The sequence below is a fragment of the Agrobacterium sp. SORGH_AS_0440 genome (genome assembly GCF_031453135.1).
GTDB classification, from domain to species: Bacteria; Pseudomonadota; Alphaproteobacteria; order Rhizobiales; family Rhizobiaceae; genus Agrobacterium; species Agrobacterium pusense.
In genome coordinates this window covers 117,844-230,600 of the sequence record NZ_JAVIYR010000002.1, presented here as the reverse complement: position 1 = coordinate 230,600, position 112,757 = coordinate 117,844, and the positions used below count along the sequence as shown (strand labels likewise).

The window sequence follows — 112,757 nt, the reverse complement described above, 5'->3', positions numbered from 1 at the left end:
CGGTATATTTCGGGTTCAGCGGCATTCGGTCGACGGCAAGCAAAATGACCCCGCCGATGATCAGCACCACGCAGATGAGCATGGGCGTTTCAAACAGCACGGTCTTGATGAAGTCATGCGCCAAGGCGCCGATGATGGCCGCCGGCAGGAAGGCGAGAGCGACGGCCAGCACGAAGCGGCGCGCTTTCGCGCTTGTCGGCAGAGCGAGCGCTATCGATACAAGCTTTTGGAAATAAACAAGAAGTATCGCAAGGATCGCACCGAGCTGGATGAGAACCGCAAAGGTGTTGCCGGGTGATTTGAAGCCGAGGAAGTGCCCGGCCAGCAGCACATGCGCCGTTGAGGAAACGGGAATGAACTCCGTCAGACCCTCGATGATACCCAGCAGAAGCGCGCTGATGATCGATTGGTCACCCATGGGGAATCCTTCTTTTCAGGGGAAAGTGGCAATGGAAGGCAATTGCGTTAAACTTGTTTTAAAGTAGCCAAGCTCTTATAGCGTCTTGATGAAGCGAAACTGAAAAAGTTTTCCGGCAGATGCCGATCATGACAACCAATCGTAAAAATTGAGTACCGATGCCAACTCTCTATCACTCTCCGATGTCGACCGCATCCCGGTTCGTTCGTCTGATCCTTGCGGAATACGGGTTCCAGACCGATCTCGTGGAGGAGCAACCGTGGGAAAGACGGCGGGAGTTTCTGGCGCTCAATCCGGCTGGCACCCTGCCGGTCTATCTCGACGACAATATGCGCTCCCTCAGCGGGCCTTACGTGCTTGCGGAATTTCTCGATGAAACCCATGGGGTTTTGAAGCGTGACAGGCGTCTTCTGGCGGAAGACCCGTTTCAGCGCGCGGAAATTCGCCGCCTGACGGAATGGTTTCTGCAGAAGATGGAAAATGACGTGACCCGGCCGCTGGTACGGGAGCGTGTTTACAAATTGCAGATGACGACCGCGCAAGGCGGCGGCCCGCCGGATTCCAAATTGCTGCGCACAGCCCGCAACAATATCCGCCAGCACATAAAGTATCTGGAATGGCTGGCCGGTTCGCGCACATGGCTGGCGGGTGATCGGCTGAGCTATGCCGATCTTGCCGCCGCAGCCGCGGTTTCGGTTCTGGATTATCTCGGCGAGATCAACTGGCTCGAGGCGCCCATCGCCAAGGAATGGTACCAGCGGGTGAAATCCCGTCCGTCCTTCCGGCCGTTCCTGAGCGAGCGTATTCCGCGCCTCGCCCCCTCCTCCCATTATGCCGATCTGGACTTTTAAGTTCAGCCTTTCGGTTATTTGCTGCGGCCCGGGACTGCGCCTATATATGACGCGCAATAACCCGCAGGAGAGACTACCATCGACGTTGCCGACGAGAAGCAGCGGATACGCGCGCGCAAACTGACGGATTTCATTCGTCAGGAAGCCCTTTCGCTTGGCTTCGATCTATGTCGCGTCACAGCGCCGGACAGCATTCCGCTCGCACCGGAACGGCTGAGAGAATTTCTCGGCAAAGGTTATCACGGCACGATGGCGTGGCTGGAAGAAACCGAGGCCCGGCGGGCGGAGCCGAAAACGCTGTGGAGCGATGTACGCTCCATCGTCATGTTCGGCCTCAATTATGGTCCCGACGAAGACCCGCGCAATCTGCTCTCGAGACGGGACAAGGCAGCCATTTCGGTCTATGCCCGCAATCGCGATTACCACGACGTCATCAAGGGGCGGCTGAAGGAAATCGCCACGCGCTTTGCCGCACGCGCCGGCGAGGATGTGAAGGTCTTCGTCGACACCGCCCCGGTGATGGAAAAACCGCTCGCCGCCGCTGCCGGCCTCGGCTGGCAGGGCAAACACACGAACCTCGTCAGCCGCAGCCATGGTTCCTGGCTGTTCCTCGGCAGCATGTTCACCACCGCTGATCTCTGTCTCGATGAGGCCGAGAAGGATCATTGCGGCTCCTGCCGGGCCTGTCTTGATGCCTGTCCAACGGCGGCCTTTCCCGCCCCCTATCAACTCGACGCCCGTCGCTGCATCTCCTATCTCACCATCGAGCACAAGGGGCCAATTCCGCATGAGTTCCGGCCGATGATGGGCAATCGCATCTACGGCTGTGACGATTGCCTCGCCGCCTGCCCATGGAACAAGTTCGCGGCCAGCGCCTCGGAAATGAAATTGCAGGCGCGCGATGATCTGAAAGATCCGTCTATCGATTTCCTCCTGACATTGGATGATGCTGCCTTCCGCAGCTTTTTCAGTGGCTCTCCCGTCAAACGCATCGGCCGTAGCCGATTTATCCGCAATGTGCTGATTGCGGCCGGCAACTCCGGAAACCGGCAGTTCGTGGAACGATGCAAGGCTCTTGCCGAAACGGACCCTTCGCCGGAGGTACGCGGCATGGCCGCATGGGCTTTATCGCGGCTTATGGACAGACAGGAATTCCGTACATACTCTGCCACGCGCGCACCGGAGACTGATCCGGAGGCGGAAATGGAATGGCAATTGGCAGAGGCGTGAACCATGCATGTGATGATTTTTGGCGCGGGTTATTCGGGGAAAGCCATTGCCAACGCGCTGAAATCCCAAGCAGCAGGGATCTCCGGCACCACGCGCAGTCAGGACAAATTCTCTGGCCTCGCCAGCGCACACATGACGCCCTTGCTCTTTGACGGCGTCCAGCTCAATGATGAGCTCGTCGCTGCGATGGGCAATGTCACGCATCTCATACAATCCGTCGCGCCGGGCAAGGATGGCGATCCTCTGCTTCCGCTTCTGGGCGGCGACTTGAAAAAGCTCCTGCCCAATCTGGCATGGATCGCTTATCTTTCTACCGTGGGTGTTTATGGCGACCACGGCGGCGCTTGGGTGGACGAGACAACACCCTGCCGCCCCGTTTCCCCACGTTCTGTGGAGCGGGTAGCGGCTGAGGCCGCATGGACTGAAGCGGCCCGCGACGCCGACGCGCCGCTTTCCATCCTGCGTCTATCCGGAATTTATGGCCCGGGGCGCAATGCCTTCATGAATTTTGAGAAGGGAACGGCGCGGCGGCTGGTGAAGAAGGACCAGGTATTCAATCGCATCCGCGTGGAGGATATCGGCGCGGCGGTTGCCTTCCTGGCACAGAAACACGAAGGCGGCATATTCAACGTGACCGATGATGAACCCTGCCCCCCGCAGGATGTGGTAAGCTTCGCGGCAGCGCTGATGGGAGTGGAACCACCACCCGAACAGGCCTTTGAAACTGCCGATCTAACACCGATGGCGCGCTCTTTTTATGGCGAGAACAAGCGCGTTTCCAACGCCAGAATTCGCGATCTGGGCTTCGATTTTCGCTTCCCGGAGTACAGGGCCTCGCTTCGACAATTATGGGAAAACGGCCTCTGGCGAGGCTGAAAAATGCCATCTCCAAAAGCGATGAAAAATCCTTCCAATCCCGCTTTTGCGGATGGTTTTCGTCTTATTTCAGCCAATTAGGATTTTATTAACCAAGCCGAAATGACTAAAATCATAGTCATTAGAAAAATATTTCACTCACATTTCGTGAAGTGGATTCACGAAGCCGTGACTTGCAACAGCATTCCCATTGAGCATTGATTCTGCGTTATTTTTTCCGCTTCTTCAAACGGGCGCGGCAATGGCAGCTTCCGGCCGATGATCACGAATGTTGCAGTCTGTAACAGTTCGTGATTTGAGATCAGCTTTTTTTCGCCATTTTTCCCTCGCCCTACAATCTCGCATCAAAAGGCGTTCAGGCCAGTTCATGGCCGTTTAGCAAGGGCACAATCAATCGGCGCGGGGCCGATTTTCAGGGAAGCACTGTTTTGAATATCCGTCGTATAACTTTCACCGCTGCAACTATCGCCGCCTGTTCCATCATCGCGCCTCTTCAGGCGAATGCGGCAAATGGTTGTGGAGGCGCATCGTGGTATGCGTTGACCTCCAAGACTGCTTCTGGCGAGCGTATGAACGCCGCCAACCTGACCGCCGCTCACCGCTCCCTGCGGTTCGGCACCAAGGTCAAGGTTACCAACGCGCGCAACGGCAAGGCCGTTGTCGTTCGCATCAATGACCGCGGGCCATTTATCAAGGGTCGCGTTCTCGATCTTTCCAAGGCTGCGGCCAAAAACATCGGCATGATCAACTCCGGCACTGCCAAGGTCTGCTACGAGGTCGTCAAAGCCGATTGAGCCTTGCCCTCGCCGCCATTCGCGTCTACCAACCGGACTTGTCAGGAAAACGAGGTAGACAATGCGATTAGGCGGGCGTTTGGCCGGAGCAATCGAAGTATTGGCGGATATTGAGGGACGCAGGCGTCCCGTCGCCGATGCTCTGAAGGACTGGGGCCTTGCCCATCGTTTCGCCGGGTCGGGCGACAGGGCCGCGATCGGCAACATTGTCTATGATGCGTTGCGCATGAAACTGTCGCACGCCTGGCTGATGGATGACGACAGCGCCACCTCACTCGGCTACGCTGTTCTGTTGCGTCAATGGGGCAAGAGCTTCACGGAACTGGCAGCGGAATTCGATGGTGACAAATTCGCGCCTGCCGCACCGGACGCTGAAAGACAGCAGGCATTTCTCTCCCGTTCCCTTGCCGAGGCGCCGGCCCATGTTCAGGGCGACATTCCCGATTGGGTGCAATCTTCCTTCGAGACCGCATTCGGGGAGCGCTGGCTGACTGAGGCTCAGGCGCTCAATGAGCGCCCTACTCTCGATCTGCGTGCCAACACCTTGAAGGCGACCCGTGAAAAGGTTTTGAAGGTTCTTGAGGAAAGCGGCGCGGAGGCCACGCACATCGCCCGTCAGGGTGTTCGCATTCCCGCAGGCGAAGGCCCATCCCGCCTGCCGAACGTCACCGCCGAACTCTCCTTTCAGAAGGGCTGGTTCGAAGTGCAGGACGAGGGGTCGCAGATCGTCGCCGATCTCGCCGGCGCGCATGAGGGTGATCAGATCCTCGATTATTGCGCAGGCGGCGGCGGCAAGACGCTGGCCATGGCTGCCAGCATGAACAACAAGGGTCAGGTCCACGCCTTCGACGCCGACCGCAAGCGCCTTGCGCCGATCATCGAACGGCTGAAGCGGGCCGGCACGCGTAATGTGCAGGTTCATGACCGCGCATCGGGCCTCACGCCGTTTCAGGAAAAATTCGACCGCGTTCTCGTCGATGCCCCCTGCACCGGAACCGGAACATGGCGGCGGCGCCCCGACACCAAATGGCGGCTGACCGCGCGCAATCTGGAAGAGCGCGTGCAACAGCAGAGCGAGGCACTTTCGCAGGCCAAGGGATTCGTGCGCCCGGGCGGAGAGCTGCTCTATGTAACCTGTTCGGTGCTTCCCGAAGAAAACGAACAGCAGGTCCGTCGCTTCTGTGAGCAAAATCCAGATTTTGCCATTGGTTCGGCGTTGGAGCGGTGGCAAACGACTTTCGGCAGCAGTGCCAACAAACCGCATTCTTCCGACGGCAAGACAGTGACGCTCACGCCTGCAACCACAGATACGGACGGTTTCTTCTTCTGCCTGATGAAACGCAGAGCATAAAAGCATTTTGCATCCAGGGATTTTACCTGGGAAATACAGCACGGGCTTGTTTCAAAGCATTCTAAACTAGAATGTTTGACACAAGTTTGTGATTGGGTCAGAACTCGCTTGCCGCAGCGTGAAGTTATTTCATGCCTGCTCAAGGAGAGGGATCATGATCCGCAAAACCATTCTCAGCGCTTCTTTCGCGCTTCTTGCCGCATCGGCGGCTTTCACCGCGGTTCCTGCAAAGGCTGCCACCGACGCGGCCGCTGTTGTCAAGCACTATGCCGATGTCGCACATGCGAAATACGAGGATTCGCTGATCACAGCGAAGGCGCTGGATAAGGCCGTCGACGCATTGATCGCCACACCGAGCGAAGAATCGCTAAAGGCCGCGCGGGAAGCCTGGATCAAGGCACGTGTTCCCTATCAACAGTCGGAAGTCTATCGTTTCGGCAACCCGATCGTTGACGATTGGGAAGGCAAGGTGAACGCCTGGCCGCTGGACGAAGGCCTGATCGACTACGTCGATGGTTCCTATGGCACGGAAAGCGACGAAAACGAGCTTTATGTTGCGAATATCATCGCCAACCCGAAGATCAAGATCAGTGGTGAAGAGGTCGACGCCTCCAAGATCACCCCGGAACTCATCGAAAGCCTGCACGAGGCGGGCGATGTCGAAGCCAATGTGACGACCGGTTACCACGCCATCGAATTCCTGCTCTGGGGCCAGGATCTGAACGGCACCGGGCCGGGCGCAGGCAACCGCCCTTACACCGATTATGACAAGGCGAAATGCACGAACAGCAATTGCGATCGCCGTGCCGATTATCTGAAATCCGCCTCCACCCTGCTGATCAAGGATCTGCAGGAGATGGTCGACGCCTGGGCGCCGGAAGGCGAAGCAACCAAAACGCTGGAAGGCGATCCGAAGGCAGGCCTCACCGCCATTCTCACCGGCATGGGCTCGCTCTCCTATGGTGAATTGGCCGGCGAACGCATGAAACTTGGCCTTTTGCTGCACGATCCGGAAGAGGAGCATGATTGCTTCTCCGACAATACCTATAATTCGCATCTCAACGACGCGATCGGCATCGCCTCGGCCTATACCGGCGACTATACCCGTGTGGACGGAACGAAGATGACTGGCGCGTCGCTCTCGGAACTGGTCGGCGCCAAAGACAAGGCGTTGAACGACGAGATGCTGGTGAAGCTGGACAAGACGCTCAATGTCATGCACGCGATGGAAAAGCGCGCTCAGACGGTTGAGGCCTACGATCAGATGATTGGCGAGGGCAACAAGGAAGGCAACGCCGTGGTTCAGGCCGCCATCGATGGCCTCCTCGACCAGACGAAATCGGTCGAACGCGTCATTGCAGCGCTCGATCTCGGCAAGATTGACCTCGAAGGATCCGCCAGCCTCGATAATCCGAACGCCGTTTTCAAATAAACGGCAAGAACGGGCCGCAGGGAGACTGCGGCCTGTTCCTCCCCACACGCGTTTGACTTTCATGGAAACGTCTCTGTCGCCGATCCGTAGGCCGTTCTTATTCGCCGGGGCAGCCTGTCTTTTGGCGACGGCGACGCTTGCCGCATCCTTGCGTGACGATCTGACGGAAAATGACAGAAACCGCGTTCTTGCAGTCACCGCTCCGGTGATCGATTTTACCGGCCCGGAGCCTTTCGAAGCCATGTCTGGCGGGGCGTCGACCAATACCAACAGAACTGACAGCAACGCGTTTTCCCATCCTTCAGCCACCATGCCCCCGAAGCGGAGGCAGGATTTTAAGCTCGGCAACGCGCTGTTTCAGAAATTGTGGGTCTCTTCTCCTTCTTCCACGCAGGCTTCAGACGGTTTGGGGCCGCTCTTCAACGCCCGATCCTGCCAGACGTGCCATGTGAAGGATGGCAGGGGCCGTCCGCCTCTTGCCGGCGAAGACGCCGTCTCCCTGTTTCTACGGCTGGCAAGGCCGGCTAGAGACGAGGCGGAACGGACGGCAATCGCGCGCCATGAAGTGTTGAACTTTCCTGACGACACTTATGGACGGCAGCTTCAGAATCTTGCCATTCCCGGCCTTGAGGCCGAGGGCAAGGCTGTCATCACCTATACGGAAAAGCGGGTGTCCCTGGCGGATGGCGAGATGGTGACGTTGCGACAGCCTGATTATGTCGTGGCAGAGTTGAAATATGGCCCGCTCGGCGCCGATACTTCGCTGTCAGCACGCATTGCCATGCCGACCCTTGGGCTTGGCTTGATAGAAGCTATCAGCGACACCGATATTCTGGCCAACGCCGATCCGGACGACAAGAATGGGGACGGCATTCAAGGGCGTCCCGCTTGGGTCAAGGATCATCGCACCGGCGAAACGAAACTCGGGAGGTTTGGTTGGAAAGCTCAGAACGCGAGCGTACGCGACCAGAGCGCAAGCGCTTTCTCCCACGATATCGGCATCTCCACACCGGATGCGCCGAATGCCTATGGCGACTGTACCGACAGGCAGAAAAAATGTCTCGCCATGCCAACGGGCGTGCAACCGCGGCTCGGGCCAGTGGAGGCGCCGGATCAGGTTCTCGATCTCGTGACCTTCTACACTGAAAACCTCGCCGTGCCGCAACGGCGTGATGTCGGTGAGCCGATGGTGCTGCGGGGCAAGCAACTCTTTTACGCCTCGGGCTGCACGGCCTGCCACACCCCAAAATTCGTCACCCGACGCGATGCCGCCGATCCGATGCATGCGTTTCAGCTTATCTGGCCCTATTCCGATTTTCTGCTGCATGACATGGGAGAGGAGCTTGCCGATGGCCAACAGGTGGGCGAAGCAAGCGGACGACACTGGCGGACCCAGCCTCTCTGGGGCATAGGTCTGACAGAACGCGTGAATGGCAATGGTTTTTACCTACATGACGGGCGCGCACGCAGCGTGACGGAAGCGATATTATGGCATGGCGGCGAAGGGCAGAAAGCGCGCGACGCCTTTGCCGTCTTGAAAAAATCCGACCGGCAGGCTTTGCTGGCCTTTCTGGAGTCTCTTTAATGAAAAAAGCCATGCGAAAAATCTCCGGCCTCATATCCATGCTGATGCTTTTGACCACACAGCCGGCCATGGCCCAGGATGTGGAACTGATGCCGCCGCCACCGCTCAACCCCGCACAGGTGCGCGGCGTCATGGAAAAGGCAGTGACCGGCTTCATCCGACCCGGCTACGACCACTTCCGACGCTCCGCAGAGACGCTGGAGGACAGCATGAAGGCTTTCTGCGCGGCGCCTTCTGCTACGACGGAGAAGACGGCGAAGGACGCCTTTGCCGATACCGTCTCAAGCTGGTCGACCATCGAGATCGTGCGTGTCGGCCCTGTCATCGAACAGAACCGTTTCGAGCGCGTCCTTTATTATCCCGACAAGAAGGGGCTCGGGCTGAAACAGGTTCAGCGTTACCTTTCCGACAAGGATGAAAGCGTTACAACCGCTGAAGGACTGAGTGGCAAGAGCGTTGCCGCACAGGGGCTGGGCGCCCTGGAATTCATTCTCTACGGCACCGGCGCGGACGAACTTCTTGATAAGAAGGGCGATTTCCGCTGCCGTTTCGGAGCCGCCATTGCCGGCAATATCGCCGATGTCGCGGCAGAGCTTTCCGATAGCTGGAACGCGGCCGATGGCGCACAGAAAAACTGGACGCAGCCGGGGCCTGATAACCCCGTCTTCCGCGACGAACGAGAGGCGCTGGTTGCCCTGCTCGGCATTCTGGTGCACGGCGCCGAGGCGATCCGCGACCAGCGGATCGAGACCTTTTACAAGGGGCCGGACAAGGCGACGTTTCCCCGCACCGCCATTTACTGGCGGTCTGGCCTGACATGGAGAAGCATCTCCACAAACATCAAGGCCATTCAGACACTGCTGCATACCGCCGATATGGCCGAACTCGTCCCACCCGACCAACGCTCCATCGTAAATTCCATCGACTTCATTGCCAAATCGATGATCCGCGTGGCCGGGACAATCGATGCAGATGTGCAAAAGGCGCTGGATCAGAACGATCAGCGCGCGAAGGTGGATTATCTTCTGCTGAACGGCAAAGACCTTATCTACCGGTTAAACGATCAATATGGCGGCGCGATTGGCCTCAGTTCCGGCTTTTCTTTCGCCGATGGGGATTGAACCGATGATCTCCGGCACCAGGCGGACACTGATAGATCGGCGCAGCTTCATCAAAGCGGCGGGAGTTTCCTTCCTCTCCGCCTTGGCTCCCCGTTCACTTTATGCGCTTGAGCGGACAGACGCGGTCTTTGCTTCTGCCTTCCGCGCCCGTGACGGGTCCTACGGCATTGCGACGGTGAGCGAGGGCGGCGAGATCATCGACCGCGTCACGCTTCCTGCCCGCGCCCATGGAATGGCGACGAGCCGCGCGACCGGCATGACCGTGGCCTTTGCCCGCCGGCCGGGGACATTCTTTATGGCCTTCGACCCCGGGGGGCATCGCGAACCGATCGTGATGCACACGCCGGAAAACCGCCATTTCTACGGTCATGGACAGTTTTCGCCAGATGGGTCGATCCTCTATGCCAGCGAAAACGACTTCGACGGCAATCGTGGCGTTATCGGGCTCTATGACGCCAGAAACGGCTTCATCCGCATCGGCGAATATGACGCGCATGGCGTCGGCACGCATGACATGACGGTGAGCGACGACGGGCGAACGATCATCATCGCAAATGGTGGTATCGAAACCCATCCGGATTTCGGCCGCACCAAGCTCAACGTCGACAGGATGCAACCTTCTCTCGTGCTGCTGGACGCCGCAACCGGCCATTTGATTCAGAAACACGCGATGCCGAACGGACTGCGGCAGCTATCCACACGTCATGTCGATATCGGGGATGACGGACGCATCTGGTTCGCCTGCCAGTATGAAGGACCGCGCAACGATCTTCCGCCACTTGTCGGCCATTTCTCTAGGGGTGAGGATGTAACATTTGTGGATCTACCGGAAGAAACAACGGTCCGCCTTGCCAATTATGTGGGTGCCATCGCCGTCAACCGACGCGATCAGCTGGTTGGCCTGACCTCGCCCAACGGCAACGCCGCCGTGACGCTGGATGCGAAAACCGGGCGTGTGGTTTCCGAGACGACAGTGCGGGACGCGGCAGGTGTTGCGCCCGCCTTAAGAGGCATCGCGGTTTCGTCCTATCAGGGGTTTTTCGGAACCCGGCGCAGCGATGTGGCATGGGACCAGCACATCGTGCGGCTATCCAGCTAAAATATTGAAAAAACAGGGGAACAAAAGCCCAGCCGGCGCATTGGACGGATCATGAGAAATCTTGCGATCTATATTGTCTTTGTGGTTGTCGTTGTTGCCGTAGGGGCGTTGATCGGCGTCAACAATGTGCCCGGCGAATGGTATCAATCGCTGCAGAAGCCTTTCTTCAATCCGCCCAACTGGATTTTCGGGCCTGTCTGGACCGCGCTTTACGTGCTGATCGGCGTTGCTGGCGCGCGGACATGGATTCGCAAGCCGATGGGAACGCGCATGCGGCTCTGGTTCACCCAGATGGTACTGAACTTTCTGTGGTCGCCGATCTTTTTCGGCATGCAGAGTCCGGCTGGCGCATTGATTGTCATCATCCCAATGCTGATCAGCATTCTCGCCTTTATAGCGCTTTCCTATCGCCGTGACCGCATATCAATGTGGCTTTTCGTACCCTATGCCGTATGGGTCGCCTTTGCGACGGTGCTCAACGCAAGCATCGGCATGCTCAACTAAAGTGCTTGCGCATTTCCAAAGGAAAAGCGCGCTCGATTTTTCCTAATTTCTCTAATTTGCCGCATCGCCCTTGTCTTGCCTGCCGCCCCGCGCCATGTCAGTTTGCGATGAGGCAGAAGCAGGCAGGCAGGCCATGGAGATCACTGATCCCGGCGATTTTCGTCAGCGGATAGAAAGAAGCTTTGCGCGGCAGGGCGTGGTTCAGGCGATTAACGCCGAAATCAGCCGTATCGAACACCGGCTGGTGGAAATCGAACTCCCTTTTCATGAAAAGCTGACGCAGCAGCACGGCATACTGCATGCGGGTGTCATCGCCGCCGGTCTGGATACCGCCTGCACCTATGCCGCCTATACGATCATTGAGCCGGAAGCCTCGCTGCTGACCATCGAGTTCAAGGTGAACCTCATGTCGCCGGGACGGGGCGAGCGGTTTCTGTTTCGCGGCGAAATCATCAAGCCCGGCAATAATCTTATGGTCGCCGATGGCCGCGCCTATGCCCTGTCCGATGGGCCGGCAAAGCTGATAGCCTCAATGACGGGCACGATGATGGTGGTTAAAGGACGCGAGGATATTACCGGATGAGCTACCGGCTTATGCATGTCGCGGATAAATCACTCCTGTTCGTCATGGCGGCTTCCGCCGAATACGGTCCCCACCTGCAGGCACGCATCACACCGCTGATGACCGGTGTTGGACCCGTCGAAGCGGCTATTGCGGTCACGACCGTTCTTGCCGGTCTCGATACGGCGGGCCATCTGCCAGACCTCGTTGTGTCGCTCGGCTCCGCCGGTTCCCGCACGCTCGACCAGACCGCAATCTACCAGGCAGTGTCGGTTTCTTATCGTGACATGGATGCCTCTCCCTTCGGTTTTGCGAAGGGTTGCACACCGTTTCTCGACCTGCCGGCGGAGGTGGCCTTGCCATTGCGGATACCCGATGTTGCCGGGGCGCGGCTTTCCACCGGCGCCAACGTCGTTTCAGGCGAGGCCTATGGGCTGATCGACGCCGATATGGTGGAAATGGAGACATATGCAGTTTTAAGAGCATGCCAGCGTTTCGGTTTACCGCTGATTGGCCTGCGCGGTATTTCCGACGGCAAGGCCGATGTGAAACACGTGAATGACTGGACCGAGTATCTGCACATCATCGACGAAAAACTGGCGGATGCCGTTGACCGGCTCTGTCGCGCTATCGAAGACGGCGCGATAGCCCTCTGAACCTTGCGATTTTCGCGATTTTCTACCGTTTGCCACCCGCTTCCGGGTTGCCTAAAGCCGCCATTTTCTTTAAAGGCTCGCCATGACCCAGATAGCCCATCCCGACAGCATTCTCATCATCGATTTCGGCAGCCAGGTGACGCAGCTGATTGCGCGCCGCATCCGCGAAGCCGGGGTCTATTGCGAAATCCACCCGTTCCAGAATGCCGCAGAGGCGTTTGAGAAACTTCAGCCCAAGGGCGTGATCTTCTCCGGCGGCCCCGCATCTGTCACGGCGGAAGGAAGCCCGCGCGCGCCGCAGGCAGTGTTCGACAGCAAGGTACCGATCCTCGGCATCTGCTATGGCCAGCAGACACTGTGCACACAGCTCGGCGGCGTTGTCGAGGGCGGCCATGCGGCGGAATTCGGCCGCGCCGATATCGACATCAAGAAGGCTAGCCCGCTGTTCGAAGGCTTCTGGGAGCAGGGCAAAAGCTACCCGGTGTGGATGAGCCATGGCGACCGCGTGACGAAGCTGCCGGAAGGCTTTGAGGTCATCGCAACCTCCGAAAACGCACCGTTCGCCATCGCAGCGGACGAGAAGCGCCACTATTACTCCACCATGTTCCATCCGGAAGTGGTGCATACGCCCGATGGCGGCAAGCTGCTGTCAAACTTCGTGCACAAGATCGTTGGTCTGAAATCCGACTGGACGATGGCGGCCTATCGCGCCGAGATGATCCGCAAGATCCGCGAGCAGGTCGGCACCGGCCGGGTGCTCTGTGCACTTTCAGGCGGCGTCGATTCTTCGGTTGCAGCTATTCTCATTCATGAGGCTATCGGCGACCAGCTGACCTGCGTTTACGTCGATCATGGGCTGATGCGGCTTGGGGAAAGCGAACAGGTCGTCGGCATGTTCCGCGACCACTACAATATTCCGCTTGTTCATGTGGACGCATCCGACCTGTTCCTCGGCGAACTCTCCGGCGTTTCCGATCCGGAAGTGAAGCGCAAGACCATCGGCCGTCTGTTCATCGAGGTTTTCGAGGCCGAAGCGGCCAAGATTGCCGCCGATGGCAAGGGTGCTCCGAACTTCCTCGCGCAGGGCACGCTCTACCCCGACGTCATCGAAAGTGTCTCCTTCTCCGGTGGCCCTTCGGTGACCATCAAGAGCCACCACAATGTCGGCGGTCTTCCCGAGCGCATGAACATGCAGCTCGTCGAGCCGCTGCGTGAACTCTTCAAGGATGAAGTGCGCGCTCTTGGCCGCGAACTCGGCCTTCCGGAAAGCTTCATCGGCCGCCATCCCTTCCCCGGTCCGGGTCTTGCGATCCGATGCCCCGGTGCGATTACCCGTGAAAAGCTCGATATTCTGCGTAAAGCGGATGCGATCTATCTCGACGAGATCCGCAAGGCCGGTCTTTACGACACCATCTGGCAGGCTTTCGCCGTGCTGCTGCCGGTCCAGACTGTTGGCGTCATGGGCGACTACCGAACCTATGACTTCGTCTGTGCGCTGCGCGCGGTGACCTCGGTGGACGGCATGACTGCGGATTTCTATCCCTACGACATGAACTTCCTCGGCCGTGCGGCAACCCGCATCATCAACGAAGTGCGCGGCATCAACCGTGTCGTCTACGATGTCACGAGCAAGCCGCCCGGCACGATCGAGTGGGAATAGGACCATACTCGATACGGTGAGGTTGCTGCCGCAACGCCACCGTATCTAAGGAAGAAAGACGACGCCGCGACTAGTTCGCGGCGTTTTTGTTTTGTCGGATGAGATAGATCATCTGGGCAGTCAGGCCAACCACGAGGATCGCCAGCAATCCTGCCTGGGTGCCGAGAAGCAGCGGCGATTTCAGGTCTGTCACTATCGGATGACCGTCGGGAACACGGCGCAGAATTTCACTCACCGTCGGGACCATCAACAGAAACGCGGTAATGCTGAGACAGATGGTTTCAATATATCTGGCGATACGCGTTGAACCCAGAACGCGTTCGATACCGTAGCCTGCAAGCAGGAACAGGATGGTCAGGACGCCAACGACGTAGCTGATTAGCTGATGCGCCACAAGAAAGACAGTTGCAGCGCCAATCAGCATGGACACAAAGTAGATTGCCCCGGGCGTGGATCGGGGGACGATGCGACCGTAACGGGTAAACATGAAAATGGCCGCGGGAATGGCGGGCAGACTGCCGAGCGTGTGGATCCAGCCAAGCGAAGAAATACCGAACATGCGAAATTGCCTTTCTCTTCCTGAAAGATGGGGTGGTCCGGAACGCAGATTGTCGCCGGCATGTCTGCCAGAGCAGCGTCATTAGTTGATCGGTCGGTCTCGTTTGGGTCATGCGTCGACGCCCCTCGCAAGATGCAGTTCAAGCGGTGATGCGCTCCAGCATCGGGCGGGTTATGGCGCCAAAGCTTGCGGCATCGCCATGTGCGCGCGCTGAGAGCATTGCGCCGTGCACGGTGGCCATGAACATCTCAGCAGTGACCCGCGCTGTGCCGGTTAGTGCAAGGCGCCCCTGGGAAGCGCCGCGCTCCAGCACGGCTGTAAGCCAGTCCGAGAGACTCCGAAAATGCGCACGCACCTCGAGAACGACCGCTTCGGGAAGAATCGGTATTTCGCCGGCAAGCAGCGCACAGACGCAGAAGGGGTGGGTTGCATCGGCGATGCAGCGCTCCCAATAGCCGATATAGGCGCGAAGCTGCTCCAGCGGATCTGGAATGTGCTGCTCCAGCGCGGCGATACCGGCTTCGGCCTCGTGCCTGTACTGTGACACCAGTTTCGCGACCAAGTCGGCCTTGCTGGGAAAATGGTGATGGATACTCGCGTTGCGAATGCCGACTACATGGGAAATATCGGCATAGCTAAAACTATTATAGCCCCCTCTCACAATCAGGGTCCGGGCGCACTGGAGAATGTCATCGGCTTTGGTTTTAGAACTTTTCATGCTTTTACCTACCAACTAGTAGGTAGAATGTCAAACACGTTCTTCGCAGTGAATAAGCCCCGGCGATGGGATCCGGACGAGGATCGACCCCGACGATCACAGGCGGAGAACCATAAAAGAAAGGCATGCCCTCAGCCGTTGCCCCGTCATTGCCTGGCCCCATCGACATATCACTCGCATTGGCTTCTTGGTTGGCCCTGCTTCCCGCCACCTTGGCTAGCGGATTGCTGGTCCTGCGGACCAGCTGGGAAGATCGTCTGCCCTAGACCGAGTTGCCGGGTTATACGGATTGCGTTAGCGAAAGTCCGTATTAGATGAAGTTTTGTTCGCTTTTTGTTCTTTCAATTTTCCTCGGCGATGATAATATTGCGGCCTTGAGCAAAGGCCGTGGAGCATCGTCGTGAGTTTCGAGTTGACGGATAATGGAGGGTTAGGGCAGCTTTTCCTCGAAGGCTTCGATCTGGAGAAGCAGCGACGGGTCAATCCGCGATTTAGCAACAAGGTCTTGATCGTGCTGAAGCCGCCGGTGGCCTTGGCGGAAAGAATTTTCACCGATGCATCGTGCCATGCCGCCGGGCGGACGAAGCGGGCGGCCCATCCAGCCGAGCTTCTGCATATCACCCTCCTTTGCGTCGGGTGTTTCGACACCGTGCCTCGCGGTTTTGCGAACCGGCTGAAGGCGGCACTGGCGGAAATAAAGGCGCGTCCCGTTCCGATTACATTCGATGGCAGCTCGCTTTTCGGCAATCGCAGCTGTCTGGCGCTAAGCAGCCGCCGCGAGATGCTGGAGCTCAGGGCATTGGCGAAGATGGTGCAGCGCGCCCTTTGGCGGGCCAATCTGCCCTTTGTCGCCGCATCGTCGTTCACGCCGCATCTCACCGTGGTCTATGGCTGCGGGAAAATCGATATCATGCCTGTTGAAAAACCATATAGCTGGCTGGCGGGCAGCTTCGAACTCATCTTCAGCCATAATGGAGAGACGCGGCACGAATCTCTCGCGCGCTTCCCGCTTTCGGCGAAAGCGGACCGCTATGAGCAGCCGGAAAGTCAATTATATCTGCCGGAAAAAATATTCAGGCCGCAGAAGCGGTCGGCGCACAAGATGGCGGCACGATAACGCTTGCGTGAAAAAGCACGGCATACATGCCTAGCATTAGCTGCCCCACTGCTGTTAGACGCAGAGGATGCGCCAGCAAAAGCGCAGTTTGTAGCGCCCGCCGAGAACCGGGTGTTCCGGTATCTGGCGCGAGCGAGGCGGTGCCGCCTCGCCGGGAACGATAACCAGCTTAGAGCTGAACCTTGTCGAAAGCCTTGCCATCGATGCCGAGGGCTTCGAGATCGGCACGGGCGGGCTTGCGATGCGCGCGAACAGCGGCCGAAACCGAGAGCGCTGCACCGAGAACGGCGAAAGTTTCACCGAAGAAGTTACGCGATGTCTTTGCAACCTGACGCATTTTTCTCTCCATCTTTGATGCCCAGATAATGGGCATTTCCGCACCGTTCTACAACTCATGATGTAGCAGGGAAGCCATGCAGCTTTGCTCGCGCTCGTTCGGATATCAGCCATTGCGATTTCGCATGGCTCAGGCTTGGCGTCTTCAAAAGGACGCAGGGCGCCTCAGCCGGCGGGTTGAATAAGGCGGATATTTTGTTATGCCGGAAAGCTTGAACACAAAGAGGCTGGCAGCATGACGATCATCATTTACGGCATCAAGAACTGCGACACGATGAAGAAGGCCAGAAGCTGGCTGGAAACCCATGGCGTCGACTATTCTTTCCATGACTACAAGGCCTCGGGCATTGACCGCGCCCATCTGGAGACATGGTGCGATGCCGCGGGCTGGGAAATGGTTCTCAACCGCGCCGGTACGACCTTCAAAAAACTCGATGACGGCCAGAAGGCTGGCCTGAGCCGCGAGAAGGCCATTGCACTGATGCTGGAGCAGCCCTCTATGATCAAGCGTCCGGTGCTGGAGGCGAAGGGCAAGATAACCGTCGGTTTCAAGCCTGAAACCTACCAGACTCTTTTTGCGTGACTGCAATCTGCCATGTCCAAAACAACCCGCGCCACCCAGATGCTGAACAAGGCGGGCGTCGCCTTCACCACCGTTACCTATGATTACGACCCGAATGCAGACCGCATTGGCCTGCAGGCGGCCGAGGCGATCGGCGAGCCACCGCATCTGGTGCTGAAAACGCTGATGGCGGAGCTGGACGGCAAGCCGGTCTGTGTCGTCGTCCCTTCGGATCGTGAGGTCAGCATGAAGAGGCTTGCGGCCGCTTTCGGAGGCAAATCCGCCAGCATGATGAAACCTGCCGATGCCGAGCGTGCCACCGGTTACCATGTCGGCGGCATCAGCCCTTTCGGGCAGAAGAAGCAGGTGCCTACGGCCATCGAGGCCGAAGCGATGACGCATGATTATGTCTACATGAATGGTGGGCAGCGCGGCTTGCAGGTGAGGCTTTCTCCCCGAGATGCCCAAACGGCACTGAAGGCCATTGCCGCACCGCTGGTCGCCGATTGAGGCGCAGGGGCGCGCCTGAAAGCGTTTGGCTTTCAGGAGGAATGGGCTATGGTCGGCGCCTCCGATTGAAATAGACGAAGGCAGATCATGACTGTTTCCCCCATCGATCCCGTCAAACTCGAAAAACTGGCCGAAGTCGCCATCAAGGTCGGTCTGCAATTGCAGAAGGATCAGGATCTGGTGATTACCGCGCCGCTGGCAGCGCTGCCGCTGGTGCGATTGCTGACAAAACATGCCTATATGGCGGGCGGCGGACTGGTTACCACCTTTTACTCCGACGAAGAAACCACGCTTGCCCGCTATCGCCATGCGAGCGACGCCAATTTCGACCGGGCTTCCGGCTGGCTTTATGATGGCATGGCAAAGGCCTATTCGAACGGCGCGGCGCGGCTGGCAATTGCCGGCGATAACCCCATGCTGCTGGCCGAACAGGACCCCGCCAAGGTTGCCCGCGCCAATAAAGCAAACTCCACCGCCTATAAGCCGGCGCTGGAGAAGATTTCCAACTTCGACATCAACTGGAACATCATCTCCTATCCGAACCCCTCCTGGGCAAAGCAGGTGTTTCCCGACGTGACGGAAGACGAAGCGGTCCGCAGGCTTGCCGACGCCATCTTCGCTGCTTCGCGGGTGGATCTGGCTGATCCGGTCGCCGCATGGGCTGAGCACAATGCCAACCTTGCCAAGCGCTCGGCGTGGCTGAATGGCGAACGTTTCGCTTCACTGCATTTCACCGGCCCTGGCACGGATGTGAAGATCGGCTTGGCGGACGGCCACGAATGGCATGGCGGCGCCTCCACCGCCAAGAATGGGGTCACCTGCAACCCCAATATCCCGACCGAAGAAGTGTTCACGACACCGCACGCGTTGCGGGTCGACGGTTACGTCTCCAGCACCAAGCCCCTGTCGCATCAGGGAACGTTGATCGACGATATCCAGGTGAAGTTCGAGGGTGGACGTATCGTCGAAGCCAAGGCTTCGAAGGGCGAAGCTGTATTGAACAAGGTACTCGACACTGACGAAGGCGCGCGGCGCCTCGGTGAAGTGGCGCTGGTGCCGCATTCCTCGCCGATTTCGGCAAGCGGCATCCTGTTCTACAACACGCTGTTCGATGAAAATGCCTCGTGCCACATCGCGCTCGGTCAGTGCTATTCGAAATGCTTCCTCGACGGCGCGTCGCTGTCGCAGGATCAGATCAAGGCGCAGGGCGGCAATTCCAGCCTGATCCACATCGACTGGATGATCGGTTCCGACAAGGTGGATATCGATGGCGTGAGGCCGGATGGCTCCACGGTTCCTGTCATGCGCAAGGGCGAATGGGCCTGACGACACCTATCTCGGCAACTGGCTGCGCTGACTGAGCCAGATGCTGAAGAGCACCGCAACGAAACCTGCGATCTGCGCTGGCGTGAGGCTTTGGCCGAGCGTCAGCCAGCCGAGCAGGGTTGCAACGACCGGGCTTAGAAAACCAAGCGATGCGGCGGCGGAAGGTTCGATGCGGGCAAGTCCGCGGAACCACAGAAAATAGGTCAAGGCAGCGCCGATAAGACCCAGATAGGCCATGCCGAGAATATTGGCGGCCGTCGGCGTCGGCAGTGCGGGTTCAAAAAAATACGCGACCGGCAGCAGCAGGATACCACCGGCTGTCAGTTGCCAGGCGGTAAACGTCAGGTTCGACACCGGCGGACGCCATTTGCGGGTCAGCACTGTTCCAAAAGCCATGGACACGGCACCGGCAAGGCCTGCCGCCACGCCGATACCATCCATCGCAGCCCCCGGCGCCAGAACCAGAAGCGCCACACCGACAATACCCAAAAAACCGGCTGCGATAGCCAGCGGCCGGACCGGTGTCGCGAGAAACAGCCGGGAAAGGCCAATCACGATCAAGGGCTGGACCGCGCCCACCGTTGCCGCCACGCCGCCGGGCAGCCGATAGGCCGAAACGAAAAGCATCGCCCAGAAGAACGAGAAATTCAGTGCCCCCAGAATGAGGCTGCGCGGCCACCAGATACCGTTTGGCAGTTTTCTCACGAAAAGCAGCAGCAACACGCCAGCCGGCAATGCGCGCAGCATGGCGACATGCAGAGGGTATCCATGAGGCAAAAGCTCGGTGGTGACGAAATAGGTCGTGCCCCAAATAGCGGGAGCAAGAGAAGTCGTCAGCACATCGGCGGCATAGGCTGTATTTTTCTTCATTTCAAGAATCTCTATATCAAGACAAATGCACCCTAAGTGATTTTATCTTGACGTCAAGATACTAATTGTTATGCCTTGATGATGAGCAAAGAACCACTTGACCGCGTCGATCACATTCTGGCGCAATGGCGCAGGGAGCGGCCCGATCTCGATGTCGAACCCATGGCGCTGCTGGGGCGCCTGAACCGTCTCACCACCCATCTAGCGCGAGAGGTGGAGACCGTGCTGCTGAAGCACGGTCTTTCCTCCTCCGCTTTCGATGTTCTCGCAACATTACGGCGTTCCGGATCACCCTACCGGCTTTCCCCCGGCGATCTGCTGGCGATGACAATGGTAAGCTCCGGCACCATGACCAACCGCATCGACCAGCTCGAAAAAGCTGGGTTTGTGAAGCGCATACATAATCCCGATGACCGGCGCAGCGTCTTGATATCGCTAACTCAACCGGGATTTTCCATTGTCGAGGAAGCGGTCGGTGCACATGTCGAGAACCAGCAGCGTCTGGTCGCCAGTCTGAGCGAGGAAGAGCGCACGACGCTGAACCAGCTGCTGAAACGGTTCTTGCGGGATTTCGAAGCATAGGCATTTCCGCCTGGCAAACATAATGCTCTGTGATGCCGCTTGTTTCGCGCCCAAAAATCCTGTAAGCAATTTTCCGTAAACCTGTACTACAGGTTGGAGGAAAAATGTTAAGTGCCATTTCGCATGAATCCGGCCTCGTCAGCAGCACGATCGGTGCGATCACGCGTCATATCCGCGAAAACGAACTTGCGCCCGGCGCCAAGCTCCCGAGCGAACTTTCGCTCTCGCAGCAGCTCGGCGTTTCCCGCACCGTCGTCCGTGAGGCCTTCCGGTCCCTATCGGCCATGCGGCTGATCGATGTCAGCGCCGGCAAACGCGCTACGGTGGCGACGCTGGATCATGGTGCGATGTCGCTGATGTTCGAACATGGCATTCACACTGAGCAGATCAACATTCAGCAGATCTACGATGTGCGCCGCACGATCGAGGTCAGAACCGTAACGCTCGCGGCGCTCAGAAGAACGGATGCGGAAGCGCTCACCATTCTCGACCATGCCAACAACATGGAGCGGGACTTTGGCGACAATGACAAGGTCATGGAACATGATCTGGCTTTCCACCTTGCTGTTGCAAGAGCCTCCAAGAACCCGGTTTTTGAACTCATTCTCGGCGCCTTTCAGAATGTAACGCGCCAGACGTGGCCGATCGGCTGGAAAAGCCGCACATCCGATGCACAGCGACATGCTGCAGGCGAACTTCACATCGCCATCGGACAGGCCATTGCCGCCGGCGACCCGCAAACCGCTTCAACGCTGATGGCGCGTCATTTCGATGAAAGCGTTCACGCGCTTCTGGCGGCCGGCATCGCCTGATTTTTTTCAACGCAGTCCCAGACGGAAACTGACTGCCTCTGGAGGAGACACTTCATGAAAATCACCAAACTCGAGACCGTCCGCGTGGCGGAACGGGCAAACCTGCTCTGGGTTCTGGTCCATACGGATGAAGGCATTACCGGGCTTGGCGAAACCTTTTATGGCGCCGAGACGGTGGAGACCTATGTGCATGAATATATTGCCCCCAGGGTCATCGGCCGCAATCCGCTGCAGATCGACCTTCTGGCGCAGGATCTCGTCGGTTATCTCGGCTTCCGCTCATCCGGTGCGGAAGTGCGCGGCAATTCGGCATTCGATATTGCGCTTTGGGATATTTTCGGCAAGGCCACCAACCAGCCGATAGCCCAGCTGCTCGGTGGTTTCAGCCGCAAGGAAATCCGCACCTACAATACCTGCGCGGGCACTGAATATATCAAGAAAGCCACCGGCCAGCAGACGGCCAATTACGGCCTCTCCGGTGGCAAGGATTATGACGATCTGAACGGCTTCCTGCATCGCGCGGACGAGCTTGCCCATTCGCTGCTGGAAGACGGCATCACGGCCATGAAGATCTGGCCTTTCGATGCAGCGGCGGAGAAGACGCGCGGGCAATATATCTCGATGCCGGACCTGAAGACTGCGCTTGAGCCGTTTGAAAAAATCCGCAAAGCGGTGGGCGACAAGATGGATATCATGGTGGAGTTTCACTCCATGTGGCAGCTTCTGCCCGCCATGCAGATCGCCAAGGCGCTCACGCCATACCAGACCTTCTGGCATGAAGACCCGATCAAGATGGACAGCCTTTCCAGCCTGACGCGGTATGCCGCCGTTTCGCCCGCACCGATTTCCGCGTCCGAAACGCTGGGCTCCCGCTGGGCCTTCCGCGACCTGCTCGAGACAGGTGCTGCCGGTGTGGTGATGCTTGATATCAGCTGGTGCGGCGGGATTTCCGAAGCGCGCAAGATTGCCTCGATGGCGGAAGCCTGGCATCTGCCGGTCGCCCCCCATGATTGCACCGGGCCGGTGGTGCTCTGCGCCTCCACACATCTGTCGCTCAATGCGCCGAATGCGCTGGTGCAGGAAAGCGTGCGTGCCTTCTACAAGACCTGGTATCGCGATCTCGTGACCGCATTGCCGGAAGTGAAGAACGGCATGATCACCGTGCCGCCAGGCGCTGGCCTTGGCATGGAGCTGCATCCCGATATCGAAAAGACCTTCACCGTCAGCCGCCGTTTTTCAGATGCGGCATCGATCTGATCAGAACAGGCTGCCCTGGTTGCCAGGGTCCGAAGAAGCCGGTTTGACCGGCTTCTTTTTCAACGCGACGGGCGTATCCGGGGACGGCGTCCCCTCTCCCGTTGTGATGGCGGAGACGCGACCGTCGGCAAATTCCATAGAGACAACAGCGCCTGACGCGATAGCCGCCGCACGAGTCAGCGGCCGGTTCTCATCATCGCGGATGACCGCGTAGCCGCGATTCAGCACGTTCTTATAGGACAGCGATTGCAGGATACGATCATGGGCGGCAAGACCCGAACGGTTCTGCGCCATGCGATGCAACACGGCGGTATCGGCGCGACGAGACGCGGTGACGACGCGTTCCTTCTGCCGCTCCAGCTGGCCGAGAAGTCGGGCAGGGAGCGAACGCAACGCGGAATCGAAAGCATCAACGCGGCCCTGCCCCTGCAACAGGCGGCGTTCCACCAGGGTCTCGGCCCGGTGTATGCGTTCGCTGATCCCCTGCCTGTGGTGTTTGAGACCGTTCAACAGGGTTTCCGGCCTGAGACCCGAGGCAGAACGTTCGAAGGCACGGCGCTTGTTGAGGGCTGTTATTTCCAATCCGCGACCAAGACCGCTCGCGGCCTCGTCGAACCGGCGGCGCGGCAAAGCAAGAAGCTGATCAAGCGAAGGCAGCGCGCGCACCAGCGCCCGCACACCTTGACGGCGATTGTCCATCTGCCGCAAGACCGAACCGGAAAGGCGGGCAGCAAGGCCCGACAGCTGCGCTTCCAGCTCTGCACGCACGGGCACGGCCATTTCGGCGGCTCCCGTCGGCGTCGGGGCGCGCACGTCCGCGGCATAATCGATCAATGTCGTATCGGTCTCGTGTCCGACGGCGGAAATCAGCGGGATTTCGCTCTCGGCAGCGGCGCGCACGACGATTTCGTCGTTGAAGCTCCAGAGGTCTTCGAGGCTGCCGCCGCCGCGCGCAACGATCATGACATCGGGGCGGGCAATCTCGCCGCCGGGCTGAAGCGCGTTGAAGCCGCGAATGGCGTTCGCCACCTCCTCACCCGAGCCTTCGCCCTGCACTTTGACCGGCCAGACGACGACATGGACCGGGAAACGATCCGAAATGCGGTGGAGAATATCGCGGATGACCGCGCCCGTCGGCGAGGTCACAACTCCAATGACGCGCGGCATGAAAGGCAGGCGGCGCTTGCGGGCCGGATCGAACAGCCCTTCCGCCGCCAGCCGCCGGCGGCGATCCTCCAAAAGCGCCATCAGCGCGCCGGCGCCGGCGGGCTCAAGGTTTTCGATGACGATCTGGTATTTCGAGGAACCGGGAAAGGTGGTGATCTTGCCGGTGGCGATGACTTCCATGCCCTCTTCCGGGCGGAATTTCAGCCGCGAGAAGGTGCCCTTCCAGATCACCGCATCGATGCGGGCACGATCATCCTTCAGTGAGAAATAGGCGTGTCCTGACGAATGCGGCCCACGATAACCAGAAATTTCGCCCCGCACCCGCACCTGTTCGAACGCCGTCTCCACCGTGCGTTTGATGGAGCCCGACAGTTCGGAGACCGAGAATTCGGCAAGATTGCTCAATGCGGCGTGGGAGAAGATATCGCTCATGCCTGTTTGTAACCAAAAGCCGTCGATTCGGAAATGCCAGCGCCGGCCAGCGCTTTTTTAACCGCGATGAAACCATATCCTCAACTACCGAGTTAGGAAAATGGGGAATGGAGGAGAAAACAAGGGTTCGTTAGGGAAGACGGCGTTACGTCTGTCCCAGGCCCGGCAACCAAAGAGGAGGCGGCATCATGATTTTTCTTACCGCCACATTGCTTGGCGTAACCGCAGTTGCGTTACGTTCGGTTTTCAGCATCGTTTTCATCTGCATGATGATTATCGGTGCCTATGGCGTGGCGATTGCACTTTCTCCCACGGCCGTACCGCTGATGTCGCTGCTTCTGGCACTCGCCGGTTACAATTTCGGTGTCGTCGGTGTCGTTATCAGCCTTCTCGTGCTGCAGCGCCCGCGTTCCACTCAGCCAACCCTCTAAAAGTCCCCCGGCCTTGAGGCTTCCGCGCTTTGCCCTTACCGAGATTTGCGGGCTGGCCGCCGACATCATCGTTACCTGCCTGCTTATGCTCTATCTCGGCGTTGATCCGCTCGTCGCCCGCGTGCCCGGCGCGGCAACGGGTCTCGCAACAAGCTGGCGGCTGAACCGGGTCAATGCTGAGGCATCAGTTAGGCCGAACGGTTTTTTGATGAACGCCGTAACTTTCACCTCACGTAGTGTCAGCGTCGGGCTTTTTGCGCTGCTGCAATGGCGCAACCCCCTGGTGCAACCGCTTGTGACACTTGTCCTTTCAGCATTCGCGGCACTGGTGCTGGCGCTTTACGGCTATTGGCGGCTTCAAAGGCAACGGCAAGAGCGAGACTAAACCGTTTCCCAGCCGTCCTTTTCCGCCGCCCGGTAAATGGCGTCGATGAAAAGCTGGTTCTTCCTTGAGCTTTCCAACGTGACGACGTCTTCCTCACCTTTCGCCGCACGTGCAAAGGCCTCCGCTTCCAACTTGTACTGACGGCTGTCCTGAAACCGGAAGATTTGCGAGGCGTTATGGGTCTGATTGGTTAACTCGATCTCTTCCGCACCCCACCGATTGGCGTTGAAGGGCGACTTTACCTCGATGTAACCGTCCGTGCCATGGAAGACCATGAGCTGGCGGGAGGCGAGTTGTGTCGCCAGATAGAAGCTCAGTTCAAAACCGCCGAAATCGGCCCTGACGCTAGCGTAGATATCCGTGACGAATTCACTGTCGCGTTCGACGGTTGCTTGCACACGTTTCGGTTCCGCACCGGTGGCAAAACGCGTCACGATCGTCGGGTAGACGCCGATATCCGGCAGGGCGCCGCCGCCCAGTTCGGGAATATTACGCATATTGCCGGGATCGCGGTTGAAGTAGGTGAAAGCGCCCTGCACGTGTTTCAGCGAACCAATTGCGTCCGAAGCCAGCAGTTCTTTCACCTTCGCCCAGACCGGAGCGTAGGCCACCATGAAGGCCTCGGATACGATAACGCCGTTACGGTCGCGCGCGGCGATAAGGGCGTCTATCTCCTCGGCCTTTAATGAAATCGGCTTTTCGCAAAGAACATGCTTGCCGGCATCAGCCGCCCTGACGGTCCATTCCACATGCTGCGAGGTGGGAAGCGGAATATAAACCGCGTCGATGACATCAGAAGCCAGCATTTCTTCATAGGAGCCGAAAGCGTAGGGCACTGAAAAGCGATCGGCCACCGCGCGCGCTTTGGCAGGATCGCGGCTGGCGATGGCGCTGACCACACAGTTCTGTGCATCCTGTATTGCCGGAATAACGTGGTCCTGAGCGATTTTCGCCGTTGAGATTATTCCGAAGCGCAGCATTCCGTTCTCCCGTTCTGTCATTCCTGGAAACTTAGCACCGCCACACACTCTGGCAAGCCGCGGCAGCGCTACTGATAAAGAATGGCCGGATTTGCCCGGTCATTGTCGGTCTGGCTGCTTTTATACGTACATCAAAAGGGAAATGATGCTAGATATGAACCCAACGGAGAACCGTGAAATGTCCTCTTCCAACACCGCGCTGCTTGTCATCGACGTTCAGGAATCCTTTCGTCACGCCCCCTACTTTGATGAAAGCGGCCTCTCGCTTTATCTTGAGAAGCAGCAGGCGCTCATCGATGGCGCCAAAGCTGCTGGTATTCCCGTTGTGCAGATCTTCCATGTCGATGGTGACAAGGCCTTCTCAAAAGACAGCGGTTACATCCGCGCACTTGAGGGCGTAAGAATTACCCCAGATGTCACCTTTCACAAGAACCGCCATTCGGCCTTTGCCGGCACCGGTCTTGAAATCTGGCTGACTGAGAAGGGCATCAACCGATTGATCGTCTCCGGCATCCGTACCGAACAATGCTGCGAAACCACGACCCGGCACGCTTCCGATCTTGGTTACAAAGTCGACTACGTCAGCGAAGCGACGCTGACTTTCCCGATGACACATGCTTCCGGCACCGTTTTCAGTGCGGAAGATATCCGCAAGCGAACCGAACTGGTGCTGGCTGGCCGCTTCGCGCGCATCGCAACTGTCAGCGACGTGCTTGCAACCATCAAAGAGGCCGCCTGATGGATGAGGGCGGCACCCGCGTCATTCCCTTTTATACGCTTGTGCCGCCACATGCGCTGTTGCTCGATATAGCCGGCCCGCTTGAGGTGATCCGTTATGCCAACGGGGAACAGCGCGACATCCATTTTGACTGCCGGTACATTGCTGCGAGCGACGAGCAACAAACTTCCATTGGCCTTGCGCTTGCCCGGCTTGAGAGCTTGCCGGCGACGTTGCCGGAAAATGCTCTTCTACTGATCTCCGGGAGCACATCACGCTTCGACAGTGATCCGGGAACGCAGCGTGAGCGGCAGGCGCTGGCGACATGGCTGCGCCGTGCAGTGCGTCCCGACACCACGGTGATTTCCATTTGCTCCGGCGCGCTTCTGGCGGGCGAAGCGGGCCTTTTCGACGGCCGCAACTGCACGACCCATGCCGACTGTATAGAGGGGCTACGCCGCATTGCGCCATTGTCACAGGTGGCCGAAAACCGCCTTTTCGTCGAGGACGGCAACCGTTTCTCCAGCGCCGGTATTTCTACCGGCATCGACCTGATGCTGCATGTGGTCTCCCGGCTGACATCGCCTGCGGTTGCGGCACGCATCGCCAAAACCATGGTGGTTTATCTCAGGCGTAGCGGTAACGATCCGCAAATCTCCCCCTGGCTCACAGGCCGCAACCACATCCATCCCGCCATTCACCGGGTGCAGGACCGCGTGATGGCCGAACCGGCGCAGGACTGGTCGCTGGAGCGGCTAGCGGAGATCGCCGCGCTCAGCGAAAGGCATCTCTCACGTCTGTTTCGCGAGCATGCCGGCATCAGCGTCATCGATTATGTCAACCTGATGCGGGTCAACCTCGCCCGTGATATTCTCGCAAACAGCCGCCTTGATATGGAGGCCATTGCCGAACGGGCGGGTTTTGCCTCCGCCCGGCATTTGCGACGGGTCTGGCAGCAGCATAACCGTTATCCGCCTAGCCACTATCGCGGCTTTCACGCCTGATAATCTCGGACCTCCCGCAGCCTGATGATTGCCATCAAAGGAATTGAATGGTTATGCCGGCGGGCAGTTGCTAACCTTGCGATAAGACAGCAACAGGAGCATTCCCCGTGGAAAAACGAAGCCTCGGCCGCACCGGCCTCTCCATCGCCCCCATCGTCTTCGGCGGCAACGTGTTTGGCTGGACAGCGGATGAAAAGACGTCCTTTGCCCTGCTTGACGCCTTTTTTGATGCGGGGTTCAACGCCATCGACACGGCGGATGTCTATTCCGCCTGGGTGGATGGGCATGTAGGCGGTGAATCCGAGGCCATCATCGGCAAGTGGCTGAAACAATCCGGCGTCAGGCGCGAGGACGCGGTGATCGTCACCAAGGTAGGTTTCGACAATCGCGGCCAGAAGACCGGTCTCAGTGCCAAGTGGATCGCCGAAGCCGTCGAAGCTTCGCTGAAGCGGCTTCAGACTGATTATATCGACCTTTACCTCGCGCATAAGCCGGATGCCGACGTGCCGCTGGAAGAAACACTTGCCGCCTTCGCAAAACTGAAGGAACAGGGAAAAATTCGCGCCATAGGCTGCTCCAACTATTCCGCGGGCCAGCTTCAGGATGCGCTGGACACGGCAGAAAAAAATAATCTTCCGCGTTACGACGTGCTGCAGCCGGAATACAACCTCTATAACCGCAAGGATTTCGAAGGCCCGCTTGCCGAGCTTTGCCAGAAGGAAGAGATTGGCGTCATCAATTATTACAGCCTAGCGGCCGGCTTTCTGACCGGGAAATATCGTGCCAAGGCCGATACAGAGGGCGTCGCCCGCAGCTATCGCGTGGGCGAATATGTCAATGCCCGTGGCCTTGCCGTCCTGGGGGCCATGGATGCGGTGGCAGTCGAAACGGGGGCCAAGCTTGCAGATATTGCACTGGCCTGGCTGTTGAGAAAGAAGGCGATAACCGCGCCCATCGCCAGCGCCACCAGCCTGTCCCAGCTCGAAAGCTTCAAACGCGCCGTTGAGTTGACCTTGACGGATGAGATGATGACGCTTCTCGACAAGGCGGGTGCATAAATGGAGCTTGTAATTCGCGATGCGCAGCCGGCTGACCGGGCGGAATGGCTGCGCCTATGGAACGACTATCTCGCCTTTTACGATGTCGATCTTGCCGACGAGGTAACCGACCATACATGGGAGCGCATTCTCGACCCCGCCTCCCGCGTTTCGATGCGGGTGGCAATGCTTGGCGACCGCATGGCCGGTTTCGCCATTCACCACTTCCATGATTCCACCTGGGTGAAAACGCCTGACTGCTATCTGGAAGACCTTTTTGTCGATGGCGAAATCCGCGGTAAGGGGACGGGCCGGGCGCTGATGGACGACCTTATCGCTATCTGTAAGGAAAAGGGCTGGTCCAGGCTTTACTGGAACACCGGTGAGGACAATCACCGCGCCCAGAAGCTCTACGACAGCTACGTGAAAAGCGACGGCCATATCCGCTATCGCATCACCTTCTGATCACCCCCGGAAGCGGAAGAAATCCACGAAGGCCCTCAGCGCCGGACGCATCTGCCGGCGCGAGGGGTAATAGATGTAAAATCCATCAAACGGCGCGCACCAATTCTCGAGAACGCGGATCAGCCTGCCCTCCCTTATATCGTCTTCGACACGCTGTTCAAAAACGAAGGCAAGCCCTGCACCGTCTATCGCCGCCCGGCGAATGAGACTCTGGTCCGACAGGATCAGCGGCCCCTGAACGTCGACCACAAGCGCTTTGCCATTTTTCTCCAGCTCCCAGCGATAGATCAATCCACTCGCAAAACGCCGGCGGATGCAGCGATGCCGGATGAGGTCCCTCGGATCACGGGGAGGCGGATTTTCCGCAAAATAGGACGGTGCGCCGACAATCGCACCACGCCAGGCCCCGCTCGCTTTCACGGCGATCATATCTGCATCGAGATGTTCCCCGAGACGAAGCCCGGCATCGAAACCTTTTGCGACAATATCTTCAAAGCGATCATCGGTCGAAATTTCGAGGGAGATTTCGGGATAGAGCCGCAGGAATTCCCCCAGCCGGGGCACAATAAGATCTTCAGCGGCAAGTCTGGGGAGAGTGATGCGCAAAGGACCTGCGGGGCGACCGCCCTGTTCGGCAAGGGTATCGATGACGGCGTCGATATCGGCAAGCGCCGGACCCAAGGTTTCGAGAAGCCGCTTTCCCTCCTCTGTCGGAGAAACGCTGCGGGTGGTACGGTGAAGTAGCCGCAGGCCCAGGCTCGCCTCCAGCGACGAGACCGCATGGCTGACGGCGGAAGGGGCAATACCGAGTTCGGCAGCCGCCTTGCGAAAGCTCCGGCCTTCGGCAACGGCGGAGAGAACGGCCAGTTGGGAGAGTTGCACACGGTTCATTGTTCTAAATTATAGAACAACCCACGCGGATTTGCAGTGATTATTTTTCCTGCTCTCATTCGCTATGTTCCCATCACGCCCTGATGACGGGCGGTTCCTTATGGAAGGACGAACAGATGAAAAGCAGAACCCTTGGAGACAATCTGACCGTATCGGCGCTCGGCCTCGGTTGCATGGGAATGACCCATGCCTATAGCCCGACCGGTGACGAAAGCAGTGCGATCGCGACGCTGCATCGCGCTGTTGACCTCGGCGTTACATTTTTCGATACGGCGGAAGTTTATGGGCCCTACACGAACGAAATTCTCCTCGGCAAGGGCCTGAAGCCTTATCGTGACAGGGTGGTGATTGCCACCAAGTTCGGCTTCAAGATTGATGGCAGCAAACCCGCGGGCCAGATGATGGTGGGAACGGACGGTCGACCGGAAAATGTTCGTGCCGTCGCCGAAGCCTCCCTCAAGCGCCTCGAAGTTGACGCCATCGACCTCTTTTACCAGCACCGTGTCGACCCCGATGTGCCAATCGAAGAAACTGTGGGGGCGATGGCGGAACTGGTGAAGCAGGGCAAGGTAAAACATCTCGGCCTTTCCGAAGCCAGTGCCGAAACGCTTCGAAAAGCCCACGCCACCCACCCGATTGCCGCCATTCAGAGCGAGTACTCGCTGTGGACCCGCGACCCGGAAGAAAATGGCGTGCTGGATACCTGCCGTGAGCTTGGCATCGGTTTCGTACCGTTCAGCCCGCTTGGGCGCGGTGCGCTGACCGGAGCGCTGAAATCGCTGGACGGACTTGCAGCTGATGATTTCCGGCGTGGCCTGCCGCGTTTCCAGGGTGAAAACTTCGACGCGAACCTGGCGCTGGTCAGACTTCTGGAAGACATGGCTGCCGAAAAGGGTGTGACTGCCGGGCAACTGGCATTGGCCTGGGTGTTGGCGCAGGGGGATTTCATCGTACCGATCCCGGGCACCACGAAGATTGCCAATCTGGAGAAAAACGTCGCGGCCGCTGATGTGTCCCTGACGCCGGAAGAAGTCGAAAGCCTTGGCGCGTTGCTGGCTCCGTCCAAGGTTGCGGGCGAACGTTATCCCGAACGCATGTCACAGATGGCCAATCGTTAAAAAACAAAAAGCCGCGGTGGTTGCCGCGGCTTTTTTCAATCTGTTATCCGACGTCAGGCGCGCAGAACGCCGCCTGTCGATTTCTCGACATTGCCGACGATCTTGGCCGTCAAGGCTTCGAAATCCTCGTCGGTTAGAGTCTTGTCGACCGGTTGAATCTGCACTTCGATGGCGACCGACTTTGCGGTTTTCTCCGAGCGATGCGCCTTCGAAAATATCGAAGACATTGACGCCTGTGATCAGTTTGCGATCAGCGCTCGTTGCCGCCTTGATGATCGCCCCCGCCTCTACGGCCTTGTCGACCACGAAGGCGAAGTCGCGCTTGACCGCCTGGAAGGGGGAGAGTTCGAGCGCAGGCTTGGTGCGGGTGGCTTTCTTCTTCGGCTCCTGCATGGCGTCGAGATAAATCTCGAAACCGCAATAGACACCCGACACATCCAGCTCGGACAGTGTTTTCGGATGGAATTCACCGAAGTAACCAAGCACGACCTTCGGGCCCATCTTGATGGTGCCGGAGCGGCCGGGATGATACCAGGCAGGCCCGCCGGCCTCGATCTGGACATTGGCCATGGGGAGGCCGCAGGCTTCCAACACCGTCAGTGCATCCGCCTTTGCGTCGTAGACATCCACGGGCTTGCCGCCGCCCTTGGACGCATTAGACCACATGCGGCCGCTGCCAGCGAGCGAGGCCGTGCCACGGCGAACACCGCCAGCAACACGGCGCTGCGTCTCAGGCGTGTCGCCTTCATAGGTGCCGGAGACCTCGAAGATTGCGACGTCACCATAGCCCTTGTCGGCATTGCGCTGTGCGGCGGTCAGCAGGCCCGGCAGCAGCGAGGGCCGCATATCCGACATATCGGCCGCAATCGGGTTGGCGAGCTTCAGCGCCGGCGAGCCGCCGCCGAATAGCTTCGCCTGCGCTTCCGGGATGAAGGACCAAGTGACGGCCTCCAGCATGCCGCGGCTTGCCAGCGCACGGCGCGCGGTGCGCGTGCGGACCTGCAGCGTGGTCAGGATGCGACCGTTGACGGCACCGAAGCTTTCCAGCGGCTCGGGTTTGATATTGTCAACGCCATGAATGCGCATGACCTCTTCAACCAGATCAGCCTTGCCGTCGACATCCGGGCGCCAGGACGGCACAGTGACGGACACGCGCTCGCCCGTTCCCTCGACCCCAAAACCCAGGCCCTTGAGGATGGCGAGGCTCTCTTCAGCCGAGACTTCGAGCCCCGTCAGCCGCTTCACTTCCGCAAGCGGGAAATCCACGACCCTGGGCTGATATCCCTTGTAACCAACGACCTTGGCTTCGCCGGCAACGCCGCCGCAGAGCTCCAGAACCAGTTCGGTGGTCCGCTCCAGGCCCGGAACCATGTATTCCGGATCGACACCGCGCTCGAAACGGTAGCGCGCATCGGTGATGATGCCGAGCGAACGGCCGGTCTTGGCAATGTTGATCGGGTCCCAGAGGGCGGATTCGATCAGCACGTCGACGGTGTTTTCGTCGCAGCCGGAATGTTCGCCACCCATCACGCCGCCGATAGACTCGAGGCCCTTTTCATCGGCGATGACGACATTGTTCGGGCCGAGCTTATATTCACGCTGATCGAGCGCGAGGATCGTCTCACCCTCCTTTGCACGGCGAACAGTCAGATCACCCTTGACCTTGGCAGCGTCGAAGACGTGCATCGGCCGGCCCTGATCGAAGGTCATGTAGTTGGTGATATCAACAAGCGCATTGATCGGACGCAGGCCGATCGCCAGAAGACGCTGCTGCATCCATTTCGGGCTGGGGCCGTTCTTCACACCGCGCACGATGCGTAGCGAAAAGCCAGGGCAGAGGGCGGGATCGTCCAGTTCCAGCTTCACATCGACGGGCGTTGCGCCTTCCACCTTGAAGGAGGGTGCAGGCTTTGTCTTCAGCTTGCCGAGACCGGAGGCCGCGAGATCACGCGCAATGCCGTAGATCGAGGTGCAGTCCGGACGATTGGGCGTGAGATTGATCTCGATGACAGGATCATCGAGGCCGGCATATGATGCGAAGGAAGTACCGACGGGCGCATCCGCCGGCAGATCAATGATGCCGTCGTGATCGTCGGAAATGTTGAGCTCCTTTTCGGAGCACATCATGCCATGGCTTTCCACACCGCGAATCTTCCCGATGGCGAGCGTGACATCGATGCCCGGGACATAGGTGCCGGGACGTGCGAGCGCACCGACGAGCCCAGCGCGCGCATTCGGTGCACCGCAGACGATCTGCACCGGCTTGCCGTCACCGGCATCGACCATCAGCACTTTCAGGCGGTCGGCCTCGGGGTGCTTTTCAGCGGAAACCACCTTGGCAATGACGAAGGGCTTGTAGGCCGCCTTGTCGTCAACATCCTCGACCTCAAGGCCAATCGCCGTCAACCGCTCGCAGATCTCGTCCAGCGTCGCATCGGTATCGAGATGCTCTTTCAGCCAGGAAAGAGTGAATTTCATGTCTTTGCTCCTTGGCTAACCGGATTAAACGCTCAGACCGCCGAACAGCGTCGGCATGTCGAGCGGGCGGAACCCGTAGTGGTTCATCCAGCGGACATCGGCGTTGAAGAAATCGCGCAGATCGGGCATGCCGTATTTCAGCATGGCGATGCGGTCGAGACCCATGCCCCAGGCAAAGCCCTGATATTCATCCGGATCCAGCCCGCCGGCGCGCAGCACGTTTGGGTGCACCATGCCGCAGCCGAGAATTTCCATCCAGTCCTTGCCCTCGCCGAACTTGACGATGGGGCCGGAACGGTCGCACTGGATATCCACCTCGAAGCTTGGCTCCGTGAAGGGGAAGAAGGACGGGCGGAAGCGCATGACGACGCTGTCGACCTCGAAGAAGGCCTTGCAGAACTCCTCAAGAATCCAGCGCAGATTGCCGACATGCGCCTTCTTGTCGATGACAAGACCTTCGACCTGATGGAACATCGGCGAATGGGTGGCATCGGAATCCTGGCGATAGGTCTTGCCGGGGATGACGATGCGGATCGGCGGCTTCTGGCTCTCCATGGTGCGGATCTGCACCGGTGAGGTGTGGGTGCGCAGCACCTTACGCTCGCCTTTTTCGTCCGGCTGGAAGAAGAAGGTATCGTGCATCTCGCGGGCCGGATGGCCTTCCGGGAAGTTCAGCGCCGTGAAGTTGTAATAGTCAGTCTCGATGTCAGGACCTTCGGCGATGGAGAAACCCATATCCGCGAAGATGGCAGTGATTTCGTCGACGATCTGACTGATGGGATGAATGCGGCCGCGCTCTGCCGGAGACTGGCGGACAGGCAGGCTGACGTCCACCGTTTCGGCCTTGAGACGCGCGGCGATGGCGGCATCTTTCAGCGCGTTCTTGCGTTCGCCGATAAGGTCGGTAATTTCGGTCTTGAGCTGATTAATGGCGGCGCCGCGGGTCTGGCGCTCCTCCGGGCTCATGCTGCCAAGCGTCTTCAGAAGCTCCGAAACCGAGCCCTTCTTGCCAAGCGCGGAGACGCGCACGGCTTCGATGGCCGGTTCATCGGCAGCGGCGGCGATCTCCGACATCAATTGCGATTTCAAGGTATCAAGTTCAGTCATCTTTTCCTGCCTTGCCGGATTTTTTAACAGCGGCGTCGGTGTTCACAGCATTCATCAGATAGTCTGTCGCCATGATAAAGCGTCGCAGATCACTACCCATCCGCACGCGCCCGATCAACCGGGCAAGCGGTAAAAAACGCCCGAGAATGCGGGTCAAGCGGGTTAATTCTTCCAGTGCGCGGGGCGGAGCATTTTCGAGCCAGCGCGAAAAGGCGGCGTCGCGGGTTTTGGGGGCATCATTGGCGCGCGTGGCCACCTGCAGAAACAGCAGCCAGATATCACGAGCCTGCGCCGTTTCCAGCGGCATGACATCCTGAGGGCGCTCCTCGAAATCCATGAAACCGATACGGCCATCCTTCAAGAAGAAGTCTCGTACATGCGGGCGGCCGTGGCAGAGGCCTGCGGCATGCAGCTCGCCAAGTGCTTCTGCGGATTTAACAAGCAGGGCGTCATGCTCGATCGGATCGGAGGCCTTCAGGGCATCCATGCGCTCCATGAGCGTCGGGCCTACATCTCCCAGCACCACGGCCGTGCGGGATGAGTAGATCAGCGGCGGAACCGGGAAGCCGCGCTGCTGGAACTGCTGCAAGGTTTCCAGTTCCCGCTGCATGAGGCCCGCGCCATCAAGCGGCTCGGAAGGGCGAAGAAAAGCGTAGGGCAGCAGTTTTGACAGCAGCTTCTGAATTTTCATCCACCACGTCACACGCTCCGTGCCCTGCCGTTTGATCCACACCGTCAGCTGCGAGAGTTCAACCTTCTGAATGCGACGGTCACTTTTCAGGAGGACACGCATCACGGTTGCGATGTCATCGTCGTCGAGATGAACGCGAAAACCTTCCGCTTCCACAACCTCACTTTTATTGACCTGCATTTCGTCCACCAAAGGTTTCGCTTCAAACGGCGTGAATACTCCAAGTCTTCTAAATTTCTAAATTAAAAAACGCCGATAGAAATGCATGGCAGCTGAAAAGAAAAAACCCGCGCCGGTTGCCCGACGCGGGTTCAAATGAACAACAGATTGTCCGCGCCGTAATTACTTTACAGCGGTTTCAAACTCGTTGGCCGTACCAGCATCCTTGAGGTACTCAAGCGCCTTCTTCGCTGCTTCGACGAGCGCGCCGAATGCTGCCGGCTCGTGGATAGCCATGTCGGACAGAACCTTGCGGTCCACTTCGATGCCAGCCTTGTTCAGGCCGTCGATGAAGCGGCCATAGGTGAGACCGAATTCGCGGACAGCAGCGTTGATACGCTGGATCCAAAGAGCGCGGAAGTTACGCTTGTTGACCTTGCGGTCGCGGTAAGCGTACTGCTTGGAACGATCCACGGCAGCCTTTGCTGCGCGGATGGTGTTCTTGCGGCGGCCGTAGAAACCCTTGGCTGCCTTGAGTGTCTTGGTGTGCTTGGCGCGGGAAGTTACGCCACGTTTTACGCGTGCCATGTCATGATCTCCTTAAAGTGTCCAAAAATGCGGAAAAGTCTCAGAGACCGTTCGGCAGGTAGTTCTTGACGACCTTCTTGCCGTCAGCTTCGGCGAGAACCATGGTTCCACGCGCGTCGCGAATGAACTTGTTGGTACGCTTGATCATGCCGTGGCGCTTACCGGCGGCGGCTGCAACAACCTTGCCGGTTGCAGTGATCTTGAACCGCTTCTTTGCAGCGGACTTCGTCTTCATCTTGGGCATTTTGCTACTCCGTTTTTGTATCGAAACAGGCAGACGAGGCCTATTTCAAGCTATTCAGGAACGGCCTCGGCATGCCCTGCCGGACCGTTCGGACGCGCGCTTATAACCGCAGTCGGTTAAAAGCGCAACGGGGAAAGCGAACTTCCCCGTGCGGCTCATTACGCCAGTTCTGTGGCGGTATAAGTTATTTCGGCGCGAGAACCATCATCATCTGACGGCCTTCAAGCTTCGGCTCGGCCTCCACCTTGGCAATCGCCTGAGTGTCTTCCTTCACCTGAAGAAGAAGCTTCATGCCCAGTTCCTGGTGAGCCATTTCACGGCCACGGAACTTCAGCGTCACCTTCACCTTGTCGCCATCTTCAAAGAAACGGCCCATCGCCTTCATCTTCACGTCATAATCATGCGTGTCGATGTTAGGGCGCATCTTGATTTCTTTGACTTCGACGATCTTCTGTTTCTTGCGCGCTTCAGCGGCCTTTTTCTGGGTCGCGTATTTCAGTTTGCCGAGATCGAGGATCTTGCACACCGGCGGTTCAGCGTTCGGCGAAATCTCAACGAGATCGAGACCGGCCTCCTCCGCCAGTTTCAATGCCTGATCCGTCGGCATGCTACCGAGGTTCTGGCCCTCTTCATCAATAAGCTGAACTCTGGGAACCCGAATTTCCCGGTTGGAGCGCGGCCCCTCCTTGACGGGGGCATCGGCTTTGAAAGGTCTGCGAATGGTCGTATTCTCCTGATCTGTTTCTGGATCACGTCGGCAAAAAACAGCTTGTTTGGTACAAGCGGCGGAAATGTCGTTATTGCCGTGGCGAAGTCAATAGCATATCTGCCCGAAAAGATCACCTGTTGTCACGGTTTTTGCAAATACGCCGCCGTTGTTGCACTAAAATCAGGAGAATTGCATATACATGAGCGAACAAGCCGCCGAATTCCTGCGCGTAGGTCCCGATAACGACAGCCGCGAGATTGCCATTCTCCATCGTCCGGCGATTTCCGGCAAAAGCGAACCCATGCTGGTGTGGCTCGGCGGCTATCGTTCAGACATGACCGGAACAAAGGCGGTCGAACTGGATCGCTTTGCAGCGGAAAACGGCCTTGCCTGCCTTCGGTTCGACTATTCCGGCCACGGCGCGTCCGGCGGAGATTTCAAAAAAGGCACGATCTCCCGATGGCTGGAAGAGGCACTCGCCGTAGTGCGTGCAAAGGCGCCGTCGAGCGTCATTCTCGTCGGCTCTTCGATGGGCGGATGGATCGCCTTGCGCATGGTTGAGGAACTACGCAAGACAGGTGGCGCCCCATCCGTCGCAGGCCTGATCCTCATCGCGCCTGCGCCTGATTTCACGGCGGAACTGATAGAGCCCAGCCTGACGGAGGCAGAAAAGACATCGCTGCTGGAGAGGGGCTATTTCGAGGAGCACTCGGAATACAGTCCCGAGCCCAACATCTTCACCCGCGCGCTCATGGAAGACGGCCGGCAGAACCGCGTGTTGCAGGGCATCATCACCACCGGTTGCCCCGTTCACATCCTGCAGGGCATGCGCGATCCCGACGTGCCCTATCAACACGCGCTGAAACTTCTGGAACACCTGCCAGCCGACGACGTGGTTCTGACGTTGATCCGCGACGGCGACCACCGGCTCTCCCGGCCACAGGACATTGAAAGGATGCTCACGGCGGTTAGAGCCCTTGCAACATAGGCATTTCCGCAACGCTCTTAACCATATTCAACGAGTCTTGCGCGCCATTGATTGCTAAAGATTGACTCCTGCCCCCCAACCCTCTTAACTTTTCATTAAGAATTAAGGGACGGGTTTCATGATGAACGCACCGCTGGCGCGTGCGCTGCTGTCTGCAGTTGCCGCCGGGCTAATGACTGCTGCCTCCGCCATGGCGGAAACCAAGGGAAGCCCTTCCATGGTGACGGGCGGGATCACCTCCCAGCCGATCGGCCATTACGAGTTCTGTCAGAAATATGCCGATGAGTGCAACATTCGCAGCAAGGCGACGCCGCCGCCACGCGTCACCGACTATGGCTGGGGCGTCATTCGCGAGGTCAACACCTCCGTCAACACGACTATCGTGGCGATGACCGACCAGGAAATCTATGGCAAGGACGAGGTCTGGGAATACCCGACAACCGCCGGCGATTGCGAAGATTTCGTACTGCTGAAGCGCAAGAAGCTGATCGAGCGCGGATTTTCCGTGGCCGACCTGCTGATAACAGTCGTTCGCAAGCCTGATGGTGAAGGTCATGCGGTGCTTACCCTTCGCACCACGGATGGCGACTATATCCTCGATAATCTCACCGACGACGTGAAGCTCTGGACCGACACAAACTACACCTATCTGAAGCGGCAGGCGTCCTTTAATACGGGCCGCTGGGTTTCCATCGAGGATGGTCGGGACGTTCTGGTCGGCGCGTTGCGCTGATCTGCATGAAATCGATTATATCGAAAAGCCCGCGGCAGGCGCCGCGGGCTTTTGCCTTTTAGCCATTGCCGATGATAATGCCGGCCGCCAGCACCAATGAGCCACCGAGGACCACCTGAAAGACGGCGCGCAGGAATGGCGTTTCCATGAAGCGGTTCTGAATGAAGGCGATAGCCCAGAGTTCCACGAAAACAACGATCGCGGCAATAGCCGTGGCTGTCCAGAAATGCGGGATGAGATAGGGCAGCGCGTGGCCGAGGCCGCCAATGGCCGTCATGATGCCCGATGCCAGGCCGCGCTTCAGTGGCGAGCCGCGACCGGAAAGCTTGCCGTCGTCATGAGCGGCTTCCGTAAACCCCATGGAGATGCCCGCGCCGACGGAGGCGGAAAGACCGATGAGGAAGGTCTGCCAGGTATCCTGTGTGGCAAAGGCCGCTGCAAAGATTGGCGCCAGCGTCGACACGGAACCGTCCATAAGCCCGGCGAGACCCGGCTGCACATAGGTCAGGAGGAACTGACGCTTGGCGGTCTCCTCTTCTTCCGTTCTGCCGTTTTCATCGAGATGTTTTTCCTCGAGCATATGCGCGATATCCTCGTGGCCGCGCTCTGCCTCCGCCAGATCACCGAGCAACTTGCGCGTCGAGGCATCCGTGGTGCGCTTGACGGCTTCGTCGTAAAAACGGATTGCCTGCGCTTCCATCAATTCCGCCTGGGCGCGAATTTTTTCCAGTGAGAGATTCTTCACGAGCCAGTCCGGTGTGCGTTCGTAGAAACCACGCACATGTTCGCGGCGTATCAACGGTATGGTTTCTCCGAAGCGGCGGCGATGCATGTCGATCAACACGTTTCGATGCTGCTGCTCGACCTCGGCCATGTCGTCAAAAACCTTCGCCGATTGAGGATATTGCGCGCGCAGGTGATCGGCATAGGAGCGGTAGATGCGAGAGTCATCTTCTTCCGACGAGATGGCGAGCGCCAGGATTTCCTGTTCGCTGAGGGAGGAAAAGGGACGTTTGGAAAGCGAGAAAAGACTGTGGAACATGGCTGAAACCTTTTTAGAATAATTCTAAATACATCCGCATCACCCCGCGATCAAGCCATATTAGAATTCTAATCAGTCAAAGCGCCGCATTGCCGATGGCAGCGCAGCGGCGTAAATTCGTTGGGAAAGGATCGATGATGCAGAACCCAGCCGCGGCAAGAGCCGCCCACAGCGCAGAAATTCAGGACAGGGCAGAAAAAGCGATGGCGGCTATCGGTGTCGATGCCCGTTTCATCGATCTGCTGGTGGAAACATTTTACGGTCGCGTGCTGAAGCACCCCGCGCTCGGGCCCGTTTTCGATGCGCGGCTTGCAGGCCGCTGGGCGGAACATATGGCCAGGATGAAGCAGTTCTGGGCGGCCGTCGCGTTCAAGAATGGCGGATATGGCGGCAAGCCGGTCCAAGCCCATCTTGGCGTAAAAGGCATGACCGCCGAGCTTTTCCCCCAATGGCTTGCGCTGTTTTCCGCCACACTCGATGACATTGCACCGGGCAGAGAGGCGCACGACTGGTTTATGGAAACCGCTGAACGCATCGCCAGAAGCCTGACGCTCTCGCTCTTTTACAATCCGGCGCTCGATGATCCCGCGTTGACGCGATCGTCGTCTTAACCGCAAGGCGCGGGGCCTGGGTACGGCACCTGATTGCAGAGTTGGAACGATGACGAAGCGCCGCGCAGGAGCGCGCAGGTTTCGAACATTCCCTCTTGATGGCCGCAAGGATAAATGTTTAGTAGCCGGCGGGAGGCGTACCGTGCGGTTCGCCTGTAATATGAAGCATAGCAGGGCTTATCGACATGGATCGCAGATCATTTATCCGCAAGGCTGGCGCCGTGGGCGCCGGTGTTACCGCAACGGCGCTGGCCGCTCCGGCCATCGCACAAGAAAATCCCAAGATTACCTGGCGGATGACGTCGTCCTTCACCAAGGGCCTCGACATTCTGTTCGGCGCGGGCCAGATCGTCGCCGATCACGTTAAGGAAGCTTCCGGCGGCAATTTCGTCATTCAGCATTTCGCGGGCGGAGAGATCGTGCCGGCCCTGCAGGCTGCGGACGCGGTGACGGCCGGAACCGTCGAAATGGCGCATACATGCGCCTATTATTACGTTGGCAAGGACCCGACCTTCGCGCTCGGGACCTCGGTTCCCTTCGGCCTCAATGCGCGCCAGACGAATGCCTGGTTCAACCAGGCCGGCGGCAACGAGCTGCTCAATGAGTTCCTTGCCCAGCACAATATCTACTCGATCCTGCTCGGCAACACCGGTGCCCAGATGGGCGGCTGGTTCCGCAAGGAAATCAACACCATCGACGACCTCAAGGGTCTGAAGATGCGTATTGCCGGCCTCACCGGCCAGGTGATGCAGAAGGTTGGCGTGACGCCGCAGCAGATCGCCGGCGGCGATGTCTACGCCGCGCTCGAAAAGGGCACGATCGACGCCACCGAGTTCGTCGGCCCCTATGATGACCAGAAGCTCGGCTTCTACAAGGTCGCGAAATATTACTATTACCCCGCATGGTGGGAAGGCGGCCCGGCCGTTCATGCCTTCGTCAACCTGCAGAAGTTCAACGAACTGCCGGAAAACTACAAGCGCATCCTGAAAGACGCCTGCGCCGCGGGCAGCGCCAGCATGCTGGAACGCTACGATGCGCGCAATCCGAAGGCGCTGAAGGAATTGGTAGCGCAGGGCGCGATCCTGCGCCCCTTCAGCCAGGAAATCCTCGATGTCTGCCACAAAGCGGCGCAGGAAACCTATGCGGAGATTTCGGCCAAGAACGAGAGCTTCAAGAAAATCTACGAGAGCCAGCAGGCCTTCAAGAAGGATGCCTATCTCTGGGCACAGATCGCCGAATACACCTATGACACCTACATGATGATCCAGCAGCGTAACGGCACGCTCTGATCGACAATCATTTCCCGACGATCTTCAGACGGTCATCCGGCATCTGCCGGGTGGCCGTTTTGTTAGACGAGACCAGTTTCCACACCTGCCGTTCCCGCCAGTCGACCGGGCTCATGCCGGTGACGCGGCGAAATTCCCGGTTGAAGTTGGACTTGGTTTGAAAGCCGGAAGAAAACATGATCGATGTCACCGATTGCTCCGTCTCCTCCAGCAACCGGCAGGCTTCGCGGATGCGCAGCTGGTTGACATATTGCGAGACGTTGACGCCAAGCGAACGATTGATCGCACCCGAAATCTGCCGGCTCGGCAGGCCGAGGCGTCTTGCTAGGCGCGACAGGTTGAGATTTTCGTCGCGGTAGAGCGCCTGCGACGTCATCAGGCGATCGAGGCCCGCAACGATCTCGCGGTCCTGTTGTGATGGTTCCGAAGGAGGCGGCACCTCTGCCGGCGGCTCCGCGGCCGCTTGCGACGCCTTGCTTTTCCCGGCCATGGCCGCCATCAGCCCGATCAGCAACAGGCCGAAAAGATTGGCGTTGCTGACGAGCGCCGCGACGTTCTCGCCATGTGCCCATTCGAAATCGAGAAACACCAGAAGATCGAACATAGCGGAAACGCACAGCGCCGCAGCAGCGATGATGAGCGCCTTGTGTGCCGAAGCGACGCTCGCAAATTGCGCCTCGTCCAGCCCATCAGGCCCTTTTCTTCCGAGCAGCAGCAGGGCGGTCGCATGGCCAACGAAGAGGGCAATCAGGCCAAGATCGATAGCGACCGGGAATGTGAATTCCAGAAGAATGACCAGCAGAGGGGACAGGGCGAGGCTTGCCAGCATGGCCCTTCTGCTTTCCGGCCCCACCTTCATCAGGCCGCGAAAGGCAATGTACACAAGTGGTGGCAAGCAGGCGGCCAAAACCGGCAGAACGTATCGCACCAGGCTCACACCATATCCCCAGCGCAGGCCGACGAGCACAGACTGCACGGCGCAAAGGGCGATAAGCGCCAAAAATACGCGGTTTGTCCGCACATCGTCTCCGCTTCGAAAGAAGACGATGAACATGACCACCAACAACAGCGCCACGACGAAAGGCAGGGGAATGAAAAGCACGATAACCATCCCGGAGCGAAACCTTGTCGCACTTCATGGACCAGATCGCGTTTCGGTACGACCTTTAACGCGATCAAGGACGCAAAAAATACGTGGCGGCGCAGATTGAGCCCCGTTCTTCCCAAACACACGAGGTTTTCATGCGCCCTGTCACCACCATAGCGACCATGTTATTTTCCGCTTTCGTCACTCAACCGGTTTTTGCGGCGGACGCCGTCGGCATCAGCGAAACTACCGTTCATTCGCCAGCTCGCGGCAAAGACCTTGCTCTCACCGTCTGGTATCCATCTGACGGAAAGGGCACACAGGCGCCTTCCGGCGAGGACCGAATTTTTCAGGGCACGCCCGTGTTCAAGGATGGTGCGGTGAAAACGGGCCGTTTGCCGCTCGTGCTTCTGTCCCACGGCTCGGGTTCAAGAGTGTCCGGCATGGCATGGATCGCCGCGAAGCTTGCGAGCGAGGGTTTCATCGTCGCCGGCACCAACCATCCCGGCACCACCAGCGGCGATTCCACGCCCGCCGATACGCCGAAAATCTGGGAGCGAACAGACGATCTCTCAACGATCATTACGGTCATGACGGCAGAAGGCAAGTGGTCGAATGCGATCGACACGAAGAGGATCGGCGTTCTCGGCTTCTCGCTGGGCGGCAGCGCGGCGATGGAGATTGTGGGTGCGCGCGCCGATCTCGATGCCTATGCCCGCTATTGCGAGGACTATTCTTCGATGATGGATTGCCAGTGGTTCGCCGGCGGCCGGGGTTACCTCAATGGCGAGCCGGTCAGCGTTCCGAAGCTGGATATCAAAACCCTCGACAAGGCCCGTTTTGAGCAGCAGAACCGCGATCCCCGCATTCGCTCCGCCGTGCTGATCGATCCCGGCCTGGCGCTGGCTTTCAAACCGGAGAGCCTGAAAGCGATCGATATTCCGCTGACCTTCATCAATCTCGGCAGCAAAGGTAAAATTCCGCCGGCCGTGCTTGCGGATAAACTCGCAGACGACGTGCCCGGCGCGACCTATCTGCGGGTGGACGACGCCAACCATTTCAGCTTCCTGCCCCTCTGCAAACCGGATGCCGATGCATTTCTCAAGTCCATCGGCGAGCATGATCCGATCTGCGAACCGGCCGGACCACGAGACCGCGCGGATATTCACGCACAATTGGAGACGATGATCCTTACAGCTTTCAACCGCACGCTGAAGCCGGGCCAGTGAGGCCGCAGTCTCAAAGGCCTAGCCGATCCGCTTATAGAACAGGGTCGTGCTGCAAAAGCGTCCATCCGGAAACAGGGCGTAATCCGGAATGACGCCGACCAGTTCCCAGCCGAGACGGGGATAAATCGCCTCGGCATCGCTGCCAGTTGCCGTATCCAGAACCAGAAGGGTACGGCCACGTTTTGCCGCTTCCTCCTCCACCCTTTGCATGAGCTTGCGGGCGACGCCAAGGCCTCGGGCGGATGGGTGCACGAGAAGTTTCATCAGATCGCCGCGATGTGGCTGGTTGGGTTTGGAGGCGAGCCCCACCTGCACGGTGCCGACTACCTTGCCATCCACTTCCGCTACCACATGAATAGTCGCACCCTGACCTGCCGCTTCAGCCACGGATCGCCAGAAGGGTTCGGCATCCTGCGGGGAAAAGGGCAACATGAAGCCGACGGAGGCGCCGCCGTTCACGCAGGCGGCGAGGACTTCGCAGAGTTCTGGCAGGGCATCGATGGTCTCTTGCCCGTTCAACATGCGGATGATGGTCATAAAAACTCCTGTGGGGAAATCAGCGCTGTCTTTGATCCAGCACAACGGCATAACGGGCAGGTTTTTCGGAAGGATTGTGGAAGACGTGCCCTTCTCCGACCGGCATGAAAAGGCAATCGCCCGGCTCCAGCCGGTGAACGTTTCCGCCGCTCGTCATTTCCAGCACGCCTTCGAAAAGCCAGACATATTGCGTCATGCCCCGGCTTGCCGCATGCGGCGGAAAACCGACGCGCGCGCCGGCTGGAAATTCGACTTCGACAATATCGACATCCGATCCCACGCGCGGCGGGGAAATGGCGCGGCGGACATAGCCTGTCTCGGGATCTTTCCAGAGCTGCTGGTCGCGCTTTCTCACCAGCGGAGAAACGGTTTCCTCATTTTCGGCGAAGAAACCGGAGAGCGACAGGCCAAATGCCGCGCAGATGCGGGCGAGCAGCGACGCGGTGGGGCTTGCCTCTCCCCTTTCAATACGGGAAATCATGGCGCGGCTGACGCCCGATTCGGATGCAAGCCTGTCCAGCGTCAGGCCGCTTTCAGCCCGCAACGTTTTGATGCGCTCGCCGATCGAGCGTTCGAGAATGTGATCTTCGTTTTCCATCATATGAGAATTTCACTCTCACATGATGGAGTCAATATCCTTCATAGTGGAATTGTCATTTTTCCGCCGGGTGCTTATCGGCAAATAGGCGTCAGGCGCCGACCTGGGCAATCCAGTCATTCAGATTATAGTAGTTCGTTACTCGGCTAACCTTTCCATCTTTCAGGTCAAAAAAGGCGCCGGCCGGCAGCACATATGTCTGACCGTTCGCCTCGGGCAACCCCTCGTCAGTCTTGAGATATTCGCCATTGACAATGAATTCGGCGGACGCGCGCTTTCCATCCTCGCTCGCCATGATCACCATATCGGTAAGGTTTTCCTTATAGCAGCGGTTCATATGATCCATGAAGGACGCAAAGGCGGCCTTGCCGGTCTGGCGCTCGCCCTGATTAATGTCATGCACCACCTCATCGTGAAGCAGCGCCAGGAAGGCATGCATATCCTGACGGTTGAAGGCATCGTAATAGGCGCGGATGGTCTCGGCAGCGGTCATCGTCTTCTCCGTTCATGCTTGCGCGGGTGTTCCATGACGGTATAACCAGTGCAACCGAGAGTGAAAATGCCCATGACCGTCGAAATCAAGTCTCTTTCCGGCATTGACGCCACACCTTATTTCGATGACCTCGCGCGCCTGCGGATCGAGGTGTTTCGCGCCTTTCCGTATCTCTATGACGGCTCGCTGGAGTATGAGCGCAAATATCTTGCGACCTATGCCGATACGGACGGGGCGGTCTTCGTGCTGGCGCTCGATGACGGCAGAGTGGTCGGCATGTCCACCGGCATGCCGATGGCCGCCGAAACCGACGAGGTGAAAACGCCATTCGTGGAAGCGGGCTACGATCCGGACCGGATATTCTACTTCGGTGAAAGCGTGCTGCTTCCCGGCTATCGCGGCCACGGCGTCGGCGTGCGCTTCTTCGAGGAGCGGGAGGCACATGCAAAGCGGCTCGGCTTCAACCAGTGCACCTTCTGCGCTGTCGAGCGGCCTGCCGACCATCCCCGCCGGCCGACGGATTACGTGCCGCTCAATGCCTTCTGGGAAAAGCGCGGTTATCGCCACCACCCCGAGCTGCATACAAGCTTCACCTGGCAGGACCTCGACGAAAGCACCGAGAGCCCCAAACCCCTGTCATTCTGGATGAAGACCATCCTTGCCGGAGATGGAGACACATGACACGCCTCGCCGCCAGCCAATATGCCATCGAGCTGATCGAGACATGGGAGGCCTATACCGCCCATATGTCCGCCGTTGTCCGCGAGGCCAAGCGCGAGGGCGCAGAACTGCTGCTGCTGCCGGAATATTCGGCTATGATGCTGACCGGTCAGTTGCCACCCGACATCCGTTCTGATCTGCACCGTTCCATCGAAGAGATACAGCCGATGATCCCCTCCTGGGTAGAGCTATGCGAGGAGCTGGCGCGGCAACATCAAATTCTGTTCCAGCCCGGCAGCGCGCCGGTGAAGGACCCGGACGGCAAATTCCGCAATCGCGCGTGGCTTTTTGGTCCGGATGGCCTAATCGGTTATCAGGACAAGCAGATCATGACCCGCTTCGAACGGGAGCAATGGAACATCCATGCCGGCGTCGAGGGCCTTAAAGCGTTTAATACGCAGATCGGCAGGCTGGGCATTCTCATCTGTTACGACAACGAGTTCCCGATGCTTGGCCGCAGGCTGGCGGAACTCGGCGTCGAACTGGTCCTCGCGCCCAGTTGCACCGATACCCTCGCGGGTGCCTATCGGGTCCGCATCGGCGCGCAGGCGCGGGCGCTGGAAAACCAGTATGCCGTCCTGTCATCGCCCACCGCCGGGGAAGCGCCATGGTCCCCGGCCGTCGATGAAAATCGTGGTCGCGCTGCTCTTTACGTGCCGTCGGACTACGGCATGCCAGCATCCGGCATCGTCGCGGAAAGCGAAAGTGATGCGGTGACGCAAAGCAGCCTTTTGATCGCCGATATCGATCTTGCCACAGTGGCAAGGCTGCGCACCGAGGGGCAGGTCGCCACCCGCCGTGACTGGCCGGAGCAATTTGCGATCTGAAAAGCCGATTTTAGAAGGCTTTTAACCAAATTCCCGCTTTGCGGCATGACAAGCCCCTGCTATAGCGCGGAACATGAGCACAAATTCGACCCGCACGCCCCTGGACCATATACGCAACTTTTCGATCGTAGCCCACATCGATCACGGCAAATCGACGCTGGCCGACCGGTTGATCCAGTCGACAGGCGGCCTCGCCGAACGCGACATGTCGGAACAGGTGCTCGATTCGATGGATATCGAGCGCGAGCGCGGGATCACCATCAAGGCTCAGACCGTGCGCCTGCATTACAAGGCGAATAACGGCGAGACCTATGTGCTTAATCTTATCGACACGCCCGGCCACGTCGACTTTGCCTATGAAGTCTCCCGCTCGCTTTCGGCTTGCGAAGGTTCGCTGCTGGTGGTCGACGCTTCGCAGGGCGTGGAAGCCCAGACGCTCGCCAATGTCTATCAGGCAATCGACAATAATCACGAACTGGTGACGGTGCTCAACAAGATCGACCTGCCTGCGGCCGAACCCGACCGCATCAAGGAACAGATCGAGGAAGTCATTGGCATCGATGCTTCCGACGCCGTGATGATTTCCGCCAAGACAGGTCTTGGCATTCCCGATGTTCTGGAAGCCATCGTCCATCGCCTGCCGCCGCCGAAGAGCGATGTCGGCGAAAACGGGCCGCTGAAAGCGCTGCTTGTTGACAGCTGGTACGACACCTATCTCGGCGTCATGGTTCTCGTGCGCGTCATCGACGGCGTGCTGAGCAAGGGCCAGCAGATCCGCATGATGGGTTCGGGCGCGAAATACGGCATCGAGCGCGTCGGTGTCCTGACCCCGAAGATGGTCAATGTCGATAGTCTCGGCCCCGGCGAGATCGGCTTCATCACCGCCTCGATCAAGGAGGTGGCCGATACACGCGTTGGCGATACCATCACCGACGAAAAGCGCCCGACGGCGCAGGCCCTGCCCGGCTTCAAGCCCGCGCAGCCCGTGGTGTTCTGCGGCCTCTTCCCGGTCGATGCGGCCGACTTCGAAGATTTGCGCGCGGCGGTGGGCAAGCTTCGCCTTAACGACGCCTCCTTCTCCTTCGAAATGGAATCGTCTGCCGCTCTCGGCTTCGGTTTCCGCTGCGGCTTCCTGGGCCTGCTCCATCTCGAAATCATTCAGGAACGCCTCGAGCGCGAATTCAATCTCGATCTCGTCGCGACAGCGCCTTCGGTCGTTTATGAAATGACGCTGACGGATGGCACGGAAAAGGAACTTCACAACCCGGCGGACATGCCCGACGTGGTGAAGATCAAGGAAATCCGCGAGCCCTGGATCAAGGCCACGATCATGACGCCGGATGAATATCTCGGCGGCATCCTGAAACTCTGTCAGGACCGGCGTGGCCTGCAGACCGAGCTGACCTATGTCGGCAACCGCGCGATGATCACCTACGAATTGCCGCTCAACGAAGTGGTGTTCGATTTCTACGACCGCCTGAAGTCCATCTCCAAGGGCTATGCCTCGTTCGATTACAACATCATCGATTATCGCGAAGGCGATCTCGTCAAGATGTCGATCCTCGTCAATGGCGATCCCGTTGATGCGCTTTCCATGCTGGTCCACCGCTCGGCGGCCGACCGGCGCGGGCGCGGCATGTGCGAAAAGCTGAAGGAACTCATTCCGCCGCACATGTTCCAGATCCCGATCCAGGCCGCCATCGGCGGCAAGGTCATCGCCCGCGAGACCGTGCGCGCGTTGCGCAAGGATGTAACGGCGAAGTGCTACGGCGGCGACGCCACACGCAAGCGCAAACTTCTGGACAAGCAGAAGGAAGGCAAAAAGCGCATGCGCCAGTTCGGTAAGGTGGAAATTCCGCAGGAAGCCTTTATCGCCGCTCTGAAGATGAACGACGAGTAGAAAAGAACCACTGAACCCGTCGGCCTACGGGTTCAGTGTTAGTTGCCTTATTGAAATCTAGCGTCCAGCTTAGTCTTCCTCAAGAACTGCTTTTTGAGCTTCAAGCAATCGGATCAGTTTGCCAATTTCTTTTGGCCCCATTTCTCCACGCACTAAGACTCGAATGTTGGTTTCGTTACTTAGGCTATTGCGCATCCATTCAGTCTCCCCTTTAGCGGGGAAGAATGATTGGTTTTCTTGCAAGATTGGAAATGTCGGTGGCTTCAAATCAATGGGTGCAGAAACTTCGACAATTACCTCTTGCATAGGAATGCCTGTTTGGCTTCCGTCTATCACAACCCAGTTACCGTCTTCGGATACCAATCTAACGCGCTGGGGCTTAGGAAGCTGTAGCACTCCCTGCGACTCCCATTGGATGAGATCGCCAACTTTCGCACCACCAAACCTCGTTGAGTCTTCTACAGAAAGCGTTTTCTTCGACCCGATAGGTTCCGATACCTCAGCATATGAAAGATCATCACTTTCAAACGCCCCCTCTTGCTCTAAATAACGACGCGTTTCCATATAGGCAGAAACTACGGGACCAATTGCGCGATCAAGAAAGTTCTCCCTTGTCAGCCACGACTTTAAGGCACCTTCTGATGGCACGCCATCTTGGAACCGGTCCCGAATCTCAGCAAATATCGTCGGGGTGAAGGCTGCTTCGATGAGAGCTTTTTTCCTCGCGGTTTCATCAACGGGGTGAAGGATATCAACGGCAAGCTGTGTGACTCGAGTTTGCCCTTTCCCCGCCTTTTCAAGCAATCCATAGTGCGCGAGGGAAGCAAGCGCCTTATCAGAAGCACCGCTTTGACCGCTATACCCGATATGTTTTGCTGCTACATCCCTATCAATTATATGCCGCCTGTCGGCGGTATGAATGCTTCGTACTTGACCGATAGCCTTCGGAAGACTGGCGTTGGGGTAACCTGGGCTGTGCGCTCGCGTCATACTTGATCTCCAATTTCATCAATCCATAGCATAAGCAATGAATTGAAGCAACAAAAGCAATCACGAAAACTTTTTTTGATAGGCAAATCAGCAATCATATTGCGGTAACGCGAGCATTCATGCATAGTATCTCACATGCCGAGTCGTGAATCGGCACTAAGGCCGCCTGATAAATTGGGGAAACTTGATGAAAAGAGCGATAGCCTACCGAATCAACGAGCACCGTTTCGGTAGGCGGCAACAGAAAGGGCCACAAACATATCGAGTACCAGTCGATATGAAATGTGACCCGTGGTGTCAGCGGACAAGCCCAAATCCGTTGGACGGAGTGACTGGGGAATGCCGATATCTGAAGCACTTAACACTTCAAGAATCGCATTTTCCGGTCTCCGTTTCAAGAGGGCATTCCGTCGTAGTCAGGAGAATATAATGACCAACGACAATATGCCGAGCTACACGCTCACTTTTGATGATGCCATCCAGATTTGGCTTCGCCACTGGAAGGGTGAATTCCAGAACCGGATTGCAGCGAGCTTCGACGTCAATCCGGGCCGCGTTAACGATGTCCTTAAAGAGCGGAAACATGTCGGCAGCCGTGAAGCCGCGCTTTCCCGGCGCTCCGCGTGACGAGAGGTTCTCAACATGACGAATAAACGTAATCAGCATGTTGTTCCTCATCCCGATGGCTGGGCCGTAAAAGGCGCCGGCGCAGAACGGGCAACGAGGGTGGTGGAAACCCAACGTGAAGCAATCGATATTGCCCGCGGAATCGCACAAAATCAGGCAACGGAAATGCTGGTTCACGGAGAGAACGGTCGCATCCGCGAGCGTAACTCTTATGGCAATGATCCGTTTCCGCCCAAGGGCTGACTGATCTTTTTACTGGTGCTGGTGGCCTCCCAAGGCCACCAGTTTTATAAATTCCTTTTATTCTCATATCTCCGGAAACAGGATCGACCGATGCGCCGCCGCACCGGCCATTGCGCCGTCGCCAACCGAAAGGGCGACAGAGCCGGCAGCCCTTGCCACATCGCCGCAGGCAAATATGCCGGCAATGGTGGTCTGTTTCATCGGATCGGTAACGACGGTCGATCCCATCGGTCCTTCCTCGATGGCGCAGCCGAGTTTTTTTACCCAGTCTGAGGCGATGCGCAATTTCGGCTGGGTGAAAAGGCCCGCCAGTGCAACATTACGCCCATCCACCAGAGCGATATCCGCACGTCCGGCGATTTCCCGGATATGCGTTTTTTCCACATGGACCCCGCGAGCAGACAGAAGCGCATCCTGATCAGCATCCGGCTCGAAGACACCATTGGTAAAGAAGGTCGTCTCCCCCCAGTCCGGGAGTATCAGTGCATGATGTATGGCCAGAGGTGAAGCCGCGATAACGCCGATCTTTCCCTGATCCAGTTCGTAGCCATGGCAATAAGGGCAGTGGAAAACAGAGGACCCCCAGCGGTCCCTCAGCCCGACTATATCCGGAAGTTCGTCGGTCACGCCCATTGCGAGAATGAGACGGGCGCCGCTTTCACGGCGACCGCCATCGATTTCAACCTCAAAGTCACCAAAAGTCCCTTCCGCATCCGTTACCCTCCCCCGCGCCCACTCGATCGTCGGGTAGCGCTCGATCTGGCTGCGTGCCTCGCTCACGATTTCGCCGGGCGCCTTGCCGTCCTGCCCAAGAAAACCATGAGAGTGGCTGGCAAAGCGATTTCGTCTTTCGCCTGCGTCCACCACCAGAACCCGCTTCCTTGCGCGGCCCAGCTGCAGGGCGGCGGATAACCCGGCGTAACTGCCGCCAATTATGATCACGTCGAATTTCATGATGCACCCATGGTTTGAGACCGACCGTAACCCCGGTCCATATCATGTGACTTATATTGTTACATGAAAGTTCGAGTCAATGGTCATGCAACTTATATTGTTACATCAGCCGGAGGGTGATAAGCGTGAATGCAAACAGGCGGGCTTCAACAATGAGACACGACACGCGACTTTCCCGGGTGCTGCATATTTTGATCCATATGGAAAAACATGAGGGCGCGGCGACTTCGGAAAGTATCGCAGCCATGTTGCAGACCAACCCCGTGGTGGTGCGCAGGACGATGGCGGGCCTGCGCGAGCAGGGATATGTCTCTTCCGAAAAAGGACATGGCGGAGGATGGGTTCTGGCGCGCCCACTCAATGAGATTACATTACTCGATATCTACAGAGCGCTTGGCGCACCCGGACTGTTCTCTATCGGTCTGGCAGGTGACAATCCGGATTGTGTTATTGAACAGGCAGTCAATGCTGCACTTCTCGAGGCCATGACCGAGGCGGAGAGCATTTTGTTATCCCGCTTCGGAAATATTACGCTTTCGGCGCTGGCGGCAGAATCGATCACCCGCTGGTCAAAAGTCTCCAATCATCCTTCCGCCATGGACCAGCTCTGAGCGAGTAAACCAGCGATTGTGCAAACGAAAAAAACCGCCTGCTCGGAAGCAGGCGGCTTCATCATGTCCAGTCAGCCATTAAGGCTGGGTCTGGGTTCCACCCGTGTTCGGACTTGCCGGGGCGGCGTTATTTGCCGGCGGCGTTGCCGGGGTAGTCGGTGCCATCGGTGCCGGCGCCTGGTCCGTCGCAGCGGGTGGCGTGGTGGACGACGTCGTGGCGGGATCGGTGGTCGGGCCGCTCATCTGCGACCAGGCGAAGACGCCCACCAATACGACGACGATGATTGCCAGCCACGGCACCCAGGACGACGAGGTGCGGGCACGCGGTTCGTTGTTGATATTCAGTTCCGGACGAAGATCGCGGTCCGGACGCGGGTTGTTGGGATCGAATGTCATGGTGTTTCCTCCTCTTCATTCTGCCGAGAAAACGACGTTCCCGCGATTTTGTTCCGATCAGTCGCCCCTGCGGTCAGGACGAAGGTGAAACGGGCGGCTGACGAAGAGCATCTGCAAGCACGGTCATGACGTGTGGACCACCCATTTGCGACACGTTGAAACGCATGAAACCGGACGCGCTCTGCGAGGAACTGAACACATTCCCCGGTGCGAGCACCAACTGCTGCGCGAGCGCGCGGCGCGCCACATCGGCAGCATCCACGCCTTCCGGCAGGCGGCACCATAAAAACATGCCCGCCTGCGGTTCGATCCACGGCACGCATCCAAGTGAGATGAGGCGCGCCGCCGCCTCCGGCATCGCCGCCGCAAGCCGCAGACGAAGCGCCTCGACATGTTTGCGATAACTGCCATCCGTCAGAAGCGACAGGACCAGCGCGGCTGAGAAATGCGCTCCGCCGAAAGCGGTGGCGATCTTGAGGTCGGTCAACGCTTCCACCCACGCCAGGGGCGCTGCTATGAAACCGCAGCGCACGGAAGCCGACAGTGTTTTTGAAAAACTACCGATCTGGACAACGCGGTTCAGGCCGTCGAAGGCCGCCAGACGCGGGGCGGCCTGAGTTTCGAAATCGGCGAAAATATCATCCTCAATGATGGTCAGTCCCGACTGTTCGGCCAACATCAACAAACGGTGGGCATGAACGGCGGAGAGCCGCGCGCCAGTGGGATTATGGATCGCGGAATTGGTGATATAGAGCCGCGGCCGGTGCTCTTTCAGCGCCTGCTCGAAAATCGGCAGGTCCGGCCCTGTAGGTGTATAGGGCACGCCAATGGCCCTGACGCGGTGCGCGCGCAAAAGGGCGTGGAAATTGAAATAACATGGATCATCGACGATTACCGTATCTCCAGGCTGCAGCAAAAAGCGGCACAGGAGATCGATTGCCTGGGTACCGGAATCGGTCAGCATGATCTGGCTGGCCCCGGCCTGAACCCCGTGATCGGCCAGCCTGCGCGACAGGAGCTGCCGCAGCGGCAGAAGCCCCATCGGGCTCGCATAATCCGTCAGCAGGGCGGCATCCGCGCGCGCAAGCCCCCTGATCGCCCGCCGCATTGCCTCTTCCGGCATCCAGGACGCGGGAAGCCAGCCGCAACCGGGCTTGGCGAGGACGGACCCTTCGTCCAGCGCCTGGCGGGATACCCATAGCGGGTCCACCGCCCTGTCCAGCCGGGGCTCGATATCGGCGAGAGACAGGGGCGCAAGCGGACCGGCTACAAAAAATCCGGAGCCCGGCCGCGAGCTTATCGTGCCATCGGCCACCAGCCGGTCATAGGCTTCGACAACAGTGGAGGTGGAAACGTGCATGGCTTTCGCCAGCCCGCGCACCGAAGGCAGGCGCGCGCCTGGAACGAGGCTGCGCGAAGCAATGCGCTGGCGAATGCTCGCCATGACCTTTTCTATGCGCGTACCGGGTTCGATCTGCGCGAGGGTTGAAAACCGCCCGTCCACAACTCTCTCCATCCGTACTGGAACATCAACCATAACAGTTTCTTTAAATTGTACATGACTGTCGCTGTTGCCGCCAGCAGTTCCGGAGGAAGAAGGACAAAATGCAGGAGATGACGATGGACAAGGCGACAAGCGGCTGGCTGAACGGTCTGACGGGCGTGGTGATATTTAGCGGCTCGCTGCCCGCCACGCGCGTTGCGGTGACGGGTTTCGATCCCGTGTTCCTCACTGTGGCCCGCGCCAGCATTGCGGGTCTATTGGCGGTGGTGCTGCTGCTTGTTTTCAGGCAAAAGCGCCCGGCGCGCCATGATTTGACATCGCTCTTCATCGTCTCGCTTGGGGTTGTCGTGGGCTTTCCGCTGTTGACGGCGCTTGCCCTCCGACACGTTACCTCGGCGCATTCCATTGTTTTTGTCGGGCTGTTGCCGCTGGCCACCGCAATCTTTGCGGTTCTGCGCGGAGGCGAGCGCCCGCGCCCGGCCTTCTGGCTCTTTTCCTGCGCGGGCAGCGCCCTGGTGGCGGGCTTTTCGATGTGGAATTCATTTTCGACCGGGCTTGAGGCCTCGCTTGCCGGTGATCTCCTGATGCTCGGCGCAATCATCGTCTGCGGACTTGGTTATGCAGAGGGTGCCGCCCTTTCCCGCAAGCTGGGGGGCTGGCAGGTCATTTCCTGGGCGCTGGTTCTCTCCCTGCCGGTGATGCTGCCGCTCGCCTTTTTCACAGGGCCGCAAACGCTTGCCGGCATCGATCCCCAAGCTTGGGGCGGCCTTGCCTATGTTTCCCTGTTCAGCATGCTGATCGGCTTCATCTTCTGGTATCGCGGCCTGGCGCAGGGCGGCATTGCGGCAGTCGGACAATTGCAGCTGCTGCAGCCGTTCTTCGGCCTCGCGCTTGCCGCAACCCTGCTGCACGAAGAGGTAAGCCCTGCCATGATTGCCGTTACGCTGGTTGTAGTGCTCTGCGTCGCGGGCGCCAGAAAATTCGCGCGCTGACACGGGCGATCCTTCAGCTGGAACGGCGATCCACCCAGCGGTGCCACGCATCTTCGCTGCCGTTGAAGACATTGAGATCGATGCGGCCATCGACGCCATGTGACAGGCCCGAGCCGGAATATTGCCAGAACAGCCATTTGCGACCGGGATAGACCACCGATGGGTGCTGGGCGACGGCGCGCAGCCAGAAAGGATAGTCCTGGAACTCGCCGGTCAGGTTATCCTTGTAAAAATCCGGCGCGGTATAAATGATAGGGCGCTGCCCGTAATGGCGCTCGAGCTTGTTCATGAAGACGCGCATCTTTTCCAGAACGCGCTCACGGGAATGACGCATCTTGCAGCTCGACTCGCCGTTATATTCCACATCGATCACCGGTGGCAGCGCGTCGGGATCGCGTGGCACGTTGCGAATGAACCAGTCTGCCTGTTCGCTGGCCGAACGGCACCAGTAGAAGAAGTGATAGGCGCCACGGCGAATGCCCGCGGCCTTTGCACCCTGCCAGTTGGTGCGGAACATCGGATCAAGGTGATCGCCGCCATCCGTGGCCTTGATGAAGGCGAAATTGGCCCCGCGGGTGCGCAGCAACGGCCAATCGATATTGGCCTGCCAGCGCGACACATCCACGCCGTGCACCTGGAAATGCCGCGGCTGAACCCGGCCGAAATTGATCGGTTTCGCATCGCTGAAGCTGGAACGGAAAATGCGGGAGCGGATCTGCGCACCGGCGCTCGCCGCCGGAGCCGCCGCCATGGCCAATTGGACCGGACGCTCCATCGGCCGTTCGGCCGGCCGTATCATCCCGGCCTGCGGCGGGACCGGCAAACGGATTTCAGGCGCATCCTGCGGCAGCGACGCCCTCGGCGTGACGGCGGAAAAAGCCTTGGGCTCTTCCGGCACCGGCCCGCCCCAGGCCAGTACTTCCTGCCGCGGTTGAGCGGTTATCGGCTGCGAGCCGACACTTGCCTGCGGCACCGGCGCTGATGGCGTGACAGAACTCGTGGTTTCCTTCGACGGCAAGCCGGCAACCAGGCTTTCCGGACCGGAACTGGACGTGCAGCCGCCAAGCAGAAGGCAACCGAAAAGAAGTGCTGGCACAGCCGATGAACGCATGAGAACCCGTACGCAAAACAAATCGGGGACGCACTGGCGCCACCCGGAGACCTCGAAATACAAATGCTAACGGAAGATTATCAAAAAAGACTGAATCTTATCTTTACGCCGGCACCCACCAATGCGCCCTTCATTTCTGGCAGGTAAATTGCATTCCGGTTCTCATTGGACGACTCAGGCCGTCATGGTGCTGAGATCAACGGTATCGGCGCCGGGGGAATTTCTCTTGATCGACTCGATCGCGTGAATGGCCGAGGCCTTGGCCTTATAGCCTTCAGAGACAAACATCGTCTCGCCGTTCGAAGCCTTGAAGCGAAAGCGAAACTCTCCGGCTTTGTCTTGATAGATCTCGAATTTGTACATGGGCTTTGCGGCTCCTTCGCGCTGAAAAATGAACTCCACGCAATTCTGGTCTGGCACCATGATATTCGCAACAGAAAATCCGTCAGATGAGCCGCACCCAGGCACGGGCAATCTCCAGACCCGCTGCATCCGCCATCCCTGCACGCAGGTCGCGATGATCGGGATATTGTGCCAGCCAGCCGGGCGCCATTTTTTCGATGGAAGCGGGAAAGGCCTCGCACCACCCGTCGACGACTGCTGCGGAGGCCTCGAAATGGAACTGTGTGCCATAGACCGCCCGTCCGAGGCGAAAGGCCTGATTCCGCGTCGCGGCATTGGTCGCAAGCCGGGTGGCGCCGGGTGGTAGTGTAAATGTATCGCAGTGCCATTGAAAAATCGGAAAAGCTCTATCCAGCCCGGCCAAAAGCGGATCGGAAATGCCCTCTTCCGTGAGGGACACCTTTTGCCAGCCGAATTCCGGTGGACCGGAGAGAATATTATCGCCACCATAAGCGCGGGCCAGCAGCTGGCTGCCGAGGCAAACACCCATGACTGCCCTGCCCGCATCGCCAAAGGTTTTCATCAAACGCGCAAGCTCTGGAAGATAGGGATAGAGGGCATCGTCGAGTGCGTTCTGCTCCCCGCCCAGAACGATAAGGGCATCATGACCGCCCGCATCTTTCGGAAGCGGTTCCCCCGCATAGGCGCGAATGACGTGTACCGCCGCATTCGCCTCCGCCAATGCCACGCCGAGTTGTCCATACGGCGTGCCCGCCATGTTTTCGATAATTGCGACGCGCATGCGACCTCTTGATGATAACAGATGATTCAGCCGGCAGGTTTCGCCGATTGAATCCAAGCTTCATCATGATGAAAAGGGATTTTCAAGAGGTACGGCAGCAGTGGCGTGGCACAGCATGGGCCCTGCCACTGGATATTAGAATTCCCGCGAGAGCTTCGCGTCGACCGAATGCCGGTTGCCGCCCCGAATCGCGAAGAACAGGAAAATCGCCGCCCAGAGAATCGATTTTTCCGCACCGCCCAGACCTTCCGCCTTCACCACACCATGGAACCAGACCGTTACCAGAAGGACGATCATGGCGGCGAAGGATGCCGGCCGCGTGAAAAGGCCGATGGCGATGAAAATACCGCCGAAGAATTCCGTTGCCGCCAGCAGCGGCGACCAGAAGACGCCCGGGTAAAAACCGAGGCTCTCCACCATGCCGACCGCCCCGAAGGGATTGAGAATCTTGCCGAACCCATGGGTAACCAGCAGAAGTCCCGCCGTGACACGCAAAATGGTCTCCACCACATCGTGTGTCCCGTTATAAAGCGGTGCGACGGCGGGAACGAACAGACGCTGACGATTATTGTCGAACTGGGCCATAGGATCTCTCTGTTTGAGCATTCGATTGACTTATCTGTTCGCAAAGCCCCGTGATAAGAACAAGCATGTGCCGGGTAAAAACATGAGCGTTAAAGTTAACATTATCGTGACTCGGCCGCGAAGGAGACGTGATGATGACCGACACCAAACCGCGCATAACGATACGCTACTGCACCCAGTGCAACTGGTTGCTGCGGGCTGGATGGATGGCGCAGGAGATCCTGCAAACCTTCGCCTTGGATATCGGCGAAGTGAGCCTTGTCCCCTCGACCGGCGGCGTGTTCGAGATCGGGGTGGACGGTACCATTATATGGGAACGTAAACGTGACGGCGGTTTTCCCGGCCCAAAAGAGCTCAAACAGAGAATCCGCGACATCATCGACCCGGACCGAGACCTCGGTCATGTCGACAGGACGAAGCACGAAGGCCTCGACACCTGACCCGGCGACGGGTTTCAACAGCACCAGACAAGTTTTTTCCCTTTAAAATCAATGACCGTCATAAAAGTTCAAAAAGCCTGTTGACACCGGGCGGCTGCCCTCGTACATCGCTCTCCGTCGCCCAGATGGCGGAATTGGTAGACGCGCCAGCTTCAGGTGCTGGTACTCGCAAGGGTGTGGAGGTTCGAGTCCTCTTCTGGGCACCATTCCATTTTGATCTTAGCCAGATCAAATACTTAGACGAAAAAACAGCAACATTTGGCCCTCCTGCAGAACGCAGGGGTACATGTTGCGGTTTTTCGTTTTGCTGACGTCCAGCGCCAATCTTACCCTTAGGAAAGATGCAGATGACGAGCCGAGGCTCACGCCTTCACGTCATCGAATACGGCGGCTCGATCGTTCGGATTTGAGGCGGACCAAGCCTTGTTAAGGCTGGGCGTCCTTGTCGCCACTGTTTTGCGAATGCTGCTCACAATTGGGCGTACAGGAAAGAACGGTTCGCTCCGTCTGGCGGAAAACACGGACCGTATTGCCTTCATCAATGGAGACGAGAATCCGCTCATCGACGATTGGATTCCCTTCGGCGTCGAGAAGTACGAGATTTGTCGTGCCGAAACTGCGGCCTGTCAGAACGATCGTGGTGGCGTCGGCAACCGTGGCATCGGCAACTTTCGAGTTGCCGACGATAACCTTGCTGACAGGACGGTCGAGACGGAGGACGCGGGCGTGGTTCATCGAGACGCGCAATATGTCTTCTTGGGCAAAACCGGGCCGGAACGCCCCTCCCAGAATGACGGACAAGCCGACCACAATTTTCGTCAGTTTTCCGGATGACACGCTTTTTGCCCTTGCTCACTAACCAGCAGTTTACCGCGTCAAAGAATGCGTGGTTTTAGTGAATGAAGCGTTAAGTGACGAAAATGCGTGATGCGCACGGTAACCATGCATAATTCCTGGCATTCACGACCTGCGCCGCCCCGCATCATAACTGAACATCTGTGTCTCATTGAGGAACCCGTTTTCCCAAAATGAGAACAGCCCTTCGACAGAAGAAGTTTGTTTATAAGCAAATATAGAAATACATTAAATACTTTTCATATTTATTTACCAAAGGAAACTCATCCTGCCGTTTACTTTGAGTTAATCGTTTTTTTTAAGCGCTTGGAAATCGCTCGTCTGTAGTTTGAAGGCAACCGAACAACGGAGAACAGTTGTCGGCGTGCTGAACTACACAAGAGTTAGGAGATACTCATGACCAAGATTTTCGCTCGTTTCCTCAAGGACGAATCCGGCGCTACGGCAATTGAATATGGCCTGATCGCCGCGCTTATTTCCGTTGCAATCATCGGCGGCGCTTCGGCCGTTGGTACGCGGCTCAATGCTTTCTTCACCGCTCTTTCTCAGAGAATCAACGCCAATGCGCCTGCCCCAACAAACTAAGCGTTACTGAATCAGAAGTGGACACGCCGCCCTTGAGGCGGCGTGTCTTTTTTATGAATACCTTCGATAGAGTAGCTGCCGTGAAAAGCAGCACGAGGAGATGGTCGTGGTAGTCGCTGCAATTTTCCTGATATTGCCTTTTTGCCTCGCTTTTGCGGCTCTGAATGATCTCTTCAGCATGACGATACCGAACAGGATAACACTTTTCCTGCTATCGTCTTTTGTGGTCATAGCCCCTTTTTCCGGAATGGACTGGCATACTTTTGCCATGAGCCTCGCGGCCGCCGCTATTGTATTTTTTGCCTGTTTTGCGCTTTTCGCCGCCAATGTCATGGGTGGAGGAGATGCCAAGCTTCTGACGGCCGCTGCCGTGTGGTACGGCTTCAACATCTCCCTCATAGAATTTCTGCTCGCAGTGACCTTCATCGGCGGTGTGTTGACACTTGGCATCCTGCTTTTGCGATCCCGCTCACAGGAAATAATGGCGATAGGCATTCCTATCCCAGATTCACTGATGGTGGCAAAGAAGATCCCCTATGGGATCGGTATCGCCATTGCCGGACTTCTGACATACGGTGAAGCACCGATGGTAAAGGCCGCCATCGCCGGTCTTCTTTGAATGAATTACTTCAAGGACCGAAATTAAAGGCTCGTTAACCACAAACCCAAGTATAATATTAACCATAATTATACCAATGACGCGCCATCCTGACGGGAGAAGAATCTGATTCCATCAAGGATCGAGCATGAAACCGTCGCGTATCGTCATTCTCTCCGTTGCCCTGGTTGCAGCCGGCCTTGCCGGTCTTGTCGCCATGCAGATTTCCGGTGCAAAACAGGTTATCGAAAAGGCGGAAACGATCATCCAGAAAGAGCCGACGGTCAACGTTCTCGTTTCCTCGGTCAATTTACCCGTCGGCAGCCGTCTGAATGACAGCTCGGTGCGCTGGACGCCCTGGCCGCAGGGCAATGTCGTCGACAGCTTCATAACCGAAGCCAAAAACCCAAACGCAATCACCGAACTCACCGGCGCCGTCGTGCGGTTGCCCCTGTTCGAGGGGGAACCGGTGCGGCCGGAAAAAGTCGTCGATTCCAGTACCCGCATCATGTCATCGCTTCTGCCGGCAGGAAAACGCGCCGTCGCCACGGAAATTTCCGTTTCAACCGGCGCGGGCGGCTTCGTACTGCCCAATGACCGTGTTGACGTCATCATGGTTCGCAAGGGTGAGAACGGAAACTTCCTGACCGAAAATGTTTTGAACAATGTCCGGGTTCTCGCGATCGACCAGCAGATCAAGGAAGGCGAAGACGGGATTTCCGCCGTCGTGGGCGCAACGGCCACACTGGAACTGACGCCTGAGCAGGCGAAGATCATAACGGTGGCGCAGCAGATGGCGGATCGCCTCACTCTCGCCCTGCGCTCGATCGCCGATGCACAGGAAAACGACACGCTTTCGGCGGGCTATCTTCTCAACGGCGGCTCCGGCCAACCGGAAATTCAGGTGATCAAATCCGGTTCAATCGTCAAGGGCAATCAGGGAGCATCACAATGACCGGGGGGTTCATGGCAAAGCGCGTTAAAAAACACCTGCGTTCATCGATGCTGGGCGGACTTGCATTCTGCGTGGCTTTTTCAGGCATTCCAGGCCCGCATTCGCCCGAATTTCTGCGTCTCGGCGAGGCCGCGGCACAAAGCGCCAACATCGTGCGCATCACCGAGAGTGGCTCGGGCGTTCGCAAACGCCTGAAACTCGGCCTCAACAAGGCTTTGGTCATCGACCTGCCCGAGGACGCCCATGATATTCTCGTTGCTGACCCCAGCCTTGCCGATGCCGTGACCCGCACGTCGAGACGAATCTATCTCTTCGGAAAAACGGTGGGGCAGACCAATATTTTCATTTTCGGCGATAGTGGCCGTGAAATCGTCAGCCTCGATCTCGAGGTGGAGCGCGATATCGTCGGGCTGGAGACCAATATTCGCCGCTTTATTCCCGACTCCGACATCAAGGTCGAAATTGTTTCAGACAATATCGTTTTGACGGGAACGGTTCGTACACCGCAGGACTCGGCACGGGCAGTACAGCTTGCCGAAGCCTTTCTGAAGGGTGGTGAAGCCACCACCCGTAACATATCGCTGACAGGTGGCGACAATGGCGGAGACGCCGCAATTTTTGCCGAAAACCGCCAGGTATCGCAAATCGTCAATATGCTGACGATCGAAGGCGAAGATCAGGTAACGCTGAAGGTTACCGTCGCCGAGGTCAGCCGGCAGGTGCTGAAACAGCTGGGTTTCAATGGCTCCATCAGCAGTTCGACAAGCAATAACGGCTTCGAATTCGCAAATCCGTCCAATCTTGGAAATGCAATCAGCGGCGCCTCGCGGATCGCCAGCGGCGCGATCGGTTCCGGTTCGCTCAACTTTGCCACCTATCTCAATGCCATGGAGCAGGCCGGTGTCGTACGCACGCTGGCCGAACCCAGCCTCACCGCCATTTCCGGCGAGCAGGCAAAGTTCTATGTCGGGGGCGATTTCCGTCTGCCTGCGGAACAGGAAGTCACCATCGACAAGGATACGGGCCAGCAGACCATAACGCGCACGACCGACACGGTCGACTACGGCATAACCTTGAATTTCCGGCCGGTCGTGCTTTCGCCAGGACGGATCAGCCTCAAGATCGAGACCAATGTTTCCGAGCCTACCTATGAAGGTAACGTGGTAACCGGAAATGCAGGCCGGAACATCCCAGGTTCGACTTATATGTCGATCCGCAAGCGCGAGACCTCGACAACCGTCGAACTCCCATCGGGCGGCTCGATCGTCATCGCCGGCTTGGTCCAGGATAATATCCGCCAGGCCATGTCGGGGCTTCCGGGCATTTCAAAGGTTCCGATCTTCGGCACGCTTTTCCGCAGCAAGGACTTCCTTCGCAACGAAACGGAACTTGTCATCATTGCAACGCCCTATCTGGTGCGCCCGGTCGCGCGCAACCAGATCGCCCGGCCGGATGACAACTTCAATCCGGAAAACGATGCAGCCATGTATTTCATGAACCGCGTCAACAAGGTCTATGGCCGCAAGGACCAGGTTCAGGCGGCTCCTTATCAGGGATCGGTGGGGTTTATCTACAAATGACCAAACGCGCACGAAATCCCCTCTTCAGAGCAAGCCCGGCGGGGGCAGGAAACATCATGCAGGAAACCTCTTCCTTTTTGTCCATCAAACGCGCCGGTCTCGTCGCCATGGTTGCGCTCACCGCCGGCCTTCTGCAGGGCTGCGCGCGTGACCCTTTGACGACCAATGCCATTCCTGACGACTATCGCACCCGCCATCCCATCACGCTCTCGGAAGCGGAACATTCGCTGGACATTCCGGTTTCGGCAGGCGACAGCCGGCTGACCACGGCAGTGGCGGACAATGTCCGCGGGTTTGCCCAGAACTACGCGTCCATGTCGACCGGCATCGTCAATATCCAGGTGCCGTCGGGGTCCGCCAATTCGGCGACCGCATCAAAAATGGCGAAACAGATCCGCTCGACGCTTTCCGGCGCCGGAGTTTCTTCGGGCAAGATCATGGAAACGCGCTACGCCGCCTCCCCGAATGGCGATGCTGCTCCCATTCGTTTGAGCTATGTGGCCGTCACCGCCATGACCGGGCAATGCGGCCAATGGCCGGAAGACCTTTCGGACAACACCTTCGCCAACAAGAACTGGTACAATTTCGGGTGCGCTTCGCAAAGCAATCTCGCGGCTCAAGTCGCCAATCCGATGGATCTGGTCGGCCCGCGCGGCATGAGCCCCATCGATGCCGAGCGCCGCGCAGTGGTTATCGATACGTATCGTAACGGCAAGAACACGGCCACCGCAAACTGATGCGGTCCCAACAATTGTCACGGCAGGAAAGACGATGAGCGCTGTAGAATACGACATCAAGTCAAGCGACGGAGCAGACACCCTGCAGCCGGTGCGCACCTCCGATATGGACCGCCTGCGGCCCCTGCCACGCATCTCCATCCACGCCTTCTGCGTCAGCGACAACATGCAGGGCGTCATGGACGCATTGTCCGGTGACAGGCGCATGAGCAAGGTAACATTGCGGGTGACGAAGGGTGACATCAACGCTGCGGCCACGATGTTCTCTGCCTCGCCTACGCCAAATCTCATCATTCTGGAGACGGCAAGCGCGCCGGCTTCGCTGCTGGATGATCTTGCTCCTCTCGCGGAGGTTTGCGACCCCTCCACCCGTGTCATCATTGTCGGCCGCCACAATGACATAACGCTCTATCGCGACCTCATCCGCAACGGTATTTCCGAATATCTGGTCGCCCCGGTCAACATGGCCGATCTTCTGGCTTCGATCGCCGCGATCTTCGTCGACCCCGAAGCGGAGCCGCTTGGCCGCAACATCGCCTTCATTGGCGCCAAAGGTGGGGTGGGCTCCTCGACGGTCGCACATAATTGCGCCTTCGGCATCTCGACCCTGTTTTCGACGGAAACCATTCTCGCCGACATGGATCTGGCTTATGGCACAGCCAATATCGATTTCGATCAGGATCCGGCCCAGGGCATGGCGGAAGCGGTTTTCTCGCCGGAGCGGCTGGATGAGGTATTTCTCGACCGCCTTTTGACGAAATGCTCCGATCACCTATCGCTGCTCGCGGCACCGTCGCTTCTTGACCGGACTTACGATCTAGACCGCCAGGCCTTTCTGCCGATCCTTGAGGTTTTGCAGCGTAGCGCCCCCGTCGCCGTCCTCGACCTTCCCCACCAATGGTGCGACTGGACAAGGGCTGTGCTTGCGGAAGCGGATGAGGTCGTCATCACCGCGGTTCCGGATCTTGCGAATCTTCGCAACACCAAGAACCTGTTCGACGCGCTGATAAAACTGCGCCCCAACGATAAATTGCCGCATCTCATCCTCAACCAGGTGGGCATGCCGAAGCGACCCGAAATCGCTCCGGCGGATTTTTTCGACCCGCTGGAAATCGAGCCGATTGCGATCATTCCATTCGAGGCGCAATTGTTTGGAAACGCCGCAAACAGCGGACGCATGATTAGCGAAATGGATGAAAAATCCCAGATCGCAGAAACCTTCTCGCAAATTGCCCATACCATCACCGGTCGCACGGTGCTGCGCAAAAGCCGGCGCGGCGGTCTGGACAGACTTAAGAATATTCTCAAGCGCAAGTAGGGATTCCCTCCGCGCCTATTGACGGAAACGCCGATGTTCGGAAAACGCGGGGCCGAGGGCCCAGCCAGAAGCACGAAGCCGGATCCCGTCGCACCTGTCCCCATGCAGGTGGCGGCGCCCGAGCCCCGCGCTCTCTCCATCGACACGCTCGAGCCGGGCCAATCACCCGTAGCGCGACAGATGGCGGTAACGCAGCCGGCGCAAAAAAAGCGCGCCCGCACGGAGGATTATTACAATACCAAGGGCCAGGTATTTTCCGCGCTCATCGATACGATCGACCTTTCGCAGCTCGCCAAACTTGATGCGGAAAGCGCGCGCGAGGAAATTCGCGATATCGTCAACGACATCATCACGATCAAGAATTTCGCAATGTCGATTGCCGAGCAGGAAGAACTGCTTGAAGACATCTGCAATGACGTTCTCGGTTATGGGCCGCTTGAGCCCCTTCTTGCCCGCGACGATATCGCCGATATCATGGTCAATGGTTCGGGCCAGACCTTCATCGAAGTCGGCGGCAAGACCATCGAATCCGACATCCGCTTCCGCGACAACGCGCAATTGCTTTCCATCTGCCAGCGCATCGTCAGCCAGGTGGGCCGGCGTGTGGATGAATCGAGCCCCATATGCGACGCCCGCCTGCCGGACGGCTCGCGCGTCAACGTCATCGCGCCGCCGCTCGCCATCGACGGCCCGGCGCTGACAATCCGAAAATTCAAGAAGGACAAGCTTACGCTCGACCAGCTCGTGCGTTTCGGTGCGATCACACCCGAAGGCGCGACACTGCTCAAGATCATCGGTCGTGTCCGCTGCAACGTCGTCATCTCGGGCGGCACCGGCTCCGGCAAGACCACGCTTCTCAATTGCCTGACGAGCTTCATCGACAGGGATGAGCGCGTCATTACCTGCGAAGACACCGCCGAACTGCAGCTGCAGCAACCGCATGTCGTCAGACTCGAAACGCGGCCTCCGAACATCGAAGGGGAAGGTGAGATCACGATGAGGGATCTCGTCAAGAACTGCCTTCGCATGCGGCCGGAACGCATCATCGTCGGCGAAGTGCGCGGACCGGAGGTATTCGACCTGCTCCAGGCGATGAATACCGGCCATGACGGTTCAATGGGAACGCTGCACGCCAATACACCACGCGAGTGCCTCAGCCGCATCGAATCCATGATCGCCATGGGCGGCTTCACCCTGCCGGCCAAAACCGTGCGTGAAATCATCTCGGGATCGATCGATGTCGTCATTCAGGCGCAGCGCCTGCGTGATGGTTCACGCCGGATAACCCAGATCACGGAAGTGATCGGCATGGAAGGCGACGTCATCGTCACTCAGGATTTGATGCGATACGAAATCGAAGGTGAGGATGCCAACGGCAAACTGATCGGCAGACATGTATCGACGGGCATCAGCAAACCCCATTTCTGGGACCGTGCACGCTATTATGGCGAGGAAAAACGCCTGGCCGCCGCGCTCGATGAAATGGAAAAGACCTCCTAAGGGAAAGCGACCGCCATGGACCCGACAATCCTCTTATTGGCCGCACTCGTCGCCGTTTCGGCGGGCGCGCTCGCTTACGCTTTTCTTTTCCAGCAGATAGAGGTCGAAAAAAAGACCACCAGCCGCTTCAAGCGGGTCCAGGCCGCGGAGACGGACCACACCAACATCAAAGCCGCACGTGACCGCGTGCATGAGCTCAGCAAACGCCGTAAATCCATGCAGGACAACCTGCGGGAAATGGAAAAAAAACAAAATGAGAGGGCAAAAAAGGCCAAAAATGTCGGTTTGCGCGAAAAGCTCGTTCAGGCGGGGCTGACGCTGTCCCTGCGACAGTTTCAGCTGCTGAGCGTCGGCGCGGCGGGCTTTGCCACCCTCATCGCACTTCTTTATGGCCTGTCATTGCTTATCGCCCTACCGATAGGCGCCGTTATCGCGCTGGGGCTGCCGCGCTGGGCACTGGCGTTCCTCCTCAAGCGCCGGCAGAAAAAATTCCTCGAAGAGTTTCCCAACGCACTTGATGTCATGTGTCGCTCGATCAAATCCGGCTTGCCGTTGAACGACGCGGTGCGATTGATCGCATCTGACGGCCAGGAGCCGGTGAAAACGGAGTTCCAGCGGGTTGTCGACGCGCAGCAGGTCGGCATCGGCATACCCCAGGCGATCGAGCGCATGATGCTGACAATGCCGCTTTTCGAAGTGAGCTTTTTCAGCACCGTCATCAACATTCAGGCGCAGGCCGGCGGCAACCTCTCCGAAGCGCTGTCGAACCTTTCAAAAGTTCTGCGCGACCGCAAGAAGATGCGTGCCAAGGTGAATGCACTTTCGATGGAGGCAAAGGCGTCTGCGGTCATCATCGGCTCGCTGCCCTTTGTCGTCATGATGCTGGTGCACTTTACCTCGCCGGAATATCTATCGGTGCTTTTTACCGATATTCGCGGCCATATCATTCTTGGGGCGTCGGCCGTCTGGATGTTGATCGGGATATTCATCATGCGCCAAATGATCAATTTCGATATTTGAGGGCGCAGAATGAGCGGGAGTTTTCTTTCGAGCCTCACCAATCCGCAAACGATCGTCGCCGTTCTGGTGACGCTGGCGGTTTTCGCCACCCTTTATACGCTCATCATGCCGGTTTTCGAGCGGAAGGATTTCGCCAAACGCATGAAAGCCGTGTCGTCGGAACGCGATCTCATCCGCAGCCGCGAGCGCGAGCGGCTTGCGACCGTTACCAGGGAAGGCAAAACCTCCTTGCGCGGCAACAATAACAAGTCCGCCCGGCGCATCGTGGAGAAATTCAACCTCCAGGAAGCGCTTGCGGACAAGAACACGATGAACAAGCTGCGGGCAGCAGGGCTTCGTTCCCAAAACGCGTTCAACACGTTTCTCGCCGCCCGCTTCATCCTGCCTTTCATTTTTCTGGCCGTAGCCTTCACCTGGATCTTCGTGCTCGGCAATCTCTCCGACAAAGCCTTCATCGTCCGGCTGATGGCTGTGTTGCTGTTCGGCTATATCGGTTTCTATGCTCCCAATATCTATGTGTCGAACCGCATGAACAAACGGCAGGCGTCGATCAAGAAAGCCTGGCCGGATGCGCTCGACCTCATGCTGATCTGCATCGAATCCGGCGTGTCCATGGAGGCCGCGATGCGCCGCGTGGCAGAGGAAATGGGTGAGCAGTCACCCGAACTGGCTGAAGAAATGATGCTGACGACGGCGGAACTGTCGTTCCTGCAAGACCGGCGGGTCGCTCTCGAGAATTTCGGCACGCGAACACAGCTCGAAGCCGTGAAAAGCGTCGTGCAAGCGCTTATTCAGGCGGAACGGTACGGAACGCCGCTCGCTCAGGCGCTGCGCGTTCTCGCACAGGAAGGCCGCGACGAACGCATGAACGAAGCGGAGAAAAAAGCGGCTGCACTACCGCCGAAGCTCACCGTGCCGATGATTGTATTTTTCCTGCCGGTCCTCATCGCCGTCATTCTAGGCCCTGCCATCATCCGCGTGCTGGACACGTTCTGAAAAACATTTCGCCCGAATTTCGCGGCGACGCGTCAAGTTCCGGATATAGGGACGCGGCATCGCGCGAAGCATCAGCCCGCCGGCTTTCCGTCTTTTTTTGCGAGCTGCTGCCAGGAATTTTGCTGGGACAGCATTGCCCGCAGATAAGTCAGGTTTGCCTGAGCCTGCTGCGGCGAGAGTTCCTGTACCGCAATACGCTCTGCTTCGGCGAAGCGACCCTGGAGGCCGACAACGAGCGCGAGGTTCTGGCGAACGCGGCTGTCGGCGCCAGGCTGGGCGATGGCCGATTGCAGGTAGGTTTCGGCAGTGCGCGGATCGCTCGACAGCACATAGGACATGCCCAGATTTGAAAGCACGCTCGGATCGTTCGGCTTCAGATCAAGCGCCTGCCGATAGCGGGCGCGGGCTTCGCTCGAACGTCCAAGCTGGTCAAGCACCGCGCCTTCGGCCGAGTAGAGGCGCCAATCGGGTCGATCGGGTGTCTGCGCCCGCTGAATGGTTGAAAGCGCCTGCTCCAGCTGTCCCGCAGCCGCCTGTGCCTTGCCATACGCGGCAAGCACGTCGCGGTCGGCGGGATTGGCGATGGCTATCTGCTGCATGACTGCAAGAGCCTGCGTGTTCTTGCCCGTCATCATCAAGACGCTGGCATAATTCATGCCCACCGACTTGTCCTTGGGATTTCGTTCATAGGCTTTGCCGGCGGTTTCTTCCGCCTGGCGAAGCTGGTCCATGTTCATGTGATCATAGGAGCGCGCGGCGGCGGGAATGGAGCCGGTAGACATCCGGTCCGGTTTGTTGGTGCTTGCACATCCAGAAACCGCAAGAACCAATGCGGCAAAACACGCGCCCCGCAGCAACCCTGTCCGGCCTGTCTCAGCCAAAGAAAAAGCAGTCATGGCAGCGCCCTCGCCCAAGAATGATCAATCTTGCGCCCGACAAACGACAGACTCACATGACGCAACTTTCGCTTAAGCAATAATCTGTTAACCCTAACAGAGCGTTAATCGCACCGATTCTCGACATTTACGGAAGCATATAATGGCGCCCTATCAGTTCATCGAACGCCCGACCCCTTTCAGCTCAAAGGCAGGCAGTACACTGCCGGTTTTCGCAGTCACGCCCGCCCACATCGAGCAGGGCGCCATTGACCCCGTCGCTCTGGACTGGGCAAAGAAAGCAGGGTTCAAGGCCGAGGCCGGTGCCATCCTGCTCGTTCCCTCTGCCGATGGTTCGCTCGGCGGCGTGCTTCTCGGCCTTGGCGGCAATCCCTCTGAAATCCCGTTCATCACCGGTAAACTCGCCCGCGAACTGCCTGAAGGCGAGTGGCACATCGAGACCGCACCACTGACGGCCAATCGCCTCGCTCTCGGTTTCGGCCTCGGCAGCTACCGCTTCGACAAATACAAGACCACCAAAACCAGCGGGGCGAAGCTGCTCATTCCCCAGGATGCCGAAGACGGCGAGATCAAGCGCATTCTCGCGGGCGTCTTCCTCGCGCGCGATCTCATCAATGTGCCTGCCAACGACATGGGACCGGATGAGCTGGAGATCGCTTTCCGGGGCCTTGCCGCCCATTACAAGGCGAAGGTGAAGGTGACCACCGGCGACGACCTGCTGAAGGAAAACTTCCCCCTCATCCACGCCGTCGGCCGCGCCAGCGAAAGCGCACCACGCCTTCTGGAAATGAACTGGGGTAAAAAGGGTAATCCGCGTCTGACGCTTGTTGGCAAGGGCGTGTGCTTCGACACCGGCGGTCTCGATATAAAACCCGCAGCGTCCATGGCCCTGATGAAGAAGGACATGGGCGGCGCCGCCAATGTCCTTGGCCTGGCGCTGATGATCATGGACGCGAAGCTGCCGGTCGACCTGCGCGTCCTCGTGCCCGCCGTCGAAAACTCCATCTCTTCCAACGCCTTTCGTCCCGGCGACATTTACCGGAGCCGCAAGGGGCTGACGGTGCAGATCGACAATACCGATGCGGAAGGCCGCCTCGTTCTGGCGGACGCTCTGGCCTATGCCGATGAGGACGCGCCAGACCTGATGATCGACATGGCAACATTGACCGGCGCCGCCCGCGTCGCGCTCGGTCCCGATCTGCCGCCCTTCTACACCGACGACGACGATCTGGCCCACGACATCGCTGAAGCCAGCATCGATACCGACGATCCGCTGTGGCGCATGCCGCTCTATATGGGATACGACAAGGACATTCGCTCGCGCGCGGCCGATATTACCAATGCGCCTTCCGGCGGCATGGGCGGATCGATCACCGCCGCGCTGTTTCTCAAGCGTTTCGTGACCAACACCCGGCGCTGGGCGCATTTCGATATTTACGGCTGGTCGCTGAGTGAAAGGCACCACTCATCGATCGGTGGAGAAGCGCAGGGTATTCGCGCCCTCTTCCATTATATCGCACATCAGTTCACGAAATAGCGGCTTTAGGGGTGCTTCGTCGACCGGAGCGCCCCGCTTTGATCAAACCAGAACCTTCTGTTCCTTGTGATCTTCCTGGCCGAAGAATTTCAGGTAACGCTCCACTTCGGCCGGTTCACCGGTTGCTTTTTGCGGATTGTCCGAGAGTTTCACAGCCGGCCGGCCATTGGCGTCGCTGACCTTGCAGACGATGGAGATCGGCTTGAGGCTGGCGATGGTTTTTGGCGCGCAGCCAGCAAAATCATTTGTGAGGTTGGTGCCCCAGCCGAAGCTCATGCGAACGCGGCCTTCGAAATGCCTGTAAGTGTCGATGATGGCATCGACATCGAGGCCATCGGAGAAGATCAGCATCTTCTTGCGCGGGTCCCGACCCATCTTCTGCCACCACTCGATGATCTTCTCGCCACCCTCGATCGGCGGTGCGCTGTCCGGGCGGAAACCCGTCCAGTCAGCCACCCATTCCGGCGCATTGCGCAGAAACGCCGCCGTGCCGAAGGCGTCGGGCAGAACAATCAGCAGGTTGCCACCATAAAGCCGGTTCCAGTCCTTCAGAACCTGATAGGGCGCGGCAGCCAGCTCCTCATCCGTCTGCGCCAGCGCCGCGACCACCATCGGCAGTTCATGCGCGTTGGTCCCGACGGCTTCAAGGTCCGAATCCATGGCGAGCAGCACGTTGCTCGTACCGGTAAAGGCCGGCCCGATGCCTTCCTTCAACGCCTCGACGCACCAGCGCTGCCACAGAAAGCTATGGCGGCGGCGGGTGCCGAAATCGGAAATGCGCAGGCCCGGCAGTTCCCGCAGCCGCTCAACCTTCTCCCACATCTTGGCCTTTGCGCGGGCATAGAGAACATCCAGCGTGAAATAACCGAGCGAGCGCATGGCGCTACGCGAACGCAACTCGTTGATGATGGCGAGCGCCGGGATTTCCCAGAGCGTCGTATCCATCCAGCGGCCGTGGAAATTCAGCTCGTACTGCCCGTCGCGCTTGAAAAGCTCATATTCCGGCAGCTGATAGCTTGATAGCCAGGAGAGAAATTCCGGCTCGAAAATCTGCGAGCGGCCGTAAAACGTGTTACCCGCAAGCCAGATATTCTCTTTTTTGGAAAGACGCAGAGTACGCGCATGATCGAGCTGTTCGCGCAGCTCCATCTCGTCGATCTCCTCGGCCAGCCGCACCGTCTTGGTGCGGTTGATCAGTGAAAACGTCGCGTCGACTTCCGGATAAAGCTTCCAGATCATCTGCAACATCAACAGCTTGTAGAAATCCGTATCGATCAGGCTGCGGACGATCGGGTCAAGTTTCCAGGTATGATTGTGGACACGGGTGGCTATATCGGTCTTCGTCATACTTGCATTCCCCAGTATCGGCCAAAGGTCAGAATAGCCGATGTCAATCCGCACCCTGGCAGGTATCAACCCGTCATGCGGAAGATTTATCTGAAAAAGCGACAACAAGTCCAGAGCACCGGCCCGGCAAATGCCTCACCAGGCCGCCCGCGCGTTGATTTCCCGGCAACCTCATTATCGTTTTCAGCCAGGGGCTACGGGCACGCCGCGTCAGAAAGTCGGATCAACGGGATTGATGCCGGGGTACCAATCCTTGGAAACGGGGTTACGTCCGCCAAAGCTGGAAATACCGTTTTCATCGGTGCAGCGGTAACCCTGGACGGGAAGTCCGCGACTGCCGAAGACGGTCCGGTAGGGCCCACGTGAATATCCGGTGCTTCCCAGTTCGCTATGGCAGTTATAACGGACCTTGGGTTGGAGCGTTCGAGGGTCTTTTACACCGGGCAGGTTGGCATAGGCGTCGGGTGCCGGGGCAAAACCGTTCTGGAACACCGTCTGGGCCTCTGCCGAAGTGCTCAATAAGACCGCCGCGAGGATCGCTGCCAATCGTGCCGCCGTTCTTGTCTTCATGAGTGTCCGTCCCGTACCATTATTGACAGCATGTAGGCCGGCGACGGCTGTCGCACAAAGGGCAAGACGGGAACAATTTCGTGAAGCGCTCCCTCAGTCCTCCAGGCGACGGAACGCCGTCGGCTTTTCATAAAGCCAACCGATGCGCTCAATGGCTGCAGCGAGATTTTCGCGCGCGACATTCATGGTATGGCCGTTGGCGTGCAGCAGCGTTTCCTCATTTTCCATCAGCCCGACATGGCCTTTCCAGAAAACCAGATCGCCGCGCCGCAACTCGTCCCGCTCTATTTCCACACCGAGCGATTTCACCTGCATGTCGGTATCGCGCAGCACCCGCCGGCCCGCCATCGCCATGGAAAGCTGTACGAGGCCTGAACAATCGATACCAAAGCCGGAGCGACCGCCCCACAGATAGGGGGTTTCGATGAAGCGCAACGCCACCGCGACATAGTCGTCGTCAGCGGCAGCATCGACGGTCCGGCAGTGGGCGGCAATGACGCCTTCGCCATTTTCGGTCATGAGATACCGGGTGCCACGGGTCTCCTCTTCACCGACGATCCGGATCAAGCTGCCCATGGACAGCGCCGCCACCGGTGGCTTGCGCAGTTCGGCCGAAGGATAAACAAAGGTACGGGGAGCAACGATACGGTGAGTGGCCGCGACGACATCACCAATGGCCGTTTCCGGCACGTAACCCGCATAACCATCCGCATCCGCCTGCACCCAGGCCCAGCCGTTCGCCCTGTCGAAAACGCGCAGGGTCTCGCCGAACAGCAGTTCAGTATCGATACCGGCGACAAGGTCCGGCGTGGGCCGCAGGCCGATGACAGGTACCACGACCTGTGCGGGAGATCCGCGGACGAAACGATCGGCCTGCACCGCCCCTTGCAGTTTTTCGTCGGCGAGATCGGAGCGGAAGACATTCAGGCGGCGGTCGAGCATCATGGGGTTCACGTCCAGAGGTTAGATATTACGGGCCTGATCAATAATCAGATCGCCGAATTTTTCCAGATAAAGCGCACCTGCGACGGTGCGCTTTATCACGACATTGCGCCTGTCCCGCTCATCCCGGGCCCGGTCAACCAGCCCTAGCGCGCCGAGACTGTCGAGCGCGCGGGTGATGACCGGCTTGGTCACGCCCAGCAGGCCGGCGAGGCCGCGCACGGTATGCGGCGGCGGCACAAGATAAATCTGCAGCAGGATGGCCGTCTGACGCAAGGTCAAATCGGGCGCATCGGCCGTGACCTGCGCCATCGAGACGCGATGCCAGAGCCCGAGGGCGGCCGTGGGCGAAAGTTCTGCAGGCAAGCCGATAAACCTTCCAGTCGTTGTCCTATCGTTTTCATGCAACAGCGCGAAAAACTCAAGAACCATCCCCACAAACAGAACCGCCGCACGGCGCAGATCCGAAAGATCGCGCGGCGCGGCGGTAATTGTTGACCCGTTTTTGGGCCATATGTCCCCTCTGGACTTGCAAGATGAGATGCAGAAATCGTGCCAGTTTTGCTGCGCCGCACAAGTATATTTTAAATCAGTGACTTAATGGATAAATGACGCGCGCAGCGAAGGCGTTTGCAAGGCGTAAATGGCGATAAAAAGAGGCAAGAACGAACTCAATGCTTAAAAACTGTCTCCCGCCGTGACGGCGGAAGACAGGGGTATTGTGGATCAAATCTCTGCGCCGCGTGCGGCATCGACTGCATCGGCATTCTGCTGCCGATTATAGCGGATCGACGACCAGAGCGAGATACCGATCAGGGTTGCGCCGCCAAGGCCCGTGATGACTTCAGGTATATGCACCATGGTCTGCACATACATGATGACCGACAGGATCAGGATCGCATAAAAGGCGCCGTGCTCGAGATAGCGATATTCGGCAAGCGTTCCTTTCTCGACCAGCATGATGGTCATCGAGCGCACGTACATGGCGCCGATGCCGAGGCCGATGGCGATGATGAACAGGTTCTGCGTCAGCGCAAAGGCACCGATCACGCCATCGAAGGAGAAGCTGGCGTCAAGCACTTCGAGATAAAGAAACGCACCGAAACCGCCCTTTGCTGCGCCCTTCCAGCATTTCCTGGCTACGATCGAGAATGCCGCCGACAACTTCTACCAGCAGGAAGGTCAAGAGACCCCAGATCGCCGAATGGAAGAACGTGTTGGCCGCGACCGGACCGAGTTCCGGGTTGTCGCTGGCGCCGATGATGCGCGAAAAGATCAGCATGACAACAAGCACGAAGGCGATCTCGATGCCCTTGACGGAAGAATAGGTCGCAGCCTTTTCCTCGATCCAGCGCACCCAATGCACGTCCTTTTCATGGTCAAAGAAGAAGTTGAGACCGACCATCATCAGGAAGGTGCCGCCGAAAGCCGCAATCGGCAGATGGGCATCCTGCATGATTTCCGCATAACGTTCCGGCTGGGTTGCCGCCATGACGATGGCCGTCCAGGGACCGACATTGGCAGCGACGACAACGATCAGCAGCGGGAAGACGATACGCATGCCGAAAACGGCAATGAGAATGCCCCATGTCAGGAAGCGGTGCTGCCAGACCGGCGTCATGTCCTTCAGCTTGTTCGCGTTGACGATGGCGTTATCGAAAGAAAGCGAGATTTCCAGCACCGCCAAGACGACGCAGATGAAGAAGATCGTCGCGGTACCGCCAACCGTACCGGTCATTTCCCAGCCAAGATAGCCGCCGAGGATGAGACCGACGATGGTGACGATAAAAGCCCACTTGAAGTAGGAGAGCGTGGTTTTCTGGGCAGCGCTCATGTCCGGTCACCGTTCATTACGAGGACGGTTGCAGACCGACGCGGGGCGTCAGGCCGCACGCAGAAAGCACGCGCGCGAAGCACATTCAGGTTTTTCATAGTTTTTAATCCGCCGGCGAATTTTGCAGGCGGTACCGACATCACGAGAGCGCCGTAAAACTCTCGCCAGAGGGGCCCGGCACCTTTGTTTCCTCTGCCCTTGCGAGACAAATCATCGCAGGGCCCCTTCTTACTCCCTGAAGATCACGCCTTCGTCAAGTCCCGTGATTGCAACCAGAGATCAAACCTGCTCTGCGGCCAGATCTTCGGCGGTTTCGCGACGGCGTTTGAGCGTATTTTCGCGAAAGAAGATGTAAAGGCCCGAAAGAACAATCAGGCCCGCGCCGACCACGATACTTGTCTGGGGCACATCGCCGAAGAACAGCCATCCAAAAATGACCGCCCAGAGCAGCAGCGTATATTGCAGCGGCGCAACCGTTGCAGCATCGGCAAGTTTGAGCGCCCGGTTGACCAGCACATGCGCCGCCATGGCGACGACGCCGAGCAGGCCGAGGAAGGCAAGATCAAAACCGGATTGCACCGGCAGCCATCCCGATGGCGTGACGAGCACGGCGACAATGCCCGCAAGCGCAGCGCCGATGATCTGCCAGAAGGCGAGCACCGTGTCGGGCGTATTGCGCAGCTGGCGGCCGGACAACATCATGAATGCAAAGGCAGCGCTGCCGAGGATAGAAAAGAGTGCAGCGGAGGTGAGGCTTGCCGAGCTCGGCTTGAGCGCGATGAGAACGCCGACAAAACCGATGCCAATGGCCGTCCATCTACGCCAGCCGACCTTTTCTCCGAGCAGAAACGGGGAGAGCGCAGCCACGTAAATCGGCGCCGCGAGCCAATAGGTCATGACGTCCGCCAGGGGCAGCGCCGCGACCGCGAAATAGAAACAGAAAAGCTCGGCCGTGGAGAAAAAGACGCGCGCCGCCTGAAGGCCGGGCCGCTCGATTTTCACGAGGCCGGAGAGGCCGGCTCTCCAGACGATCGGAACAAGGATGACCAGCGCCGCGGCGCTTCGGATAAGGATCACCTGGCCCTGGCTGTAGGTCGATACGAGCCATTTTCCCATGGCGTCGTTCAACGCAAACAGCAGCATTCCAAGCAGCATCACGGCCACGCCGAGGCCCGTCGGCGAAAGCTTTTTTATCATAGTCGACATGTCAGTTCCGATCTCCCAATGGTTGCATTGGTCGTCCAACCAGCCGTCCTTTGTCAAGTCCAGAACGGACGGGTTTGCACAATTAATAGTACTATTACGCCGGGGCTTCGGATATCAGGTGAAGATGCGTCGTTCTTCGGCCACGAGTTCCTGGAGAAAATTGACCACAGTGCGGACACGGACCAACTGGCGAGCGGATTCGTGATAAGCTGTCCAATAGGACCGGCTGATGGTGAGATGCGGGATGATCCGTATAAGTTCGGGATATTGGCCCGCGATGTAATTGTGCAGGATGCCGATCCCTGCACCGGATCGTACTGCCTCCGTCTGGCCGGTAGCGCTTGAGATTTCAAAGGCGGCGTCCCAGTCACGCATGATTTCGCCGGTGAAGTTCAGCGAAGGCGAAAAGATCAGGTCCTCCACGTAACCGATCCGCCGGTGGCGTTTCAGTGCCTCGACATCATCAGGCGTTCCGTAGTCAGCCAGATAATTCGCCGAGGCATAGAGGCCGAGTGAATAATCGGTGAGCTTGGAAAACATCAGCCTGCCCTGTTCCGGCCTTTCGATAGTGATGGCGATATCGGCCTCACGTTGCGACAGCGAAAAGGAACGCGGCACCGGAACGAGCTGGATTTTCAGATCCGGATAACGCGCCGTCAGTCTGCCAAGCCTTGGCGCGAGGAAGGATACGCCGAGGCCGTCCGGCGCGCCGATGCGCACCGTTCCCGCAACCGCAGTATCGACGCGACCAAGATTGGCCTGGGCATTCAGCATTTCAGTTTCCATGCGCTCCGCACTCGCAAGAAGCCGCTGACCCTCCTCCGTCAGTTCGCAGCCATTGGTGCTGCGCAGGAAGAGCTGGGTGCCGATGGCGGCTTCCAGCGCGGAAACCCGGCGGCTGAGAGTGGCGTGGTTCACACCGAGCTTTCTGGCCGCGGAAAGAAACTGGCCGCTTCGCGCCACGCTCAGGAACAAACGTACATCATCCCAGTTCATGCCACGTTCCTTGTGTCTATTTTTGCACAATTGATGCTTATTTCAGGCGATTGATTTGTGCAAATCGAAAGGCAATGCTGCGCCATCACATTCTGGAGGAACACCATGAAGGAAATCGGTCATTTCATTAATGGCAAACATGTGCCGGGCACCAGCGGCCGCACATCGAATGTCTACAATCCGGCCACGGGCGAAGTTCAGGCTACGGTCGCGCTTGCCAACGACGCCGAACTGCGCGCGGCTGTCGAAAGCGCCAAGGCGGCACAGCCGAAATGGGCTGCGACCAATCCGCAGCGTCGTGCCCGCGTTTTCTTCAAGTTCGTCGAACTTCTGAACCGAGACATGAACGAGTTGGCGGTGCTGCTCTCCAGCGAGCACGGCAAGACCGTCGAAGATTCCAAGGGCGATATCGTCCGCGGACTTGAAGTCTGCGAATTCGTCTGCGGCATTCCGCATCTGCAGAAGGGTGAGTTCACCGAAGGCGCAGGCCCGGCCATCGACATGTATTCGATCCGCCAGCCGGTCGGCATCGGCGCAGGCATCACCCCGTTCAACTTCCCCGGCATGATCCCGATGTGGATGTTCGCCCCGGCGATCGCCTGCGGCAACGCCTTCATCCTCAAGCCTTCCGAGCGCGACCCGTCGCTGCCGATCCGCCTCGCGGAACTGATGATCGAAGCCGGTCTTCCGGCCGGCATCCTGAACGTCGTCAACGGCGACAAGGGTGCCGTCGACGCCATCCTCACCGATCCCGATATCGGCGCGGTTTCCTTCGTCGGCTCGACGCCGATCGCCCGTTACGTCTATGGCACCGCTGCCATGAACGGCAAGCGCGCGCAGTGCTTCGGCGGCGCGAAGAACCACATGATCATCATGCCGGACGCCGATCTCGATCAGGCCGTGAACGCGCTGATGGGCGCCGGTTACGGTTCGGCCGGCGAGCGCTGCATGGCTGTTTCCGTTGCAGTTCCTGTCGGCGAAGAGACGGCAAACCGTCTCGTTGAAAAGCTCATTCCGCAGATCGAGGCACTGAAGATCGGTCCTTACACCGACGACAAGGCCGATATGGGCCCGCTTGTCACCAAGGAAGCCCAGACGCGCGTCAAGGGCCTGATCGACAGCGGCGTGGAACAGGGCGCAAAGCTCCTGGTCGACGGCCGCGACTTCAAGCTGCAGGGCTATGAAGACGGCTATTTTGTCGGCGGCTGCCTGTTCGACCACGTCACCCCTGACATGGACATCTACAAGACGGAAATCTTCGGACCGGTTCTGTCTGTCGTTCGTGCCAAGAACTACGAAGAGGCGCTGGAACTGCCGATGAAGCATGAATATGGCAACGGCGTCGCCATCTTCACCCGCGACGGCGATGCAGCCCGCGATTTCGCAAGCCGCGTCAATATCGGCATGATCGGCATCAACGTTCCGATCCCGGTTCCGCTCGCCTACCATTCCTTCGGCGGCTGGAAGGCTTCGAGCTTCGGCGACCTCAACCAGCACGGCACGGATTCGATCAAGTTCTGGACGAAGACCAAGACCATCACCTCGCGCTGGCCGTCTGGCATCAAGTCGGGTGCCGAATTCGTCATGCCGACGATGAAATAAGCCGCAAGCAGGCAATACAAAAAAGCCCCGCTGTTTTGCAGCGGGGCTTTTTTGACTGGAATTCATCCGTGCTGGAAGCAGGGCCTGAGATCAGTTGGTCGGGCCGTCATTAAAGCCCACTTCGTCCACCAGTTCGGATGCCTGCTTGCGATGGGCCGCGATGTCCGTCAGCGGCAACCTGTCCGGATTGATGGGGCCGAAGCCCTTCACCACATCCGATGGCTCGGCGCCGGGCAGCACCGGATATTCGAAGACCTGCCTGGCATAGATTTCCTGTGCCTCGCGCGATGCCAGGAATTCCATGAGTTTCAGGGCATAGTCCTTGTTGGGGGCGTATTTCGTCAGGGCCATGCCGGAAATATTCACATGGGTGCCGCGGTCGCCCGCATTGGGAAAGATGACGCGCACGGATCCCGCCCATTCCTTTTCTTCCGGCTCGCGGTCATTTGTCAGCATCAGGCCGACATAATAGGTGTTGCCAAGGGCAATATCACACTCCCCGGAAAAGATTGATTTCGCCTGGCTGCGGTCGGTTCCATCAGGTTTGCGGGCAAGGTTGTTCTTCAGGCCGGTAAGCCAGGTGCGGGTATAATCGACACCATGATGTGCAATCATTGAGGCGATCAGCGCAATATTATAGGAATGCTGGCCGTCGCGAATGCAGATCTTGCCCTTCCATTTCGGATCCGCCAGTTCCTCATAGGTGATATCCTTCTGGCTCACCCGCTCCTTCGAGGCATAGACAACCCGGCCGCGTGTCGTCAGGCCGAACCATTCGCCCTCGGGATCACGCAGATTGGCGGGGATATCCTTTTCGATGACGGGATCGTTGAGAACAGGCTGCGTGACACCGCCCTCCTTGGCCTCGACCAGACGGGCGATATCGACCGTCAACAGCACATCGGCCGGCGAATTGACGCCTTCTGCCTGGATGCGTTCCACCAGTCCCTTGTCGAGAAAAAGAACATTCGTCTCTATTCCCGTTTCCTTGGTAAAGGCGTCGAGCAGCGGCTGGATCAATTCAGGCTGGCGATAGGAATAGACATTAACCTCTCCCTCTGCCCAGGCTTTGGGTGTGCAGGAAAGGATCATCATCCCTGAAAAAACGGCAGCGGAAAAATATGATTTCAAGCTTGCCATTGTGAATGCCTCCATTACATTCCGATTCTTGACTTGTTTGTTCATGAATCATGAAGGCGGTCAACAAGGCTGTTTGAGAAATCTCGGATGGATGCCAGTTTTTTCGGTTTCTGGAATTGTTCTAAACTGAAAAAGAGACTATATAACTCCACATTGAGAGTTAGGAGACCAGCATGCGCTTGACCAAACAGACCAACTATGCCGTGCGCATGTTGATGTACTGCGCCGCAAATGAAGGCCATCTGAGCCGCATTCCGGAGATTGCCAAGGCCTATGGCGTTTCCGAGCTGTTCCTGTTCAAGATCCTCCAGCCGCTCAACAAGGCCGGCCTGGTGGAAACAGTTCGCGGCCGCAATGGCGGCGTGCGGCTTGGCAAGCCTGCCGAAAAGATCAGCCTGTTCGATGTGGTCAGGGTCACCGAAGACAGCTTCGCCATGGCGGAATGTTTCGAGGACGGCGCCGTCGAATGTCCTCTTGTTGACAGCTGCGGCCTGAACTCTGCGCTGCGCAAGGCGCTCAACGCCTTCTTCGACGTGCTGGCCGAATATTCGATCGACGATCTCGTCAAGGCTCGGCCGCAGATCAACTTTCTGCTTGGCCTCGACACCACGATGCCGAAGGTCGCTGCCCTTCCGGCTGCATGATCGTCTTATTGCTTCCCTGGCGATTACACCATAGCCCGTGCCCATGAGGTCACGGGCTTTTCTTTAAGGAAGCCGCGCGAGACAGAATATTTTTGATCCCGCGTGTTGACCTCGCGAACGGAAGCGGCGCATTTGGTCGCGAGCTTTTTCAAGCAACCAATCAGCGTCGCAATGATCATCAAGCCTGAATTCCATACATTTGCGCTTACCGCGCTCATCGGCAGCATAGGTGCGCTGCTCGCCAGCCTCATCGATATCCCGGCACCCTTTCTATCCGGCCCGGCACTTGCGGTGACGATCTCTGGACTGGCAGGCCTCAGGCTTGGCATTCCCGCCTTCATCCGCAATGCCTGTTTCGTCGTTGTCGGCATTTCGATGGGAACGAGCGTGACGCCCTCCGTGATAGACGCTGCGAAGACCTGGCCGGTGAGCTTTGTCGTCGTCCTCGTCGCTGTCGTCATCATGCTCTATGTCGCTTACTGGATACTGCATTACGGTTTCGGCTACGACCGGACCACGGCAATGCTCGGCGCTTCCCCCGGCCACCTCAGCTATATCATCAGCCTCGGGGCCGAGACGAAAAGCGACCTCGCAACCGTCAGCATCGTGCAAAGCGTCAGGGTACTTGCGCTCACTCTTTCCGTACCGCTGATCGTGGAATATTTCGATCTTGTCAGCACCGAACCGCTCCTCACCAAACCGCCGATGGATCTCCTCACCTTGGGACTGACCATCGTCGCTTCCCTGCTGACCGGCTGGCTTTTCCTGCGCTGGAAGTTTCCTGCTGCCCTGCTGCTCGGCGGCGTCGCGATCTCCATTGGCACGCATATTACCGGCCTCACTGAAGGCGGCGTCCCGACCTGGCTCAGCCTTCCAGTGTATGTGCTGATCGGCTGCCTGATCGGGACACGGTTTTCGAATGTCTCGCTGATGGAGGTGCGCAAGGGCTTTGTAGCGGGCTTTGTCGTCACCATCGCCGTCATGGTGATCGCCGGCAGTATTGCCTGGATGATTTCCCACGTGACCGGCGTTCCGCTCAATGCGGTAATGATCGCCTATTCACCGGGTGGCCTCGAAACGATGGCTGCGATGGCGGTCATGATGCACGCAGATACCGCCTATGTCGGCTCGCATCACGTCATCAGGCTTCTGTTCCTGTCGGTTCTTATGCCGCTCGTCATGGGAAAGGATGCCCGAAACACGAGACGGCGAAACCTGACATCTGCCGGAAAAATGCTGGCAGCATTGCAACCTTTTTCTCTCCGGTACGTTCAGGCTTAGCCGCAATTGCGGGCGGCGACCTTTCGCCTGCTCGGCAGGCTGACCCATCGGAGGACCATTCATGAACCGCTTGATGACGTTGACGGGCGCCGGACTTGCGCTTGCCTTTTCTGTTTCGATCGCTCAGGCGCAAGTGGTCGTGTCGTCGAAAATCGACACGGAGGGTGGCGTTCTCGGCAACATCATTCTCGCCGTTCTCAGCAAGAACAATATCGAGACGACGGATCGCATTCAGCTCGGCGCAACGCCAGTCGTCAGAAAGGCGATTACCGCGGGCGAGATCGACATCTACCCCGAATATACCGGCAACGCCGCCTTCTTTTTCTCCAAGGCGGATGACCCGCTCTGGAAGGACGCCGCCAAGGCCTACCAGGAAGCAAAGACGCTCGACTATGACGCCAACAAGATCGTCTGGCTGACGCCCTCCCCGGCCAACAATACCTGGGCAATCGCGCTGCGAAAGGATGTTGCGGACAAAAACAAGCTGAAGACGCTCTCCGATTTCGGCAAATATGTTGCCGACGGCGGTGAAGTGGTTCTTGCCGCTTCTTCCGAATTCGTCAACTCGGCTGCTGCCCTGCCGGCGTTTCAGACCACTTATGGCTTCACCATGAAGCCGGACCAGTTGATCACGCTGTCCGGCGGCGATACGGCCGCTACCATCGCAGCCGCAGCCAACCAGACCAACAACGCCAATGCCGCCATGGTCTACGGCACGGATGGCGGCATCGCCCCGTCCGGTCTTGTGGTGCTGGAGGACGACAAACATGTGCAGCCTGTCTATCAGCCGGCGCCCATCATTCGCGAAGAAGTCCTGAAAAAGCATCCGAATATCGAGGAACTTTTGAAACCCGTGTTTGAAAAGCTCGATCTGGCGACCCTGCAGGAGCTTAACGCCCGTGTGCAGGTGGGCGGCGAGCAGGCAAAAACCGTCGCGCTCGACTTCCTGACCAAGAACGGCTTCGTCAAGTAATAGTCTGTGGTTCCGGGCGACGGGTCGGGAAAAATTCGTTCTTCCGGCCTTCGCCTGATCGATGAGACAGGGGAGTGGGATTTGACGAAATGGCCTGACAAGGTGGGGGTGGTGATTTCATGCCTGCTTCTCTATGCGCTTCTCGTGGCGCCCTTCATGACATTCCGTGCAAACCGGATCGTTCAGGGTGAGACACGAACGGTTTTCGAAGCCCTCCCGGCTTTGGCTGCCGCCATTATCACCACCGTCGTTCTTCTTGCTGCATTCATCGCGTTCTTTCGCTTTTCCGCCCGCCTCAAACTCACGATTGCGCTGGTCGGGCTTGCAGTACTGGCGGTTTTCGTCGGTCAGGCTGCTTCTTTCCTGACACCGGAGGGCAATAGTTTTGCCCGCGTCTCGCCTGCCAGCGGTTTCTGGCTGATTTTTGCCGGGCTGGCCCTGCTTGCTACGGATTGTATAGCCCGTCTCAGGCCCAGGCCCGTCGTTCGGATTTTGCTGTTGCTGCTGGCGGCGGCTGCACTTGCGGCCGTGCTGACAAGCGGTCTCTGGAACGATCTCTCGATCATCAGGGAATATACCGGGAGAGCCGACACATTCTGGACCGAAGCACTGCGGCACGTGCAGCTCGCCATCGGCTCGCTCGTTGCGGCGACGCTCGTGGGCATTCCGCTCGGCCTCCTCTGCTACAAGGTGGAGCGGCTGCGGGCGAGCGTGCTGAACACCCTCAACATCGTCCAGACCATACCCTCCATCGCTCTTTTCGGTTTGCTGATCGCGCCGCTTGGATGGATCGCAGCGACGGTGCCGGGCGCGGCAAAGATCGGCATCGCCGGCATAGGCATGGCGCCCGCCTTCGTGGCGCTATTTCTCTATTCGCTGCTACCGGTGGTTTCCAACACGGTGGTTGGCCTTTCCGGTGTTTCGCGAGCAGTCCGGGAGGCAGCGCGCGGACTCGGGATGACTTCGACGCAAAGCCTGCTGCGGGTGGAGTTTCCGCTGGCCATGCCGGTCATCCTCACCGGCATCCGCATCGTGCTGGTGCAGAATATTGGGCTCGCGACGATCGCGGCGCTGATTGGCGGCGGTGGTTTTGGCGTTTTCGTCTTCCAGGGCATCGGGCAGACGGCGATGGACCTCGTGCTGCTGGGTACCGTGCCGACCGTTTTCCTCGGCTTTGCGGCTGCAATCATGCTTGACGCCCTCATCGACAGCAATCTCTTCAGCGCAGGCGGAAGGCAAAAGGCATGATCGAGATCGACACCATCACGAAGCGATATGGCGATACGACCGTTGTGGACCAGGTGTCACTAACGGTCGCGCCGCGCACCGTCACCGTCATCGTCGGCACGTCGGGGTCGGGAAAAACCACCCTGCTGCGCATGATAAACCGGCTGGTGGAGCCAACTTCCGGCGCAATCCGAATAGACGGAAAAGATGCCAGCGCGATACCCGGATTCAGGCTTCGCCGCCAGATAGGCTATGCCATTCAGGGCCATGGCCTGTTTCCGCATCGAACGGTGGCGGAGAATATCGCGACCGTGCCGCAGCTGATCGGCTGGGACCGCAAACGCATCGCTGCGAAGATCGATGCGCTGATGCACCTCTTCCAGCTCGAACCTGCACTTTATGCCGAGCGTTTCCCGCATGAACTTTCCGGAGGCCAGCAGCAGCGTGTCGGCGTGGCGCGGGCGCTGGCCGCTGAACCGAACATTCTCCTGATGGACGAGCCATTCGGCGCTCTCGATCCGGTTATCCGGGCCAAGGCCCAGAAAGACCTCATCGATATACAGAAGAAGCTGGGCGTGACCGTCGTTCTCGTCACGCACGACATGGACGAGGCTTTTCATCTGGCTGATCGTATTGCAGTCATGGACAAGGGACGTATCGTGCAGGACTGTCCGCCGGCAGAACTGGTGCTGAAACCCGCGAATGACTTCGTGCGCACCATGATCGGGGAAAACGAACGCGCGCTGAAACTGCTCTCGGTCCTCTCGGTTGCCGATGTCGTGGAGCCGGGAAGCGCCGAGGGCGAGCCGCTAAGCGAACATACAAGCCAGCGCGACGCGCTTTCGGCCATGTTATGGGCGGGCCGCGATGTCCTGCCAGTGATAAAAGACAGCGGACAGCCCGCGGGCCTGGTGCGGCGTGACGTTCTCCTCCAGCGCGCCGCCGGAAACCGATGAGAAAAGCCGCTTCTTTCTTCGCCCTGGGATTTCTGGTGCTGGCGCTGATGGCGTTTCTTGCCTCGCCCCAGAGCTTCTCGCCCCTGTTCAGCCCCCTTGTGCAGGCCAATGCGCCAGCCATCTACACGCAGGCCAATCTGCTTTCCCTCACCCTTTCGCATCTCGCCACTGTCGCTATCGCAACGGGGCTTGCCGCCATGATGGCGGGTGCGCTCGCCATTCTCGTAACCCGGCCCTTCGGAAGGGATTTCCTTCCGCTCTCCCGCAGCATCGTCAATATCGGCCAGACCTTTCCCCCTGTAGCGGTTCTGGCGCTCGCGGTGCCGATAATCGGTTTTGGCGAAAAACCCACTCTGATCGCGCTGTTTCTTTATGCCCTGCTGCCCGTCTTCGAAAATACGCTGACCGGACTTACCACCCTTCCGCCAGCAGTGGTGGATGCCGCAAAAGGCAGCGGCATGACCGGCTGGCAACGGCTCGTAAAAGTGGAGCTGCCGCTCGCCCTGCCGGCCATCCTCGCCGGGATCCGACTTTCGGCGGTCATCAGCCTTTCCACCGCCACCATCGGCTCAACGGTTGCCGCAAGGACGCTTGGGGAAGTTATCATCGCCGGCCTGCAATCCAACAATCTCGCTTTCATCCTTCAGGGCGGGCTTATCGTTGCGGCACTGGCGATCCTGATCCACACCGGCTTTTCCGCCCTGGAAAGGACCGCGGCCCGCAGAACCGGGCAATGAACAGGACATGCGTCACATTTTATATTCCCGGCGTTCGCCGCACATGGTAGGGGCAAACCGTCGAAACAGAAATTTCAGAGGTTCGGGTGACACAGGCAATCGTCGTGATGGGAGTGAGCGGTTCTGGCAAGTCCACGGTCGCGGAAGGTCTGGCGGAAAAACTGGGCATTGCCTTTATTGAGGGCGATAAACTCCACCCCAAATCCAATGTCGAAAAGATGTCAGAGGGTATTCCTCTTACTGATGAAGACCGCTGGCCCTGGCTCGATCTCGTCGGCGCGGAACTTCGCAAAGGCAGCGAAAGCAACGGTATTGTCGTTTCCTGCTCGGCGCTCAAGAAAATCTATCGCGACCGCCTCCGCCAGGCCACAGGCGGCCCGCTGGCGTTCGTCTATCTGGATGGCAGCCTGGAACTGCTTAGCCGCCGGATGGGCGAGCGCAAGGGCCATTTCATGCCGCTCTCGCTGCTTCAGACCCAGCTTGCCACGCTGGAAGTACCGACGGGAGAGCCCGGCGTCGTGGCCGTCAGCATCGATACGACCCCGGAAGAGATCGTTTCGAACGCGCTTTCCGCTTTGAAAACGGTCGCGTTTTAAAGCCCGAGCCTGTCTCTCAGGCCATACCACCAGGCGCCAAGTACGGTCAGCGGAACGCGGAACGTCTTGCCACCCGGGAAGGGATAGTTCGGCAAGGAGCTCCAGATATCGAAACGTTCGGCGTGGCCTGCAACGGCCTCGCCCAATATCTTGCCGAGCAGATGCGTGGTCGTTACCCCGTGACCGCTGTCGCCATGGGAAAAGTAGATATTGTCCGACAGTTTGCCCATGTGCGGAATACGCGTCAGGGTCAAGGCGAAGTTGCCGCTCCAGGCATACTCAATCTTTATCTTTTCCAGCTGCGGGAAGGTCTTCAGCATGTTCGGGCGGATCACGCCTGTCAGGTCGGCCGGATCGCTGCCGCCATAACCGATACCTCCGCCGTAAAGCAGACGGTTGTCCGAGGTGCGACGGTAATAATCGAGAATGTAATTGGCATCTTCGACGCAGTAATTGGCGGGCAGAAGCGCCTCGATCAGATCGGCGTTAAGCGGCTCCGTTGCCATGACCTGACTCGAGACCGGCATCATCCGTTCGCCAATTTCCGGCAGCAACTTGCCGAGATAAGCATTGCCGCAGACGAGAACATATTTCGCCCTCACGCTGCCCGTTGCCGTCCGCACGACGGGGTTTTCCCCCTGCTCTACCGCAATGACCCGCGAATTTTCGAATATCCGAGCGCCCAGGCTTTCGGCAGCCACCGCCTCGCCCTGCACGAGATTAAGAGGATGGATATGGCCGCCGAAACGATCGATCATGCCACCGGCGTAACGATCGGTCTTCACGTAGCGGCCGACATCCGCTCCGGAGACCATTTCCAGGCCGCCATGACCATGTTTTTCCCAATGGGCCTTGTGTGCCTCCATTTCGCGAATCTGCTTTGACGTGAAGGCGGCGAAGAAACCGCCGTCGACCAGATCGCAGTCGATGGCATATTTGGTGACGCGGTTGCGGATGATCGCGCCGCCTTCAAGCGACATCTCCCCAAGCTTCACTGCCTTGTCATGCCCGTAGCGGCCGGCGATGGTCTCGAGATCCCGGCTGTAACCGTTGACGATCTGCCCGCCGTTGCGCCCCGATGCGCCGAAGCCCACCCGCACGCCTTCCAGCACAATGACCGCGTAGCCACGTTCACTGAGTTCAAGGGCGGCGGAAATGCCGGTGAAACCGCCGCCGATCACGCAGACATCGGCTTCCAGCGCGCCCTCAAGCGTCGGGCGCACGGTTTTGACATTGGCGGAGGCCGCATACCATGACGATGTGTGGCCGGGATTGGGAATGTTGGTGACCTCAGCCATTTCACACCGTCCTGATATAGGCGTCATATTCGACGTCGGTTACACGCAGGGAGAATTCGGAAAGCTCCTGCTGTTTGCAGGCGGAAAACAGCGTACGGTATTTCTGGCCAAGCGTCGCATAGGCGAAGCTGGACCGCGTGAAGCGTTGCAGCGCATAGTCCCAGTTGGTGGGCAGCGGCTCATGGTTGATCGCGTGACTGTCGCCGGAAATCGCGCCGCCGGGCTGGCGCTTCTCCTTCATGCCGGCGAGCGCGGCGCTCAGTATCATCGCGAGAACCAGATAGGGGTTGGTGTCGGCGCCGGCGACGCGGTGTTCGATACGCGTCGCCGCCTTGCTGGCAACAATGACGCGCACCGCTGCTGAGCGGTTATCGATACCCCAGGAGGCGTAGGTCGGCGCATGTTCGCTCGGTGTGAGACGGCGATAGGAATTGGCATGAGGTGCAAAGATCGCCATGCTCTCTCCCATGTTTTCAAGGAGGCCGCCGACCGAATGCAGCAGCGCATCCGAAGGGCCGTTTTCTCCCGCGTAGATATTCCTGCCATCCCTGTCGAGAACGGAGAAATGCACATGCATGCCATTGCCTGCCTGCAGCCCATAGGGCTTGGCCATGAAGGTGGCGTCGAGGTCATGCCGGCGCGCCACTCCTTTAACGATACGCTTCAGAAAAACGGCAAAATCGGCAGCCTGCAACGCGTCAGGCACGTGATTGAGGTTGATCTCATATTGGCCGGGACCGTTTTCCCGCAGCGTCGTATCGGCAAGCACGCCCTGCGCGCGGCACGCTGTCGCGATGTCGTGGAAAACATCTTCGAAATCCTGCAACTCTGAAATCGACAGGACCTGCGTCTGGCCCGTATGCCACCGGCCCTCGCGGCTGTGCGGCGGACGCACGGGATCGAGCGCCGAACGAACGGGATCGATCAGGTAAAACTCGAGTTCAGTGGCCACGACAGGGGTCAAACCCGCTTTTTTATAAGCATTGAGAACCTGCGCCAGAACATGGCGCGGATCGCCGTAAAAACCGGTTCCATCCGGATTCTTCATGGCGAGCAAAACCTGCGCCGTCGGCCGGCCGAGCCATGTCACCCGCGACAGTGTGCCGGGAACGGGAAAGCAGAAGCCGTCCGGATCACCCGTGCCCTCCGCGAGGCCCGCAGCGTGGACATCACGGCCCCAGATATCCAGCGCATAAACGGAACGGGGAATGGCCATCCCCTTTTCAAGCACGTCGATTGCCCGTTCGCGCGGAATCCATTTGCCGCGCGGCACGCCGTTGGCATCTATGACAAAGGCTTCGAGTATTTCGATATCGGGGTTATCGACGAAAAATTTCTTTGCGTTTTCAATATCATCCATCATGCACCAGCAAGCCGTTTCCATCTCTGATCATGCGCAGCAATCTTCGCTAGCGAAAATCATCCTGCTGCTGATAGATGAGAAACCTCGCCACCATGATGACGTCTGCCCCTTTTCCCCTTTGCATGGGACCATGTTACGTGGCCCGCTCGCAGAAGGCCAGCGGATTTCGTTCTCAGGGATTGAACCTTCCCGGGCGATACGCGTCAATCGCGATAACAGGCGTTTCGCCCAGCATCGTTTCAGCCAGAACACGACCGGTAATGGGCCCGAGCGTCAGCCCGTGATGGGCGTGGCCGAAGGCAAACCATAAAGTCCGGTGACGTGGCGCCTTGCCGATTATCGGCATCATATCCGGCGTGCAGGGCCGGGCACCCATCCACGGTTCCGCATCCAGCCGGCCGCCAAGAGGAAAGACGGTCCGCGCCACCCGCTCCGCCCGTTCAATCTGCACGGGCGATTTCGGCGCATCGCGTTCGGCAAATTCCGCCCCCGTCGTCAGCCGGATACCTTTTCGCATCGGCGCAAGGAAATATCCCCGCTCTGCATCGATCAGCCAGTTATTGAGCTTAGTGCCTTCCTGCGGCGCGTAATGCATGTGATAACCGCGCTTCACGCCGAGCGGAAAACGGTAGCCCAGTCGCTCGGTGACGGTATCCGCCCAGGGGCCTAACGCCACGACGGCATGTTCGGCCTCGACTGCGCCGGTTTCGGTGCGCACCGCCCAACCGCTCGCCGTCTGACTGAGGGTGGACGCATCGCCCCTTGACACGCGTCCACCGAGGCTCTCGAACAGCCGGACATAAGCGAGCGTCAGCGCATGCGGATCGAGCACCGACCAGGGATCGTTCCATTTCAGGCCGCCGACGAAATCATGGCTCAGATGCGGTTCGGCAGCGGCAAGTTCCTCAGCGTCGAGTTTCGTATGGGAAATGCCATGGTCTCGCGCCAGACGTTCGGCAAAGGCAAAATCAGCGTCCCGCCGTGCGGCGGTTCGGTAGGCCTCCATCCAGCCATTCTTGACGATCAGGTCACCGGCTTTGGCCTCCTCGATCAGGATGTTGTGCTCGGATACCGAGTGCTCGATCAGCGGTGCATAGGCCCGGGCAATTGCCGCATGGCGCGCGGCTGCGGAATTATACCAGTAGCGGCCCAGAAAAGGCGCGATCTTGGGCAGAGCTGAGAGATGATAACGGGCATCGATGCTGTTATTCAGGGAATAGCGCAGCAGCAGGGCGATATCCTGCGGAAAGGCATAGGGCACCACACCTTCTCTCTGGATCAGCCCGGCATTGCCGAAAGAGGTTTCCTCACCCGGTCCGCGCCGGTCGACCAGCACCACCGACCTGCCCCTGCGGGCCAGCTGCAAGGCGGTGGAAACCCCAATGATCCCCGCCCCCAAAACGATCACATCCGCTGCCATGGCAATCAATCCGTCTCTGCGTCACATACCCAGCAACATGGGTCGGCATTTTTCGCGAAGCAACAGAAAAATCATTGCCTTAACAGAAACACCACGCGGCCTACTGGCTAATCGCCTTCGTTTTCACGGCCTCGATGTGGAAGGCAGCCGCCAGGAGCGCCCGGGTATAGTCCTGCTGTGGACTGGCGAAGATTTCCGCCGCCGGGCCGCTCTCCACCACCTTGCCGTGACGCATGACGATCAGGTCGTTGGCAAGTGCCTTCACCACCTTCAGGTCGTGGCTGATGAAGAGATAAGCGAGCTCATGCTTTGCCTGGAGATCACGCAAGAGATCGACCACCTGCGCGCCTGCACACTCATGTCGAGTGCCGATGTCGGCTCGTCCAGCATGACAAAACGGGGTTTAAGCACCATGGCACGGGCAATGGCGATGCGCTGGCGCTGGCCGCCGGAAAATTCATGCGGATATCGCCAGCGGGTGGCCGGATCGAGACCGACCTCTTCCAGCGCGGTGGCGACGCGCGTATCGCGTTCGTCGGCAGACAGCGACCGCTCATGCACCTTCAAGCCCTCGGCGACGATCTCACCCACCGACATGCGCGGGCTGAGTGAACCATAGGGGTCCTGAAACACGACCTGCAGCCGGTTCCTGAGCGGCTTCATCATCTCATAGGAATAGTGGTCGATCGACTGGCCGATGAAGCTGATACGTCCTTCAGATGCGATCAACCTGGAGAGCGCGAGACCAAGGGTTGTCTTTCCGGACCCGGATTCCCCGACCACACCCACCGTCTGGCCGGCACGCAGCGTGATATCGATACCGTCCACCGCCTTAACATGGTCGACAACGCGACGCATCAGCCCCGCCTTGATGGGAAACCAGACCTTGATATCGTCGCCCTGCATGACCACAGGCTTACTGCTGTCGGAAACCGGTGGCTCGCCCTTGGGCTCCGCCGCCAGCAGGTGGCGTGTATAGGCATGCTGCGGATCGTTGAAAACCTGTTCGACGGTCCCGGTTTCTACGATCTTCCCCTTCGTCATGACGCAGACGCGGTCGGCAAATTTACGGACGATGCCGAGGTCATGGGTGATGAACAGCATGGACATGCCGTGTTGCTTTTTCAGATCACCGAGGAGTTCAAGAATCTGGGCCTGAACCGTCACGTCCAACGCCGTCGTCGGCTCGTCGGCAATCAGCAGTTTCGGCCGGTTTGCCAGCGCCATGGCGATCATCACACGCTGCCGCTGGCCACCGGACAATTCGTGCGGATAGGCTTTCAGGCGTTTTTCCGGTTCACGGATACCGACCTGGCGCAGAAGCTCCAGTGTGCGTTCACGCGCCTCGCTCCCCGTGATTGCCTGATGCAGCTCAAGGATCTCTCCGATCTGACGCTCGATGGTGTGGAGCGGATTGAGCGAGGTCATCGGCTCCTGGAAGATCATGGTGATGTCGTTGCCGCGCACCGCACGCAGGGAGCGCTCCGGCAATGTCAGCATGTCCTTACCATCGAACAGGATTTGTCCCGAGGGGTGGCTTGCTGCCGGATAGGGCAGCAGTTTCAAGATGGAATTGGCCGTCACCGACTTGCCAGAGCCGGATTCGCCGACAAGGGCAACGACTTCGCCCGACATCAGATCAAAAGACACGTGATCGACCGCAACACTTGTCGCGCCGCCCTGGTGGAAGGCGACAGAGAGATCACGAACGGAGAGCAGCGGCTGGATATTTGTTTCCGTCATGGCGATCACCGGAACGTCTTGCGTGGATCGAAGGCGTCGCGAACGGCCTCGCCGATGAAAATAAGGAGCGACAGCATGATGGACATCGTGAAGAAGGCCGTGAGACCGAGCCAGGGCGCCTGAAGGTTATTCTTGCCCTGCGCAATCATCTCGCCCAGCGACGGCGATCCCGGCGGCATGCCGAAACCGAGAAAATCGAGCGAGGTGAGTGTCGTGATCGACCCTGAGAGAATGAAGGGCAGGAAGGTCAGCGTCGCCACCATGGCATTGGGCAGAAGGTGTCTAAACATGATCGTCCAGTTGCCGACGCCAAGTGCGCGGGCGGCACGGACATATTCGAAGTTTCTGGCACGCAGGAATTCGGCGCGGACAATGCCGACGAAGCCGACCCATGAGAAGAGCAGCATGATCCCAAGCAACACGAAGAAGCCGGGCGGCAGAATGGCCGCAATGATGAGCAGGATGTAGAGCACCGGCATGGACGACCAGATTTCGATGAAACGCTGCAAAAGCAGGTCCGTCCAGCCGCCGAAATAGCCCTGAATGGCGCCGGCGGTGACGCCGACAATGGCGGAAGCAATGGTCAGCGTCAGGCCGAACAGCACGGAGATGCGGAAGCCGTAGATCATCCGCGCCGTGACGTCGCGGGCCTGATTGTCGGTGCCGAGCCAGTTCAGATTGCCAAGCGTGCAGCCGGGATCGGCATCGCCCTGCGGATAGGCCGAGCAGCGCTCCTTTTTATCCATCAGCCAGAAAGGTGCCGTGGGCGCGGAATGCGGAATATTGGAATTGACCGTCTGGTAGGAGTAGCGGATCGGTGGCCAGATCATCCAGCCATTGGCGTTGATCTCGTCCTGAATGAAAGAGGATTTGTAGTCGGTCTGGGCCAGGAACCCGCCGAATTTCTCCTCCGGATAATCCACCATGACCGGCACCAGCAGCTCGTCCTTGTAGGAGGCGAGGATGGGTTTGTCATTGGCGATAAATTCCGCCATCAGGCTCAGGAAAAACAGGATCAGGAACAGCCAGAATGACCAGTATCCACGGCGGTTTGCCTTGAAATTCTGCCAGCGGCGCTTGGTCGTCGGCGAAAACCACGGGCGCTTGGGATTTACCAGCGTCTCGGTTCCTGCAGGATGAGCGAGCGACATCACACGTCCCTCCGCTCGAAGTCGATACGCGGATCGATCCATGTGTAGATGAGGTCAGAGAGCAGGCCGACGACAAGGCCCATCAGCGAGAAGATGAACAGTGTGCCGAAGACGATCGGGTAATCCCGGTTGACGACCGAGAGATAACCGAGGCGGCCGAGACCATCCAGCGAGAAGATATTCTCGATGAGCAGCGATCCGGTGAAGAAGGCCGAGATGAAAGCACCCGGAAAGCCGGCGATCACGATCAGCATCGCGTTGCGGAAAACATGCCCATAAAGGACCTTGCGCTCGGTGAGACCCTTGGCGCGGGCAGTGATGACATATTGCTTCTTGATCTCGTCGATGAAGGAATTTTTGGTCAAAAGCGTCGTTGTCGCAAAGGCGGAGAGCGACAGCGCGATCAACGGCAGGGTAAGATGCCAGAAATAGTCGATGATCTTCTGCCACCAGTTCAGCTGGTCAAAATTGTCCGAGACCAAGCCGCGCAGCGGAAACCAGTCGAAGAACGAACCGCCGGCGAAAAGCACGATGAGCAGGATGCCGAACAGGAAGCTTGGCACCGCGTAACCGATGATGATGATGCCTGAGGTCCAGACATCGAAGGTCGAGCCATCGGAAACGGCCTTCCTGATGCCGAGCGGAATGGAAATCACATAGGATATGATGAGAATCCAGAAACCGAGCGAGGCTGAGACCGGCAGCTTGTCAATGATGAGATCGATGACCGACGAATTGCGGAAGAAGCTGTCGCCGAAGTCGAAGCGAATGTAATTCCACATCATTTCAAGGAACCGGGTGAGCGGCGGTTTGTCAAAACCGAACTGCTTTTCGAGCTTCTTGATCAGCTCCGGATCGAGCCCCTGTGCACCGCGATATTTCGAACCGCTTTCATCGAAGCCGCCTGATTGCCCCATGAGATCGCCGCCGCCCGAGAGCCGGTCGGAGGCGCTGTCGCCCTGACCCGTCAGCTGCGCGACGACCTGTTCCACCGGCCCACCCGGGGCGAACTGGATGACAAGAAACGAAATGCCCATGATGCCGATGATGGTCGGGATCATCAGCGCCAGACGTCTGAGGATATAGGCGCCCATCAGCCTCTTCCCCCAGCCGTTCGGTCAGCGATTTTCGTCTCGGTCAAGCCCGGTCCTTTCCTCAAAGCGGCGTCACGCGCATTTCAAGCGATTCGTCTCGGCCTATGTGAATCAAGCCTTGATCGCGAAAGCAAGGCCGGCGTCATTTTCCAGCCTGGCTGGACCACCAGGCTTCAGGAAAACCGATGCCATATTCGGGCAGGTTTTCCGGGCGGACAATCGTGTTCCAATAGGCGATGAACAGCTCGCCGCGGTAGAATTGCGGAATGACATAGCTGTTGGCGAGCAGCACCCGGTCGAGCGCCCGGGCAGCAGCGACCTGCTCATCGCGATTGGGCGCAAAAATGACTTTGCGCACCAAAGCATCGACGGCCGGGTTCTTGATGCCGGCGAGGTTGTTCGATCCCTGACGATCAGCAGCCGCCGAACCCCAGTAATCGGCTTGCTCGTTACCCGGATTGGCCGACGTCGCCCAGAGCTTGACGATAATGTCGTAATCGAAGCTGCGGGTGCGGTTGGTGAATTGCGAGGCATCGACTGTGCGGACGGTCGCGTTGATGCCGATTTTCTTCAGACTTTGGACATAAGGAAGGATTGTTCGTTCCATGCCGGCGGAATCAATCAGGAATTCCATATCGAGTTGCTGGCCGGTTTTCGCATTGACCATGCGATTGCCGCGCAGTTCATATCCCGCCTCCTTCATCAGCCTGACGGCTTCGCGCAGATTGTCGCGTTGCTTGGCCGGATCGCCCGCCACCGGATTCTTGTATTCCGTCGTGAAGACCTCACGTGGAACCTGATCCTTGAGCTCCTGAAGCAGCTCCAGTTCGCGACCCGTCGGCAGGCCTGACGAAGCCAGTTCGCTGCCCATGAAGAAGCTGTTGATACGCTGGAACTGACCGTAAGCCAGCGTGCGGTTGAGTTCCTCAAAATCGAAAGCATAGTTCAGCGCCTTGCGCAGTTTCGGGTTCTGGAACTTTTCCCGCCGCATGTTCGGCACAAAGGCCTGCATGATGCCGACGGAACGGTAGATGTTCGGCAGCTCCTCCTTTTTGACCCGACCGTCTTTGACGGCGGGAAAATCATAACCCGTGACCCAGCGGCTGGAGGAAGCCTCCCGCGCGAAATCGATCGTGCCCGATTTAAACGCCTGGAATTCCACGTCCTGATCGGCAAAAAAGGTGTAGGCGATGGTTTTGAAGTTGTTCATCCCGACATTTACGTTGACGTCCTTGCCCCAATAATCGTCACGGCGTTCATAAGTGATGGTCGATCCGGGGGCGACGGCAGCGATCTTGTAGGGGCCGGAACCCATCACAGGCTCCAGCGTGCCGCGCGATATGTCACGCGGTTTGCCGTCCGGGCCCGCGCCCTCCCACCAGTGCTTGGGAACGATCAGCAATTGACCGACGATCTGCGGCAGCTCGCGATTGTTCTTTTCATCGAAGGTGAAGGTGATGTCCCTGTCACCGCTCACCTCCGCCTTGGTGACGTGGGTGTAATAGGTCGCAAGCTGCGGGCTCAGGTCCTTGGCTTTTTCGAAGCTGAACACGACATCCTCAGGCGTCACAGGCTTACCATCCGCCCACTTGGCCTCCTGACGCAGGCGGAACGTCGCTTTGGAGATATCCTCGGGATAGCTGACGCCTTCCGCCAGCAAACCATAGGAGGCCGAGAGTTCCTCTTCCGTTGACTTCATCAGCGTATCGAAGACGAGCGAAAGGCCCGTCGCAGCCTCGCCCTTCGCCAGCAGCGGGTTCAGCGTATCGAAGGTGCCCGATGTGGAGAGGCGCAACGTGCCGCCTTTTGGTGCATTGGTGTTTACATAATCGAAATGGTCAAATCCATCGGGATGCTTCAGCTCCCCGACCGTCGAAATCCCCTTTCGCCAGACATCGCCCGACTGGGCGGAAGCCGCCGCCGGCATCAGGAGGGCGGACGCCATAAGGGCGATAAGAAGTCGGGATTTCAGTGGTGCCAATATCATCGGGTCAATGTCCCTGTTTTTGTGCCTGTTGCGGAGAGCATAAAAGAAACATTGGCAAAAAACAGATGCGCTGTCTCACAAGCTCTTTATCAGCGTCGTTATCCCGCCCTGAAGGGCAACACGAAACACGGTTTTAACAAAATCCCGTTCCAGTTTATTCTAGGGGCAAGAGAATCAACTGATCGGACGGGCACGGCTATATGACGGCGGGATCATCGAGAATTTTCAAGGCGACCATGCTGGCGATGTCGGTCGTCTCGTCGCTGCAGTTGCAGATCGAAACCGCATCGGCCGAAGACAGGCCCGCAAAAGAAGTGTTCGGCCACATGGCGCTGCCTTCCGCCGCCGCATCGCAGCCGATCGGCTCCTATGCCAAGGGTTGCCAGTCCGGCGCAGTCGCCATGCCAACGGATGGTCCCGGCTGGCAGGCCATGCGCCTTTCGCGCAACCGGCGCTGGGGCCAGCCGCAGTTGATTTCCTTCCTTGAGCAATTTTCGCAGGACGCCCAGAAAATCGGCTGGCCGGGCCTGCTGCTTGGCGACATTTCCCAGCCGCGCGGCGGTCCGATGCTGACAGGCCATGCCTCGCACCAGATCGGCCTCGATGTAGATGTCTGGTGGCGGCCCATGCCCACGCCCCGGCTCACTGTCGAACAGCGCGAAACGGTGCCCTTCATCTCCATGCTGGACAAGAGCAAGTTTCTGACGGTTGACGACCGCAAGTGGTCGCCGCTGAATGCACGGCTGGTGATGATGGCGGCAAGTTACCCGCAGGTGGAGCGTGTTTTCGTCAACCCGGCGATCAAGCAGAAGCTCTGCCAGACCTGGACCGGCGATCGCACCTTCATGGGGAAGATCAGGCCGATCTACGGCCATGACGAGCATTTCCACATCCGTCTCGAATGCCCGCCCGGCGCGCCGAACTGCAAGCCGCAGGCCGCCGTCGGCAAGGGCGATGGCTGCGACAAGTCTCTTGCCTGGTGGTTCACCAAGGAGCCATGGGCGCCGCCGAAAAAGGACCCCACTGCCAAGCCGGTGAAACCGCGTCCCGTCATGGTTTCCGACCTGCCCGCTGCCTGCGCCGCCGTGGCCGCCGCTCCTTCCGCCAACCCCGAGGGGATTGCAGCCCAGGCTTATTCAACTTCGCCGACCCAGGCCGTGCGCCAGCAAAGCGTGGAACAGGTCATTCAGGCGGCCCCCGCCCTGCAGCCGCCTTCGGATATTCCACTTCCGACCCAGCGCCCGACATTGAACTGAAACAGAAATGAGGCATTCAACAGCTTCCCTTTTCAAATGGCGGCAAGCTGTTATAGAAGGCTTCAAATCGATTTAATTCTACGGGGACGGGCTGGGACCATGGAAGGACAACGCTGTATCGCGCTCATCGCTCACGACGAGAAAAAGGACGATATGGCGGATTTCGCCCGTCATCATCAGAAGGCGCTTGCCAATTTCAAGATTGTCGCAACCGGCACCACCGGTGGACGGGTGCAGGAAGCCTGCCCCGGGCTTGAAGTCATTCGCCTCAAAAGCGGCCCTCTCGGCGGCGACCAGCAGATCGGCGCGATGATCGCCACTGGCCAAGTGGACATGCTGATCTTCTTTACCGATCCACTGACGGCAATGCCGCATGATGTCGACGTGAAGGCTTTGACGAGGCTTGCCACGGTCTATGATATTCCCATGGCGCTCAACCGCGCCACCGCAGAAAATCTCATCGACTTCCACGTCGCCAACTGACCCTCCCACCATGGAACAGGCAATGCCGAAGACGTCCGATACCGAATATCTGTCCTTTCCAATCCTTCTTGGCGACATCGGCGGCACCAATGCCCGCTTTTCCATCCTGATCGATTCCTTTGCGGAGCCCGTGCACCTCACGACGGTGAAGACGGCGGAATACCCAACCATTGACGACGCCATCCAGCAGGCTGTTCTGGACAAGACCTCACTTCAGCCCGTCTCGACCATTCTTGCCATTGCCGGCCCGATCGAAGGTGACGAGATACCGCTCACCAACTGCCATTGGGTCGTCAAGCCGAAGGGAATGCTCGCCAATCTCGGCCTGAAGGACGTCATCGTCATCAATGACTTCGAGGCGCAGGCGCTCGCGATTGCGGCTCTGGACGACAACAACCGCGACGCCATCGGCTCCGGCAAAAAAGACGTGCTGGCCTCCCGCGTCGTTCTTGGACCGGGCACGGGACTTGGTGTGGCCGGTCTGGTTTATGCGCGCCATATGTGGTTTCCGGTTCCGGGCGAAGGCGGCCATATCGATATCGGCCCGAGAAGCGCGCGTGACTACGCGGTTTTCCCGCATATCGAAACCATCGAAGGTCGCGTCGCTGGCGAACAGATTCTGTGCGGGCGCGGGCTGGTCAATCTTTACCGCGCCGTCTGCAAGGCCGATGGCATCGAAGCCGTCTTTTCCGATCCGGCCGATATTACCGCGCAGGGGCTCACGGGCGAGAATGCACATGCCAAAGAAACGCTTTCGCTTTTCAGCACCTATCTCGGCCGCGTGGCGGGCGACCTCGCGCTTATCTTCATGGCCAAGGGCGGCGTTTATCTCGCGGGCGGCATTTCGCAGAAGATCATTCCGGCGCTCAAGAGCCCGGAATTCCGGACCGCCTTTGAAGACAAGGCGCCGCACAGCGCGCTGATGCGGACCATCCCCACCTTCGTCGTCACTCACCCGCAGGCGGCCCTTTCCGGCCTCGCCACCTATGCGAGAACACCTTCCGATTTCGGCCTGGCGCTGGACGGGCGGCGCTGGAGGGTCTGATCGCCCGAACCGTTCCGACGTGATGCTTGCGAAGCGGGCGGACGGTCTTTAACGTCACTGCGGAATCAAACATCCGATACCGGCGGGCTCCGATCCGCCCGACATGAGAAGTGAGTGACAGCATGGGCAGCAGCGGCATGAAACTGGTGGTGGTCGGCGCGGCGGGCCGCATGGGACAGGCGTTGATCCGCCTCATTCACCAGACGCCGGGCGTTCAGCTGCATGCTGCGGTCGCGCGCGAGGGTTCGGCCTTTGTCGGCCGCGATGCCGGGGAGATTGCCGGTCTCGGCCCCATCGGCGTCGAAATCACCAGCGATCCGCTGCAGGCATTTCTCCACGCCGAAGGGGTGATCGACTTCACTTCACCGGCAACCAGCGCCACCTTTGCCGGTCTCGCTGCACAGGCCCGCATCGTGCATGTCATCGGCACCACGGGCTGCGCGCAGGAAGATGAGGAAAAATTCAAGGCGGCGTCGCGCCACGCTCGCATCGTCAAGTCGGGCAATATGAGCCTCGGTGTCAACCTGCTCAGCGTCTTGACGCAGCAGGCGGCGCAGGCGCTGGACGCGGAGAACTGGGATATCGAAATCCTGGAAATGCACCACAAGCACAAGGTGGATGCACCTTCCGGCACAGCGCTGCTGCTGGGCGAAGCCGCCGCCGCCGGCCGCAACGTCGATCTTTCCACGTCATCCGTTCGTGTGCGTGACGGCCATACCGGGGCGCGAGAGACCGGAACCATCGGCTTTGCCACACTGCGCGGTGGTTCGGTGATCGGTGAACATTCTGTCATCTTCGCCGGCGAAGGCGAGCGCGTCGAACTTTCCCATTACGCCGGCGACCGCTCCATCTTCGCGCGCGGCGCGATCACGGCAGCGGTCTGGGCCTTCGACAAGAAGCCCGGTTTCTATTCGATGCTGGATGTGCTGGGGTTGTCGCAGGCGGAATAGTCTTCCACCTCGATTTTGACCCTAGTTTTCCACCGTGAATTCGACCGTATCGGCCGAGAAGCGGCTGATGGCGTATTGCACCGGCACGCCGTCCATATCTGCGTTCAGTGCCTGGGTTATCAGCAGGATGGCGCCTGGCGACAATTCGAGATCGGCGAGATCGCGCGTATCCGCGTGACTAGCAGAAATGACGGTCGAAATACGCACGTAGTCAGCCACGCCAAGCATCTTGAACGCAGCCGTAATGGAGCCGCTTTTCTGATAGGCCTCTCCTATTCCGGCAAAACGGTCGGCGGGGAACCACGTGGTCGAGCGGGAGACCGGGCGAGTATCCGCCTTTCGGAGCGTTTCGAGACGTATGAGCGGCGTACCCAGCGGCAATTGCAGTCGCGCCGCCAGATCGGCATTGGCCGGCTCGGTGATGTGGGAAAGCAGCAGCGCCTCCATTTCCTTTACCTGATCGCCGATGCCAGCCGTAAAGCGCGTGCGTAGCGATATCGGAAAGCTCAAACGCTCCTTGCGGGCGATGATCGTGCCGCGTCCCTGCATCGGCTCGAGTATGCCCTCGCTCGCCAGTGCGGCAATGGCACTCCGGACAGTATGGCGGTTGACGCCGAATTTTTGCGCCAATGTCATTTCTGGCGGTAACATTCCGGTTTCGTCGTGATCACCAGCGGCGATTTCGCCTCTGATCCGGTCGGCAATCTGCCGCCAGAGCGCCACTCCATTCTTTCTTTTCATCGTTGCCGAAGGGCTCATGTCACACGCTTGTCATTCATCGCCATTACTTGTAGCTTATATTGTATAGTTGTCTATATCAATAGACATTAGAGGTCAAGCGATGACGAACGATGCGGCAGACATACACGCAGGCAGAAAAAGAGCGGCAGCGCTCCTTGCCCGTGCCACGGTTCAGGAACTTGAAACGGCCTGGAACCGCCAGGGTGAGAACCCCAAAACGGAAACCGTACGCGGGCCGGAAACCGGGCTGGTGATGGTCAAGGGCCGGATCGGCGGTGGCGGCACTCCTTTCAACCTCGGTGAAACGACAGTCACCCGGGCGACGATCAAGCTGGCCTCCGGCACCGTGGGTCATGCGCATGTTCTCGGCACCGGTCGCAAAAAAGCCTGGTACGCCGCCGTTTTCGATGCGCTCTGGCAGGAAAGCCCGACACGGGATTTCATCGAGACCGAGCTTCTCTCGCCTCTCGAAAAAAGGCTGACCGCAGAGAAAGAGCGGACAATGAAAGAGACTGCCGCCACACGGGTCGATTTCTTTACCATGGTTCGAGGAGAAGATTGATGGGTGTCAAGGCCGAAGCACTGACGGGCGGCTTCTCCGACGCCGTCTTCGATTCCCAACGGGTTTTCAAAAAACTGATGGACGGCATGGCCCGTCCGGGCACCACACAGGCGGTCGAAACAGCAGTCTTTCCGCCGCTGCCGCTTGCCGCGGCGACCGGAGCGGTTCTGCTGGCGCTCTGTGACCATGACACTCCGGTCTGGCTGAGCAGCGCACTGCGAAAAACCGCTGTCCCCGGCTGGATCGGTTTTCACACTGGCGCAGCTGCGACAGAAGAAAAGGGCACGGCACATTTCGCGGTCTTCGAGGCCGGCAGCGCCATTTCGTCCTTCGGTCTCTTCGCCCTGGGAAGCCAGGAATATCCCGACCGTTCCACCACGCTCATCATCGAGTTGCCTGATCTCGATGGCGGTCGGGAACTGCAGCTTTCCGGCCCTGGCATCCGCCACGTCAACGTGATCAGTCCTTCCGGTCTGCCCGACATATTCCCGAGGCTCTGGGCGGAGAACAACGCCTTCTTCCCGCGCGGCGTCGACGTGATCCTGACGGCTGGCGATAAATTCGTCTGCCTGCCGCGCACGACGCGCATCAAACTCGTGGAGTCATAAGATGTATGTTGCTGTCAAAGGCGGTGAAACCGCCATCGCCAATGCCCACCGGCTTCTGGCCGACAAGCGGCGCGGAGACCGGGACTTGCCTGCCATGACGGTCGCGCAGATCGTTTCACAGCTTTCGCTCGCTGTCGACAGGGTAATGGCGGAAGCGTCTCTCAACGATCAGTCGCTCGCGGCCCTTGCCATCAAGCAGGCGCGCGGCGACATGATCGAAGCCATCTTTTTGCTGCGTGCCTACCGCACCACGCTGCCGCGCTTCGGTTACTCGGTACCGGTGGACACAGCTGATATGACGGTGAAGCGGCGCGTTTCCGCGACTTACAAGGACCTGCCGGGCGGACAATTGCTGGGGCCGACCTTCGATTATACCCACCGCCTGCTCGACCCCTCTCTTCTCGAAGACCAAACGGTCGAAGCAGCAACCCAGCGGGATAGCGAGCCGGAACATGTCATGCGCGTTTCCGATATTCTCGGCCAGGAAGGGCTGATCGAAAGCGATGGCGAGTTGCCGGACGACCATATTGCCGGTGACCTGACGCGGGAACCGATGGAATTCCCGATGTCGCGCGATCTGCGCCTGCAATCACTGGCACGCGGCGATGAGGGTTTTCTTCTGGCGCTCGCTTACTCCACGCAGCGCGGCTACGGTCGGACACATCCTTTTGTCGGCGAGATTCGCATCGGTGAAGTTGAAATCCAGCTAGACGTACCGGAACTTGGCTTCGCGGTCTCACTGGGCGATATCCAGGTTACCGAGTGCCAGATGGTGAACCAGTTCAAGGGTTCGTCCAAGGCCCCTCCGCAATTCACGCGCGGTTATGGCTTGGTGTTCGGTCAGAGCGAGCGCAAGGCGATGGCCATGTCGCTGGTCGACCGTGCACTACGCGCCGGCGAATTCGGCGAAGATGTCGTAGCGCCGGCGCAGGACGAAGAATTTGTCATCTCACACGCCGACAACGTGCAGGCAACGGGCTTCGTCGAACATCTGAAACTGCCGCATTACGTGGATTTCCAGGCTGAACTCGACCTCGTCCGAAAAATGCGTGCTGATTTCGAAGCGACGAACGCGAATGGCGCGGAATGGATGGGCGATGCGGCCGAATGACTCAGCGGCTGCGCTGCTCGCCGAACCAGTAAGCGCAAAAGACGGTCGTTGCTGCAAAGACAGCAAAGAACACGGCTACAAGAATTCCAATCTCCATGAGCTTGTACTCCTTTTTTCACAAGGCTAACGCGCAATGCTTGAAGAAGTTTCATTTGACGACGGACTGGCTGCCTACAACTTCGCCTATCTGGACGAACAGACCAAGCGGATGATCCGCCGGGCAATCCTTAAAGCCATCGCGATTCCGGGTTATCAGGTTCCCTTCGCTTCCCGTGAAATGCCCATGCCCTATGGCTGGGGCACGGGCGGTGTGCAATTGACTGCCTCCATTCTTGGCCCCGACGACGTGCTGAAGGTAATTGACCAGGGCGCCGATGACACGACCAATGCGGTTTCCATCCGCGCCTTCTTCCAGAAGGTGTCGAATGTTGCCGTCACGACCCGAACGAAGGATGCCACCATCATCCAGACGCGGCACCGCATTCCGGAAGAGGAACTGCATTCGGGCCAGGTGCTTGTCTATCAGGTTCCCATTCCCGAGCCGTTGCGTTTCCTCGAGCCGCGCGAGACCGAAACGCGCGTCATGCACGCGCTGGAGGAATATGGCCTGATGCACGTCAAGCTTTACGAGGACATTGCCCGCAACGGCCGCATCTCCACCACCTACGCCTATCCGGTGAAGGTGGCCGGGCGTTATGTGATGGATCCATCGCCAACCCCGAAATTCGACAACCCGAAAATGCACATGTCGGACGCGTTGCAGCTGTTCGGCGCCGGGCGCGAGAAGCGCATCTATGCCGTACCGCCCTACACCGACGTCGTCAGCCTCGATTTCGAGGATCATCCTTTTGAAATCCAGCGCTTCGACAAGCCCTGCGCGCTGTGCAGCGCAGAAAATGTCTATCTGGATGAAGTGGTGCTGGATGACAGAGGCGGACGGATGTTCGTCTGCTCCGATACCGATCATTGCGAGGACCGCCGCGCCCATGGCCACAAGGGCCATATGCTGGCGGATGTGAAGGAGGCCGCAGAATGAGCGACGCACCGCTTCTCAAAGTCCGTGACGTTTCAAAATATTACGGTGACCGAGCCGGTTGCCGCAATGTCTCTTTCGAACTTTATCCAGGTGAAGTTCTCGCCATAGTCGGCGAATCCGGTTCCGGCAAAACCACGCTCCTCAACTGCATTTCCACCCGGCTGATGCCAACGGCAGGCAGCGTGGAATATCGCATGCGCGACGGCTCTATGCGCGATCTCTACCATATGGGTGAGGCCGAACGGCGTTTCCTGATGCGCACCGACTGGGGCTTCGTGCATCAGAACCCGGCAGACGGGTTACGAATGGCGGTTTCGGCCGGTGCAAACGTCGGTGAGCGGCTGATGGCAGTTGGCAACCGGCATTACGGGAATATAAGGCAATCTGCCAGCGAATGGCTGGAGAGGGTGGAAATCGGCACCGACCGTATCGATGATCAGCCGCGCGCCTTCTCAGGCGGCATGCGCCAGCGTTTGCAAATCGCCCGCAATCTCGTCACCTCGCCGCGCCTGGTTTTCATGGATGAGCCAACGGGTGGTCTCGATGTGTCCGTGCAGGCGCGTCTGCTTGATCTTGTGCGTGGCCTCGTCAACGATCTCGGCCTCGCCGTCGTCGTCGTCACCCACGACCTCGCGGTAGCCCGGCTGCTGTCTCACCGCATGATGGTGATGAAGGGCGGCGACGTCATCGAGCACGGCCTGACCGACCGGGTGCTGGACGATCCGCGCGAGCCCTATACGCAATTGCTTGTTTCCTCCATCTTGCAGGTTTGACGCCATGCCGACGCCTCTCATCGTTTCGGAAGTCTTCAAAAGCTTCACCATGCATCTTCGCGACGGCATCGAACTGCCTGTCGTCCGCGATGTCAATTTCTCTGTCTGCAGCGGCGAATGCGTCGTGCTCGGCGGGCCCTCCGGCATCGGCAAGAGCTCGATCCTGAAGATGCTCTATGGCAACTATGCCATAGACAGCGGACAGATTCTGATCCGCCATGAGGGTGAAGTTGTCGACATCGGCAGCGCTTCCCCTCGCACGATCCTCGACATTCGCCATCGCACCATCGGTTATGTCAGCCAATTCCTCCGCACGGTACCCCGAGTCGCCGCCATAGACGTTGTTGCCGAACCGCTTCTGGCGCGCAGGATTGCCACTGAAGAGGCACGTGAGCAGGCGGCCGCTCTGCTTTCGAAACTTAACCTGCCGCGCGAATTGTGGTCGTTGCCGCCCGCCACTTTCTCAGGTGGTGAACAACAGCGCGTCAACATCGCCCGCGGCTTCATCACCGATCATGCGATCCTGCTGCTCGACGAGCCAACTGCTTCCCTTGATGCCACCAACCGGCGTGTCGTCGTTGAGATGATCAGGGAGAAAAAGGAAAAGGGCACGGCACTGCTCGGCATCTTTCATGATGAAGAAGTGCGGGAAGCCGTGGCCGACCGCATTCTCGACGTTTCGCAGTTTTCTCCGCGGAAGGCTGCAGCATGAGTGTGAAGGTCGGCCTTGAGCCCGTCATCCACGAAACCGCCCGCGTCACCAACAGCGCGATCGGCCGCTACACCGAAATTTCGGAGCGTTGCCGCATCGAGGAGGTCGAGATGGGCGACTATTCCTATGTCATGCAGGACGGCGCCATCTGGTGCGCGACCATCGGCAAATTCGTCAACATCGCTGCCTCCGTCCGCATCAATGCCACCAATCATCCCATGCAGCGGGCGACCTTGCATCATTTCACCTATCGCGCGCGCAATTACTGGGACGATGCGGAAGACGAGACCGATTTTTTTGCCGCTCGCCGCGCCAGACGCGTTGTGATCGGTCACGATGTTTGGATCGGCCACGGCGCCACCATCCTGCCTGGGGTTGCCGTTGGAAACGGCGCGGTGATCGGAGCAGGTGCTGTCGTCTCGAGGGACGTAGCGCCCTACACCATCGTGGGAGGTGTACCCGCAAGACTGATCCGGGAGCGTTTCCCCGCAGAACTGGGCCGGCAGATGGATGACCTCGGCTGGTGGGATTGGGATCACGGAAGACTGCGCGACGCGCTCGATGATTTTCGCAGCATGTCGGCCGAGGATTTCATCAGAAAATATCGCGGCTGAAACATTACAGACCTGATCGACCCCGGGAAGTTCCCGGGGTTTGCTTTTTCAGTTTGGTATCCCGAAGACGCGGCGGGCCGGTTCCCAGACATTCGCCGGCAAACATGCGGCCGCAACACATGAGCTCTTTGTAATATTTTCTTCATCAAACTGACATTCGCACTTCACGCACCGCTGTTACGCCGAACCCCGTCAAAAGAAGATTGGACGGGGAAATGAGCTTTCACCTGAAGCAAGTCACGCGCCGTTTCGGCAATCACACCGCGGTCGATTCCGTGAATGTCGAAATTCCGCAGGGCCAGATGGTCGGCGTGATTGGACGTTCGGGCGCCGGCAAGTCGACGCTGCTGCGCATGATCAACCGCCTCGTCGATCCGTCCTCGGGTTCCATTTATTTCAATGACACGGAAGTCTCGTCGCTGATGGGGGCTGCACTGCGCAACTGGCAGCGCGACTGCGCCATGATCTTCCAGCAATTCAATCTTGTTCCGCGCCTCGACGTGCTCACCAATGTCATGCTTGGGCGCCTCAACCACCGTTCCACGGCATTGAGCCTCTTTAACATCTTCACACATGAAGAGCGCCTGATGGCCATCGCCGCGCTGGAGCGGCTTGGCATCGAGCATGTGGCCATGCAGGCGGCCGGTACGCTTTCCGGCGGTCAGCAGCAGCGCGTCGCCATCGCCCGCGCCCTGATGCAGTCTCCGAAGATGGTCCTTGCCGACGAGCCGATCGCCTCTCTCGACCCGCTGAACGCCAAGATCGTGATGGACGCGCTGCGCGACATCAATGAGCGTGAAGGCATCACCGTCATTACCAACCTGCACACGCTGGATACCGCGCGCAACTATTGCGAACGCATCATCGGCATGTCTCAGGGCCGCGTCGTTTTCGACGGAACGCCCGCCGAACTGACGGCCGCAGCCGTTACCGAGATTTACGGAACCGATTCTCAGGGATCCGGCATCGACGAGACCATGACCTCGACCAGCATCAATATTCCCGGCGCGCAGCTTGCCGCGCGTCCGGTGCAGCAATCTGCCGGTCCCGAACCGCTCGCTCTCGCCGGGCTCTGAGGGAACCGCCCAGCATCGTTTGCGCCCGCGTCAAGGGCCGATGGTTCACAACAAACTCCGGCTTGCCGGGAAACAGGAGAAAGTCCATGTTGAAGAAAATCCTTCTTTCGGCAGTCGCCCTTGGCGTTCTGGCCGGTTCCGCCATGGCCCAGGACGTCAAGGTCCTGCGCATCGGTCTCGACGGTTCCGAAAACGAAGCGGACCAGATCCGCAACACGAAGTGCGTAGCCGATGGCCTGAAGGCCGCGACCGGCGTTTCCGAAGTTCAAATCTTCCCATCGCCGGACTATAACGGCGTCATCCAGGGTCTACTCGGCGGCACCATCGACATCGCCTCCATGGGCGCTTCTTCCTACGCCAAGATCGCCCTGGCCGATCCGAAGGCCGTTGATCCGATTCTGACCACCGCCGGCGCTGACGGCTCGACCGGTTATTACACGATCATGGTTGCCCGCAAGGACAGCGGCATCAAGACGCTGGCTGATGCCAAGGGCAAGAAGATCGGCTTCGCGGACCCCGATTCCACGTCCGGCTTCCTCGTTCCGAACGTCGCTATTCCGAAGGAAACCGGCGTTCCGGTCAAGGAATACTTCTCCGAAACCGGCTTTGGCGGCGGCCATGAGAACCTCGTTCTCGCCGTTCTCGACAAGAAGTTCGATGTCGGCACCACCTTTGGTTCGGGCGTGGGCAAGTGGGAAGAAGGCTACACGGCCGGCAACCTCTACCAGATGGTCAAGAAGGGCAACCTTGACATGGACGATATCGTCGAAGTCTGGAAGTCGCCACTGATCCCGAACGGCCCGCTGATGGTCACCAACAAGCTCGGCGACGCGATGAAGCAGAAGGTCGAAAACTTCTTCATGGAACTGCCGAAGAAGGACCTCGCCTGCTTCCAGGGCTTCACCCAGGGCAAGAACACCGCCTACATCAAGGTCGACCCGTCTTTCTACCAGACGATCATCGACGCCCGTAAGTCGGTTATCGGCGGCTGATCCTCAGATCATATCCGGAAGCGGCGGTGCCTTGCGGCGCCGCCGCTTTTGCAAATAAAGGAAAAGCGGCATGGCGACCACACTGCACCATGGTACCTTCTCGCCAGAAGGATTGAGCGCATCGTCCCAGACGGTCATGCGTCATTATCAACAGCAGCTTGCGACTCGGCGAATCTATACCGTCATTTCGCTCGTGATCTTTCTCGTCATCCTTGCCGCGTCCCTGAATTTCGCCAATGCGGCCAATTCAGGCAAATTTTTCGAGCGCCTGCCCTATTTCTTCGATTTCATGAAGACCTTCGTACCCGATAGTCCGCTGGAAATCTTCCGGGCCATGTTCGACCTGCCGTCGCCCTATGCGGACGGTTCGCTGAAATACAACTATGTCGCGGATCGCGTTTACATCACCAGCGGTTTCTACATCCCGCACTTCATCTACCAGCTGATCATCACGCTCAATATTGCGCTGGTCTCGACGATCATCGGCACGGGCTTCGCCTTCGTGCTCTGCTTCTTCGCCTCCACCAATCTCGTTGGCGCCGGCCTTGTGCGCTGGTTGGTGCGCCGGGTGATGGAAGTGCTGCGCGCCTTTCCTGAAATCGTCGTCGCCGGGCTTTTGACAGCCATTCTGTCGATCGGTCCGATCGCGGCGATCATCGCAATCTCGGTCCATACCATCGGTGCTCTCGGCAAGCTCTTCTTCGAAGTGGTGGAAAATGCCGACATGAAGCCGGATGAAGGCCTTCGCGCCGCCGGTGCCAACTGGCTGGAGCGGGTGCGTTTCGCCATCGTGCCGCAGGTGCTGCCAAATTTCGTTTCTTATGCGCTGTTGCGCGCCGAAATCAACGTGCGCGCCTCCACCATCATCGGCGCCGTGGGCGGCGGCGGCATCGGCGAAGTGTTCCGGCTCTCCATCGGCAATGATCATGCGTCGAAGACCTATGCCATCATCCTTCTGCTGCTGATCACCATCATCGCCGTCGATCAGTTTTCCGGCTGGCTGCGCCGCAGGCTGATCGGCCATCAATCCTTCGAATTCGGACGGGGAGCGGCCTGATGTCTTCCAGCTTCATTCTCAACACTGCCGAGCGCGAGAGGCTGACGGCTGCGCATCCTGAGGTATTCAACCGCAGTTTCATGCAGCGATATGGTCTGCTTGTCGGACTTCTTGCCGTCACCGCCTACCTCGTCGGCTGCTTTTTCCTCTTCAATGTTGGTCCGGCTTTCATGCAGGGCCGATGGGATCGCGCCTCCAGCTACATCCAGGACTGGTATTCCTGGCGCGCCCAACCGCGCCTCCGTTTCGAAGCCGGCAAGGTTGAACCGCAATGGTCGAGCCGCGGTCAATATCCGGTCGATGCGAAGATCGACTGGCTGCAACCCCTGCCCGATGGCGGTTACAGCGTTGTTTATGCGGGTTCGGACAACCGCCTCGATGTGACGCCAACCCGCGTGGATGTCTATGTCGACGGCAAGAACTATCCCGTCATGATCAACGACGACGGCGTTGTTGCACCACAGGGGCTGCCTGCCGAAATCCAGCAGGACGGCAAGAAGGTGCTGGTGCATTACGGCTTCGCCGGTCAGGCGGAAATCCGCACCAGTCAGGTTTATGTGCAGCGCCGTTTTCTTGGATGGGCGAACTTCCTGTTCGATACGAAATCGGAATTCTGGGGCAAGGGTTATGGCGAGCTTGCCGCTCTCGCTCTCTGGGGAGAGAGGCTCGATCCCGCGCGCTCCAATCTCAGCCATATGGTCGATGATTTTCTCGACAACAGTGTCTGGCAACACGCCGACATCCTGTCCAAGCTGATGCAAACGCTGGTCATGGCTTTCGTGGGTACGCTTTTCGGCACCGTCGTTGCCCTGCCGCTCGCCTTTATCGCCGCACGCAACATCACCGCGAACAGGGCGGCGAACTGGGGCATGAAGCGCCTTTTCGATTTTCTGCGCTCGATCGACATGCTCATCTGGGCACTGTTCTTCACCCGCAGCTTCGGCCCGGGACCGATCCCCGGCATTGCCGCGATCTTCTTCACCGATACCGGCGCGCTCGGAAAGGTCTATGCCGAGGCGCTGGAGAATGTCGACGACAAGCAGCGCGAGGGTGTCAAATCGGTCGGCGCCTCGCCGATTGCCGTCAATCGCTTCGGCGTGCTGCCGCAGGTTCTGCCTGTGTTTATTTCACAGTCACTCTATTTCTGGGAGAGCAACACCAGGTCCGCCACCATCATCGGTGCGGTGGGAGCCGGGGGTATCGGCCTGAAACTGCTGGAAGCGATGGGCACCAATGCCGACTGGGACAAGGTGGCCTATATGGTCCTGCTGATCCTCTTCGTCGTTTTCCTGTTCGACCACATTTCCAACTCGCTACGTTCGCGTCTGATCGGAAAAACGCAGCATTAAACCCGGCAAGGCGGGACTTCACGTGACGCCGCAAGCGTTCGTCATCCCGCCCCGCACATCAGGAGAAGCGACTGATCCTTTCTCCGTTCCGCGTCCGTAGGGCTAACTTATCCTCAAGCGCACCCTTAACCTCTATGAGGTTCCGGACGCGCTTTTTTCCATCTGCATCATCATTCTGTCACGGAAAGAGATTACTTCGCACTCCTGACCTTGCGGGAGGCGGGCGAGTCACGCCAAATAGCTTCTCATCCCTGGTTTTCCATGACACCGAAGAGTGCTTGCCGTGCGCTATGCCATCTATTTTTCTCCGGCTAAAGATCATCCTCTGACCGAAACGGCATCCCGCTGGCTTGGACGAAACGCGTTTTCCGGCAGACTGCATGATGACCATGCCGACTATGCGGAGATGACGGAAGAGCCCCGCCGTTATGGCTTCCACGCAACCCTGAAAGCGCCTTTCGAGCTGTCAGAGAAATACAGCGAAGCAGAGCTGCTGGCGGCCGTCGCGGACTTTGCTGCAAGCCAGCCGGCCTTTGACATTCCGCGTATCGTGGTTGGTGCACTTGGGCCATTCTTCGCCCTGGTGCCGGATCGCATTTACCAGCCGCTGCAAGACTTTGCAGCGGAGATCGTGGATCATTTCGACCGGTTCCGCGCCCCCCTGT

General features: G+C 58.6%; 115 protein-coding genes, 1 tRNA gene and 4 pseudogenes (2 of these 120 only partly in view). 75 read left to right on the top strand and 45 right to left on the bottom strand.

Annotation, left to right across the window (positions count from 1 at the left end):
• Positions 1-418, bottom strand: the 5' portion of a protein-coding gene (locus QE453_RS10385; protein ID WP_037089424.1) for an undecaprenyl-diphosphate phosphatase. 389 nt of this gene lie to the left of the window's left edge; only the first 418 of its 807 coding nucleotides appear in the window; it begins with the start codon at positions 416-418; its stop codon lies off the left edge, out of view.
• Between the two features lie 158 nt (positions 419-576).
• Between QE453_RS10385 and QE453_RS10380 the strand changes: the two genes are divergently transcribed.
• The 13 genes from QE453_RS10380 (at position 577) to guaA (ending at position 14,139) form a co-directional block, all read left to right on the top strand.
• Positions 577-1,269 (top strand): glutathione S-transferase family protein, encoded by a 693-nt coding sequence (locus QE453_RS10380; RefSeq protein WP_006699702.1) that lies wholly within the window; start codon positions 577-579, stop codon positions 1,267-1,269.
• A gap of 78 nt (positions 1,270-1,347) precedes the next feature.
• Positions 1,348-2,499, top strand: coding sequence for a tRNA epoxyqueuosine(34) reductase QueG (gene queG / locus QE453_RS10375; RefSeq protein ID WP_112766078.1), 1,152 nt, complete (start codon positions 1,348-1,350; stop codon positions 2,497-2,499).
• Between the two features lie 3 nt (positions 2,500-2,502).
• Positions 2,503-3,375 (top strand): SDR family oxidoreductase, encoded by an 873-nt coding sequence (locus QE453_RS10370; protein WP_309777023.1) that lies wholly within the window; start codon positions 2,503-2,505, stop codon positions 3,373-3,375.
• 428 nt (positions 3,376-3,803) lie between these two features.
• Positions 3,804-4,169: a septal ring lytic transglycosylase RlpA family protein gene (locus QE453_RS10365; RefSeq protein WP_004439454.1), complete on the top strand. Its 366-nt coding sequence runs from the start codon at positions 3,804-3,806 to the stop codon at positions 4,167-4,169.
• A 61-nt stretch (positions 4,170-4,230) separates the two neighbouring features.
• The gene (locus QE453_RS10360; protein ID WP_035206665.1) at positions 4,231-5,520 is read left to right on the top strand and encodes an RsmB/NOP family class I SAM-dependent RNA methyltransferase; all 1,290 of its coding nucleotides are present in this window, start codon (positions 4,231-4,233) and stop codon (positions 5,518-5,520) included.
• Between the two features lie 154 nt (positions 5,521-5,674).
• Positions 5,675-6,952, top strand: coding sequence for an imelysin family protein (locus tag QE453_RS10355; RefSeq protein WP_244405353.1), 1,278 nt, complete (start codon positions 5,675-5,677; stop codon positions 6,950-6,952).
• Between the two features lie 61 nt (positions 6,953-7,013).
• A complete protein-coding gene (locus tag QE453_RS10350) occupies positions 7,014-8,537 on the top strand; it encodes a di-heme oxidoredictase family protein (RefSeq protein ID WP_173614972.1) in 1,524 nt (507 codons plus the stop codon).
• On the top strand, positions 8,537-9,658 hold the full coding sequence (locus tag QE453_RS10345) for an imelysin family protein (protein WP_112766074.1): 1,122 nt from the start codon (positions 8,537-8,539) through the stop codon (positions 9,656-9,658). Before QE453_RS10350 ends, QE453_RS10345 begins: the two co-directional genes overlap by 1 nt.
• 4 nt (positions 9,659-9,662) lie before the next feature.
• The gene (locus QE453_RS10340) at positions 9,663-10,757 is read left to right on the top strand and encodes a DUF1513 domain-containing protein (RefSeq protein WP_112766158.1); all 1,095 of its coding nucleotides are present in this window, start codon (positions 9,663-9,665) and stop codon (positions 10,755-10,757) included.
• A gap of 51 nt (positions 10,758-10,808) precedes the next feature.
• Positions 10,809-11,261 (top strand): TspO/MBR family protein, encoded by a 453-nt coding sequence (locus QE453_RS10335; RefSeq protein ID WP_035206657.1) that lies wholly within the window; start codon positions 10,809-10,811, stop codon positions 11,259-11,261.
• Between the two features lie 133 nt (positions 11,262-11,394).
• Positions 11,395-11,844, top strand: coding sequence for a PaaI family thioesterase (locus QE453_RS10330; RefSeq protein ID WP_309777020.1), 450 nt, complete (start codon positions 11,395-11,397; stop codon positions 11,842-11,844).
• Positions 11,841-12,479 (top strand): 5'-methylthioadenosine/S-adenosylhomocysteine nucleosidase, encoded by a 639-nt coding sequence (locus QE453_RS10325; RefSeq protein ID WP_022555472.1) that lies wholly within the window; start codon positions 11,841-11,843, stop codon positions 12,477-12,479. The genes QE453_RS10330 and QE453_RS10325 overlap by 4 nt, the downstream gene beginning before the upstream one ends.
• Before the next feature lie 82 nt (positions 12,480-12,561).
• Positions 12,562-14,139, top strand: a complete 1,578-nt coding sequence (gene guaA / locus QE453_RS10320; protein ID WP_022555471.1) for a glutamine-hydrolyzing GMP synthase — start codon at positions 12,562-12,564, stop codon at positions 14,137-14,139.
• 70 nt (positions 14,140-14,209) lie between these two features.
• Here guaA and QE453_RS10315 read toward each other — a convergent pair whose 3' ends face one another.
• Positions 14,210-14,698: a hypothetical protein gene (locus QE453_RS10315; RefSeq protein ID WP_244405355.1), complete on the bottom strand. Its 489-nt coding sequence runs from the start codon at positions 14,696-14,698 to the stop codon at positions 14,210-14,212.
• Between the two features lie 139 nt (positions 14,699-14,837).
• The gene (locus tag QE453_RS10310; RefSeq protein WP_207588413.1) at positions 14,838-15,416 is read right to left on the bottom strand and encodes a TetR/AcrR family transcriptional regulator; all 579 of its coding nucleotides are present in this window, start codon (positions 15,414-15,416) and stop codon (positions 14,838-14,840) included.
• A 400-nt stretch (positions 15,417-15,816) separates the two neighbouring features.
• Between QE453_RS10310 and QE453_RS10305 the strand changes: the two genes are divergently transcribed.
• Positions 15,817-16,533, top strand: coding sequence for a 2'-5' RNA ligase family protein (locus QE453_RS10305; RefSeq protein ID WP_244405357.1), 717 nt, complete (start codon positions 15,817-15,819; stop codon positions 16,531-16,533).
• Positions 16,534-16,702: 169 nt separating this feature from the next.
• Here the strand turns inward: QE453_RS10305 and QE453_RS10300 are convergent, their stop codons facing one another.
• Positions 16,703-16,870 (bottom strand): hypothetical protein, encoded by a 168-nt coding sequence (locus QE453_RS10300; protein ID WP_003503889.1) that lies wholly within the window; start codon positions 16,868-16,870, stop codon positions 16,703-16,705.
• 234 nt (positions 16,871-17,104) lie between these two features.
• On the opposite strand from QE453_RS10300, the gene QE453_RS10295 reads away from it, so the two are divergent.
• The 3 genes from QE453_RS10295 (at position 17,105) to QE453_RS10285 (ending at position 19,267) form a co-directional block, all read left to right on the top strand.
• Complete coding sequence (locus tag QE453_RS10295; protein WP_004439419.1) at positions 17,105-17,452, top strand: ArsC family reductase; 348 nt, start codon at positions 17,105-17,107, stop codon at positions 17,450-17,452.
• 12 nt (positions 17,453-17,464) lie between these two features.
• Positions 17,465-17,941 carry a Cys-tRNA(Pro) deacylase gene (gene ybaK, locus QE453_RS10290; protein WP_004439416.1) on the top strand — a complete coding sequence of 159 codons (477 nt, stop codon included), beginning with the start codon at positions 17,465-17,467 and terminating at the stop codon, positions 17,939-17,941.
• 87 nt (positions 17,942-18,028) lie between these two features.
• Positions 18,029-19,267: an aminopeptidase gene (locus QE453_RS10285; RefSeq protein ID WP_035206643.1), complete on the top strand. Its 1,239-nt coding sequence runs from the start codon at positions 18,029-18,031 to the stop codon at positions 19,265-19,267.
• A 6-nt stretch (positions 19,268-19,273) separates the two neighbouring features.
• Here the strand turns inward: QE453_RS10285 and QE453_RS10280 are convergent, their stop codons facing one another.
• Positions 19,274-20,137 carry an EamA family transporter gene (locus tag QE453_RS10280; protein ID WP_112556001.1) on the bottom strand — a complete coding sequence of 288 codons (864 nt, stop codon included), beginning with the start codon at positions 20,135-20,137 and terminating at the stop codon, positions 19,274-19,276.
• Positions 20,138-20,218: 81 nt separating this feature from the next.
• Between QE453_RS10280 and QE453_RS10275 the strand changes: the two genes are divergently transcribed.
• From QE453_RS10275 to QE453_RS10265, 3 genes are all read left to right on the top strand, one after another.
• Positions 20,219-20,719: a MarR family winged helix-turn-helix transcriptional regulator gene (locus tag QE453_RS10275; protein ID WP_244405359.1), complete on the top strand. Its 501-nt coding sequence runs from the start codon at positions 20,219-20,221 to the stop codon at positions 20,717-20,719.
• 104 nt (positions 20,720-20,823) lie between these two features.
• Positions 20,824-21,531 (top strand): FadR/GntR family transcriptional regulator, encoded by a 708-nt coding sequence (locus QE453_RS10270; RefSeq protein WP_004439405.1) that lies wholly within the window; start codon positions 20,824-20,826, stop codon positions 21,529-21,531.
• Positions 21,532-21,585: 54 nt separating this feature from the next.
• Positions 21,586-22,788, top strand: coding sequence for a mandelate racemase/muconate lactonizing enzyme family protein (locus tag QE453_RS10265; RefSeq protein WP_309777016.1), 1,203 nt, complete (start codon positions 21,586-21,588; stop codon positions 22,786-22,788).
• Here QE453_RS10265 and xseA read toward each other — a convergent pair whose 3' ends face one another.
• Complete coding sequence (gene xseA, locus QE453_RS10260; RefSeq protein WP_045533030.1) at positions 22,789-24,387, bottom strand: exodeoxyribonuclease VII large subunit; 1,599 nt, start codon at positions 24,385-24,387, stop codon at positions 22,789-22,791. It lies immediately after the preceding gene.
• 188 nt (positions 24,388-24,575) lie between these two features.
• On the opposite strand from xseA, the gene QE453_RS10255 reads away from it, so the two are divergent.
• Complete coding sequence (locus QE453_RS10255; protein ID WP_004439396.1) at positions 24,576-24,818, top strand: hypothetical protein; 243 nt, start codon at positions 24,576-24,578, stop codon at positions 24,816-24,818.
• A 13-nt stretch (positions 24,819-24,831) separates the two neighbouring features.
• A complete protein-coding gene (locus QE453_RS10250; RefSeq protein WP_309777012.1) occupies positions 24,832-25,203 on the top strand; it encodes a hypothetical protein in 372 nt (123 codons plus the stop codon).
• Here QE453_RS10250 and QE453_RS10245 read toward each other — a convergent pair.
• Positions 25,200-26,183 (bottom strand): Gfo/Idh/MocA family oxidoreductase, encoded by a 984-nt coding sequence (locus QE453_RS10245; RefSeq protein ID WP_309777011.1) that lies wholly within the window; start codon positions 26,181-26,183, stop codon positions 25,200-25,202. The genes QE453_RS10250 and QE453_RS10245 overlap by 4 nt on opposite strands.
• Positions 26,184-26,361: 178 nt before the next feature.
• On the opposite strand from QE453_RS10245, the gene QE453_RS10240 reads away from it, so the two are divergent.
• From QE453_RS10240 to QE453_RS10225, 4 genes are all read left to right on the top strand, one after another.
• The gene (locus QE453_RS10240) at positions 26,362-26,922 is read left to right on the top strand and encodes an isochorismatase family protein (RefSeq protein ID WP_037089447.1); all 561 of its coding nucleotides are present in this window, start codon (positions 26,362-26,364) and stop codon (positions 26,920-26,922) included.
• Entirely contained in the window at positions 26,922-27,905 is a 984-nt protein-coding gene (locus QE453_RS10235) for a GlxA family transcriptional regulator (RefSeq protein WP_309777009.1), read from the top strand. The genes QE453_RS10240 and QE453_RS10235 overlap by 1 nt, the downstream gene beginning before the upstream one ends.
• Before the next feature lie 107 nt (positions 27,906-28,012).
• Positions 28,013-28,963: an aldo/keto reductase gene (locus QE453_RS10230; RefSeq protein WP_112766063.1), complete on the top strand. Its 951-nt coding sequence runs from the start codon at positions 28,013-28,015 to the stop codon at positions 28,961-28,963.
• The gene (locus tag QE453_RS10225; protein ID WP_006699727.1) at positions 28,964-29,407 is read left to right on the top strand and encodes a GNAT family N-acetyltransferase; all 444 of its coding nucleotides are present in this window, start codon (positions 28,964-28,966) and stop codon (positions 29,405-29,407) included.
• On the opposite strand, the gene QE453_RS10220 is transcribed toward QE453_RS10225, so the two are convergent.
• The gene (locus QE453_RS10220; protein ID WP_244405373.1) at positions 29,408-30,298 is read right to left on the bottom strand and encodes a LysR family transcriptional regulator; all 891 of its coding nucleotides are present in this window, start codon (positions 30,296-30,298) and stop codon (positions 29,408-29,410) included. It lies immediately after the preceding gene.
• 116 nt (positions 30,299-30,414) lie between these two features.
• Here QE453_RS10220 and QE453_RS10215 point away from each other — a divergent pair, with 116 nt between their 5' ends.
• Positions 30,415-31,416 carry an aldo/keto reductase gene (locus tag QE453_RS10215; RefSeq protein WP_309777006.1) on the top strand — a complete coding sequence of 334 codons (1,002 nt, stop codon included), beginning with the start codon at positions 30,415-30,417 and terminating at the stop codon, positions 31,414-31,416.
• Between the two features lie 119 nt (positions 31,417-31,535).
• Here QE453_RS10215 and pheT read toward each other — a convergent pair.
• The 6 genes and pseudogenes from pheT to infC all read right to left on the bottom strand — a co-directional run.
• Positions 31,536-33,894, bottom strand: a pseudogene (gene pheT / locus QE453_RS10210) (phenylalanine--tRNA ligase subunit beta); the annotation flags it as partial.
• Between the two features lie 24 nt (positions 33,895-33,918).
• A complete protein-coding gene (gene pheS, locus QE453_RS10205; RefSeq protein ID WP_004439367.1) occupies positions 33,919-35,001 on the bottom strand; it encodes a phenylalanine--tRNA ligase subunit alpha in 1,083 nt (360 codons plus the stop codon).
• Entirely contained in the window at positions 34,994-35,872 is an 879-nt protein-coding gene (locus QE453_RS10200) for a lipopolysaccharide kinase InaA family protein (protein WP_035206809.1), read from the bottom strand. The genes pheS and QE453_RS10200 overlap by 8 nt, the downstream gene beginning before the upstream one ends.
• Before the next feature lie 162 nt (positions 35,873-36,034).
• On the bottom strand, positions 36,035-36,439 hold the full coding sequence (gene rplT, locus QE453_RS10195; RefSeq protein WP_003493358.1) for a 50S ribosomal protein L20: 405 nt from the start codon (positions 36,437-36,439) through the stop codon (positions 36,035-36,037).
• 40 nt (positions 36,440-36,479) lie between these two features.
• Positions 36,480-36,683, bottom strand: coding sequence for a 50S ribosomal protein L35 (gene rpmI / locus QE453_RS10190; protein ID WP_003493355.1), 204 nt, complete (start codon positions 36,681-36,683; stop codon positions 36,480-36,482).
• Positions 36,684-36,867: 184 nt separating this feature from the next.
• The gene (infC, locus tag QE453_RS10185) at positions 36,868-37,404 is read right to left on the bottom strand and encodes a translation initiation factor IF-3 (RefSeq protein ID WP_004439353.1); all 537 of its coding nucleotides are present in this window, start codon (positions 37,402-37,404) and stop codon (positions 36,868-36,870) included.
• Between the two features lie 187 nt (positions 37,405-37,591).
• On the opposite strand from infC, the gene QE453_RS10180 reads away from it, so the two are divergent.
• Positions 37,592-38,380, top strand: coding sequence for an alpha/beta hydrolase (locus tag QE453_RS10180; RefSeq protein ID WP_309777005.1), 789 nt, complete (start codon positions 37,592-37,594; stop codon positions 38,378-38,380).
• Between the two features lie 118 nt (positions 38,381-38,498).
• Positions 38,499-39,113, top strand: coding sequence for a transglutaminase-like cysteine peptidase (locus QE453_RS10175; protein ID WP_004439350.1), 615 nt, complete (start codon positions 38,499-38,501; stop codon positions 39,111-39,113).
• 58 nt (positions 39,114-39,171) lie between these two features.
• Here QE453_RS10175 and mbfA read toward each other — a convergent pair whose 3' ends face one another.
• A complete protein-coding gene (mbfA, locus tag QE453_RS10170; protein ID WP_006699734.1) occupies positions 39,172-40,155 on the bottom strand; it encodes an iron exporter MbfA in 984 nt (327 codons plus the stop codon).
• 137 nt (positions 40,156-40,292) lie between these two features.
• Here mbfA and QE453_RS10165 point away from each other — a divergent pair, with 137 nt between their 5' ends.
• Both QE453_RS10165 and QE453_RS10160 read left to right on the top strand, forming a co-directional pair.
• Positions 40,293-40,766, top strand: a complete 474-nt coding sequence (locus tag QE453_RS10165; RefSeq protein WP_037089611.1) for a group III truncated hemoglobin — start codon at positions 40,293-40,295, stop codon at positions 40,764-40,766.
• Positions 40,767-40,951: 185 nt separating this feature from the next.
• Positions 40,952-42,055 (top strand): TRAP transporter substrate-binding protein, encoded by a 1,104-nt coding sequence (locus QE453_RS10160; protein WP_004439343.1) that lies wholly within the window; start codon positions 40,952-40,954, stop codon positions 42,053-42,055.
• A 7-nt stretch (positions 42,056-42,062) separates the two neighbouring features.
• On the opposite strand, the gene QE453_RS10155 is transcribed toward QE453_RS10160, so the two are convergent.
• Positions 42,063-43,157, bottom strand: coding sequence for an AraC family transcriptional regulator (locus QE453_RS10155; RefSeq protein WP_037089612.1), 1,095 nt, complete (start codon positions 43,155-43,157; stop codon positions 42,063-42,065).
• A 140-nt stretch (positions 43,158-43,297) separates the two neighbouring features.
• On the opposite strand from QE453_RS10155, the gene QE453_RS10150 reads away from it, so the two are divergent.
• Complete coding sequence (locus QE453_RS10150; protein ID WP_173614957.1) at positions 43,298-44,371, top strand: serine aminopeptidase domain-containing protein; 1,074 nt, start codon at positions 43,298-43,300, stop codon at positions 44,369-44,371.
• An 18-nt stretch (positions 44,372-44,389) separates the two neighbouring features.
• Here QE453_RS10150 and QE453_RS10145 read toward each other — a convergent pair whose 3' ends face one another.
• From QE453_RS10145 to QE453_RS10135, 3 genes are all read right to left on the bottom strand, one after another.
• Positions 44,390-44,908 carry a GNAT family N-acetyltransferase gene (locus tag QE453_RS10145; protein WP_045533045.1) on the bottom strand — a complete coding sequence of 173 codons (519 nt, stop codon included), beginning with the start codon at positions 44,906-44,908 and terminating at the stop codon, positions 44,390-44,392.
• A 19-nt stretch (positions 44,909-44,927) separates the two neighbouring features.
• Positions 44,928-45,509, bottom strand: coding sequence for a helix-turn-helix domain-containing protein (locus tag QE453_RS10140; RefSeq protein ID WP_004439336.1), 582 nt, complete (start codon positions 45,507-45,509; stop codon positions 44,928-44,930).
• Between the two features lie 88 nt (positions 45,510-45,597).
• On the bottom strand, positions 45,598-45,999 hold the full coding sequence (locus QE453_RS10135) for a ketosteroid isomerase-related protein (RefSeq protein ID WP_045533046.1): 402 nt from the start codon (positions 45,997-45,999) through the stop codon (positions 45,598-45,600).
• A 72-nt stretch (positions 46,000-46,071) separates the two neighbouring features.
• Here QE453_RS10135 and QE453_RS10130 point away from each other — a divergent pair, with 72 nt between their 5' ends.
• The 3 genes from QE453_RS10130 to lepA all read left to right on the top strand — a co-directional run bounded on the left by QE453_RS10130 (position 46,072) and on the right by lepA (position 49,446).
• The gene (locus QE453_RS10130) at positions 46,072-46,680 is read left to right on the top strand and encodes a GNAT family N-acetyltransferase (protein WP_194842349.1); all 609 of its coding nucleotides are present in this window, start codon (positions 46,072-46,074) and stop codon (positions 46,678-46,680) included.
• On the top strand, positions 46,677-47,546 hold the full coding sequence (locus tag QE453_RS10125; protein ID WP_309777001.1) for a carbon-nitrogen hydrolase family protein: 870 nt from the start codon (positions 46,677-46,679) through the stop codon (positions 47,544-47,546). Before QE453_RS10130 ends, QE453_RS10125 begins: the two co-directional genes overlap by 4 nt.
• Before the next feature lie 73 nt (positions 47,547-47,619).
• Positions 47,620-49,446 (top strand): translation elongation factor 4, encoded by a 1,827-nt coding sequence (gene lepA, locus QE453_RS10120; RefSeq protein WP_082074379.1) that lies wholly within the window; start codon positions 47,620-47,622, stop codon positions 49,444-49,446.
• 69 nt (positions 49,447-49,515) lie between these two features.
• On the opposite strand, the gene QE453_RS10115 is transcribed toward lepA, so the two are convergent.
• Positions 49,516-50,436, bottom strand: a complete 921-nt coding sequence (locus tag QE453_RS10115) for a hypothetical protein (protein WP_309777000.1) — start codon at positions 50,434-50,436, stop codon at positions 49,516-49,518.
• Positions 50,437-50,865: 429 nt separating this feature from the next.
• Between QE453_RS10115 and QE453_RS10110 the strand changes: the two genes are divergently transcribed.
• Positions 50,866-51,063 (top strand): hypothetical protein, encoded by a 198-nt coding sequence (locus QE453_RS10110; RefSeq protein WP_020808455.1) that lies wholly within the window; start codon positions 50,866-50,868, stop codon positions 51,061-51,063.
• Between the two features lie 15 nt (positions 51,064-51,078).
• On the top strand, positions 51,079-51,306 hold the full coding sequence (locus tag QE453_RS10105) for a DUF2188 domain-containing protein (protein WP_173614953.1): 228 nt from the start codon (positions 51,079-51,081) through the stop codon (positions 51,304-51,306).
• A gap of 63 nt (positions 51,307-51,369) precedes the next feature.
• Here QE453_RS10105 and QE453_RS10100 read toward each other — a convergent pair whose 3' ends face one another.
• The gene (locus QE453_RS10100; protein ID WP_309776997.1) at positions 51,370-52,260 is read right to left on the bottom strand and encodes an NAD(P)/FAD-dependent oxidoreductase; all 891 of its coding nucleotides are present in this window, start codon (positions 52,258-52,260) and stop codon (positions 51,370-51,372) included.
• A 152-nt stretch (positions 52,261-52,412) separates the two neighbouring features.
• On the opposite strand from QE453_RS10100, the gene QE453_RS10095 reads away from it, so the two are divergent.
• Positions 52,413-52,871, top strand: coding sequence for an Rrf2 family transcriptional regulator (locus QE453_RS10095; protein WP_309778124.1), 459 nt, complete (start codon positions 52,413-52,415; stop codon positions 52,869-52,871).
• 78 nt (positions 52,872-52,949) lie between these two features.
• Here the strand turns inward: QE453_RS10095 and QE453_RS10090 are convergent, their stop codons facing one another.
• On the bottom strand, positions 52,950-53,267 hold the full coding sequence (locus QE453_RS10090; RefSeq protein WP_004439319.1) for a hypothetical protein: 318 nt from the start codon (positions 53,265-53,267) through the stop codon (positions 52,950-52,952).
• A gap of 73 nt (positions 53,268-53,340) precedes the next feature.
• Positions 53,341-54,783, bottom strand: a complete 1,443-nt coding sequence (locus QE453_RS10085) for a PLP-dependent aminotransferase family protein (RefSeq protein ID WP_210273998.1) — start codon at positions 54,781-54,783, stop codon at positions 53,341-53,343.
• 104 nt (positions 54,784-54,887) lie between these two features.
• Between QE453_RS10085 and QE453_RS10080 the strand changes: the two genes are divergently transcribed.
• The gene (locus tag QE453_RS10080; protein WP_022555441.1) at positions 54,888-55,763 is read left to right on the top strand and encodes a DMT family transporter; all 876 of its coding nucleotides are present in this window, start codon (positions 54,888-54,890) and stop codon (positions 55,761-55,763) included.
• A gap of 13 nt (positions 55,764-55,776) precedes the next feature.
• Here the strand turns inward: QE453_RS10080 and QE453_RS10075 are convergent, their stop codons facing one another.
• The 4 genes from QE453_RS10075 to QE453_RS10060 form a co-directional block, all read right to left on the bottom strand.
• A complete protein-coding gene (locus QE453_RS10075; protein WP_060942483.1) occupies positions 55,777-56,874 on the bottom strand; it encodes a GH25 family lysozyme in 1,098 nt (365 codons plus the stop codon).
• A gap of 174 nt (positions 56,875-57,048) precedes the next feature.
• The gene (locus QE453_RS10070) at positions 57,049-57,237 is read right to left on the bottom strand and encodes a YegP family protein (protein ID WP_004439314.1); all 189 of its coding nucleotides are present in this window, start codon (positions 57,235-57,237) and stop codon (positions 57,049-57,051) included.
• Between the two features lie 82 nt (positions 57,238-57,319).
• On the bottom strand, positions 57,320-58,018 hold the full coding sequence (locus QE453_RS10065) for a type 1 glutamine amidotransferase (RefSeq protein ID WP_045533058.1): 699 nt from the start codon (positions 58,016-58,018) through the stop codon (positions 57,320-57,322).
• Between the two features lie 135 nt (positions 58,019-58,153).
• Positions 58,154-58,603 (bottom strand): DoxX family protein, encoded by a 450-nt coding sequence (locus QE453_RS10060; RefSeq protein ID WP_004439312.1) that lies wholly within the window; start codon positions 58,601-58,603, stop codon positions 58,154-58,156.
• Positions 58,604-58,737: 134 nt separating this feature from the next.
• Between QE453_RS10060 and QE453_RS10055 the strand changes: the two genes are divergently transcribed.
• A complete protein-coding gene (locus QE453_RS10055) occupies positions 58,738-59,043 on the top strand; it encodes a SelT/SelW/SelH family protein (protein WP_037089622.1) in 306 nt (101 codons plus the stop codon).
• 119 nt (positions 59,044-59,162) lie between these two features.
• Positions 59,163-59,249, top strand: a tRNA-Leu gene (locus QE453_RS10050).
• A 220-nt stretch (positions 59,250-59,469) separates the two neighbouring features.
• Here the strand turns inward: QE453_RS10050 and QE453_RS10045 are convergent.
• Positions 59,470-59,880, bottom strand: a complete 411-nt coding sequence (locus QE453_RS10045; RefSeq protein WP_404977890.1) for a pilus assembly protein N-terminal domain-containing protein — start codon at positions 59,878-59,880, stop codon at positions 59,470-59,472.
• A 414-nt stretch (positions 59,881-60,294) separates the two neighbouring features.
• Here QE453_RS10045 and QE453_RS10040 point away from each other — a divergent pair, with 414 nt between their 5' ends.
• From QE453_RS10040 to QE453_RS10000, 9 genes are all read left to right on the top strand, one after another.
• On the top strand, positions 60,295-60,483 hold the full coding sequence (locus QE453_RS10040) for a Flp family type IVb pilin (RefSeq protein WP_207588376.1): 189 nt from the start codon (positions 60,295-60,297) through the stop codon (positions 60,481-60,483).
• Between the two features lie 106 nt (positions 60,484-60,589).
• Positions 60,590-61,102, top strand: a complete 513-nt coding sequence (locus tag QE453_RS10035; protein ID WP_244405382.1) for a prepilin peptidase — start codon at positions 60,590-60,592, stop codon at positions 61,100-61,102.
• 127 nt (positions 61,103-61,229) lie between these two features.
• Positions 61,230-62,036: a Flp pilus assembly protein CpaB gene (gene cpaB / locus QE453_RS10030; protein ID WP_006699754.1), complete on the top strand. Its 807-nt coding sequence runs from the start codon at positions 61,230-61,232 to the stop codon at positions 62,034-62,036.
• The gene (locus QE453_RS10025; RefSeq protein WP_244405384.1) at positions 62,033-63,616 is read left to right on the top strand and encodes a type II and III secretion system protein family protein; all 1,584 of its coding nucleotides are present in this window, start codon (positions 62,033-62,035) and stop codon (positions 63,614-63,616) included. Before cpaB ends, QE453_RS10025 begins: the two co-directional genes overlap by 4 nt.
• Before the next feature lie 56 nt (positions 63,617-63,672).
• Positions 63,673-64,353 (top strand): CpaD family pilus assembly protein, encoded by a 681-nt coding sequence (locus QE453_RS10020; RefSeq protein WP_045533066.1) that lies wholly within the window; start codon positions 63,673-63,675, stop codon positions 64,351-64,353.
• Between the two features lie 34 nt (positions 64,354-64,387).
• Positions 64,388-65,671 (top strand): CpaE family protein, encoded by a 1,284-nt coding sequence (locus tag QE453_RS10015; RefSeq protein WP_022555427.1) that lies wholly within the window; start codon positions 64,388-64,390, stop codon positions 65,669-65,671.
• Positions 65,672-65,704: 33 nt separating this feature from the next.
• Positions 65,705-67,171 carry a CpaF family protein gene (locus QE453_RS10010; RefSeq protein ID WP_184285150.1) on the top strand — a complete coding sequence of 489 codons (1,467 nt, stop codon included), beginning with the start codon at positions 65,705-65,707 and terminating at the stop codon, positions 67,169-67,171.
• A 15-nt stretch (positions 67,172-67,186) separates the two neighbouring features.
• Positions 67,187-68,191: a type II secretion system F family protein gene (locus QE453_RS10005; protein ID WP_004439301.1), complete on the top strand. Its 1,005-nt coding sequence runs from the start codon at positions 67,187-67,189 to the stop codon at positions 68,189-68,191.
• A 9-nt stretch (positions 68,192-68,200) separates the two neighbouring features.
• Positions 68,201-69,187, top strand: a complete 987-nt coding sequence (locus QE453_RS10000) for a type II secretion system F family protein (RefSeq protein ID WP_004439300.1) — start codon at positions 68,201-68,203, stop codon at positions 69,185-69,187.
• 71 nt (positions 69,188-69,258) lie between these two features.
• Here QE453_RS10000 and QE453_RS09995 read toward each other — a convergent pair whose 3' ends face one another.
• Entirely contained in the window at positions 69,259-70,083 is an 825-nt protein-coding gene (locus QE453_RS09995; RefSeq protein WP_309776991.1) for a tetratricopeptide repeat protein, read from the bottom strand.
• Between the two features lie 142 nt (positions 70,084-70,225).
• Here QE453_RS09995 and QE453_RS09990 point away from each other — a divergent pair, with 142 nt between their 5' ends.
• Positions 70,226-71,620 carry a M17 family metallopeptidase gene (locus tag QE453_RS09990; RefSeq protein ID WP_022555424.1) on the top strand — a complete coding sequence of 465 codons (1,395 nt, stop codon included), beginning with the start codon at positions 70,226-70,228 and terminating at the stop codon, positions 71,618-71,620.
• 42 nt (positions 71,621-71,662) lie between these two features.
• Here QE453_RS09990 and pncB read toward each other — a convergent pair whose 3' ends face one another.
• The 7 genes and pseudogenes from pncB to QE453_RS09955 form a co-directional block, all read right to left on the bottom strand.
• Positions 71,663-72,967: a nicotinate phosphoribosyltransferase gene (pncB, locus tag QE453_RS09985; RefSeq protein ID WP_004439297.1), complete on the bottom strand. Its 1,305-nt coding sequence runs from the start codon at positions 72,965-72,967 to the stop codon at positions 71,663-71,665.
• Between the two features lie 210 nt (positions 72,968-73,177).
• Positions 73,178-73,537: a hypothetical protein gene (locus QE453_RS09980; RefSeq protein ID WP_072493832.1), complete on the bottom strand. Its 360-nt coding sequence runs from the start codon at positions 73,535-73,537 to the stop codon at positions 73,178-73,180.
• A gap of 93 nt (positions 73,538-73,630) precedes the next feature.
• Entirely contained in the window at positions 73,631-74,482 is an 852-nt protein-coding gene (locus QE453_RS09975; RefSeq protein WP_278067152.1) for a C40 family peptidase, read from the bottom strand.
• 18 nt (positions 74,483-74,500) lie between these two features.
• Positions 74,501-74,845 (bottom strand): helix-turn-helix domain-containing protein, encoded by a 345-nt coding sequence (locus tag QE453_RS09970; RefSeq protein ID WP_035206798.1) that lies wholly within the window; start codon positions 74,843-74,845, stop codon positions 74,501-74,503.
• A 360-nt stretch (positions 74,846-75,205) separates the two neighbouring features.
• A pseudogene (locus tag QE453_RS09965) lies at positions 75,206-76,313 on the bottom strand (DUF475 domain-containing protein).
• Positions 76,314-76,592: 279 nt separating this feature from the next.
• On the bottom strand, positions 76,593-77,510 hold the full coding sequence (locus QE453_RS09960; RefSeq protein WP_006699764.1) for a DMT family transporter: 918 nt from the start codon (positions 77,508-77,510) through the stop codon (positions 76,593-76,595).
• Positions 77,511-77,633: 123 nt separating this feature from the next.
• A complete protein-coding gene (locus tag QE453_RS09955) occupies positions 77,634-78,515 on the bottom strand; it encodes a LysR family transcriptional regulator (protein ID WP_004439288.1) in 882 nt (293 codons plus the stop codon).
• Between the two features lie 105 nt (positions 78,516-78,620).
• On the opposite strand from QE453_RS09955, the gene QE453_RS09950 reads away from it, so the two are divergent.
• The gene (locus tag QE453_RS09950; protein WP_309776988.1) at positions 78,621-80,117 is read left to right on the top strand and encodes a CoA-acylating methylmalonate-semialdehyde dehydrogenase; all 1,497 of its coding nucleotides are present in this window, start codon (positions 78,621-78,623) and stop codon (positions 80,115-80,117) included.
• Positions 80,118-80,207: 90 nt separating this feature from the next.
• Here QE453_RS09950 and QE453_RS09945 read toward each other — a convergent pair whose 3' ends face one another.
• Positions 80,208-81,212: a Fe(3+) ABC transporter substrate-binding protein gene (locus QE453_RS09945; protein WP_309778120.1), complete on the bottom strand. Its 1,005-nt coding sequence runs from the start codon at positions 81,210-81,212 to the stop codon at positions 80,208-80,210.
• 218 nt (positions 81,213-81,430) lie between these two features.
• On the opposite strand from QE453_RS09945, the gene rirA reads away from it, so the two are divergent.
• The 7 genes and pseudogenes from rirA to QE453_RS09910 all read left to right on the top strand — a co-directional run bounded on the left by rirA (position 81,431) and on the right by QE453_RS09910 (position 87,671).
• Positions 81,431-81,901, top strand: coding sequence for an iron-responsive transcriptional regulator RirA (gene rirA / locus QE453_RS09940; protein WP_004439283.1), 471 nt, complete (start codon positions 81,431-81,433; stop codon positions 81,899-81,901).
• Positions 81,902-82,072: 171 nt separating this feature from the next.
• Positions 82,073-83,120 (top strand): annotated as a pseudogene (locus QE453_RS09935) (AbrB family transcriptional regulator).
• 123 nt (positions 83,121-83,243) lie between these two features.
• Positions 83,244-84,155, top strand: a complete 912-nt coding sequence (locus QE453_RS09930) for an ABC transporter substrate-binding protein (RefSeq protein WP_006699768.1) — start codon at positions 83,244-83,246, stop codon at positions 84,153-84,155.
• An 81-nt stretch (positions 84,156-84,236) separates the two neighbouring features.
• Complete coding sequence (locus QE453_RS09925) at positions 84,237-85,403, top strand: ABC transporter permease (RefSeq protein WP_168247066.1); 1,167 nt, start codon at positions 84,237-84,239, stop codon at positions 85,401-85,403.
• Entirely contained in the window at positions 85,400-86,338 is a 939-nt protein-coding gene (locus tag QE453_RS09920; protein ID WP_309776985.1) for an ABC transporter ATP-binding protein, read from the top strand. Before QE453_RS09925 ends, QE453_RS09920 begins: the two co-directional genes overlap by 4 nt.
• Entirely contained in the window at positions 86,335-87,075 is a 741-nt protein-coding gene (locus QE453_RS09915; RefSeq protein WP_309776983.1) for an ABC transporter permease, read from the top strand. The genes QE453_RS09920 and QE453_RS09915 overlap by 4 nt, the downstream gene beginning before the upstream one ends.
• A gap of 107 nt (positions 87,076-87,182) precedes the next feature.
• On the top strand, positions 87,183-87,671 hold the full coding sequence (locus QE453_RS09910) for a gluconokinase (RefSeq protein ID WP_309778118.1): 489 nt from the start codon (positions 87,183-87,185) through the stop codon (positions 87,669-87,671).
• Here the strand turns inward: QE453_RS09910 and QE453_RS09905 are convergent.
• From QE453_RS09905 to QE453_RS09875, 7 genes and pseudogenes are all read right to left on the bottom strand, one after another.
• Positions 87,668-88,969: an FAD-binding oxidoreductase gene (locus tag QE453_RS09905; protein ID WP_309776982.1), complete on the bottom strand. Its 1,302-nt coding sequence runs from the start codon at positions 88,967-88,969 to the stop codon at positions 87,668-87,670. The two genes, QE453_RS09910 and QE453_RS09905, sit on opposite strands and share 4 nt — an antisense overlap.
• Position 88,970: 1 nt before the next feature.
• On the bottom strand, positions 88,971-90,332 hold the full coding sequence (locus QE453_RS09900; RefSeq protein ID WP_004439273.1) for a glutamine synthetase family protein: 1,362 nt from the start codon (positions 90,330-90,332) through the stop codon (positions 88,971-88,973).
• Positions 90,333-90,504: 172 nt separating this feature from the next.
• A complete protein-coding gene (locus QE453_RS09895) occupies positions 90,505-91,752 on the bottom strand; it encodes an FAD-binding oxidoreductase (RefSeq protein ID WP_244405402.1) in 1,248 nt (415 codons plus the stop codon).
• A gap of 100 nt (positions 91,753-91,852) precedes the next feature.
• Positions 91,853-93,495, bottom strand: a pseudogene (locus QE453_RS09890) (ABC transporter ATP-binding protein).
• 5 nt (positions 93,496-93,500) lie between these two features.
• Entirely contained in the window at positions 93,501-94,646 is a 1,146-nt protein-coding gene (locus QE453_RS09885; RefSeq protein ID WP_309776980.1) for an ABC transporter permease, read from the bottom strand.
• Positions 94,646-95,740, bottom strand: coding sequence for a microcin C ABC transporter permease YejB (locus QE453_RS09880; RefSeq protein ID WP_022555406.1), 1,095 nt, complete (start codon positions 95,738-95,740; stop codon positions 94,646-94,648). Before QE453_RS09880 ends, QE453_RS09885 begins: the two co-directional genes overlap by 1 nt.
• Before the next feature lie 142 nt (positions 95,741-95,882).
• Positions 95,883-97,727, bottom strand: a complete 1,845-nt coding sequence (locus tag QE453_RS09875; RefSeq protein WP_309776979.1) for an extracellular solute-binding protein — start codon at positions 97,725-97,727, stop codon at positions 95,883-95,885.
• A 200-nt stretch (positions 97,728-97,927) separates the two neighbouring features.
• Between QE453_RS09875 and mepA the strand changes: the two genes are divergently transcribed.
• The 4 genes from mepA (at position 97,928) to dapB (ending at position 101,461) form a co-directional block, all read left to right on the top strand.
• Positions 97,928-98,983: a penicillin-insensitive murein endopeptidase gene (gene mepA, locus QE453_RS09870; RefSeq protein ID WP_174150581.1), complete on the top strand. Its 1,056-nt coding sequence runs from the start codon at positions 97,928-97,930 to the stop codon at positions 98,981-98,983.
• Between the two features lie 99 nt (positions 98,984-99,082).
• Positions 99,083-99,466 carry a methylglyoxal synthase gene (locus tag QE453_RS09865; RefSeq protein WP_004439265.1) on the top strand — a complete coding sequence of 128 codons (384 nt, stop codon included), beginning with the start codon at positions 99,083-99,085 and terminating at the stop codon, positions 99,464-99,466.
• A gap of 22 nt (positions 99,467-99,488) precedes the next feature.
• Positions 99,489-100,511 carry a glucokinase gene (locus QE453_RS09860; protein WP_184285137.1) on the top strand — a complete coding sequence of 341 codons (1,023 nt, stop codon included), beginning with the start codon at positions 99,489-99,491 and terminating at the stop codon, positions 100,509-100,511.
• 122 nt (positions 100,512-100,633) lie between these two features.
• On the top strand, positions 100,634-101,461 hold the full coding sequence (gene dapB, locus QE453_RS09855) for a 4-hydroxy-tetrahydrodipicolinate reductase (RefSeq protein WP_184285136.1): 828 nt from the start codon (positions 100,634-100,636) through the stop codon (positions 101,459-101,461).
• Positions 101,462-101,482: 21 nt separating this feature from the next.
• Here dapB and phnF read toward each other — a convergent pair whose 3' ends face one another.
• Positions 101,483-102,220 (bottom strand): phosphonate metabolism transcriptional regulator PhnF, encoded by a 738-nt coding sequence (gene phnF / locus QE453_RS09850; protein WP_004439262.1) that lies wholly within the window; start codon positions 102,218-102,220, stop codon positions 101,483-101,485.
• 82 nt (positions 102,221-102,302) lie between these two features.
• Between phnF and phnG the strand changes: the two genes are divergently transcribed.
• The 12 genes from phnG to QE453_RS09790 form a co-directional block, all read left to right on the top strand.
• Entirely contained in the window at positions 102,303-102,764 is a 462-nt protein-coding gene (phnG, locus tag QE453_RS09845; RefSeq protein WP_309776977.1) for a phosphonate C-P lyase system protein PhnG, read from the top strand.
• Positions 102,764-103,372, top strand: a complete 609-nt coding sequence (gene phnH, locus QE453_RS09840) for a phosphonate C-P lyase system protein PhnH (RefSeq protein WP_004439258.1) — start codon at positions 102,764-102,766, stop codon at positions 103,370-103,372. Before phnG ends, phnH begins: the two co-directional genes overlap by 1 nt.
• Before the next feature lies 1 nt (position 103,373).
• Positions 103,374-104,483: a carbon-phosphorus lyase complex subunit PhnI gene (locus QE453_RS09835; RefSeq protein ID WP_309776975.1), complete on the top strand. Its 1,110-nt coding sequence runs from the start codon at positions 103,374-103,376 to the stop codon at positions 104,481-104,483.
• 133 nt (positions 104,484-104,616) lie between these two features.
• A complete protein-coding gene (locus QE453_RS09830; protein ID WP_174150576.1) occupies positions 104,617-105,519 on the top strand; it encodes an alpha-D-ribose 1-methylphosphonate 5-phosphate C-P-lyase PhnJ in 903 nt (300 codons plus the stop codon).
• Positions 105,516-106,292, top strand: coding sequence for a phosphonate C-P lyase system protein PhnK (gene phnK / locus QE453_RS09825; RefSeq protein ID WP_004439249.1), 777 nt, complete (start codon positions 105,516-105,518; stop codon positions 106,290-106,292). Before QE453_RS09830 ends, phnK begins: the two co-directional genes overlap by 4 nt.
• A gap of 4 nt (positions 106,293-106,296) precedes the next feature.
• Positions 106,297-107,004, top strand: coding sequence for a phosphonate C-P lyase system protein PhnL (phnL, locus tag QE453_RS09820; protein WP_004439247.1), 708 nt, complete (start codon positions 106,297-106,299; stop codon positions 107,002-107,004).
• A complete protein-coding gene (locus QE453_RS09815; RefSeq protein WP_022555397.1) occupies positions 107,001-107,618 on the top strand; it encodes a DapH/DapD/GlmU-related protein in 618 nt (205 codons plus the stop codon). Before phnL ends, QE453_RS09815 begins: the two co-directional genes overlap by 4 nt.
• Positions 107,619-107,833: 215 nt before the next feature.
• A complete protein-coding gene (phnC, locus tag QE453_RS09810; protein ID WP_174150575.1) occupies positions 107,834-108,694 on the top strand; it encodes a phosphonate ABC transporter ATP-binding protein in 861 nt (286 codons plus the stop codon).
• Positions 108,695-108,780: 86 nt separating this feature from the next.
• Positions 108,781-109,686, top strand: coding sequence for a phosphonate ABC transporter substrate-binding protein (gene phnD, locus QE453_RS09805; protein ID WP_004439243.1), 906 nt, complete (start codon positions 108,781-108,783; stop codon positions 109,684-109,686).
• Between the two features lie 70 nt (positions 109,687-109,756).
• Positions 109,757-110,743: a phosphonate ABC transporter, permease protein PhnE gene (gene phnE / locus QE453_RS09800; RefSeq protein WP_022555396.1), complete on the top strand. Its 987-nt coding sequence runs from the start codon at positions 109,757-109,759 to the stop codon at positions 110,741-110,743.
• The gene (gene phnE / locus QE453_RS09795; RefSeq protein ID WP_022555395.1) at positions 110,743-112,092 is read left to right on the top strand and encodes a phosphonate ABC transporter, permease protein PhnE; all 1,350 of its coding nucleotides are present in this window, start codon (positions 110,743-110,745) and stop codon (positions 112,090-112,092) included. The genes phnE (QE453_RS09800) and phnE (QE453_RS09795) overlap by 1 nt, the downstream gene beginning before the upstream one ends.
• 274 nt (positions 112,093-112,366) lie before the next feature.
• Positions 112,367-112,757, top strand: the 5' portion of a protein-coding gene (locus tag QE453_RS09790; protein WP_161794455.1) for a DUF1045 domain-containing protein. Its footprint extends 308 nt past the window's final position; 391 of the gene's 699 nt are visible here — the first part of the coding sequence; the start codon lies at positions 112,367-112,369; its stop codon lies off the right edge, out of view.

Bases quoted from the DNA above. Each gene is read 5' to 3' on its own strand.
- QE453_RS10380 (WP_006699702.1), top strand. From the start codon at position 577: ATGCCAACTCTCTATCACTCTCCGATGTCGACCGCATCCCGGTTCGTT.
- QE453_RS10370 (WP_309777023.1), top strand. From the start codon at position 2,503: ATGCATGTGATGATTTTTGGCGCGGGTTATTCGGGGAAAGCCATTGCC.
- QE453_RS10360 (WP_035206665.1), top strand. From the start codon at position 4,231: ATGCGATTAGGCGGGCGTTTGGCCGGAGCAATCGAAGTATTGGCGGAT.
- QE453_RS10355 (WP_244405353.1), top strand. From the start codon at position 5,675: ATGATCCGCAAAACCATTCTCAGCGCTTCTTTCGCGCTTCTTGCCGCA.
- QE453_RS10350 (WP_173614972.1), top strand. From the start codon at position 7,014: ATGGAAACGTCTCTGTCGCCGATCCGTAGGCCGTTCTTATTCGCCGGG.
- QE453_RS10345 (WP_112766074.1), top strand. From the start codon at position 8,537: ATGAAAAAAGCCATGCGAAAAATCTCCGGCCTCATATCCATGCTGATG.
- QE453_RS10340 (WP_112766158.1), top strand. From the start codon at position 9,663: ATGATCTCCGGCACCAGGCGGACACTGATAGATCGGCGCAGCTTCATC.
- QE453_RS10335 (WP_035206657.1), top strand. From the start codon at position 10,809: ATGAGAAATCTTGCGATCTATATTGTCTTTGTGGTTGTCGTTGTTGCC.
- QE453_RS10330 (WP_309777020.1), top strand. From the start codon at position 11,395: ATGGAGATCACTGATCCCGGCGATTTTCGTCAGCGGATAGAAAGAAGC.
- QE453_RS10325 (WP_022555472.1), top strand. From the start codon at position 11,841: ATGAGCTACCGGCTTATGCATGTCGCGGATAAATCACTCCTGTTCGTC.
- guaA (WP_022555471.1), top strand. From the start codon at position 12,562: ATGACCCAGATAGCCCATCCCGACAGCATTCTCATCATCGATTTCGGC.
- QE453_RS10315 (WP_244405355.1), bottom strand. From the start codon at position 14,698: ATGTTCGGTATTTCTTCGCTTGGCTGGATCCACACGCTCGGCAGTCTG.
- QE453_RS10310 (WP_207588413.1), bottom strand. From the start codon at position 15,416: ATGAAAAGTTCTAAAACCAAAGCCGATGACATTCTCCAGTGCGCCCGG.
- QE453_RS10300 (WP_003503889.1), bottom strand. From the start codon at position 16,870: ATGCGTCAGGTTGCAAAGACATCGCGTAACTTCTTCGGTGAAACTTTC.
- QE453_RS10295 (WP_004439419.1), top strand. From the start codon at position 17,105: ATGACGATCATCATTTACGGCATCAAGAACTGCGACACGATGAAGAAG.
- ybaK (WP_004439416.1), top strand. From the start codon at position 17,465: ATGTCCAAAACAACCCGCGCCACCCAGATGCTGAACAAGGCGGGCGTC.
- QE453_RS10285 (WP_035206643.1), top strand. From the start codon at position 18,029: ATGACTGTTTCCCCCATCGATCCCGTCAAACTCGAAAAACTGGCCGAA.
- QE453_RS10280 (WP_112556001.1), bottom strand. From the start codon at position 20,137: ATGAAGAAAAATACAGCCTATGCCGCCGATGTGCTGACGACTTCTCTT.
- QE453_RS10275 (WP_244405359.1), top strand. From the start codon at position 20,219: ATGAGCAAAGAACCACTTGACCGCGTCGATCACATTCTGGCGCAATGG.
- QE453_RS10270 (WP_004439405.1), top strand. From the start codon at position 20,824: ATGTTAAGTGCCATTTCGCATGAATCCGGCCTCGTCAGCAGCACGATC.
- QE453_RS10265 (WP_309777016.1), top strand. From the start codon at position 21,586: ATGAAAATCACCAAACTCGAGACCGTCCGCGTGGCGGAACGGGCAAAC.
- xseA (WP_045533030.1), bottom strand. From the start codon at position 24,387: ATGAGCGATATCTTCTCCCACGCCGCATTGAGCAATCTTGCCGAATTC.
- QE453_RS10255 (WP_004439396.1), top strand. From the start codon at position 24,576: ATGATTTTTCTTACCGCCACATTGCTTGGCGTAACCGCAGTTGCGTTA.
- QE453_RS10245 (WP_309777011.1), bottom strand. From the start codon at position 26,183: ATGCTGCGCTTCGGAATAATCTCAACGGCGAAAATCGCTCAGGACCAC.
- QE453_RS10240 (WP_037089447.1), top strand. From the start codon at position 26,362: ATGTCCTCTTCCAACACCGCGCTGCTTGTCATCGACGTTCAGGAATCC.
- QE453_RS10235 (WP_309777009.1), top strand. From the start codon at position 26,922: ATGGATGAGGGCGGCACCCGCGTCATTCCCTTTTATACGCTTGTGCCG.
- QE453_RS10225 (WP_006699727.1), top strand. From the start codon at position 28,964: ATGGAGCTTGTAATTCGCGATGCGCAGCCGGCTGACCGGGCGGAATGG.
- QE453_RS10220 (WP_244405373.1), bottom strand. From the start codon at position 30,298: ATGAACCGTGTGCAACTCTCCCAACTGGCCGTTCTCTCCGCCGTTGCC.
- QE453_RS10215 (WP_309777006.1), top strand. From the start codon at position 30,415: ATGAAAAGCAGAACCCTTGGAGACAATCTGACCGTATCGGCGCTCGGC.
- pheS (WP_004439367.1), bottom strand. From the start codon at position 35,001: ATGACTGAACTTGATACCTTGAAATCGCAATTGATGTCGGAGATCGCC.
- QE453_RS10200 (WP_035206809.1), bottom strand. From the start codon at position 35,872: ATGCAGGTCAATAAAAGTGAGGTTGTGGAAGCGGAAGGTTTTCGCGTT.
- rplT (WP_003493358.1), bottom strand. From the start codon at position 36,439: ATGGCACGCGTAAAACGTGGCGTAACTTCCCGCGCCAAGCACACCAAG.
- rpmI (WP_003493355.1), bottom strand. From the start codon at position 36,683: ATGCCCAAGATGAAGACGAAGTCCGCTGCAAAGAAGCGGTTCAAGATC.
- QE453_RS10180 (WP_309777005.1), top strand. From the start codon at position 37,592: ATGAGCGAACAAGCCGCCGAATTCCTGCGCGTAGGTCCCGATAACGAC.
- QE453_RS10175 (WP_004439350.1), top strand. From the start codon at position 38,499: ATGATGAACGCACCGCTGGCGCGTGCGCTGCTGTCTGCAGTTGCCGCC.
- mbfA (WP_006699734.1), bottom strand. From the start codon at position 40,155: ATGTTCCACAGTCTTTTCTCGCTTTCCAAACGTCCCTTTTCCTCCCTC.
- QE453_RS10165 (WP_037089611.1), top strand. From the start codon at position 40,293: ATGCAGAACCCAGCCGCGGCAAGAGCCGCCCACAGCGCAGAAATTCAG.
- QE453_RS10160 (WP_004439343.1), top strand. From the start codon at position 40,952: ATGGATCGCAGATCATTTATCCGCAAGGCTGGCGCCGTGGGCGCCGGT.
- QE453_RS10150 (WP_173614957.1), top strand. From the start codon at position 43,298: ATGCGCCCTGTCACCACCATAGCGACCATGTTATTTTCCGCTTTCGTC.
- QE453_RS10145 (WP_045533045.1), bottom strand. From the start codon at position 44,908: ATGACCATCATCCGCATGTTGAACGGGCAAGAGACCATCGATGCCCTG.
- QE453_RS10140 (WP_004439336.1), bottom strand. From the start codon at position 45,509: ATGATGGAAAACGAAGATCACATTCTCGAACGCTCGATCGGCGAGCGC.
- QE453_RS10135 (WP_045533046.1), bottom strand. From the start codon at position 45,999: ATGACCGCTGCCGAGACCATCCGCGCCTATTACGATGCCTTCAACCGT.
- QE453_RS10130 (WP_194842349.1), top strand. From the start codon at position 46,072: ATGACCGTCGAAATCAAGTCTCTTTCCGGCATTGACGCCACACCTTAT.
- QE453_RS10125 (WP_309777001.1), top strand. From the start codon at position 46,677: ATGACACGCCTCGCCGCCAGCCAATATGCCATCGAGCTGATCGAGACA.
- lepA (WP_082074379.1), top strand. From the start codon at position 47,620: ATGAGCACAAATTCGACCCGCACGCCCCTGGACCATATACGCAACTTT.
- QE453_RS10115 (WP_309777000.1), bottom strand. From the start codon at position 50,436: ATGACGCGAGCGCACAGCCCAGGTTACCCCAACGCCAGTCTTCCGAAG.
- QE453_RS10110 (WP_020808455.1), top strand. From the start codon at position 50,866: ATGACCAACGACAATATGCCGAGCTACACGCTCACTTTTGATGATGCC.
- QE453_RS10105 (WP_173614953.1), top strand. From the start codon at position 51,079: ATGACGAATAAACGTAATCAGCATGTTGTTCCTCATCCCGATGGCTGG.
- QE453_RS10100 (WP_309776997.1), bottom strand. From the start codon at position 52,260: ATGAAATTCGACGTGATCATAATTGGCGGCAGTTACGCCGGGTTATCC.
- QE453_RS10095 (WP_309778124.1), top strand. From the start codon at position 52,413: ATGAGACACGACACGCGACTTTCCCGGGTGCTGCATATTTTGATCCAT.
- QE453_RS10090 (WP_004439319.1), bottom strand. From the start codon at position 53,267: ATGACATTCGATCCCAACAACCCGCGTCCGGACCGCGATCTTCGTCCG.
- QE453_RS10085 (WP_210273998.1), bottom strand. From the start codon at position 54,783: ATGGAGAGAGTTGTGGACGGGCGGTTTTCAACCCTCGCGCAGATCGAA.
- QE453_RS10080 (WP_022555441.1), top strand. From the start codon at position 54,888: ATGGACAAGGCGACAAGCGGCTGGCTGAACGGTCTGACGGGCGTGGTG.
- QE453_RS10075 (WP_060942483.1), bottom strand. From the start codon at position 56,874: ATGCGTTCATCGGCTGTGCCAGCACTTCTTTTCGGTTGCCTTCTGCTT.
- QE453_RS10070 (WP_004439314.1), bottom strand. From the start codon at position 57,237: ATGTACAAATTCGAGATCTATCAAGACAAAGCCGGAGAGTTTCGCTTT.
- QE453_RS10065 (WP_045533058.1), bottom strand. From the start codon at position 58,018: ATGCGCGTCGCAATTATCGAAAACATGGCGGGCACGCCGTATGGACAA.
- QE453_RS10060 (WP_004439312.1), bottom strand. From the start codon at position 58,603: ATGGCCCAGTTCGACAATAATCGTCAGCGTCTGTTCGTTCCCGCCGTC.
- QE453_RS10055 (WP_037089622.1), top strand. From the start codon at position 58,738: ATGACCGACACCAAACCGCGCATAACGATACGCTACTGCACCCAGTGC.
- QE453_RS10040 (WP_207588376.1), top strand. From the start codon at position 60,295: ATGACCAAGATTTTCGCTCGTTTCCTCAAGGACGAATCCGGCGCTACG.
- cpaB (WP_006699754.1), top strand. From the start codon at position 61,230: ATGAAACCGTCGCGTATCGTCATTCTCTCCGTTGCCCTGGTTGCAGCC.
- QE453_RS10025 (WP_244405384.1), top strand. From the start codon at position 62,033: ATGACCGGGGGGTTCATGGCAAAGCGCGTTAAAAAACACCTGCGTTCA.
- QE453_RS10020 (WP_045533066.1), top strand. From the start codon at position 63,673: ATGCAGGAAACCTCTTCCTTTTTGTCCATCAAACGCGCCGGTCTCGTC.
- QE453_RS10015 (WP_022555427.1), top strand. From the start codon at position 64,388: ATGAGCGCTGTAGAATACGACATCAAGTCAAGCGACGGAGCAGACACC.
- QE453_RS10010 (WP_184285150.1), top strand. From the start codon at position 65,705: ATGTTCGGAAAACGCGGGGCCGAGGGCCCAGCCAGAAGCACGAAGCCG.
- QE453_RS10005 (WP_004439301.1), top strand. From the start codon at position 67,187: ATGGACCCGACAATCCTCTTATTGGCCGCACTCGTCGCCGTTTCGGCG.
- QE453_RS10000 (WP_004439300.1), top strand. From the start codon at position 68,201: ATGAGCGGGAGTTTTCTTTCGAGCCTCACCAATCCGCAAACGATCGTC.
- QE453_RS09995 (WP_309776991.1), bottom strand. From the start codon at position 70,083: ATGACTGCTTTTTCTTTGGCTGAGACAGGCCGGACAGGGTTGCTGCGG.
- QE453_RS09990 (WP_022555424.1), top strand. From the start codon at position 70,226: ATGGCGCCCTATCAGTTCATCGAACGCCCGACCCCTTTCAGCTCAAAG.
- pncB (WP_004439297.1), bottom strand. From the start codon at position 72,967: ATGACGAAGACCGATATAGCCACCCGTGTCCACAATCATACCTGGAAA.
- QE453_RS09980 (WP_072493832.1), bottom strand. From the start codon at position 73,537: ATGAAGACAAGAACGGCGGCACGATTGGCAGCGATCCTCGCGGCGGTC.
- QE453_RS09975 (WP_278067152.1), bottom strand. From the start codon at position 74,482: ATGATGCTCGACCGCCGCCTGAATGTCTTCCGCTCCGATCTCGCCGAC.
- QE453_RS09960 (WP_006699764.1), bottom strand. From the start codon at position 77,510: ATGATAAAAAAGCTTTCGCCGACGGGCCTCGGCGTGGCCGTGATGCTG.
- QE453_RS09955 (WP_004439288.1), bottom strand. From the start codon at position 78,515: ATGAACTGGGATGATGTACGTTTGTTCCTGAGCGTGGCGCGAAGCGGC.
- QE453_RS09950 (WP_309776988.1), top strand. From the start codon at position 78,621: ATGAAGGAAATCGGTCATTTCATTAATGGCAAACATGTGCCGGGCACC.
- QE453_RS09945 (WP_309778120.1), bottom strand. From the start codon at position 81,212: ATGATGATCCTTTCCTGCACACCCAAAGCCTGGGCAGAGGGAGAGGTT.
- rirA (WP_004439283.1), top strand. From the start codon at position 81,431: ATGCGCTTGACCAAACAGACCAACTATGCCGTGCGCATGTTGATGTAC.
- QE453_RS09930 (WP_006699768.1), top strand. From the start codon at position 83,244: ATGAACCGCTTGATGACGTTGACGGGCGCCGGACTTGCGCTTGCCTTT.
- QE453_RS09920 (WP_309776985.1), top strand. From the start codon at position 85,400: ATGATCGAGATCGACACCATCACGAAGCGATATGGCGATACGACCGTT.
- QE453_RS09915 (WP_309776983.1), top strand. From the start codon at position 86,335: ATGAGAAAAGCCGCTTCTTTCTTCGCCCTGGGATTTCTGGTGCTGGCG.
- QE453_RS09910 (WP_309778118.1), top strand. From the start codon at position 87,183: ATGGGAGTGAGCGGTTCTGGCAAGTCCACGGTCGCGGAAGGTCTGGCG.
- QE453_RS09905 (WP_309776982.1), bottom strand. From the start codon at position 88,969: ATGGCTGAGGTCACCAACATTCCCAATCCCGGCCACACATCGTCATGG.
- QE453_RS09900 (WP_004439273.1), bottom strand. From the start codon at position 90,332: ATGATGGATGATATTGAAAACGCAAAGAAATTTTTCGTCGATAACCCC.
- QE453_RS09895 (WP_244405402.1), bottom strand. From the start codon at position 91,752: ATGGCAGCGGATGTGATCGTTTTGGGGGCGGGGATCATTGGGGTTTCC.
- QE453_RS09885 (WP_309776980.1), bottom strand. From the start codon at position 94,646: ATGTCGCTCGCTCATCCTGCAGGAACCGAGACGCTGGTAAATCCCAAG.
- QE453_RS09880 (WP_022555406.1), bottom strand. From the start codon at position 95,740: ATGGGCGCCTATATCCTCAGACGTCTGGCGCTGATGATCCCGACCATC.
- QE453_RS09875 (WP_309776979.1), bottom strand. From the start codon at position 97,727: ATGATATTGGCACCACTGAAATCCCGACTTCTTATCGCCCTTATGGCG.
- mepA (WP_174150581.1), top strand. From the start codon at position 97,928: ATGACGGCGGGATCATCGAGAATTTTCAAGGCGACCATGCTGGCGATG.
- QE453_RS09865 (WP_004439265.1), top strand. From the start codon at position 99,083: ATGGAAGGACAACGCTGTATCGCGCTCATCGCTCACGACGAGAAAAAG.
- QE453_RS09860 (WP_184285137.1), top strand. From the start codon at position 99,489: ATGCCGAAGACGTCCGATACCGAATATCTGTCCTTTCCAATCCTTCTT.
- dapB (WP_184285136.1), top strand. From the start codon at position 100,634: ATGGGCAGCAGCGGCATGAAACTGGTGGTGGTCGGCGCGGCGGGCCGC.
- phnF (WP_004439262.1), bottom strand. From the start codon at position 102,220: ATGAGCCCTTCGGCAACGATGAAAAGAAAGAATGGAGTGGCGCTCTGG.
- phnG (WP_309776977.1), top strand. From the start codon at position 102,303: ATGACGAACGATGCGGCAGACATACACGCAGGCAGAAAAAGAGCGGCA.
- phnH (WP_004439258.1), top strand. From the start codon at position 102,764: ATGGGTGTCAAGGCCGAAGCACTGACGGGCGGCTTCTCCGACGCCGTC.
- QE453_RS09835 (WP_309776975.1), top strand. From the start codon at position 103,374: ATGTATGTTGCTGTCAAAGGCGGTGAAACCGCCATCGCCAATGCCCAC.
- QE453_RS09830 (WP_174150576.1), top strand. From the start codon at position 104,617: ATGCTTGAAGAAGTTTCATTTGACGACGGACTGGCTGCCTACAACTTC.
- phnK (WP_004439249.1), top strand. From the start codon at position 105,516: ATGAGCGACGCACCGCTTCTCAAAGTCCGTGACGTTTCAAAATATTAC.
- phnL (WP_004439247.1), top strand. From the start codon at position 106,297: ATGCCGACGCCTCTCATCGTTTCGGAAGTCTTCAAAAGCTTCACCATG.
- QE453_RS09815 (WP_022555397.1), top strand. From the start codon at position 107,001: ATGAGTGTGAAGGTCGGCCTTGAGCCCGTCATCCACGAAACCGCCCGC.
- phnC (WP_174150575.1), top strand. From the start codon at position 107,834: ATGAGCTTTCACCTGAAGCAAGTCACGCGCCGTTTCGGCAATCACACC.
- phnD (WP_004439243.1), top strand. From the start codon at position 108,781: ATGTTGAAGAAAATCCTTCTTTCGGCAGTCGCCCTTGGCGTTCTGGCC.
- phnE (WP_022555396.1), top strand. From the start codon at position 109,757: ATGGCGACCACACTGCACCATGGTACCTTCTCGCCAGAAGGATTGAGC.
- phnE (WP_022555395.1), top strand. From the start codon at position 110,743: ATGTCTTCCAGCTTCATTCTCAACACTGCCGAGCGCGAGAGGCTGACG.